The 115,343-nt window shown below is 43.8% G+C and carries 87 protein-coding genes (1 of these 87 running past the window's edge); 52 read left to right on the top strand and 35 right to left on the bottom strand.

Going from position 1 to position 115,343, the window contains the following annotated elements; translation table 11 throughout:
* The 3 genes in view from K5R16_RS10080 to K5R16_RS10070 are tightly spaced (at most 22 nt apart) and all read right to left on the bottom strand, a layout consistent with a single transcriptional unit that may run on beyond the window.
* Window positions 1-808 carry the 5' portion of an ATP-binding protein gene (locus K5R16_RS10080; RefSeq protein ID WP_220737428.1) on the bottom strand. The gene continues 674 nt to the left of window position 1, outside the view, so the window shows 808 of its 1,482 coding nt (coding positions 1-808); the start codon lies at window positions 806-808; its stop codon lies off the left edge, out of view.
* Window position 809: 1 nt separating this feature from the next.
* Window positions 810-1,511, bottom strand: coding sequence for a response regulator transcription factor (locus K5R16_RS10075; protein WP_220737427.1), 702 nt, complete (start codon window positions 1,509-1,511; stop codon window positions 810-812).
* Window positions 1,512-1,533: 22 nt separating this feature from the next.
* A complete protein-coding gene (locus tag K5R16_RS10070; protein WP_220737426.1) occupies window positions 1,534-1,851 on the bottom strand; it encodes a PepSY domain-containing protein in 318 nt (105 codons plus the stop codon).
* Window positions 1,852-2,144: 293 nt separating this feature from the next.
* On the opposite strand from K5R16_RS10070, the gene K5R16_RS10065 reads away from it, so the two are divergent.
* From K5R16_RS10065 to K5R16_RS10050, 4 genes are all read left to right on the top strand, one after another.
* Window positions 2,145-2,984 carry a choice-of-anchor H family protein gene (locus K5R16_RS10065; RefSeq protein WP_259649829.1) on the top strand — a complete coding sequence of 280 codons (840 nt, stop codon included), beginning with the start codon at window positions 2,145-2,147 and terminating at the stop codon, window positions 2,982-2,984.
* 93 nt (window positions 2,985-3,077) lie between these two features.
* Window positions 3,078-3,563 (top strand): hypothetical protein, encoded by a 486-nt coding sequence (locus K5R16_RS10060; RefSeq protein WP_259649828.1) that lies wholly within the window; start codon window positions 3,078-3,080, stop codon window positions 3,561-3,563.
* 364 nt (window positions 3,564-3,927) lie between these two features.
* Window positions 3,928-6,357 (top strand): TonB-dependent siderophore receptor, encoded by a 2,430-nt coding sequence (locus K5R16_RS10055; RefSeq protein ID WP_220737424.1) that lies wholly within the window; start codon window positions 3,928-3,930, stop codon window positions 6,355-6,357.
* A gap of 438 nt (window positions 6,358-6,795) precedes the next feature.
* Complete coding sequence (locus K5R16_RS10050) at window positions 6,796-8,127, top strand: M20 family metallopeptidase (RefSeq protein ID WP_259649830.1); 1,332 nt, start codon at window positions 6,796-6,798, stop codon at window positions 8,125-8,127.
* 69 nt (window positions 8,128-8,196) lie between these two features.
* Here the strand turns inward: K5R16_RS10050 and K5R16_RS10045 are convergent, their stop codons facing one another.
* From K5R16_RS10045 to K5R16_RS10035, 3 genes are all read right to left on the bottom strand, one after another.
* Window positions 8,197-9,351, bottom strand: a complete 1,155-nt coding sequence (locus K5R16_RS10045) for a lipopolysaccharide assembly protein LapB (RefSeq protein WP_220737422.1) — start codon at window positions 9,349-9,351, stop codon at window positions 8,197-8,199.
* Between the two features lie 226 nt (window positions 9,352-9,577).
* Window positions 9,578-10,918: a DEAD/DEAH box helicase gene (locus K5R16_RS10040; protein WP_220737421.1), complete on the bottom strand. Its 1,341-nt coding sequence runs from the start codon at window positions 10,916-10,918 to the stop codon at window positions 9,578-9,580.
* A 127-nt stretch (window positions 10,919-11,045) separates the two neighbouring features.
* A complete protein-coding gene (locus tag K5R16_RS10035; RefSeq protein WP_220737420.1) occupies window positions 11,046-11,297 on the bottom strand; it encodes a hypothetical protein in 252 nt (83 codons plus the stop codon).
* Between the two features lie 177 nt (window positions 11,298-11,474).
* On the opposite strand from K5R16_RS10035, the gene K5R16_RS10030 reads away from it, so the two are divergent.
* The 4 genes from K5R16_RS10030 (at window position 11,475) to K5R16_RS10015 (ending at window position 16,613) form a co-directional block, all read left to right on the top strand.
* A complete protein-coding gene (locus tag K5R16_RS10030) occupies window positions 11,475-13,769 on the top strand; it encodes a penicillin acylase family protein (RefSeq protein WP_220737419.1) in 2,295 nt (764 codons plus the stop codon).
* Window positions 13,770-14,064: 295 nt separating this feature from the next.
* Window positions 14,065-14,565 carry a hypothetical protein gene (locus K5R16_RS10025; RefSeq protein ID WP_220737418.1) on the top strand — a complete coding sequence of 167 codons (501 nt, stop codon included), beginning with the start codon at window positions 14,065-14,067 and terminating at the stop codon, window positions 14,563-14,565.
* 177 nt (window positions 14,566-14,742) lie between these two features.
* Window positions 14,743-15,735, top strand: a complete 993-nt coding sequence (locus K5R16_RS10020; RefSeq protein ID WP_220737417.1) for a lipid A deacylase LpxR family protein — start codon at window positions 14,743-14,745, stop codon at window positions 15,733-15,735.
* Between the two features lie 248 nt (window positions 15,736-15,983).
* Window positions 15,984-16,613 (top strand): TetR/AcrR family transcriptional regulator, encoded by a 630-nt coding sequence (locus tag K5R16_RS10015; RefSeq protein WP_220737416.1) that lies wholly within the window; start codon window positions 15,984-15,986, stop codon window positions 16,611-16,613.
* A 78-nt stretch (window positions 16,614-16,691) separates the two neighbouring features.
* Here K5R16_RS10015 and K5R16_RS10010 read toward each other — a convergent pair whose 3' ends face one another.
* Window positions 16,692-18,317: a diguanylate cyclase gene (locus K5R16_RS10010; RefSeq protein ID WP_220737415.1), complete on the bottom strand. Its 1,626-nt coding sequence runs from the start codon at window positions 18,315-18,317 to the stop codon at window positions 16,692-16,694.
* Window positions 18,318-18,517: 200 nt separating this feature from the next.
* Between K5R16_RS10010 and K5R16_RS10005 the strand changes: the two genes are divergently transcribed.
* Together K5R16_RS10005 and K5R16_RS10000 are read left to right on the top strand one after the other, a co-directional pair.
* Window positions 18,518-18,736: a DUF6500 family protein gene (locus K5R16_RS10005; protein ID WP_220737414.1), complete on the top strand. Its 219-nt coding sequence runs from the start codon at window positions 18,518-18,520 to the stop codon at window positions 18,734-18,736.
* Window positions 18,737-18,765: 29 nt separating this feature from the next.
* Window positions 18,766-19,302: a GNAT family N-acetyltransferase gene (locus K5R16_RS10000; protein ID WP_220737440.1), complete on the top strand. Its 537-nt coding sequence runs from the start codon at window positions 18,766-18,768 to the stop codon at window positions 19,300-19,302.
* Window positions 19,303-19,408: 106 nt separating this feature from the next.
* Here the strand turns inward: K5R16_RS10000 and pfaD are convergent, their stop codons facing one another.
* From pfaD to K5R16_RS09970, 6 genes are all read right to left on the bottom strand, one after another.
* Window positions 19,409-21,037, bottom strand: a complete 1,629-nt coding sequence (pfaD, locus tag K5R16_RS09995; protein WP_220737413.1) for an eicosapentaenoate synthase subunit PfaD — start codon at window positions 21,035-21,037, stop codon at window positions 19,409-19,411.
* Between the two features lie 195 nt (window positions 21,038-21,232).
* Complete coding sequence (gene pfaC / locus K5R16_RS09990; protein WP_220737412.1) at window positions 21,233-27,172, bottom strand: beta-ketoacyl synthase N-terminal-like domain-containing protein; 5,940 nt, start codon at window positions 27,170-27,172, stop codon at window positions 21,233-21,235.
* Entirely contained in the window at window positions 27,172-29,424 is a 2,253-nt protein-coding gene (locus tag K5R16_RS09985; RefSeq protein ID WP_220737411.1) for a PfaB family protein, read from the bottom strand. Before K5R16_RS09985 ends, pfaC begins: the two co-directional genes overlap by 1 nt.
* Window positions 29,424-37,589, bottom strand: coding sequence for a type I polyketide synthase (locus tag K5R16_RS09980; protein ID WP_220737410.1), 8,166 nt, complete (start codon window positions 37,587-37,589; stop codon window positions 29,424-29,426). The genes K5R16_RS09985 and K5R16_RS09980 overlap by 1 nt, the downstream gene beginning before the upstream one ends.
* Entirely contained in the window at window positions 37,589-38,455 is an 867-nt protein-coding gene (locus K5R16_RS09975) for a helix-turn-helix domain-containing protein (RefSeq protein WP_220737409.1), read from the bottom strand. Before K5R16_RS09975 ends, K5R16_RS09980 begins: the two co-directional genes overlap by 1 nt.
* A 431-nt stretch (window positions 38,456-38,886) precedes the next feature.
* Window positions 38,887-41,793, bottom strand: coding sequence for a TonB-dependent receptor domain-containing protein (locus K5R16_RS09970; protein ID WP_220737408.1), 2,907 nt, complete (start codon window positions 41,791-41,793; stop codon window positions 38,887-38,889).
* A gap of 626 nt (window positions 41,794-42,419) precedes the next feature.
* On the opposite strand from K5R16_RS09970, the gene K5R16_RS09965 reads away from it, so the two are divergent.
* A complete protein-coding gene (locus tag K5R16_RS09965; RefSeq protein ID WP_259649826.1) occupies window positions 42,420-42,575 on the top strand; it encodes a hypothetical protein in 156 nt (51 codons plus the stop codon).
* A 142-nt stretch (window positions 42,576-42,717) separates the two neighbouring features.
* The gene (locus tag K5R16_RS09960; RefSeq protein WP_374758391.1) at window positions 42,718-43,650 is read left to right on the top strand and encodes a 4'-phosphopantetheinyl transferase superfamily protein; all 933 of its coding nucleotides are present in this window, start codon (window positions 42,718-42,720) and stop codon (window positions 43,648-43,650) included.
* A 65-nt stretch (window positions 43,651-43,715) separates the two neighbouring features.
* Here the strand turns inward: K5R16_RS09960 and K5R16_RS09955 are convergent, their stop codons facing one another.
* Window positions 43,716-45,713 (bottom strand): alkyl/aryl-sulfatase, encoded by a 1,998-nt coding sequence (locus tag K5R16_RS09955; protein ID WP_220737407.1) that lies wholly within the window; start codon window positions 45,711-45,713, stop codon window positions 43,716-43,718.
* A 150-nt stretch (window positions 45,714-45,863) separates the two neighbouring features.
* On the opposite strand from K5R16_RS09955, the gene K5R16_RS09950 reads away from it, so the two are divergent.
* Entirely contained in the window at window positions 45,864-46,778 is a 915-nt protein-coding gene (locus K5R16_RS09950) for a LysR family transcriptional regulator (RefSeq protein WP_220737406.1), read from the top strand.
* A gap of 45 nt (window positions 46,779-46,823) precedes the next feature.
* Here K5R16_RS09950 and queF read toward each other — a convergent pair whose 3' ends face one another.
* Window positions 46,824-47,681: an NADPH-dependent 7-cyano-7-deazaguanine reductase QueF gene (gene queF, locus K5R16_RS09945; RefSeq protein WP_220737405.1), complete on the bottom strand. Its 858-nt coding sequence runs from the start codon at window positions 47,679-47,681 to the stop codon at window positions 46,824-46,826.
* Window positions 47,682-47,740: 59 nt separating this feature from the next.
* Here queF and syd point away from each other — a divergent pair, with 59 nt between their 5' ends.
* Entirely contained in the window at window positions 47,741-48,388 is a 648-nt protein-coding gene (gene syd / locus K5R16_RS09940; protein WP_220737404.1) for a SecY-interacting protein, read from the top strand.
* A 61-nt stretch (window positions 48,389-48,449) separates the two neighbouring features.
* Here syd and K5R16_RS09935 read toward each other — a convergent pair whose 3' ends face one another.
* On the bottom strand, window positions 48,450-49,223 hold the full coding sequence (locus K5R16_RS09935) for a Zn-ribbon-containing protein (protein ID WP_220737403.1): 774 nt from the start codon (window positions 49,221-49,223) through the stop codon (window positions 48,450-48,452).
* A gap of 5 nt (window positions 49,224-49,228) precedes the next feature.
* Window positions 49,229-49,579, bottom strand: a complete 351-nt coding sequence (locus K5R16_RS09930; RefSeq protein WP_220737402.1) for a hypothetical protein — start codon at window positions 49,577-49,579, stop codon at window positions 49,229-49,231.
* Window positions 49,580-49,727: 148 nt separating this feature from the next.
* On the opposite strand from K5R16_RS09930, the gene K5R16_RS09925 reads away from it, so the two are divergent.
* Window positions 49,728-50,099, top strand: a complete 372-nt coding sequence (locus K5R16_RS09925; RefSeq protein ID WP_374758389.1) for a DUF3192 domain-containing protein — start codon at window positions 49,728-49,730, stop codon at window positions 50,097-50,099.
* Between the two features lie 17 nt (window positions 50,100-50,116).
* On the opposite strand, the gene K5R16_RS09920 is transcribed toward K5R16_RS09925, so the two are convergent.
* Complete coding sequence (locus tag K5R16_RS09920; protein ID WP_220737401.1) at window positions 50,117-50,347, bottom strand: DUF2789 domain-containing protein; 231 nt, start codon at window positions 50,345-50,347, stop codon at window positions 50,117-50,119.
* A 311-nt stretch (window positions 50,348-50,658) separates the two neighbouring features.
* Here K5R16_RS09920 and K5R16_RS09915 point away from each other — a divergent pair, with 311 nt between their 5' ends.
* Window positions 50,659-51,297 carry a GNAT family N-acetyltransferase gene (locus tag K5R16_RS09915; protein WP_220737400.1) on the top strand — a complete coding sequence of 213 codons (639 nt, stop codon included), beginning with the start codon at window positions 50,659-50,661 and terminating at the stop codon, window positions 51,295-51,297.
* Window positions 51,290-51,595 (top strand): DUF962 domain-containing protein, encoded by a 306-nt coding sequence (locus K5R16_RS09910; protein WP_220737399.1) that lies wholly within the window; start codon window positions 51,290-51,292, stop codon window positions 51,593-51,595. Before K5R16_RS09915 ends, K5R16_RS09910 begins: the two co-directional genes overlap by 8 nt.
* A 1,600-nt stretch (window positions 51,596-53,195) precedes the next feature.
* Here K5R16_RS09910 and K5R16_RS09905 read toward each other — a convergent pair.
* From K5R16_RS09905 to K5R16_RS09895, 3 genes are all read right to left on the bottom strand, one after another.
* On the bottom strand, window positions 53,196-53,609 hold the full coding sequence (locus K5R16_RS09905; protein WP_220737398.1) for a hypothetical protein: 414 nt from the start codon (window positions 53,607-53,609) through the stop codon (window positions 53,196-53,198).
* A gap of 903 nt (window positions 53,610-54,512) precedes the next feature.
* On the bottom strand, window positions 54,513-54,911 hold the full coding sequence (locus K5R16_RS09900) for a DUF3301 domain-containing protein (RefSeq protein WP_220737397.1): 399 nt from the start codon (window positions 54,909-54,911) through the stop codon (window positions 54,513-54,515).
* Window positions 54,908-55,921, bottom strand: a complete 1,014-nt coding sequence (locus K5R16_RS09895) for a DUF3549 family protein (protein ID WP_220737396.1) — start codon at window positions 55,919-55,921, stop codon at window positions 54,908-54,910. The genes K5R16_RS09900 and K5R16_RS09895 overlap by 4 nt, the downstream gene beginning before the upstream one ends.
* Window positions 55,922-56,045: 124 nt before the next feature.
* Here K5R16_RS09895 and K5R16_RS09890 point away from each other — a divergent pair, with 124 nt between their 5' ends.
* From K5R16_RS09890 to purU, 4 genes are all read left to right on the top strand, one after another.
* Window positions 56,046-56,387 (top strand): YqcC family protein, encoded by a 342-nt coding sequence (locus K5R16_RS09890; protein WP_220737395.1) that lies wholly within the window; start codon window positions 56,046-56,048, stop codon window positions 56,385-56,387.
* Entirely contained in the window at window positions 56,384-57,220 is an 837-nt protein-coding gene (gene truC / locus K5R16_RS09885) for a tRNA pseudouridine(65) synthase TruC (protein WP_220737394.1), read from the top strand. The genes K5R16_RS09890 and truC overlap by 4 nt, the downstream gene beginning before the upstream one ends.
* Before the next feature lie 276 nt (window positions 57,221-57,496).
* Window positions 57,497-57,958 (top strand): flavodoxin, encoded by a 462-nt coding sequence (locus K5R16_RS09880; protein WP_020913568.1) that lies wholly within the window; start codon window positions 57,497-57,499, stop codon window positions 57,956-57,958.
* Between the two features lie 443 nt (window positions 57,959-58,401).
* Window positions 58,402-59,235: a formyltetrahydrofolate deformylase gene (gene purU, locus K5R16_RS09875; protein WP_220737393.1), complete on the top strand. Its 834-nt coding sequence runs from the start codon at window positions 58,402-58,404 to the stop codon at window positions 59,233-59,235.
* 53 nt (window positions 59,236-59,288) lie between these two features.
* Here purU and K5R16_RS09870 read toward each other — a convergent pair whose 3' ends face one another.
* From K5R16_RS09870 to map, 4 genes are all read right to left on the bottom strand, one after another.
* On the bottom strand, window positions 59,289-59,630 hold the full coding sequence (locus K5R16_RS09870; RefSeq protein ID WP_220737392.1) for a DUF3718 domain-containing protein: 342 nt from the start codon (window positions 59,628-59,630) through the stop codon (window positions 59,289-59,291).
* Between the two features lie 209 nt (window positions 59,631-59,839).
* On the bottom strand, window positions 59,840-60,664 hold the full coding sequence (dapD, locus tag K5R16_RS09865) for a 2,3,4,5-tetrahydropyridine-2,6-dicarboxylate N-succinyltransferase (protein ID WP_020913565.1): 825 nt from the start codon (window positions 60,662-60,664) through the stop codon (window positions 59,840-59,842).
* 33 nt (window positions 60,665-60,697) lie between these two features.
* Entirely contained in the window at window positions 60,698-63,253 is a 2,556-nt protein-coding gene (glnD, locus tag K5R16_RS09860) for a bifunctional uridylyltransferase/uridylyl-removing protein GlnD (protein ID WP_220737391.1), read from the bottom strand.
* Window positions 63,254-63,470: 217 nt separating this feature from the next.
* Window positions 63,471-64,271 carry a type I methionyl aminopeptidase gene (gene map / locus K5R16_RS09855; protein WP_220737390.1) on the bottom strand — a complete coding sequence of 267 codons (801 nt, stop codon included), beginning with the start codon at window positions 64,269-64,271 and terminating at the stop codon, window positions 63,471-63,473.
* 295 nt (window positions 64,272-64,566) lie between these two features.
* On the opposite strand from map, the gene rpsB reads away from it, so the two are divergent.
* From rpsB to tilS, 17 genes are all read left to right on the top strand, one after another.
* A complete protein-coding gene (gene rpsB, locus K5R16_RS09850; RefSeq protein WP_220737389.1) occupies window positions 64,567-65,295 on the top strand; it encodes a 30S ribosomal protein S2 in 729 nt (242 codons plus the stop codon).
* 135 nt (window positions 65,296-65,430) lie between these two features.
* On the top strand, window positions 65,431-66,279 hold the full coding sequence (gene tsf, locus K5R16_RS09845) for a translation elongation factor Ts (RefSeq protein ID WP_220737388.1): 849 nt from the start codon (window positions 65,431-65,433) through the stop codon (window positions 66,277-66,279).
* A gap of 148 nt (window positions 66,280-66,427) precedes the next feature.
* Window positions 66,428-67,156 carry a UMP kinase gene (pyrH, locus tag K5R16_RS09840; protein WP_220737387.1) on the top strand — a complete coding sequence of 243 codons (729 nt, stop codon included), beginning with the start codon at window positions 66,428-66,430 and terminating at the stop codon, window positions 67,154-67,156.
* A 262-nt stretch (window positions 67,157-67,418) separates the two neighbouring features.
* The gene (frr, locus tag K5R16_RS09835; protein WP_220737386.1) at window positions 67,419-67,976 is read left to right on the top strand and encodes a ribosome recycling factor; all 558 of its coding nucleotides are present in this window, start codon (window positions 67,419-67,421) and stop codon (window positions 67,974-67,976) included.
* Window positions 67,977-68,160: 184 nt separating this feature from the next.
* Complete coding sequence (locus K5R16_RS09830) at window positions 68,161-68,961, top strand: isoprenyl transferase (RefSeq protein WP_220737385.1); 801 nt, start codon at window positions 68,161-68,163, stop codon at window positions 68,959-68,961.
* 21 nt (window positions 68,962-68,982) lie between these two features.
* Complete coding sequence (locus K5R16_RS09825; protein WP_220737384.1) at window positions 68,983-69,840, top strand: phosphatidate cytidylyltransferase; 858 nt, start codon at window positions 68,983-68,985, stop codon at window positions 69,838-69,840.
* A 4-nt stretch (window positions 69,841-69,844) separates the two neighbouring features.
* The gene (gene ispC, locus K5R16_RS09820) at window positions 69,845-71,035 is read left to right on the top strand and encodes a 1-deoxy-D-xylulose-5-phosphate reductoisomerase (protein WP_220737383.1); all 1,191 of its coding nucleotides are present in this window, start codon (window positions 69,845-69,847) and stop codon (window positions 71,033-71,035) included.
* Between the two features lie 14 nt (window positions 71,036-71,049).
* Window positions 71,050-72,420 carry a sigma E protease regulator RseP gene (rseP, locus tag K5R16_RS09815; protein WP_220737382.1) on the top strand — a complete coding sequence of 457 codons (1,371 nt, stop codon included), beginning with the start codon at window positions 71,050-71,052 and terminating at the stop codon, window positions 72,418-72,420.
* Window positions 72,421-72,451: 31 nt separating this feature from the next.
* Window positions 72,452-74,935 (top strand): outer membrane protein assembly factor BamA, encoded by a 2,484-nt coding sequence (gene bamA, locus K5R16_RS09810; RefSeq protein WP_220737381.1) that lies wholly within the window; start codon window positions 72,452-72,454, stop codon window positions 74,933-74,935.
* Between the two features lie 59 nt (window positions 74,936-74,994).
* Window positions 74,995-75,492 (top strand): OmpH family outer membrane protein, encoded by a 498-nt coding sequence (locus K5R16_RS09805; RefSeq protein WP_220737437.1) that lies wholly within the window; start codon window positions 74,995-74,997, stop codon window positions 75,490-75,492.
* Between the two features lie 4 nt (window positions 75,493-75,496).
* Window positions 75,497-76,513 carry a UDP-3-O-(3-hydroxymyristoyl)glucosamine N-acyltransferase gene (lpxD, locus tag K5R16_RS09800; RefSeq protein ID WP_220737380.1) on the top strand — a complete coding sequence of 339 codons (1,017 nt, stop codon included), beginning with the start codon at window positions 75,497-75,499 and terminating at the stop codon, window positions 76,511-76,513.
* Between the two features lie 38 nt (window positions 76,514-76,551).
* A complete protein-coding gene (gene fabZ, locus K5R16_RS09795) occupies window positions 76,552-77,013 on the top strand; it encodes a 3-hydroxyacyl-ACP dehydratase FabZ (protein ID WP_044555987.1) in 462 nt (153 codons plus the stop codon).
* Complete coding sequence (lpxA, locus tag K5R16_RS09790) at window positions 77,010-77,780, top strand: acyl-ACP--UDP-N-acetylglucosamine O-acyltransferase (RefSeq protein WP_220737379.1); 771 nt, start codon at window positions 77,010-77,012, stop codon at window positions 77,778-77,780. The genes fabZ and lpxA overlap by 4 nt, the downstream gene beginning before the upstream one ends.
* Window positions 77,781-77,848: 68 nt before the next feature.
* Entirely contained in the window at window positions 77,849-79,000 is a 1,152-nt protein-coding gene (gene lpxB, locus K5R16_RS09785; protein ID WP_220737378.1) for a lipid-A-disaccharide synthase, read from the top strand.
* The gene (rnhB, locus tag K5R16_RS09780) at window positions 79,000-79,608 is read left to right on the top strand and encodes a ribonuclease HII (RefSeq protein WP_220737377.1); all 609 of its coding nucleotides are present in this window, start codon (window positions 79,000-79,002) and stop codon (window positions 79,606-79,608) included. Before lpxB ends, rnhB begins: the two co-directional genes overlap by 1 nt.
* Window positions 79,609-79,781: 173 nt before the next feature.
* Window positions 79,782-83,252, top strand: coding sequence for a DNA polymerase III subunit alpha (gene dnaE, locus K5R16_RS09775; RefSeq protein ID WP_220737376.1), 3,471 nt, complete (start codon window positions 79,782-79,784; stop codon window positions 83,250-83,252).
* Between the two features lie 3 nt (window positions 83,253-83,255).
* A complete protein-coding gene (gene tilS / locus K5R16_RS09770) occupies window positions 83,256-84,614 on the top strand; it encodes a tRNA lysidine(34) synthetase TilS (protein ID WP_220737375.1) in 1,359 nt (452 codons plus the stop codon).
* A 16-nt stretch (window positions 84,615-84,630) separates the two neighbouring features.
* Here tilS and K5R16_RS09765 read toward each other — a convergent pair whose 3' ends face one another.
* Window positions 84,631-85,521: a GGDEF domain-containing protein gene (locus K5R16_RS09765; RefSeq protein WP_220737374.1), complete on the bottom strand. Its 891-nt coding sequence runs from the start codon at window positions 85,519-85,521 to the stop codon at window positions 84,631-84,633.
* A gap of 631 nt (window positions 85,522-86,152) precedes the next feature.
* On the opposite strand from K5R16_RS09765, the gene K5R16_RS09760 reads away from it, so the two are divergent.
* Both K5R16_RS09760 and K5R16_RS09755 read left to right on the top strand, forming a co-directional pair.
* Window positions 86,153-88,102: a monovalent cation:proton antiporter family protein gene (locus tag K5R16_RS09760; RefSeq protein ID WP_220737373.1), complete on the top strand. Its 1,950-nt coding sequence runs from the start codon at window positions 86,153-86,155 to the stop codon at window positions 88,100-88,102.
* A gap of 22 nt (window positions 88,103-88,124) precedes the next feature.
* Window positions 88,125-88,838, top strand: coding sequence for an SGNH/GDSL hydrolase family protein (locus K5R16_RS09755; protein ID WP_259649823.1), 714 nt, complete (start codon window positions 88,125-88,127; stop codon window positions 88,836-88,838).
* 53 nt (window positions 88,839-88,891) lie between these two features.
* Here K5R16_RS09755 and K5R16_RS09750 read toward each other — a convergent pair whose 3' ends face one another.
* Complete coding sequence (locus K5R16_RS09750; protein WP_220737372.1) at window positions 88,892-90,022, bottom strand: patatin-like phospholipase family protein; 1,131 nt, start codon at window positions 90,020-90,022, stop codon at window positions 88,892-88,894.
* Window positions 90,023-90,439: 417 nt separating this feature from the next.
* On the opposite strand from K5R16_RS09750, the gene K5R16_RS09745 reads away from it, so the two are divergent.
* On the top strand, window positions 90,440-91,090 hold the full coding sequence (locus K5R16_RS09745; protein WP_220737371.1) for a response regulator transcription factor: 651 nt from the start codon (window positions 90,440-90,442) through the stop codon (window positions 91,088-91,090).
* 50 nt (window positions 91,091-91,140) lie between these two features.
* On the opposite strand, the gene K5R16_RS09740 is transcribed toward K5R16_RS09745, so the two are convergent.
* A complete protein-coding gene (locus K5R16_RS09740; protein WP_220737370.1) occupies window positions 91,141-94,629 on the bottom strand; it encodes a PAS domain-containing hybrid sensor histidine kinase/response regulator in 3,489 nt (1,162 codons plus the stop codon).
* Window positions 94,630-94,896: 267 nt separating this feature from the next.
* Here K5R16_RS09740 and K5R16_RS09735 point away from each other — a divergent pair, with 267 nt between their 5' ends.
* The 8 genes from K5R16_RS09735 to K5R16_RS09700 all read left to right on the top strand — a co-directional run bounded on the left by K5R16_RS09735 (window position 94,897) and on the right by K5R16_RS09700 (window position 104,389).
* On the top strand, window positions 94,897-95,937 hold the full coding sequence (locus K5R16_RS09735) for a DcaP family trimeric outer membrane transporter (protein ID WP_220737369.1): 1,041 nt from the start codon (window positions 94,897-94,899) through the stop codon (window positions 95,935-95,937).
* A 156-nt stretch (window positions 95,938-96,093) separates the two neighbouring features.
* Window positions 96,094-96,891, top strand: coding sequence for an ABC transporter ATP-binding protein (locus K5R16_RS09730; protein WP_220737368.1), 798 nt, complete (start codon window positions 96,094-96,096; stop codon window positions 96,889-96,891).
* Complete coding sequence (locus K5R16_RS09725; RefSeq protein ID WP_220737367.1) at window positions 96,891-98,855, top strand: long-chain fatty acid--CoA ligase; 1,965 nt, start codon at window positions 96,891-96,893, stop codon at window positions 98,853-98,855. Before K5R16_RS09730 ends, K5R16_RS09725 begins: the two co-directional genes overlap by 1 nt.
* Window positions 98,852-99,745, top strand: a complete 894-nt coding sequence (locus tag K5R16_RS09720) for a branched-chain amino acid ABC transporter permease (RefSeq protein WP_220737366.1) — start codon at window positions 98,852-98,854, stop codon at window positions 99,743-99,745. The genes K5R16_RS09725 and K5R16_RS09720 overlap by 4 nt, the downstream gene beginning before the upstream one ends.
* 52 nt (window positions 99,746-99,797) lie before the next feature.
* Window positions 99,798-100,871 carry a branched-chain amino acid ABC transporter permease gene (locus K5R16_RS09715; RefSeq protein WP_220737365.1) on the top strand — a complete coding sequence of 358 codons (1,074 nt, stop codon included), beginning with the start codon at window positions 99,798-99,800 and terminating at the stop codon, window positions 100,869-100,871.
* Between the two features lie 76 nt (window positions 100,872-100,947).
* Window positions 100,948-102,234 (top strand): ABC transporter substrate-binding protein, encoded by a 1,287-nt coding sequence (locus tag K5R16_RS09710; protein ID WP_259649822.1) that lies wholly within the window; start codon window positions 100,948-100,950, stop codon window positions 102,232-102,234.
* Window positions 102,235-102,333: 99 nt separating this feature from the next.
* A complete protein-coding gene (locus tag K5R16_RS09705) occupies window positions 102,334-103,152 on the top strand; it encodes an ABC transporter ATP-binding protein (protein ID WP_220737364.1) in 819 nt (272 codons plus the stop codon).
* A 13-nt stretch (window positions 103,153-103,165) separates the two neighbouring features.
* Window positions 103,166-104,389: a phenylacetate--CoA ligase family protein gene (locus K5R16_RS09700; RefSeq protein ID WP_220737363.1), complete on the top strand. Its 1,224-nt coding sequence runs from the start codon at window positions 103,166-103,168 to the stop codon at window positions 104,387-104,389.
* Between the two features lie 129 nt (window positions 104,390-104,518).
* On the opposite strand, the gene K5R16_RS09695 is transcribed toward K5R16_RS09700, so the two are convergent.
* Window positions 104,519-106,231, bottom strand: coding sequence for a proline--tRNA ligase (locus tag K5R16_RS09695; RefSeq protein WP_220737362.1), 1,713 nt, complete (start codon window positions 106,229-106,231; stop codon window positions 104,519-104,521).
* A 795-nt stretch (window positions 106,232-107,026) separates the two neighbouring features.
* Between K5R16_RS09695 and K5R16_RS09690 the strand changes: the two genes are divergently transcribed.
* The 3 genes from K5R16_RS09690 (at window position 107,027) to K5R16_RS09680 (ending at window position 108,455) form a co-directional block, all read left to right on the top strand.
* Window positions 107,027-107,377 (top strand): DUF805 domain-containing protein, encoded by a 351-nt coding sequence (locus K5R16_RS09690; RefSeq protein WP_220737361.1) that lies wholly within the window; start codon window positions 107,027-107,029, stop codon window positions 107,375-107,377.
* A gap of 138 nt (window positions 107,378-107,515) precedes the next feature.
* Window positions 107,516-107,863 (top strand): cupin domain-containing protein, encoded by a 348-nt coding sequence (locus tag K5R16_RS09685; RefSeq protein ID WP_220737360.1) that lies wholly within the window; start codon window positions 107,516-107,518, stop codon window positions 107,861-107,863.
* A 127-nt stretch (window positions 107,864-107,990) separates the two neighbouring features.
* Window positions 107,991-108,455, top strand: coding sequence for a GNAT family N-acetyltransferase (locus K5R16_RS09680; RefSeq protein WP_220737359.1), 465 nt, complete (start codon window positions 107,991-107,993; stop codon window positions 108,453-108,455).
* A 34-nt stretch (window positions 108,456-108,489) separates the two neighbouring features.
* On the opposite strand, the gene K5R16_RS09675 is transcribed toward K5R16_RS09680, so the two are convergent.
* The 6 genes from K5R16_RS09675 to K5R16_RS09650 form a co-directional block, all read right to left on the bottom strand.
* Entirely contained in the window at window positions 108,490-109,113 is a 624-nt protein-coding gene (locus K5R16_RS09675) for a DapH/DapD/GlmU-related protein (RefSeq protein ID WP_220737358.1), read from the bottom strand.
* Window positions 109,106-109,858, bottom strand: a complete 753-nt coding sequence (gene tsaA, locus K5R16_RS09670; protein ID WP_220737357.1) for a tRNA (N6-threonylcarbamoyladenosine(37)-N6)-methyltransferase TrmO — start codon at window positions 109,856-109,858, stop codon at window positions 109,106-109,108. The genes K5R16_RS09675 and tsaA overlap by 8 nt, the downstream gene beginning before the upstream one ends.
* Before the next feature lie 22 nt (window positions 109,859-109,880).
* Window positions 109,881-110,264: an Rcs stress response system protein RcsF gene (rcsF, locus tag K5R16_RS09665; protein ID WP_220737356.1), complete on the bottom strand. Its 384-nt coding sequence runs from the start codon at window positions 110,262-110,264 to the stop codon at window positions 109,881-109,883.
* 130 nt (window positions 110,265-110,394) lie between these two features.
* Window positions 110,395-111,672 (bottom strand): amidohydrolase family protein, encoded by a 1,278-nt coding sequence (locus tag K5R16_RS09660; protein WP_374758390.1) that lies wholly within the window; start codon window positions 111,670-111,672, stop codon window positions 110,395-110,397.
* A gap of 89 nt (window positions 111,673-111,761) precedes the next feature.
* Window positions 111,762-114,809, bottom strand: a complete 3,048-nt coding sequence (locus K5R16_RS09655; protein WP_220737354.1) for an amidohydrolase family protein — start codon at window positions 114,807-114,809, stop codon at window positions 111,762-111,764.
* 157 nt (window positions 114,810-114,966) lie between these two features.
* A complete protein-coding gene (locus K5R16_RS09650; RefSeq protein ID WP_259649820.1) occupies window positions 114,967-115,341 on the bottom strand; it encodes an H-NS family nucleoid-associated regulatory protein in 375 nt (124 codons plus the stop codon).
* Between the last annotated feature and the right edge of the window lie 2 nt (window positions 115,342-115,343).

The raw sequence follows: 115,343 nt of genomic DNA, 5'->3' as shown, positions 1-115,343 counted from the left end.
GATACTGGCGGGTTAGCTGGTTCGCTTTGCCATTTTCTATCGCGCTAAGCTCGGTCTCTAAGCTGGATAATGGCTTTAAGGTCCACCACAGCCAAGCCATCTGTATCACGACTAATAACCCCATAAGGATCATTAACCAGCGCCACAATTGCTGGGTAAATTGACTGACTTGTTGTTGAAACTCTGTTTGATCTTTAATGATATGGATAGTGATTGGAAAGCGGTTATCTGACTGTTGGCCATCTTTACTATCGAGTGCGGGTAGCTCGAAACTGACACTAAAACTGTAAATTAAGTGTGGTTGTCCATTCAGTTTCACCTCGCTAAATTGCCCCATTCCCTTTACTGGTGTGGGTAGTGTCTTTGGTAATTCAATACCCAATAAAGAGTTCGATTGCCAAGCGATATGTTGTGTTTGGTTGCGCTTATTCAAATTATCTTTCGTGGTTGCCTGTTCTGGATTTTTAACAAATTTCGCATCAAAATTTGCGTTATTCCTAGCTGTTTTCTCTGGTGATTTTGAAGTGGTAATTGCCGCATAAAGGCCAGATTGAATGACGTTAAATTGGTTCTCCAACAGCACTTCAGGCATTAATATGCCGGCTCGATTGACTTCAGTTACCGCTAAAACTGCATAAACATAGGCTTTCAATTCATTCAGTGAAGCGCTCTTTACTTGCTGCTTAAACGCATCATTAAGACCGAAACCGATCAACGGCATTAAAATCAAAATAAGCAGTAATGCACTCACGATCAGTCTGGCTTTTATTGAGTGCATTGCTGTTGCTAAGCGCGATACAGAAAACATGTTATGACGGCTTTTCGGGTTGATTATGCGGTGCCAGTTTGGTTAAACGGTATCCTTGACCTCTGAGTGTTTCGATAACTCCAAGTTGATTATCAGCATCTAGTTTTTTACGTAAGCGGCGAATAAAGACTTCAATGACGTTGGAGTCGAGATCGAAATCTTGATCATAGATATGCTCAGTGAGCACAGTTTTAGATTTTACTTCGCCAATATGCAGCATAAAGTATTCGAGCAACTTGTATTCTGAGCCGCTTAAGCTAATTAGTTCGCCATTTTTAGTCAGTTCTAAACTGCTTGTATTCAATGAAAAAGGCCCATTACTAATCACAGGGCTTGCCTTTCCTGCTGAGCGGCGAATGAGTGCTTTTAGCCGGGCAACTAACTCTTCAGGATGAAAGGGTTTAGTGAGGTAATCATCGGCGCCTGCATCTAGCCCTTCAACTTTATCTTGCCAGCTATCACGAGCGGTTAAGATCAGGATCGGAAACTCAATGGCTAGAGCTCGAAGCTCGGTAATAAGCGCGATACCATCAATTTTTGGCAGTCCAACATCAATAATTGCCGCATCATAATTGTACTCTTTTCCTTGAAAAAGGCCTATTTCACCGTCATCTGCCGTGTCGACAGTATAGTTGGCTGCAAGTAGATGTTGCTTAAGGTTACTTTGCAGTGCGAGATCATCTTCAACGAGTAAAAGTCTCATAGTCGGTCCTTGTCTGTCGCCGTTAATTACGACGGATACTGCCAGTTTTGGCATCTACGGATACGTAAAAAACGACTCCATCTTTAGAAAGTACTTTGACTCGATATCCGGGATTGCCGTTTACACGGGTGGACTGAACTTTGAGGATCTTACCTGAATAGCGGCTTTTAACTAATTGCGCAGCTTGCTGTGAACTGCTCACTTTAAGGGATTTTCCAGTATGATTTGTCGCCATCGCCATAGAGGCTGCCGATAAAGTGAGGTACTGGCCACTAGCATTGGTAGGCATTGAGCCTAATAGTGCAAGTGATATTAATATCAACAGTAAAACAGCTTTCATTAAGAGCACCAAAGAGTTGAGATGTTATCAGTTTAAAAGATCCCGCTAGATTAGTCATTATACCAATTCGAGTTAAGCTCATCACTTTTCCAAGATTTCAAATTTCAATTCAATATATGGAAGAAATTATGTTTCGAGATTCAGTTTGTTAGATATAACGTTTGTAAGATGAACCCAACCTGAATACCAAAGGAGGTCGTAACCAGACTTAAGTAACTGATTTTAACGTTCAGCTTGTGTTCATTTTGGTTGGTCTCTAATAAGCGAAACTTAATATATTGTTCGAGGTGATGATGAGCCAACTTACATGCCAAACCAAACGACTCTCCCTGATAGTGCTTTTTCTAGGTGCTTTACTACCTCTAGAAGCGGTGGCTCAAGAGCTAGGTCAGATACGGAGTACCTCTGCTGGCTATAAGATGGAAAAAGAGAGGAACGGCAGTGTTAGAGCTGGGGCAGAGTTAACATTGCAACAGCAAGAGTTGCTGACAAGGCAGCGTTTAGAAAATACGAATAAAGTACCAAGCAAGACAAGCAGAGAGCAGGTGATGCAAAGCCACATCGATAATGCGCTTAAAGCGGAGAGTCTACGACAAATATCGGCTTCGCCCGCGTTATATGCCAATAGCGTTTACCGTGATTTTTATATCTACGATGCATACAGTCGTTTATTTGTTGATAACGACTTTGATGGCTTTTATCAAACTTTTAGTGTCACTTTTGACGCAGATGTTAGTGGGGCTTATATCAATGAAACTGCCAATGTGTTTGCAGAGTTATACTTAAGCCGCAATGGTGGTCCTTGGGAGCATTATTATACCACAGATATATTTACTATTTTCGGTGACGCTACTGATGACGATTATGAGGTCTTAACCACGCTGGAATCCGGATATACAACGGATCATTACGATGTTCTTATCGATCTCTATGAGGTGGGTTATGGCGATATTGTAGCAACGGTCAGCTCAAATGATTTTGACAGCCTCTACGCCTTACCATTAGAAAGCAGCTATTGGGATGATGAGTATATTGAGATAGAGACTGAGCATGGTGGAAGCATGTCGCTGTGGGGCATATTGGTGATATTTGCATTGGGACTTTCACGTAGAAATTTAACTCGTGGTCAATAATAATGATAAAAAGTGGATTGAGAATTAGCTATTGATATATTCGCCGCCACATTGGAAAATTAGGACCTTAACAGCCAGTTAATTGCCTATTCTATGAGTTATCAGTCAGTTTCTACAGCAGTGGTTAATTCAATACCCTTAAGCGGTTCTGTGCCAGTAGAGGTTAATTTAGCGGGTGATAGCCATGACGTTGCTTTGTGGATTTGGGAGCATCTTGTGCCTCAAGTAGGCTCAGCCGATTCTCTGCAAGGTGAGGTTATTCGTGCCATTGAACTACTGTCTTGGGAGGCACAAAACAACAGTAACCTCAATTGGGATGCAAGCTTTGATGCACTTGTTGCACATCTAAGAGAGGCCTTCTTAGGTCAATCCATGCTGGCCCATTACTTAACTGTCGCTGATAAAGAACAGATAGCTGCAGATCTCGATAGGTTATCTTGCTTTATCTTACCGACAGAGCTCGATAGCCGAGTGTATGTCGAAGAGTTGCCCTATATTAATGACGATCTCTATGACCGATTAACTGACAATCTTGTTCAGTTTTGCAGGCAGCACCCTAAAGTTATTCCTTTTAGATAATCTAGAGTTGATGCCTTTGTCTTTTGAGTCATAGCAGTCAAAAGAAAGGCGTTGCTATTTCCTACATCAAATCTATCCCGCCCATTTGCAAGTTTCTAAGTAACAGAGAGCTCGGAACTGTGATTTTGTCATGCATATTAATGGCTAAACCAGTTTGGATTGACAGACTTTAATGACGTAAAAACGTGATCTTAATCACTGGTTGCGTGTTATTTTTATAATTTACTTTGTAAGCTTTTAGATAAAAAGCTAATAAAAACAATGCTAAACACATTTTTAACTGTATCACTCGCTGTTACACTTGTTGTATTGTTAATGATAATCGTTATCATCACGCCGCATAATACTTAAGTGGGGTTATTGGATGAAACATTTTCGCTATTCTTTGTTAGCAATTGCATGTGCTACGACATATTTACCAGCAACGATTTACGCGGCAGAAACCGCTGAAACGAGCGCTATTGAACGGATCACCGTTTACGGTAGGCAAAACCAAGTTGTGATGAATTCAGGCTTAGCAACTAAGTCAGATATGTCATTAATGGAGACGCCTGCAGCAGTAGTGATTGTCGACGAAGAATTAATTCAAGCGCAAGGTGTCGATAACCTGCAAGATTTAGTGCGTAATATCAGTGGTGTTACTCAAGCAGGTAACAACTATGGTATTGGTGACAATCTAGTTATTCGTGGCTTGGGTGCAAACTACACCTATGACGGCATGTATGGTGGAGCGGGTTTAGGAAATACCTTTAATCCAACTCGCTCTCTTACCAATGTGGAATCGGTAGAGGTTCTAAAAGGGCCTGCTACCGGTCTTTATGGTATGGGGAGTGCGGGTGGTGTAATCAACCTTATAGAGAAAAAACCACAATTTGAATCTTTAAATGAGTTCACTGCAGAAGTTGGTCAGTGGAACAGCTACTCACTCTCGGTTGATAGCACCGCAGGGATCACCGACAACTTAGCTTACCGAGTAGTGGCTAAGACCGCGCGCAGCGATGGCTACCGTGATATTGGTACCGATAGAGATGAAATTTATACCTCTTTGAAATATGTAATGAGTGACACGCAAGATCTAATGCTGTCCGCCAGTTATATTAAAGATGCGATAGCGGTAGATTCAATTGGTCACCCAATTCGTATTTTTAACGCTGAATCTGTGGGTGGCAAAGGCGCGGGTGAAGTTAACTGGGAAGACCTAATTAATGATCCTAACAATGCTGGCTTGCAGCTTACGGATGAACAGCGCCAGCAACTTGCTAACTCGCTTTCAAGTAGCGATGGACAAACCCCCTATGCATTTGGCCATGCCGGAATTATCTCACCGATGGCAAAAGATAATGAAGGTGAAGAGCTGCGTTTTAAGTTAACTCATAATATCTATTTCAACGACAATCTATTCTTGAACCAACAGTTGCAGTACCGCAATTACACCTCAGGCTTTGCACGTCAGACCGGTGCTTATAATTACGTTTATTGGGACAGACGTGGGAAGATTAATGAAGAGCCTCGAGCGCCTTTAGTTGAGGATGGCGTCCTGTATCCATTTGCGGCACGTCGTCAGGAGTATCGTAAAGTTGAGGCTGATGAAAAGTCTTGGCAGTACTTCGCCGATCTACGTTATGACTTCCAAATCGGCGAGATTGATAACGAATTATTGGTAAATGCTAATTTCGAAGACAGAGATATCGCATTCAAGCAATACTCTATTTATGACGCCGATAAAGTCATTAAGAACAAAGCTGGCGATGTTATCTATCAAGGCTCGCTGCCCTATATCTATGATATTCGTAACCCTAATTGGGCTAAAGGTAGCTTTGAAGAACATGACCCATTGATGACCAGTAACTACAATAAAAAGGTTAATGCGTGGGGCGTAGGGCTACAGCATGTCGGATACTTGGGCTATGGCTTTACCACCCGTATTGGTGTGGCATTTAACGAGATTAAACAGTCTTATCAACATCTCGGTGTCGATCCTCGTTACTCTGCAAGTAAAGCTGAGCCAAGAGAAGAAGCTGATACAACGGATAATGGAGTTACCTACAACTTAGGCGTGACTTACATGCCAACCGATGACTTGTCACTGTTTGTCAATCATTCAAAAGGACGTACCGCCTATAGTATTCTTGGTGGCATTGAAGGTACTGGTGATGACCGCGCTGATTCTGAATCTGTCAGTGACGACATAGGTATTCGCTATAAAGCTTTTGAAGATCAAATGTTGGCGTCTTTAGTCTTCTTTAAAAGTGCGCGAACTAACCTAGAGTATGGAAACCCAGACTATGAAGAGGGGGTTTCTGCTCCGGGAACTGCGAAGAGCTTTTATAACGGTAAAGAGGAAACTACCGGCGTTGAACTTGATTTAAATGCCCATATCAACGAGCAATGGATGGTTAATCTAAACGGCGTTTATCAAGATGCCCGAGATAAGAAAGATCCGAATAGAAGCAGCTACGATACTCGTCAAAAAGGTGTGCCTTATGTGACAGCCAGCGCCTGGGTCACCTATGGTGCGGACTGGTTCTCTCTTGCTAGCCCAATTAACATCAGTTTAGGCGCTAAATATGTTGATGACCGCAGTACTAACTCAAGTTCATTTGGGATCCCAGATGGCTACGTACCGAGCTACACAGTACTCGATTCTGCGATTAGTTATGATGTTGAGCACTGGAAGCTGCAACTTAACGTCAATAACCTCTTCAACCAAGAGTATTACAGTAAAGCGATGTTCTTAGGCGGTATGCCAGGAGAGGAGCGTAACGCTAAGTTGTCGTTAACCTATCGTCTATAGCGATAGGTCTATTCAAAAATGCAGCCGATGGCTGCATTTTTTTTAGTTTGATGAATCTATATTTGAGCGGTCGCTATCGCAATTCGAGTCGCCGTTTTTAGCTGCAAAATAAACATGTGCTCCCGCTTGAAACTGGGGCTGTAGTTCTTTCGAGCTTGGTTGTTGTTCGATTCTTTACCGTAAGGAATAATGCTTTTAGGGCAAGGCTTAAGCGATGATGCTTAGCGAGCTAAGTGAAAAGCTGGTAACGCAGTGACAAAAGCACTTTTTACTGCGTTATAGGCTATTTGCGGACAATGACTAAACTGCATAACCTCAGCTTTGTTAAAATAATCAGTAAACTGCGGCCAAAACAACTACGAAAGATCAACAGTCTCCAACCGTTATGTTAGCTTAACCTTTCTGTTACAACTTGAAAGGGAAAGCATCGTTATGAAAATTCGTTTAAAAACACCTATTGCGTTGGGCTTGCTATGTGCCCTTACGGCTCCATTGACTGCAATTGCAGCCGTTACAAGCTTAGACCGTTCAGTTGATAGTGCGATGCCAAAACTTGAAGAACTCTATCTACACCTGCATCAAAATCCTGAGCTGTCATATCAAGAAAAAGCCACCAGTGCACGCATGGCAAAAGAGCTATCAGCACTCGGGTTTGATGTGACTGAGCAGTTTGGTGGTTATGGCGTTGTTGGCATCTTTAAAAATGGTGACGGTCCTACGGTGATGATCCGAGCCGACACCGATGGATTGCCAATTACTGAAGAAACTGGTAAACCATACGCGTCAAAAGCAACAACTACGGACGCTAGTAATAGCACTGTTGGGATAATGCACGGCTGTGGCCATGATATTCATATGACAAGCCTGATTGGTACTGCAGAGCAGATGATTAATCATAAAGCAGATTGGAAAGGCACATTGATGATGGTGGCACAACCCGCTGAAGAGGTGGGCGGCGGTGCAAAAGCGATGCTGAAACAAGGACTGTTTAGCCAATTCCCTACACCTGATTACGTGCTCGGGTTACATGTCAGTGCAGGGCTACCTGCGGGTAAAGTCGCCATAGCGCCAGGATATGCTTTGGCAAATGTTGATTCGGTAGATATAACCGTAAAAGGCAAAGGGGGGCATGGTGCTTATCCTCACTCGACTAAAGATCCTGTTGTTCTAGCATCACGTATGGTGTTGGCGTTGCAAACTATTTCGAGTCGTGAGATTTCGCCACTAGAACCCAATGTGATGACTGTGGGCTCAATTCATGGCGGTTCTAAACACAATATTATTTCAGATGAGGTGAAGTTGCAGCTTACACTTCGCTCCTATAATCCGGATGTGCGTTTGCAGCAAATTGATGCACTTAAGCGCCTAACTCGAGGGATTGCGATTAGTGCAGGGGTGCCCGATGAACTAATGCCAGTGGTATATGTCCACGAAGAGGAAAGGATCCCTTCAACTTATAATGACCCCATTTTGACAACTAAAATACAAACAAGCATAGAGACGGAGTTAGGCGTTGAAAATGTGTCTAAATCTGAGCCCGTTATGGCTGGTGAAGATTTTGGTCTATATGGTCTTACTGCAGAAAAGCGCCCGATCACTATTTTCTGGTTAGGCGCAGTCGAACCAAACGCTTACCAAGTAAGTTTAGATGAGGGAAGCAGTTTGCCTTCATTACACTCCAGTCAATTCGCTCCCGACTATCCAATAACGATCAAAACGGGTGTAAGAGCTATGAGCGCCAGTGCAATGGACCTATTTAATAGGCATTAGAACTTAAGTAATTGATTGTGTGCGTCTAATGGCTAATGATTAGTTAGCCGCTCACATCGTTTTAGCAATTCATTGTTGCTTATTCTCGACCTTGCTCAGCAGCAACATTGTTTCCTCTTTTAGTTTGGTTAGCTGTTTTTGCGTCACAATATCCACTGAGTGCTTGACGTATTTATAGGCCGCCGAATAGTTGTATTCAATAAGTGCCAGTCGGGCTAAGTTATTCAGTCCAATCACTTGTCCAGCTTGATCTCCGACCATTTTATGGTAGTCCACAGATAACTGGTATTGTTGGCTTGCGGTGTCATAGCGACCGAGACGCTGATTGACGTAACCCGCCCACGCCGCAATATATGCTAAATAAAGCCAATCTTGGGAGTTTGCAGCATGGGTGCGGCTTAGCGATAAGGTTGAAAGTGCTCGCGTTAACTCTCCTTGCTCGATATAACTTTTAGAGAGAGTTAAGCCGAGCCTCGCTGATTCTCGGCGGTTATTGATTGAATTTGCCTGTATTAACCCAGTATTGACTAACTTATCGGCTTTGGAATAGTCGCCTTTTTTAAGCCGTATTTCGGCTTTTTGTCTTTGTGCTATTAGGTTATTTTCTTCAGCCACTAATAGCTCATCTAGCAGTACTTCAGCGTTGTCTAGTTCACTATATTGCAGCTGCTGCAGCGCTAGAATCAGTAACTGGTTATCAAAAAAGTATGTACTAGTTATATTTTTAGCACTGACTGCCGCGCCGGTTTTTTGGTTAATTAGTTCGGCAAAATCTAGGTAGAGCGAGTTAATATCCTCAGCGCTAACTTGTCCAGCTTGCTCAAGGTTTGGGCCGTAAAGGTGATAGTTAAGGTGGTAGCTACCATCCTCTTTAGATAACGTTGTGTCTGCGACCAAAGCTGCGCCTGACTGAGTCATTAGTTGTGACAGTTTCAGCGGTCGAGTATCTTCAATGTAGCTAGTATTTTGTGCTAATAAATTAATCACATCTTCAACTTGAAGTATGGGGTGCATATTAGATTGGTGTAGCAGGGCAATGATGGATTCCTGATTTGCATACTGTTGCCACAACCCCGCATGAGTCATTAAAGCGGATTTAACCGGTAATATTATGACGGCACCTTTTTCTATCGGAGTAGATTTATCTTGCGGGTAGAATATAAAACCCAAAATCGCGATTATCACAGCGATAAGAATGAAGAGCTGAGAGCGATATCGACCCATTAATTATAATCCTTTATTTACTAATTCAATTAAGGTTCTAATGATTTAGACTAGCTTATAAATCATCTGAACATCCTTTAAATATAACTATACTATGTCAAATATTATTAATTTTGATAGAGATAATGCTGTGCTATTTCAGAAAAAATAGGCAAGAGTTCTATAGGTCTTAGCTCAGAGTGTAATATACAAAAGCCGCTTAAAATAAGCGGCCTTGATGATATGTCTATGTGTTCCAAGGGTTCGGAGGTAGCTTATTACTGCTATCGCCTACGTTATTTTTGGACTGGCTGTTCGCGCTTTTATTATCATTACGCTTCTTAGATGATGAAGTTCCTAAACTAGCTTTGGGTTTCGACTGCTCGCTATCCTTGCTTTTGTCTGTCATCTTTTTAAATTTAGGCTTAAAGTTTAAGACTGATATCGGTACCTCTTTTCGAGGAGCAAAACCTTCAACCTCTCTTCTTTCAAGCAGGTGGCCTAGGCGACTTTCAATCATGCATAAGTTTTTAAAATCATCTTTAGAAACTAAAGATACCGCTTCACCATTGGCTCCAGCGCGACCAGTTCGACCAATGCGGTGGATATAGTCATCAGCGGGGTAGGGTAGATCATAGTTAATGACTAAAGGTAATTCATCGATATCGAGACCCCGAGCAGCAACTCCAGTGGCTATTAATAATCCAATTTCTCCAGCCTTAAAGTCTGCAAGGATCTTTTCTCTAACCTCTTGGCTTCTACCACCATGGATACACTCGGCAGAAATGCCACGCTTTTCGAGTTGGCTTACTAGCTTTGCCGCACCTTGTTTAGTTTCAATAAAGATCAGCGCCTGCTGCCAATTGTTTTCCTTAATCAGGTGGCTCAATAACGCCGATTTTTTATCTTTATCTACTGTGGTTAGCCATTGTTCAATTTTAGGCTTGGAATCAGTATTGGCGATAACTGATATTTCGACAGGTCGCTCGACCGTCGTTTTCGCTAACGCCTTCACTTGATGGGACAGGGTCGCTGAAAAGAGTAAGCTTTGTCTGTCTGCTGGCAGCTTATCCATGATCTTATCGATGTCTTCGATAAAGCCCATATCGAGCATTCTATCGGCTTCATCAAGCACCAGAATTTCTAACTCATCAAAATGAATCGCTCGCTGGGTATACATGTCCAGCAGACGACCTGGTGTTGCGACTAATATGTCCACTCCATCTAGCAGACGCTGGCGTTGCGGCTTGGCATCTACGCCACCATACATTGCCATTGAAGTCAGTTCTAAATGTTTACCGTAAAGCGCAATGTTGGCTTCAACCTGCACCGCAAGCTCGCGAGTGGGCGTTAAGATTAATGCTCTAATTCGCTTTTTACGTTGGGTTTGCGATTGACTAAGGAGTTGCAGGATAGGTAATACAAAGCTTGCCGTTTTACCTGTACCAGTTTGCGCTGCGGCGATTAAGTTTCGCCCGCTTAAGATCACTGGAATGCTCTTTGCTTGGATTGGAGTGGGGCTGGTGTAACCTTGTTCGGCTACTGCGGTAACGATTGGATTGCTTAATCCAAGCTTAGAAAACGGCATGGTGAGTCTCAGTTATCAGTTGTGATATTGCGTATTGCAGGTTTAAGCGCCGAGTTATCACGGTCGCTGCAATAGATTATAACAGTATGTAGCTATAATCGGGTGATATTGTTCTTATACATAGTGGCTATTTCATGGTGACTTTTCCGCCGACAAATTTATAGGCAGGAGCACCGCGGATCAGTGTATCTCTGGCAAATATCTGGTCGCATTTCGGGCAACGACAAGCCGTCGTGGTGTAGTCGGTGACAATACGCTCCTTAAAGCACTTTACTAGTGCGCCTTTGCCGCCTTTTCGGTACTTAAAGAGGATGGCTTTGCATTTTGCGCAAAATATCTCAACAGTTTGCGTTGGCCCTTTTTTATTGGGTTTTGCCATGATTTAGCTTTACTGTTTTATGTTGCAGATAATTTTGCCATATCAAGTAGAGTGCTGTCGCTGTTTAATTAGTCAAACTAACTTTTGAATAATTAAAAAGAGTGTTTAACAAATTGGCAACCCAGTTTATGATGATTGCCAAATGGGAGTTTTATCAAAAGCATTACAGGTAAGTAAATGATAAAAATAGTAAAAATATCGGTCGTGACGCTGCTATCCATAGTGTTCGTATCTGCAGTTTCAATATACCTATTACTGTTTATGAGCTTGCCTAAACTCGATGCTTCGATTGGTAGTGACGCCATCAGTAATGACATCACTATTGAGCGAGATCGTTTAGGCACGGCCGTGGTTACGGCTGATAGCCGCCAAGATGCCGCTTACGGCTTAGGTTATGCCCACGGGCAAGATCGCTTTTTTCAAATGGATCTGCTGAGACGAAATTCTGCGGGAGAGCTATCAGAAATATTTGGAGAAAAGGCTTTGCAGCTGGACAAAAGCCGTCGTTTTCACCAATTAAGAAAAAGAGCCAATGGTATTGTTGAAACACTATCAAAGGATCATTTAGCGCTTTTGAAAAGTTACGCTCAAGGGGTTAATGATGCTGTTGATGCCCAAGTAATAAGTAGCTTTGAATATCTAGTTACTGGGGCAAAGCCAAGACCTTGGGAGCCCGCTGATAGTCTGTTAGTGATCTACAGTATGTACTTAGATCTGCAGGGCAATACTATCAAGCGCGATCTAACTCTTACCTACATTCAATCGATATTTGGTGCGCCGATGCTGGACTTTATTACTCAGCCTAGCCGCTATCAAGCTGCGCTCGATGGCAGCCTAATTGGTTTGAAGCAACCTACTATCCCACTGATATCACCTCAGTATGTCGCTCAGGCTAAAACCAAGTCGATAACAGAAACCTTGGATATCGGCAGTAATAATTGGGCGGTAACGGGAGAGCTAACCGAAAATGGTAAGGCAATGCTCTCTGATGATATGCACTTATCTTTTGCTGTGCCTATCATTTGGTACCGTGCGCAACTTAATTACTCACAAAGTGATGAGGATATCAGTATTACTGGCGTATCACTGCCAGGTGCTCCAGCCATCGTGGTGGGCAGTAATGGTCATGTGGCTTGGGGCTTTACCAACGCCTACATCGATACTGCTGATTGGATTGAAATAGAGAATAGTTCAGATCTGACATTTGAAAATGAACAGATTTTACTGCCTGATTCTTCCGTTGAATATAAGATCTTGATGTCTGAGTATGGACCGGTGAAAGGAACATTAGCACAGCATTATGCTCTGTCTTGGGTCGGGCACCGGGATTATGCGGTAGATATGTCGTTAGTAGAGCTCGATAAAGTAAAAGATGTGCAGCAAGCGATAATCATAGCTAGCAACATGGGTATCCCTATTCAAAACATGATGCTTGTTGATACTGCAGGTAATGCAGCTTGGAAACCTGCTGGTGCTTTTCCATCAAGAACAAATCCAAGTGACGTTGCAATTAAGGAGTCTGAGTATCAAGCCGATAACTGGCTTATTGATCATGCCCAGCTGCCAGAAATGATTAATCCAGAAAGCCATCGATTGTGGTCTGGTAACTCCCGCGTAGTATCAACAAAGCAACATGAAGTGCTAGGAGACGGTGGCTATGCGCTTGGCGCGCGCAGCTCACAGATCCGAGACCGTCTCTTTGCCGGAAATAACTTTTCTGTCGATGATTTCTACCAATTACAGTTAGATAATGAAGCGCGTTTTTTAGCGCCTTGGCATCAGCAATTAGTGGCCCTTTTAAGTACTCAGTCAAAGCGCTTTGCTAAGGACATCGCTTACTTAAATCATTGGCAAGCGTGCGCCTGTAGTGATTCTGTCGGATATACTTTGGTAAGACAATATAGGCAGCGACTTATTGATAGCACTTTTGCACCGCTCGAAACGCAGCTAGGTCTGTCTTCACAAAGCTTGTCGCCGGTTAAACGCTATTTGGAACCTGCGATGTGGCAACTAATAGAAGCTAAATCCGCATCTTGGTTACCGAGTCAATATGCTGATTGGTCGGAGTTTATGATCAGCAGTTACCAACAAAGTAAGCAGCAGCTATTGGCCAATTACAGTAAAGACGATGATATGGATGATTTAGCATGGGGCCTCGTTAACCAACTAAAAGTACAGCACCCTTTCTCTAAACAGATCCCGATATTAAGCACACTGCTCGATATGCCTGTTGTCAGCGGTTTTGGTGATAGTTATATGCCAGCGGTTCAGGGAGCTTCATTTGGCGCGTCGCAGCGATTTATTGTGCAAGCTGGTGATGAGGAAAATGGCGTGTTAACCATACCTGGAGGTCAATCCGGTCATCCATTGTCCGATTTTTATCGGTCAGGCTTTGCCGAGTATGCTGCTCAGCAACATACACCTTTCTTGCCTGGTAAATTATTGCACCGAATAGAGGTAAATGCTCAATAGGTAATTAGACTTCATATATCAATTAAAGGCACTTTGTGCCTTTAATTGATATATTTGTGAACTTTTATTCGCAATTTTTTCGGAGTCAAAAAGCAGAGGTAACGCTGAATAATTAGTCTGTTATGGTAGATTTATTTGTTAATTGTACTTTAACTGACTATTTATTCTGTTTATCGCGTATGTTTAATTTTATAAAATCAATTCACTAGCCTGCTCACTTGCTCAGACGCTAAACAATCTGCTTTATCTTTGTTAGTATCCGATACAAATAATTACACTTGTGAATAATTACGCAATGAACTTGGCTACATATCTTGTTGTTAGTGTGGGGCTGTTAAGCTTATCTGCATGTCAAAAAGATCTAACTTTTCAGATTGCATTAGCGGCTGAAAGCACTCGCTTCAGTGCTGATACTCAACAGGAATCAGTGGCTTGTGATATTGGTATTTATGCAATCAATGAGATGGACTTTGGGGTAAAGGTTGCCCCTGAGTTGACTATATTCACTGATGATGAAAAGTACACTATGCGAATTAAGTCATGGGGCGACGATTGGGATTATTTAGTTGCCAAAGACGGGGATGAAGTTAGCAAACAGGGCTTATGTTTTAAAGAGATAAATCAGAAATCTTTTAGTTGTGATGAGGTCATGTCAGCCTTAGCAAATGAACAGTACGAGTTGACGCTCAACCGCTGTGAAAAACTCGACCAATCTCAGTTAGATTGCAATATTGATGTGGAGTTAGCCCAAGAGGGGATTAGATTTAAAAAAGATGAGCAGTTGACTCGTCTTTGACTCTCCCGTTATGACTGCTATTTAAACCATGTTAGTGTCAATTATGAGATCCATAAGAGAGAATGCTACTTATTTACTTCGCCCTTTGTTCAGCCTCACCTATAATTACTTTACCTCTTCTTAGAACCTTGATATTGCGTGCAAAAAAATATTTTATTATTGAAAATTTGTGGCCTAATGCTTTTTTTTCATGCTGTTGCAGCTGCTGGCGAAACAGAATTAAAGCCAAATCACTGGGGGCAATTTACCTTTGAGAATGATGCTTTCGGCGTACTAGAGCCAACTGATGACGGTTACAGTAATGGTGTTGGTTATGCGTGGGGAGATACCTCTGTTAGGGCTTTTGACGATATTGATATGCCTGCTTGGATCCGTGCCGCAAGTGGTTGGAGTTATATAAATCAGGGCAGTAACGGGCAGTACAGCATTAGTTATTCCATCTTACAAGGGATGTACACTCCGTCAGATCTTGATACAGACCAGCTGCTTGTTGATGATAGACCTTATGCTGGGGTGTTGTTGTGGCAGGCAAAATTACGCCAGTATGATGACAATGTCGCTACAAGCCTTGCACTTAATCTAGGCGTCGTTGGCCCAGCCTCATTAGCCCAGCAAACTCAAAGTATGATTCACGCAATTATCGACGCTAAAGATCCTCAGGGTTGGGATAATCAACTTGAAAACGAAGCTGTATTTCGCATTGAGTCAGAATATTTACATCGTTTTGGCCAATTAGCACTGTCAGATAGTGTGGCTACTGATGTGAGTTTTTACAGTCAAGCTGGACTGGGGAATTTACGCAGTGATGCTGGCTTCGGTTTAACATTTAGAGTTGGAAGTGGTCTGGATGAAACCTACGCCAGTATTAATCCAACCGCTTCTCATAGTGCTAACCCCTATGCCTATATGTCCGATAAAGGTTTTAACTGGATGTTGTTTTTTTCAGCTTATGGTGGCTATGTGCTAAATGATATTACGCTTGATGGTAATACTTTCAAAAATAGCCACTCTGTTGAATTGATCAATGAGCAAGGCCAATTGAGCATGGGATTTGCCATGCGCTGGGGGAGTTGGGGGATCTTATTCTCAACACTGCGTGGTAGCGATCATTTTGAAGGGCAAATATCTGACACCAATTATGGCGCCGCAAGCATCAGTTATCATTATTAATATCTAAGCGCCTTAACCTAGAATGGTATTATCAATTCTTGGTGGCTTAACCATCTGATTTCAAGGTAAAATATATATTTTGTTGGTGTTACTGCTTAGGTTCAGTTTGAAACAGTGAACCTGTGACAAAAGTCCATTAGGCTGCCAATTGACACAGTGCCTTCAGGTAGAGCGGATATAGTAATAATCTATTGCAGAAAGTAATCTGTTATTATTGAGCCCTTATTATTTTTCAATTGTCCTAATGTATGCCAACTGAACGTGATTTAGTGCCGAAACAACAGCGCAGTCTAGATACTCAAAGAAAACTATTACAAGCATTACACCGCTGCTTGGCTGATAAATTCTTCGAACATATTAGTGTTAAAGATATCGCTGATACTGCAGGAGTTTCAGTAGGCACTTTCTATCGTCGTTTTAAGGATAAAGAATCGCTATTGCCTTTGTTGTATCAAGATTTTGGCCATGACTTAATGGTGTGGGTTAGCGAAGTGGAAAGTGAAGATTATTCAAATCTGCATGATGCGTTAGTGCAAATGGTTAACGCGACTTATGTTTTCTTATTGGAAAAGGAGAGTGTATTTCGTACGTTGCATTTAAACTCTAGGCTACATTCGGAAATATTAACATCAGATAAAGTGGTAAGCAGGGACATGGTTTATCAAAAGCTATCTGCTATTTTACTGCGTTTTGACAACGAGATCACTGCAGGAAATAACTCGCAAGCAAGTGACATCAGCGTCTATATGATGATAAATACTTTATTGGACAAAGTTCTTTACCCTGGGCTGACTCCAGCTACTGCATGTAGCTTAACAGCTGCTGAGTTTACCAAAGAGCTACCAGAAGTACTATTTGCTTATCTAGCGAAGACTTAATGCTATTGCCGTTTAAAAGTTGCTCATTGCACAGGAATTAAAACCACGTTAAGCGAGTCTGTGGTTTTTAGCAAATCGTTAGCCTTCATTCTCAAAGGGGATATCATTAGCGGTGATAGTCACCTTATAATATTGATTACGTCCGTTCTCTTTCGCTTGATAAAGTGCCTTATCAGCCATCTCTGTAATCTGTTTACCTGTCACAAAGCTGCTACCTTGATAAGAGTGGTTGGGCATAGGTAGCACTTGGCAAACGCCAAAGCTTACGGTGATATATTGTGCGACTTCTGAGCAGGGGTGGGGAATAGCTCGGTGTTTTAGAGCTTGCAGCATCTCCTCAAGCTTGCGCTCGAGCGGTGCAAATGGAATATCACTGTAGAGCATAATGAACTCCTCGCCACCGAAGCGAGCACACATATCCTCAGCGCGTTTAAAATGCTGCTCTAGCAATATAGCCACTTCTTTTAATGCCTCATCACCAGCCAAATGGCCTAATGTATCGTTGTATTTTTTAAAGTAATCGATATCAGCCAAAATGAGTGTGAAACCAATATTTTGCCGCTTTAACAATTGAATTTGTGTTTCTAGATGTAGTTCAAAAGCACGGCGGTTGGCGATTTGCGTTAACTCATCGACATAAACTTGGTGGCTAAGCAGAGTATTTTGCCTCTGAACTGTGCCCATTAGAGCATTAAAATGAAAAGATATTTTTCTAAGTTCAGTAATGATGTAGTTCTTAGGCAGCTCTTTATATTTTTGTTTTTTGTCCATCGCTTTGATATTTCGGGCAAGGCGTTGAACTGGGCGAATAATAAACCCTGCGAGTAAAAGGTAGACTGTAATTAAGAGCACTATCATGGCGAAGATAAGGCTTATCATGCCAACTCCCCAAATCGATGGCGCTTGGCTATTGGTATGGTATAGCGTTAACTTGAGTATTGCCTCTCCCTTGGTATTGCGAATGACTCGTTGGGTAAAAGGCGATACTTGAGTGAGGTTAACGTCAGCATCCCAATCTTTGAGTCCTTTAGCCTCTGCCTTGCTGTTGATTGATGTCATCACTACTGGTGTAGCTGTAAACAGGGATATCTCATCAATCAACTCTTGATTAATCAAACGAACGAACACTAGAAAACCGTTTGAAGCTAAGCTCTTATCTGATAAAAGTATGGGAGTTGAGCTGTAGAGCGCTGGACCTGATTGAGTTGAAAGGACGCCGGTTTTTGGGGTGATCTTTTTGCCGTTATAGGGAGTATCTATCAGTATTCTATTTTCTGGAAAGGCTTCAAATTGATGGAAATCAAAGCTCAATTCATGTTTGTCTTTATGATGGTAACCTTTTGAATATAGTAGCTTAGCTTGGCTGTTTAAAATAAATACCCCATCTATTTCTAAGCGGATAAAAGTGTCATTTAAATAGTTTTCCACCAGATAACGCAAACTATGCTTTGAAGTCGGTTGCTGTACATACTCAAAGGTTTCATCCCAAACTGCATAGTCATAATTAAGGGTTGTCATAGGTTTATTGATGCGATTAATGGCAAAAATCATACTGTTTAGCTCTCTCTCGGACAGCTTTAACATGGTCGTTTCGAGTTGTGGAATTTGAATGAAAAATCGATAACTAAAGATTACCGCAGTGAAAAGCACAACGATGAGGGTGAAGACTCGAATTTGAAGTTGATTAAAACTGAGGATTTTCAAAGCCTATTTTGCACCTATATGAGCGTTACATTTTCATAATGCACTGAGAAGAGTTTGAATTAATTGTAGCAGTAGTTAATTAATTCGCTCTGGCGTTGGCATTGATGCAATACAATAGAATTTCTATAGCTAGATAAATACTTTCAACTCACTTGATTTTGGCTATTTAAATAACAGTGAAAATGACACAAGAGTATATGATGCAAAAAATAATGAGAGATAGAATAGTGGCGATCTGTGATAAAAAGATTGTTCAGAAAGGTGATACTGTTGGGGTTTCATTTTACGCATTTTTTGCTAACAAAAATGATGATCCACAGTCATTAATGCAAGTCGCGACTTGGTGGATTGAAACACACCAACTGGATCATTTTGTTAAGGCAAGTAGAGTGAAGGAACTGGTTGAAGCAGGGTTATAGCTTAGCCTCTTAAGAAAGGAAGATAGATGATGTTTACATTGGACGTAGATTCAGATTTAGCACTGGCTTTGGTGGAGCACTCTTTTGCGAGTAAATACCTCGATATAGTCTCTTTGCAAAGAGACTATTTAGCGCAATGGCTTGTATGGCCGCCACTTGCCCATGATGAAGCGTTTTTTGAGCGTTTTATCGAAAAATCATTGCATGACTATGCAGCGGGTAACTCTTTAGTGTGTGGCATAATTTATAGGGGCGAACTGGTCGGTAATATCAGTTTCAATAGTATTGACAAAAAATTAGGAAAAGTAGAAATAGGCTATTGGCTAAGCCAAGGTTATCAAGGTAAAGGAATCATTAGCAGAGCAGTCACTAAACTCATTGATCTCGCTTTTAATCAACTGAAAATGGATAAGGTAGAGGCTTTTGTTGCTATAGAGAACCAAGCCAGTCGCCATGTTTGTGAACGCTTAGGGTTCAAATTTGAAGGTGTTATAACACGAGCTGAACAGCTCAATGGTCGTATGTATGATCATGCTGCTTACGGATTGCATAAAAGTGATTGGTGAGTAACGGGTTGCCATAATTGAGGCCTGTAGATATAAACAAAAAAACCATCGAATCTACTCGATGGTTTTTGTTCTTATCTAACACCTAACACCTAACACCTAGCTCTTAAGCCATACGTTGCGTCGGCTTCCAGCGTAACAACGGTGTTGGTAGCTTAACGCCTTGTGAGGTTAAGCTATTTACGCGATTAAGATATGCTGCGCCATACATTAGATGCTTAGCAACATCGACAGCATTACGATCTTGGTAGTTGTCTAAGTAACTGCCTTTTGCCCACTGGTTAAAGGCGCCTAAAGCAGGACCGGCCCAAATTTGGTAGTCCATTTCACGGCCGGCTTCACCTGAATTTGACCAGCGGCTAGAAAGGCCTAGATACCAGCGGAAAATCAGTGCCATTTTACGCTTTGGGTTACCTGTCGCACGTTCAATTTGCTTAGGATCTCGCTCGTTAAAGTGTGCCACGGTTCCAGCCCAAATATCATCAAGGGTCGAACGGAAGACTTGTTTCTCAAGCTTTTCACGTTCATCAGCTGGAATCGCTTCTATTGAGTCATAACGAGTGTAGAGCTCGTAAAGTTTGTTGGCACGCATTGGGAACAAGGTACCGCGCTTAACCACTTGCAGTTTCACGCCCATTTCGAACATATCCGCTGCTGGAGCCATAGTCACATCGGCCATCTCTGTGGTCGACAGTAGTTTACGAGTGTGATCGCTTGCACCCGCTTCAACACAGGCTTGGTTGACAGAACCCGTTACGATATAGGCTGCGCCCATATTAAAGGTTGCTAGCGCCGCATCAGGCGTTCCGACACCGCCACCACAACCAACACGAATAGGTGTTGGGTATTGATATTTAGTTTGGATCTCCTCTTTTAGCGCCAAGATAGTAGGCAAAAGAGTGACTAAAGGACGGTTATCGGTATGGCCGCCAGAATCGGCTTCAGCGGTAATATCATCTGCCATCGGTACAAGCTGCGCCAATTCCATCTGTTCTGGCGTGATAGAGCCTTCATCTACAAGCTTTTGCAGCATCTTTGCTGGGGCCGGCATCATGAACTTTTCAGCGACTTCGGTGCGGCTCACTTTTGCGATAACTTTATTGGCGACAACGACATTACCTTGAGCATCACGGCTTAGACCTGCTGCACGGTAATAGACGATTTGCGGCGTTAAGCCCAAAAATGCTGATGCTTCAACGGTGCGCACCTTATGTTTTAAAAATAGCTCAACACTGCCACGCTCTAATGCAGGCTCGCTTGGGCTATGAATAAGGTTAAACATGTACGGGCCATTTGGCAGCGCGGCTTGAATACGGTTAATAGCGGCTTCAACGCGGCTTGGGATAAGTCCTGCAGCGCCAAATGAACACAAAATACCCGCTTGGCCGAGCGCAATCACTAACTCTTCAGAAGAGATCCCATTTGCCATTGCGCCTGCGTAGTAAGCGTATTTTACCCCGTGAACGCGGCGGAAATTACTGTCGCCTAAGCTTTCTGTACCGAGTGCAGGGGTGAAAGCGGCAACAGGTAGGCTATTGCTGTTAGCGGCTTGGTCAGCGACAAGTTCTGCTGTTTGCGCGATGCCAATGCCTTTGTCACTATGATTTACTACATAACAGCCACGGCTGAAGTCTTTTAGCTGCTGCTCCATCACGGCAACATCAAAGCTGATGTTGGTGTCGGTGACCAGCCAAGGCCACGGAGATAGCATTTCATTAGTTGTTGTAGGATTCATTATATTTAAGACCCTTAATCATTTGTTTTGAGCCAGCGGCTCTTAGCTATTCTTTTCTTTAAATAAATTATTATTAAATCGAGTTAGGACGCAGATACTTTTGCTCAATTTCTAGGAAAAAGCGCGCAGCCTATGCTAATAGGTGAGCACTTTTGACACAGAAATTGAGTAAAATAGCCAGTCATTCACTCAGATTTAAACAGATTCTTCGATAGAAATTGCAATATCAAACACTTCGTATATGCGCAGACCATCTTTACTTAGGCTTGCATTACCGGTGATCACTTTCTTGCCATTTTCATCTTTAACAGAGGTGATACTGACATCCATCGACATCTGCTTGTTCAATGGGTTGATCTGACCACGGTACTTCCACTTGATGTTCGAGAGTATTTGACCGAACTTAGGATTGTTAAATCCAGCGCCTAGATCTTTACTGATAGCATAAGTCTGCATCGTTTCGATAATCGCTTCAACACCTAGAGAGCCTGGCATGACCGGATCTTGATGGAAATGGAACTGGAAGAACCAATCACTAGGGTCAATAGTGCGCTCGGCGTACAGGTAACCTAAGCCCTCTGTGCCGCCATTATCAACAATTTCAACACTGTCGATAAAGTTAAGCTGGCCACCCGCTAGGCGGTAGTGTGGTTGACTTGCTGGGGCATTGAAATGACGACAGTGCTTATCCAGCAGGTTAACTGTGGTTGTCGGTGCAACACCGTTAGCGACGTGCCAAGGTTGAGTCACTTTACCGTTATCAAGACCGAGTTGGTCTTTTAGTGCGTCACCTTTAAAGTAACCAAACACTGCGCTGCCGCGGTAGAAAGGCTCACCATCGGTGCTTAACTCGAAGCTAAAGCTCTGAATGATGTTAGTGCCTGCCATCACTGTAGATAGTAATCGCGAGTCATTGCGAATAGTCTTGCCGCGCAAATCGACTTCACGTAGTAGCTCACCGCTACCATCTAAGTTACGGAAAAACAGTTCAAGCCCAGGGAAGCCTAGAGTTGTACCCATGTAGCCTGAGATAAAGCCATTTGGCTGCAGTGAAATCTCCATCAAAATGGAGTAAGGCATTACTGCTTGGTGGCTGTTTTTATCAAAATACCAAGCATCTGTCGGCACTTCATATTCAGCGATACATGATGATGGCTTTTTAAAGTCGCCGCGCTTACCGTTCACTTCGATAACACGGGTAGTCACTTGCAGATCGCCACACGGAGTACGTGGTGGGATCATGCCGCGATAGATAGAGAACTCAGGGCCGAAGCAGTTTTCAATATTACCCGTGGCAAATTCAAACATGTGATACGGCGTAAATGGCACTGTATCGGGTACACGGTTTGGATAGTCTGGTGTGATGGGGGCTTCAACGTGTGAAATTGGGATCACACCTTTGTTAGGCGCTTTAGTCAGGTCGGGGATTTGCGCCATCAATGGAGCATTAACCGATGCAGCTTGGTAGTCTTTATTGCGAGACGCCGCAGGCGCATTATTACTAGACGCTGCAGGCGCACTTTTAACAGATGCGTGATGGCCTGCCGTAGCAGATGCTTGCTCAGTGTTTGTCGTAAGATGCGGGTAACGAGTACACTCATCTTCCTCTTTGATCATCACACCTAAGTTTTGGAAATCCACCACGGCTTTGCCGTTAAGCAAAATATCAATATTCGCTTTGGCATAAGGCTGCGGATTAAAGCCAATTTCAGTGACTTCCATGCGGTAAGTCAATACACCAGATTGCGGCAATACTTGACCACGACAACGTACTTGCTGTGAAGCATTTTCAAGTGGCTGGAACCGACCATTGTTAGTTTGGGTGTGCATACCAAGGTGCAGCATATAGAACTGCAGTAACTGACCACAACCTTCAGCCATTAATGAGCCTGCCATCACCTGATCACCTTGGAAGTGACAAGGGAAGTACCAATGGTTAGCTTCAAGTTGCTTATGACCCTCAATCAAGCCTAAGCCCCATGTGCCACCATTGCGCTCAACTTTACTTACCTGCTCAATCATCAAGAATTTCTCTGATGCGAAGCAAAGTGATGGTTGAGCATTACCCTTATGGCTCGCGCCAAAACAACCTTCGATATCTGCCGTTAATAGCTTGTGGATTTCAGGGTAGCTAAAGCTGGTTTTAGGGCAATCAAGTAGCGGATTAAAGGTTTTCTTCACCGCTAAGCTGCGGGCTTTAATTTCGTCTTCAGTGCGAATAACCCCTTTACCGTCGGCCAGTTCTTCATCAGTGAAGAAGCCTGCACAACCACCGTCCATTTTAAGGATCATGGTGTCGCCAACAAAACACTCGTAAGAGAAGAAGAACAACAAAGTTTCTCCGTTACGGGCATAGTTGTTGATCTTAATATCGTAACGCAGGGTATCACCGCCACGAGGCAGATCGCCCAAGAAGGTGAGGGTACAATCTAGTAGACGATAAACTCGTTCACCTTTGTTTTCAAAATCAATACCTAAGTAGCTGATCAACATCAAGTCACATTGACCTGATTCAACCGCAACCGCCCACGGGATCTGACCATCAACCAAATAAGGCGCATCGACTGGGATGTCATATTCAGTGGTCATTGAACAAGGCTTAAACTCGTTCATAGTCGCATCAAGTTTAGTGACACGAGATACTAACAGGTAGTCAGTGGTTGGTAGGCGAACGCGACGCGAGTAGCTATCGATTATCGCGTAATCGCTGCCAAATACATTAGCAATGTCGCCCTCTGCGTATTCCACTAAGTCGGCGTAGTTCCAGATACAAGGCTTCAGTGCTGGCGTTGGCGCGATATAAGGTGGCACGTTGGCGTGATCGGGAGCGATAACATTAACTGGCGCTGCAATAGGTGCGACTTGAGCAACGGCTACTGGCGCGGTTGCTGTGACCGTTTGTGATGCTACAGTTTGGCCTGTTGCTTGAGCAAGTTGTTGTTTTAACAAGGCGTCAGCAACTTGCATACCTGCAGAGCGGCTCTTAAGAAATGCATGATGTGCTTGCTGGGCGAGCTGCTGATTTTGTTGGAATGCAGCTAAGTCGCCGGCAGATACATCAATTGCAGTGCTGACCACTGCTTTGTTATGAGTCGGTTTTTCTTGAGTCGTCATCGTTGAAGTGCCTAATGTTTGAGTGCTGAGCGTTTGAGTCGCAACTGTTGCCGTGTCTATAGCGGCAGCATTTACAGCACTCATAGGTAAGGTTGAAAGCTGAGCTGTCTGTTGCGCTCTAACTACCATTGGTTTGTGTGGTTGTTGGGGCAGGGTGGATACTGCCCCATTCGCCAGTTTGTTCTTAATTGCAGCCAAGCTCGCTAGCGGTGTGTCGTAGATATGTTGGTAGATATCGCGACCACCTAAGGTGACTTGCTTTACTAACTGATGTTTTGCGTCCGATTTAAGCTCATTGGCTAGGCGTGCAGCCAATGCTTGCTGCTCGCTCTGGCTTTGGCTAATCAATAATTGAGAAGCTTGGTTTTCACTCACATTGGTGATCAGCGCTTTGTTACTTGCTGCTGCGTTGCGAGATGCACTCAATAATCCATGGAGTAAACTTGCCATACCTGCAGCTGCAAAGCAGTGGCCGATACGATTATCGGCGCTGGTGGCAACGGCGTTCTCAAAGCTGTCACTTAATGTCACGTTTGTGGTTAAGCTGCCTGGTGCGACATTGGTTTCAACAACATTGATGCTGGCGTTGTTGGTTGCAGTTTGTGTCAGTAGTTTATCGGTCACTTGCGGCAGTTGCAGTGCATGGCCAAATGCCAGCGCATCAATCTGCCCGTATGCGCGCCCTGATGTGCTTTCATCTTTGACTAACACGACTGCACCAGCGCCTTCACCAACGTTCCAGTTAGCTTGTGCAGTAGCATTACCCGTTGGTGTCATGGCGACTGGGGCGATGTTGTTCTTTAAGATAACCTGTTCAAAGCTGCCTGATAAGTCGACTGCGGCAATCACGACAGCATCAAGGTTGTCTTCGGCAATAAGGTTTTGGGCGACATCAATACAGCGACTGACCGATTGCTCTGCCGCCGATATGGTAAAGGCTGGGCCATTAAAGTCCCATAGAGATGACACACGTGATGCCATAATGTTGCCAATAAAGCTGGTGTATTGATTGAGCTTGGCAGCGTCTAGTACGCTGTCCATGGCGATAGCTTCAAGTGCTTGGTATTCATCATCACTTAGGTTAACGCCTAACGCAGCTAAGCTTTGTTGCAGCTGAGTATGCAAGTTTACTCGGCCGCGGAACTGATGCAGCTCAAGCTCTGTTTCCATCGCCACTAGCACAGCCACCTTTTGACCCGCTTGTAGCTTGGCATCACGAATCGCTTCATCGGTGACGCGCATCAGCATCAGTTGCTGTGAAATCAAGCGATCGTCTTCGTTTGGTGGCAGTTTAAAGCGTAAGAAATCGAGCTCAAAGTTATCAACGTAAGCCCCTTTCGGCGCAGCGTTAAGACCAAACTGTGCCAGTAACTCAGGGTGTTTCTCTAAGCCTTTCCAGCGCTTTTCTGGCAGCTCAATAAATGCATCACTGTTATTAGCAATGGCACTGTCGAGTTGGTTAATGGTACTTAAAGGTCCAAAGTGCGAACTGAGGCCAACTATTTTCAATGGTGCAGGTGTTGCTGCTGTGACCGCTGAACTTTGGGATTGGGTTGGTGCCGATTTTTGTGTGTAGGACTCAAGCAATAGATGAGCATTACAACCGCCAAAGCCAAATACAGACACGCCAGCGTGGCGAGTTTTTACGCCAAAATGATTATTAGAGGGTTTATCAGGCCAGCCTTGTACTAAGTTTGGCATGGTCGCTTGACCAAATAACTGATTCGGTGAGGAGATCGCGTCGCTGATATTAATGCTCGGTGGCAATAGACCCTCTTTCATGGCAAAGATCATCTTCATGATCCCTGGCATGCCAGCAGCGGTGAGCAGATGACCTAAGTTTGATTTAGCTGAGCCGATAAGCGGAGCACTGCTATCTTGCAGTTTATCTTCAAAAAAGGTTTCCATTGAGGTGAGTTCAATTTTGTCACCCAGTGGTGTGCCGGTTGCGTGACACTCAATCACTTCAATATCTTTAGGTTCTATGTCACTAGCGGCATAAGCACGCTCAAAAGCTTTGACCTGACCTTTAGGGTTTGGACTTAATACAAACTGGCCTTTGCCATCATTGGATAAGCCGACACCGCTGACCACTGCATAGATTTTGTCATTATCGCGCTCAGCATCTTCAAGGCGCTTAAGGACTAATACACCCGCACCTTCACCGGCAAATAAGCCCTTACTGTTACCATCAAATGGCACAGATACACCATGATCGGGGTAAGCGTGGAAGATAGAGAATCCCATGTTGATAAAGAATGGGTCAGCACCTGATACCGCGCCTGCAAGCATCACATCGGCTTTGCCAGTGCTCAAGTAATCACAGGCAAGTTTAAGTGAGTAAACTGAGCTTGCACAAGCAGCGTCGAGGCTTAGCTGAGCACTGCCAAGTCCAAGCGCATCGGCAACCACTTTAGAGGTGTTGTGGGCTATGGCGCCATTAGCAGTATCTAAGCTGGAGTCGTTAGTCGCCCGCGGGCTCGCTGCATTCGTGGCGCTTAACTTGAAGTTTTGGCTGCCAAGCTTATCTTGCAACGCTTTTTCTACCGCACTGTGATAAATAGGCAAGAACAGGTCGTTGGAGCGCTCGGTTGGAAAAGATAGCGCACCCATTATTACGCCAGTTCGCGCAAGCAAATCGTCATTGTTAAGTGCAATACCCGCATCCGCTAGTGCTTTGCGGCTAGTATCGAGTGCCCATAGAAAGCTGTTGTCTAAACTTTCAAGGCTATTTGCTGCGAGCTTATAGCCTGATGGATCAAAGCTGAAGTTTTCAATGTAACCGCCTTTATCGCAATAGAAACGGTCAGACTCTCCCTGTATACCCTGATAATCGACACTGTTGGCGCCGAGTTTTTTATCGGTCAAGGTGCTACGAGAATCTCGTTTTTCGAGTAAGTTCTGCCAAAATTGCTGTGGGCTGTTAGCATCTGGGTACAGTGTCGCTAAACCCACAATAGCGATCTTGCTCTGTTTAGAGCCGGTTGCTGTGTTTAGCGGTGTTTTGTCTGAAGAAGACATTAGACTTCCCCTTGTAATGTTAGGTTTGGCTGCTGTTCACTCTCAATCTTTTTCGCGCTAGCGGCTAAATGAGCCAGTGCTATTTCACGATGTAATCCATCGATAAGTGGAGTGACTGACAGCGGAACTCGATGACTAATGAGCTGGCCTAATGCCTTGAGTAAAGTGGTGATATCGTCACCGCCTTTGGCATTTGTTGGCACAGTACAACATGGAAAGTCTGAAGACTTGCTGCCACATTGACGGTCTTGTTTGGCAATTTTGTCGATAAGTGTGCAGTTTTGTCTATCTGCACCCAGCTCGACAAATAATGTCGCGCCTTGCTTTTGAGCGCTATGGATAAGCGCTGTAAAGTCTAAGGTATTGCAGAAGGTATCGGCAATGGAACGCGCAATAATTTGGCCGTCTAGGCCCGCTGTCGCGTTTGAAACCGTGCTGTCACCAGAGGCGGCACTAATAAACTTGATATCAGTAGGCAGTGATTCGAGTAGCGGTTGTATGTAAAACTGCTCTACATTGCTATGTTCTTCCATTGCGGGAGCAGTGTGCATTGCAGTGACTCTATTGGCAGCAATGCCGCGTTTCTTCATTCGTGCTAATAATTCGCGGCACTGGATTTCACAACCTGCAATCACGCAGGTATCGCCTTGAACTATGGCAAGGTAAGCGCGTGGAAACTCAGGCAGAAGTGCTTCAATAGTTTTCGCATCAGAGCGTACAACGAAGCTATTCCACACGATATCAGGACTGGTGTTATCAAGCTGCCAAGCTTGACGAACCGCCGTTAGCTTGCCAGAAATCGCACTGGTAAAGAGCGGGTCCGTCTTAGTCTTTTCAATTAAGGCGTGTGGATCGCTCCATACACCAAGACTGGCCCACATTGATGCTTCGCCCATGGAGTAACCGAGCGCGAAACGTGGGGTGACATTAAATGCGTTAACCAGTAATTGAGTCAGCAAGTAGCTGCTCCCCACACCTGCAATAGCTAGATCGCCAAGGGGCATAGCTGGCGTCACTTTAGTGTCTAAATGGTAGATAGTGTCTGCTTGAAGCATCGACTTTAAATCACCTTCTCGCTCAAGCTTGGCATAGAGAGAAGGAAAATATCGGTGCAACTGGCTGAACATATCGCTATAGACTGTACCCACTCCAGGGTAAACAAACGCTAAACCATTTTGCTCGACGGTGCCTAAAGCATTAGCGGTAAAGTAGCTCCCTGCTGGGGTACGGTACTGACCTTGTTCACTGATGATCTTAGGCAGAGCATCGGCCATGGCTTTAAGCTCTTGCAGCATGGCTTCAACTGAGCTTGCCTGCAGGGTAATAGCGTATTTATTGATTACTGCTTTATCACTATGCTGCTTTTCATAAGCGATAAGGTTGTCGCGCATAAGCGTCAGTACTGAATCAGCTTCTGTAATGAGCTTAGATTCTATTTTGCTAAGCTGGTTAAGCAATCCAGCTTCACTATTTGCACTGACAATAAACTGTAATCGTTTGCTATCAATAATCGACTTGGCTGCGATAAAGCCAGTACCTTGAGAAACGATGAAGCTGATGCAGCTTGTCGTGTTTGTTGCAGTACTTTTTACTGTATTTTCTACTGTATTAGTTAAATTAATAGCCATCACACGTGCTTGATGGTGCTCTGTAAACCAGTAGTGACTTGCAGCTTGTTTAGCACTAATCGAATCAGGCGTTCTGTGATGGGTACGAGAGGCGAGATCTTTAATCAGTTCACACACGGCATTAAACTGCTGCGTGCTATCAAGCTGGGGCAAATCGATACGTTTACTGACACTGTCAAACTGACGCTTGGCTTGGCTCAATGCATTATTCATGCATGAGTCTGCAAGCACTGTTGACGCAGACTGAGTCAATGAACTTATCTGCATTGCTGCAAGCTGAGCGTGGGGGTGAACCCTATTTTGCGCAGCTTTAAGTGCATGCATCATTAACAGCGAACTGGTCGCTGTATAAATTTGCACTATTTTGCCTTGTTCTATCGCATCGATAGTGGCGGTTAAGTTAGTTTCAAAGTCGTCGACTTTGATGGAGACAAGCTCTGATGTCTGTAATAACTTTGAGCTATGTAACTCAGGCAATAGCACAGAAATAAGCTCTGATGTTTGTTCAGTATTGCCGCTTAAGTCTAGTGGAGCAGGCAGCACCAAGAGTGCGATGCGCAGTGGCATCTCACTCTTGATAACCTGATCGCTTGAGCGAGTAGCACTGGCAGTCAAATTGGCCATTATGGCTGCTCTCCAGTGCTCAAGGCTTTATCTTTGTCACTCACGGCAGCTTCATTTAAGAAAGCACTATTGAGGTTCTTACTGATAGTGACTTTCGCCCCTTTCATCATTGCACTTAGTTCACCATTTTCATGGTAAAGCGCAACGTTAGCTTCAAGTGAGCGAGCACTTGTCTTAACCACCTCTAGCGCAAGTATCGCCTTGTCACCAAATGCCAGCGGCTTGTGAGAGTTAAACTCACCGATAGTTGATGGCAAGCTTGCGGCGCCGTACTTAAGTCTTGCCCATACGAGCATCGCTTGCAGTAGCAAATCTTCAGCAAAGGGCTGGCTGCCACCAAGATGGCTGCTTGCAACAAACTGACCGCAATCAGTATCACTGACCTGTGGCAACTGGCACTTAGCAATCAGGCCCGTATCATCAAAATTGAACACCTGCTGTATGCCTTGCAAACGTGGCCCATGGAACAGGGTGCCGTTGCTATAAAGCTCAGCAGCTGTGGTCACCGCTTTACCCAGATCGCTAAATACCTTTGATGGCGTATTATTAACGCTTTCTGCGCGGGCTAAAGTCGCTTTATATTGCGGACGTCCTTGACTGCTGATTAACGCAATCATTTGATCGTTTCCGCTTGGCGTTAGCGTTAGTGTCATCTCTTGAACATCACTGCTGTCGAAGATGATCCCTTTCAGTAGCTTATAATCAACCACTCTAACTTGAGCCCCAAGCATCTCACTGGCAGCTTCGCGCATCCACTGTATAGCGCATACAGTGGGCAGCACAGGGTTACCGCTAATGCGGTGGTCTTGAATAAAGACCATTGCATTAGGATCTAAGGCTCTTGTTAAAGACAGTGGTGCTAGCGGGATCAGTGCGCTTTGCACTTCTCCCGCATTAAGCTTTTTTACAGATGCAGCCTCTTGAGTGTCTGTTCCACCTTGCATTGATGTACCAATAAGCAGTTGTGCACCCGTTTCACTTAATAGCTGAGTGGCAAAAAGTTCTGCTCCTGCTTTTAGTGGGATGACGTATACACCGCGCTCGGTAAACATTTTCTTCAGCGCATCGGTAACCATGCCACCATCCCAAGGACCCCAGTTAAAGCTCATGACTTTAGCTTGTGGGTGACGTGCAGTGAATTGCAATGCAGCCTTGTTTAGAATGTCGTTAGACATGGCGTAATCGCTCTGTCCGGTATTACCGTAAAATCCTGCAGCAGACGAGAACATTGCTAACAATTTAACTTTACTCGGCTCAAGTGCTGCAAGCAGTGCTTTTAGGCCGTTGACCTTAGTGCCATAAACCCGGGCAAGTTCTTCAAGAGTTTTGTCTTGAATATGCTTGTCAGCCAGTACGCCAGCGCCGTGGATAAGGCCGGTTATCTCAGCTGAGCGACCGTTTAGTGCTGCAGTAATTGCGGCAGTATCGGTCACATCCATGCTGACATACTCGGCGCTTGCGCCCACTTGATTAAATGCTGCTAGGGCAGTATTAATCTCGATAGAGCTCTTCACTGTCCAGACTAGGGCTTCTACCTGTTTAGGTGTCGGCTTGCTGCCTGTAGAGATAATGTGTGCAATAGCAGCAGGTTTAAGCTCGCTAACCTGTTTGCCCGTCGCCCAAGCTGGAATCGCTTGTAGTTCACTGCGCCCCGCAAGGATGAAATGCGACTGAGTGCGCTTAGCAAGTGCTAGGGCACATTCAAAGGTCACCCCTTTTGCACCGCCGGTCACCAGTATGTTATCTGCGCTATTGAGTTCAGCTGCAGTATGTTTATTGCTCGCATCTGCCGCAATCAAGGTTGAACGTGCAACGTTGCCTTTCGCATCGAGAGCAACACCCACTTCTGGCAGGTTAACCACGCTATCGAATAGCTCGTTAGCAATCGCATCGGCTAAGTGAGTTGCGTCTAAACTTGGTGCAACGTCTAACGCGCGACAAAAAACCGTTGGCCATTCATGGCTCAGTGTTTTGGTTAATCCTGCTAATGCTGCTTGGTTTAGCTCAGCATCTTGCAGCTGTTTAGTGTCTAAGTAACCAAAACCACCATCGATACGGCTAACGCTGATAAAGCTGCGACGCTTATCATTTGTTACGTTTAGCTTTGGCTGCAACAGCTTAGCCCAAAGGAATGCTTGGCTAACGTGAGTGAAACTATCACTACTTAAGTTAATCGCATCATTTACGCTATTGTTATCATCTTGTGGTTGCAGGTGGATAAAGCCACTAATTACGCCTAGTTGCAGCTCAATTTTAGCGATAACCGCGTTGATCCCAGCTTCATCAAGGCTATCTGCTTGGAAGCTCGCGATATCACTATTGAGCGGTGATTGAGCTGCGCCTTTTGGTAGGCGAACTACCGCGACTTTAAGGGCTTGTTTTGATAGTTTCTCAGCAAGTACGCCTGCGTTATGACCATCATCTGTGATCACGACAGTTGCGTCTGCGGCGAAGCAATCAACAATTTGATCCGCCGCATTAAGCTTTTTTAGCGCTACCTCGCTATGAGGAGGAAGCTCAAGAGAAGATGTTACTGTGTCAGCGACTGATTTAACTGCGTCAGCGATGACAGCCGTTGCTGCATTGCTAGCATTGGCCAGTTTAGCGTTCATGTATGCAACGATTTCGCCTAGTGTGCGACATTCTGCCAAGTCTTCTGGATTTAACTCAGGTAAACCCGGCAACTCATCTTGCACAGTGCCAAGAATTTCCACTCGCTTGATGGAGTCGATACCTAAATCGGCTTCCATGTCCATGCTTAGCTCAAGCATCTCTGTTGGGTAACCGGTCTTCTCAGCGACCACTGACATCATAGTGCCTTGCACCTTTTGCGCGCTCAGGGCTGTCTCGGCAGTAGCAACTTGAGGCGTTGCACCTGCAGATGAAACGTCAGCAGCGCCTGCGGCGGCAGTTGTAGAGAGTTTGCTGTTCATGTAGCTAACGATTTCACCCAAAGTGCGGCACTCTGCCAAGTCTTCAGGGTTTAGCTCAGGCAGACCTGGAAGCTCATCTTGCACAGTACCTAGAATTTCGACTCGCTTGATAGAGTCGATACCAAGGTCGGCTTCCATGTCCATGCTTAGCTCAAGCATCTCTGTTGGGTAACCGGTTTTGTCAGCAACCACTGACATCATGGTGGCTTGTACTTTTTGCGCGCTCAGACCATTAGTCGTTGGCGCAGCGGCGCTGGTATTAGTAGAGCCTTCAGCTGCACTTGTATTAGTAGCGAGCTTGCTGTTCATGTAGCTAACGATCTCGCCTAGAGTTCGACACTCAGCTAAATCTTCAGGATTAAGCTCAGGCAGGCCTGGAAGCTCATCTTGCACAGTACCTAAGATCTCAACACGCTTGATAGAGTCGATACCTAAATCGGCTTCCATGTCCATGCTTAGTTCTAGCATCTCTGTTGGGTAACCGGTTTTGTCAGCGACTACTGACATCATAGTGGCTTGTACTTTTTGCGCGCTCAGGGCTGTCTCGGCAGTAGCAACTTGAGGCGCTGCACCTGCAGATGAAACGTCAGCAGCGCCTGCGGCGGCAGTTGTATTAGTAGAGAGCTTGCTGTTCATATAGCTAACGATCTCGCCTAGTGTGCGACATTCAGCTAAATCTTCAGGATTAAGTTCAGGTAGACCTGGAAGTTCATCTTGAACAGTACCAAGTATTTCTACACGCTTGATAGAGTCGATACCTAAATCGGCTTCCATATCCATTTCAAGCTCTAACATCTCTGTTGGGTAGCCAGTCTTTTCTGCGACCACTGACATCATGGTAGCTTGGACTTTTTCGGCTGATAGGCCATTAGAAGCTGAAGCAACTGGCGCTGTAGCACTTACATTAGCAGAGCCATCAGCGTCATTTGTAGAGAGCTTGCTGTTCATGTAGCTAACGATTTCACCCAAAGTACGACACTCAGCCAAATCTTCAGGGCTCAGCTCAGGTAGACCTGGAAGCTCATCTTGAACAGTACCAAGAATTTCTACACGCTTGATAGAATCGATGCCTAAATCGGCTTCCATATCCATCTCAAGCTCTAACATCTCTGTTGGGTAGCCGGTCTTTTCTGCAACCACTGACATCATAGTCGCTTGGACTTTTTGTGCAGAGAGTGAGCCTTCAGCGGCAACTGTATTAGCAGCGCCTGCGGCGGTATTTGTAGATAGTTTGCTGTTCATGTAGCTAACGATTTCGCCCAGTGTACGACACTCGGCCAAATCTTCAGGGCTAAGCTCAGGTAGACCTGGAAGCTCATCTTGCACTGTACCGAGAATTTCTACTCGCTTGATAGAGTCGATACCTAAATCGGCTTCCATGTCCATTTCAAGTTCTAGCATCTCTGTAGGGTAGCCAGTTTTCTCAGCGACCACTTCAAGCATGGTTGCTTGAACCTTCTCGGCGCTAAGAACAGCTGCTGCGCTATTGCTCACGGGCACAGCTGGTGCTGATGACGGCGCAACGACTACCGGTGCAGCTTCAGCCGCTTTAGCAACAGCTTGAATGTGTGTTGCAACGGCATGTTGAACTGGCGCCGGAGTATTGTTAACAACTGGAGCAACCGCAACAGGCGTTGCTGGAGTTGTTACTGCAGGCGCTGACACTGCTGGTGCAGAAACTACTGGTGCTGAAACTGTGGCCTGTTGAACGACTTGCTGAGGTCTCTGCACTGTTGCTTGTAATGGCTGTGCGGTGATCACTGTAGCAGTACCATTAAGCATGTTTAGCGCAGCATTGTTATTGCCAGCTTGCATCTCTAAAAACTGAGTATGGCTTTGAACGGTTTGCGCTTGAAGCTGGTGGAACTGCTCCATAGAGCGCTGTAAGCTTTCAGGTAATGCAACACCTGCGCCTGCAAGTTTTGTTTGTTCAGCCATCAAGGTAGTGAAAGTTTCACCATATTGCTGTGGGATGCTGAGGAACTGCTGATGTAACTCGGCCGCTTGTTGCTGTGCAGCAAAGAACTGACTTAAGGCATCAGTGCTAACGCTTACACTTGGAGCGCTTGCATTTGAAGCAACGAAATTATTTTGAACTGGGGCAGTAGACACTACATGTTCATTAGACATTGGTACGGCAATCTCCACGATCTTTTCAACTTCTTTTTCAATGATGGTTGGCACTTCAACAATTTTTTCTACTTCAACGACTTTCTCTACCACCTTTTCAACGATTCTTTCTTCGATGATAGTAGCGCTCTTCACTGCGCCAGTGGCTAATGACTTAGCCATTTTAGCGCGTGTCGCAGGGCTAATATGGTTGGCAGCATTTAGCGTTAGGCTCATTGGTGAGCGTTTCGCAGGCGCGGCAATATCGGCTTGGTATGGGTCGATATTATCAAGCTTCACACCTGCAACGGCTAGCTGCAGAGCTGCTTGCTTAAGTTGCAAGTCGCTGTCGCCTTTAGGGCTTGGGTTGATAGAGATAACGCTGAGCTCATTAAGTTTGCTTGCTAAGGTACCTTGCACTAATTTTTGCAAAATATTCTTCGGACCAAACTCAACAAATACGCGAGCGCCAGCGTCAAACATCGCTTCTAGCTGAGCGGTGAAACGAACTGATTGCAGCATATGTTTCTTGAACGAGGCCTTAACCTTGGCTGCAGTGCTTTCATATAGCGCGCCGCTAGCGTTGGAATAGAGTGCACGGCTAGGTTTAGTAAACTTCGCGCCGTCAATCGCTTTGGCGAATGGTGCTTGAGCGTGGCCAACTAGCTCAGTGTGGAATGCACCAGACACTGGTAGATTGATCGCTTTATAACCTAGGTCGCTTAATGCTTTAGCTGCATCTGTAGTGCTAGCTGTTGGGCCGGCTATGACCGACTGAGTCGGTGCGTTGTAGTTAGCCACTTTAACACCATCAAATTTAGCGATAGTGCTTTCAAGTGTGCTCAAATCCTCTGCTTTATGGATAACCGCAAACATAGCGCCACAATCAGCATCTTGACCGTCTTTAGTTTTCGCTTTGGTTGCCATGGCATCGCCACGGGCAAAGGCGAGTTTGTAGTAGTCATCTGTTGAAATAACACCTGCAGCGCATAACGCACTTAACTCACCAAAGCTGTGACCTGCAACCATATCGGCATTAAAGCCTGCTGCGGTAAATAGCGCATATTGCCCCATAGAGATGGCACCGATAGCACTCTGTGCATTAGCGGTGTTAGTCAGCACAGCTTCTTGTGCTTTGACATCATCTTTATTAAATACAGGTTTTGGATATAGCGTTTGCGACAAAGGTGTTTTGTCATTGGCGGCAAATACTTTATCTGCTGTGACCAGTTGTTGACGCATCTCTGGGTAGTAACAGGCAAGATCTCGTCCCATATTAAGATACTGCGAACCTTGGCCTGTGAATAATGCTGCCACTTTGCCTTCAATCGCCGCAGCGCGGTAGCTAATGCCACCTGGCAGTTGCCATTGAGTATCGTCGCTTGCGGTTAACTTCGATAGCGCTTGTTTGATGAAACTTGCCAGTTCTGCTGCGCTATTGGCAACGAGACCAATACGCGGTGCATCAGTGGCTAATTCACGTACTGCGTAATTTGCAGCGGCATCTTTAAGGTTAAACTCAGCAGCAGAACTTGCAGCAGCTAAGGTATTTAATTCTTTAATAAGTGCATCTTTGTTTGCAGCGCTAACAAGGAAGCTTTGTGCAACTTGACGCTGACGATACTTAGCTTTCTCGCTATCTTCGCGGCTATGCTCTGCATTGTACTCTTCCAGTACAAAGTGGAAGTTAGTGCCACCAAAACCAAATGAGCTAATACCTGCGCGGCGCGGTGTGCCGTCTACGCGAGGTAACCAAGGACGCGTTTCTGTATTGAGATAGAACGGTGAGTTCTCTATATCAAGCTTCGGACTCGGCTGGCTGACGTTAATCGTTGCCGGCAATACCTTATGGTGTAACGCTAATGCTGCTTTAATCAGTCCAGCAGTACCCGCGGTAGATTTAGTGTGGCCAATTTGTGATTTAACTGAACCTAGCGCAATGTGCTGTTTGGTGTCGTTACCATCGCTAAACACTGAGCAAAGACCGGCAAATTCTGCAGCATCACCTGCGGCAGTACCGGTACCATGGGCTTCAATCAGACCTAGAGTGTGCGGCGCAAAACCAGCATCGTCATAGGCACGGTTGAGTGCTTTGGCTTGGCCTTCAGGGCGAGGCGCATAGATTGATTTGAACTTACCATCTGATGATGAACCAATACCTTTAATGACCGAGTAAATTCTGTCGCCATCACGCTCGGCATCTTCAAGACGCTTCAATGCGATCATGCCGATACCTTCACCAATCATCATTCCCTTTGAGTCGATATCAAATGGCTGGATGGTTTCATTGGTAGTGAATGCGGGTGTCTTAGAGAAGCTCATGTACATAGATGGCGAGTTATCAGTACAAACACCGCCAGTGATCATCATCTCTGAACGACCTTCAACCAGCTCACTTAGTGCCATGCGCATTGCCGCTAAGGAACCTGCACAAGCCGCATCAACTACACAGTTCATGCCGCCGAAATCAAAACGATTGGCGATACGACCGGCAATAACGTTACCCAATGAACCAGGGAATGAGTTTTCTTCCCAATGCACGTATTGATCTTGGAACTTTTTGATCAACATCTCGCTGTCTTCGTCGCTAATACCGCTATTGGCAAAAACCTTCTTAAGTACAGGGTACTGTAGACGAGCCGTTAAGCTGTGGCTGATCTTCTGACCGCCGCCGACACCTAAGGTAATTCCGATTTTGTCACGGTCATAACCTTCAGGCAGGTTAGCATCAGCTAAGACTTCTTTTGCAACGATCAAAGAGAGCAGCTGCGATGAATCAGTCAGCTCTAAGATATTTGGCGGCAGGCCAAACTCCATTGGGTTGAAGTCTACATCAGGTAAAAAACCGCCGCGTTTACAGTAGCTTTTATCTGGGGTGCTTTTGTTCGTATCAAAGTAATCTTCTTTCTGCCAGTGAGTGGCAGGTAGCTCAGTGATGGCATCAATTTTCTCGCTAATAAGATCCCAAAATTTGTTGAGATAACGCGAGTTCGCAAAGATGCTTGCCATGCCGACTATGGCGACAGGCATATCTTTTAAACGTTTATTTAAGCGTGTATCAGCTTGCGAGTCTTGTGCTTGCTCTGATGCTGATGATTGTTCAGGTTTAGAGGTCTGGCTCATTATGAGTCTCCAGTGGATGCCTGGCATTCAGGCGTCTTGTTGTTTGTTTTAGGCTTGTCTGTAGAGGTACGGCGATTTTGCGTCGCACCAGGAAAGCGCTGTATAAAACTGTGATAGTTACTGACGAGTAACTTTCGTAAGTGAAACGGCCCATGTTTAAGCACATAGGCCATGTATCTGTTGGTTGCTTGGGTATTACCGTCTTGATAGATGTCGAGATATATCCAGTCACTATGGGGGTCAATACCAAGCAGGATTGAACTGGGTTGCTCATCGGTTAACTGCGGTGGGATCGTCAATGAAACCACCTGAACCACATTGTCTGCATCTGTGCTTGGCAACGCCAAGGTTTGTGCCAGTGTTTCATAGTGCAGTGTGTAGGTTTGTACATCACTACCTTGGGTTATCGGTAGTTGGTTAAAATAACGCATCGGTACGTTAGGGCTTTCAATATCGCTAACACGTGAAACGCCATAGCGTTTTAAGCAACGAGCTAAGCCTGAGCGTGACACATTGGGGTTAATAAATTTCTGCGTTGCGGTCAGTAATCTATCGAGTGGCATTTTCAGTTGGTACCTCAAACCGACGACGACATATTCTTGCAGCGGCGTTAGCGTGGTATTGAGGTGATGTGGTGTATTTGGGCTATTTTCTATCGAATTGCGCTTGCGCCATTTGCGTACAGTGGCTTCGCTGATATTCAGCACTTTAGAAAGTTGACTCACACTGAGGTCCGATTCTTGGATAAATCGACGCATCTCGGGAGTCGTGGTGGCATTGCTGTGCCGAGCTTCTGTAGCGCTTTGCGTACACTTATTCGGATTGCTTGTTGCCGAATTTAAGCTTGTGTTAACTTGCTCTGCCATCTATTTAGCGGGTTTCCGTTAATAATCTACTGGGACTTAATTACGTTTTTATGACTAATGAACTTCGCGGGAGTTCAATGTTTCTGGTAATTAACCTAGTATATTTTGGCCAATGGATGTGCAGACTACATCAGCTTTTAGAGCAATACAATCACCTGGGACTTAATAAACGCTGATATGACCAGATTCAGTGAACAAGTGTAAGCTAAAGTGTTATTTTGTGTAGTAACTAACGTTGGCAAAGTAAAGCGTGATCTAGGTCAAATATTTATTATGAAAGTGAATTGTTAACAGATTTGATGCTAAGGAGGGAAGCGTTTAAACAATAGGTATAAGTTCGCGATAATCGTAATTTAGTGTGCTGAGTTTAGTCAAAAAAAATGCAACCTTTTTTCAAAGATTGCATTTTAGATATTTACTTTATTGCAAGGTTACATCATTACTTTAAGACCAAAGAATGCGCGACGACCAACTAGGTCATACATTGCATTAGCTGTGTACCCTGGAGGTAGGGCGTCAAACAAGTTACGCACACCACCATTAATCATTACATTTTCAGAGATATAGTAAGTCGCACTTAGATCGTGAGTTGTCATAGAACCGATAGTTCCTGGTGATAGATCTTCTAGAGAACCACCATTTTCAGACACATCATAAGTCACAACATTATCAATATAACGAGTATTCCAACTTACAGTTAGATCGTCTAGACGATAATCCATACCGAAGCGGAATTGCAGCTCAGGGTCGCCAACTTCACCTTTTTCATCATTTACTTCATCAGGGCGATTTTGGAACTCAAGGCGCTCTAATTTAAGTAGTTGGTTAGCAAGAAGGTTAAAGCGGAACTCACCTGGCATATCGAAAGTAGCAAGGTCTAGTTCATAAGCACCTTGGAACTCAATACCACTAGTGTAAATTGCCGCTGCGTTTAGGTAACCAGAACGAACAAGTTCGATGTCAAAGGTTGTCGGGTTACGATCAACTTGACCACAGAAGTCTGGGTCTGGAGCGCCAGTTGCATCAACACAGTTATCAGCAACTGTCTGTGTAAGTACAGAGATGATGGCATCTTCAATTTCAATGTCATAATAATCGACAGTAAATGAAAGACTATCAGCAAATGTAGGTGTCCAGACTATACCAGCAGTGTATGACGTTGATGACTCTGGCTTAAGGTCAGGGTTACCACCAGAGATGGTGTCAACACTTACGTTATCATTAGCTTGGAATCCAGGTGGCATACCTAGTGCAGCACAGTTTGCAGGGCGATCTGGATCGTCATTAATGTTATCTGCATCACATGGATCAGAAACTCGACCGAAGCCTGGTGAGCGAGGGCTGAATGCTTCAGCAATGTTTGGTGCACGAACAGCTTCACCAATCGTACCACGGATAGAAACTTGCTCTAATGGCGCATAAAACATACCTACTTTCCATGCTTCTGTTTTACCAGCATGTGAATAGTCTGCTTTACGGTAAGCACCGTCTAAACTAAATTCATGTGCAAAAGGTAGATCTTTAAGAATAGGTAAGTTCAATTCGACAAAGTATTCGCTAACATCATATTCGCCGTATGAATCTGGTGTTGGGGCGTTAGTTAGGAAGCCCGCTTTGGTGAATTCATCAGTTGTTGAACCTGATGTTTCTTCACGGTATTCAAAACCAACTACCATAGCTACTGGACCACCTTGAAGCTCAAATAACTCTTCAGAGTCACCAGCTAAAGTACCACCGATCACTTGTTGAGTAATTTTATCTTCACGAGTTACATCAGCAGAGACCCAGTCGCGCGCTTCAGCAGAAGCTTGGCCTAGGCCGAAAGGGTTGTACGCGACACAGTCGCCGCCATTAACTGATGCAGGGTCAGTATAATCATCACCTTGTGCACTTGGTACTTGTGAACGACATGCAGCTAAACCAGTATCAGGATCGATAACCGAGTCAAGTGCAGCAACAAAATTATCTGGAATTAGGTCATTTAGCGTCTTACGACGGTTATTTGTTTCACCATATATATAGTAAAGGTCGTAATCGAAAATAGACTCGCTTATCTCGAAGCCACCTTTGAAACCACCGACATAACGGAAAAGTTCACGACTGTTTTCTGCAGAGCGGTTACCTAGCTCATCGAAGAACTTAGCAAATGTTGCATCAGTTTGACCACCAGCTAATAACGATTGGCGTAAGTCTTCATTCAAGAATGCATTATCTTGAACGTTGATGCTTACGTTACCAAAACGGAATGATGGTTGGAATTGTTGTTTAATATCTGACTTTACATATCTAAAATCAGTATAGAATTGAATCTCATCGGTAAAGTCGTAGTTAAACGTAGAGCCGACGTTGATTCTTTCTACTGCTGGAATATAGTTTTCATAAGCTTCGCCATCGAAACAAGTATCACAGCCGTCAGGGAAATTACCAAATGCAAAACTGTTGCTACCATCTCGTTCTGCTTGGGCAATAGGGTTACCGTTTTGGTCAAATGTTGAGCGACCAATGCCGGCACCAAACGCATTGATAACACCGGTATCATTGATCATTTCTGAATAAACGCGTGGAACACGAAGTCTATCTGGAATACCGTCTTCTTCACCACCATTTTCTGGGTTTGCGATTGTTCCCCATGCATCGAACTGACGGATTTCCGTAGACATCACTTCTTTTGTTCGCTCATAACCAGCGTAGAAAGTTACATTACCACGTCCATCGGCAACGTTTGCACCACCCAGTACATCAAAAGAATGATCCTGAGTGCCAACACCTTCAAGTGAACCGCTTGTGCGTGCATTGAACTCAAAGCCTTCAAAATTGTCTTTAAGAATAATGTTTATCACACCTGATACAGCATCAGAACCGTAAATTGCTGATGCACCACCAGTAACAATTTCTATTCGTGAGACCATACTTGTAGGGATTGTTGATAAATCAACTTGAGCTGAACCGGGCTCACCAGCCACATGACGCTTACCGTTAACTAATACTAATGTTCTGTTCGCGCCCAGTCGACGTAAATCTGCAGAACTAACACCAGCACTTTCGTTACTATTATTGTTACCAATGATGGTATTTGTTGCACCAATTGAAGGCAGTTCCGCCAAGACACTTGCAATGTCTGAATTACCAAATTTGGCTAATTCTTCTGCAGAAAGGCTAACAACAGGAGCTGGTTGAGTAAGTTCAGCTTTTGCTATTCGAGATCCGGTAACTGCAACTCTTTCTATTTGTTCTTCTGTTGTTTCTTCTTCAGCAAAAGCAGGCATTGCCAGTGAGGCTGTTAAGCCTACTGATATAGCCAGTTTTACTGAGCTTGCTAGTTTAGAGTTCAAAAACATAATAATTCCCTTAAATAAAGCGTTGATACAAATTGCAACAACACGTTAACCGCTTGGTCTCTTTTTGTAATACTTTGGTTGGTAATTGGCAATGTATTAGTGAAATATATTAATGTTGCTGGTGGTTTTATTGTTTGCCATCTGGCCTCTTGATGGTGTTTTGTGCTGTATAATATGTTTTTGTTGGTCTTTAGTTTCGCGATGTTTGTCGAGGTGGGAATTATATTATTTGTATACGATATTAAGTATGCGGTTTTTCGTACTGTATCTATCTGTTTTGTTAGTGTTTTTAATTGTTTGACTTTAAAGCTGATACTTTTAGTGTGTTTTTTTGTGGGAGATAATTATATTGTACTAATTCTTTTACGTAGTGATTTATACTTTTTTGACTGGCTGGTTGAAATTGGCTTGTTTGATGGGATTTTAAGCGGTTGACGGCTGTATGTAATCGCTTGAATTAACATGTTGCTAACGGCGTTAGCGTTTTCGTTCTGCTATTTAATGAGAGTCATAGCTTTTAAAAAAGTTCACTAAAAAAATAAATTATAAAGATGATGTTTAATTAGAGTAGGCAAAATCGTAAAAAAAATCACCTTTGCTACTCAGGAGAAAATCGACTATTCAGGGTGGAGGTTGGTATGGAGGCGCCGCTGGCAAATGTAGGAGACTATTCAACTCGGCTTAAGTCAATGACCGGTGGAGATGGACTATTCTCAATGAGTTTTAGCCGTTATGACATTATTCCCGACAAAGCGTATAAGGAGTTGCAGTTAACGAACTAACTATGGGTGATTTGTTAGTACATTTTGAAATTTCAGAGGGCCAAATACTGAATAATTCAGTTGGCTCCTCTGTTGTTTTGTAGCAAAAGAGGCCACAATAAGTGTAATAAGCCACTGTTTCGAGTTCGCCTTGCCACTGCTAATCTCTTCGTCATCGAGTATCAAACTCTATTTTTGCCCGCTATTGCCATCGTCTCTGGACGATAAAGTGGCGATAACTATTCGTTCGTGGTTACCTCAAGACGAGATTAATAAAGTGGATCGCTATATCCAGCCATCAGCTCAAGTGCAGGGGTTAATGGTGCGCGGCTATTTACGGGCTATATTATCGCAGCATGGCACACTTAAACCAAACGAATGGCAATTTGAATACGGTGAAAAGGGCAAGCCGCGTTTAACGCCGGCGCAATTTGCACTCAGTGGTATCGATTTTAATTTAAGCCATAGTGGCGACTGGTTGTTGCTGGCTATTTACCAGCAACCGCTGGGGATGCTGCCGTTGGAGCTGGGTGTTGATATAGAGCGTTGCCGCAGTCGCACCAATATTGATTCCATACTAAATCATTACTTTTCTGAGCCAGAAACCGCGGCGCTGCTTGCACTACCTTGTGAGCTGCAACGTGATCGATTTTTTGATCTTTGGGCACTGAAAGAGTCCTATATTAAAGCCAAGGGCTTAGGCTTAGCGTTGTCGTTAAAATCATTTGGGTTTGATCTCTCTGTTATGAAGCAAAGCACTTTAATTTTGCAGTCGAGCGAAAATACGCCGCCAGAGTTACAACAAACAGGCTTTACTGAGCAGATGCTGTTTAAGCAGCAAGTTGGTTTGCAACTTTTTGCAGAGCAAGAATCAAAGAGTGATAACAAGGAACTTGGCGCTGATAAGCCTACGGGTGTGACTCATCCTAACGTCATGTCAGCGAGTGAAGCTGATACTTGGCACTGCGCTTTAGGTCATTTGAATGACGAATACCGCTTTGCGATTAGTATAGATGGACAGGCTATTGCCGCAGACTCTATTGAGTATCAGGCGCAGATGAGCAGTATTAACACATTGGTTTTAGCTTATTCATAACCAGCAACAATAGAAAAGGGACGCATAGAGCGTCCCTTTGTTCGTGCTAGCTTATGGTTAAGCGTTTATGATTTTGGTGTTGGAACTATTTCAAATGCTGGATCAAACTCCACCATACTGCCTGCTATCTTGCTAAAGGCTGTTTTGTCGCCAGTAATTTTAGCATCACCCGATGCTAGCAAGGCTTTAAGAGTAGTCTTCCCGAGTAAAATTTGGGTAACGTCAGCCTTGTTAACAATAAGATTAGCGTCTGCAGTTTGCTCATTGTCAACCAGATTGTTGCTCAAGTTGCCGTTACTAAGCTCAATGTAGAGCACTTGTTTGGTATCTGGCGTGATGATGTTCATTTTCACTAAGCCGTGCTTAGCGGCTTGCTGGCTATCGATTTTGACGGCCAAAAAGTCGAACAAGGTTGGCATATCCATTTCACTGATCACATCAGCCGAAGCGGTTTTAGGCGCGCCTTTCTGAATACCAACGCGCAATTCTTGTGCGCCAGTTAAGTAGATATTTCTCCAGCCTGCACCTTCTGATTGATAGCCTAGCTGCTCATAGGTATCAGCCAATAGTTGCCGCGCGGTATCGTTACTCGGATCTGCCATTACGACTTTGTTTAGCGCTGTAGCGACAAAGCGATACTCACCCTGAGCAAAGTCTGCTTTAGCGCGCTTTAAAGCCTCATCGGCACCACCCATGTATTCGACAAATTTAGCTGATTCGAGCTTTGTCGGTAATGGGTTTAAGTTAGCTGGGTTCATATCGAAATAACCCAAGTATTTGTTATAAACCGCCTTGGCATTATGACTATAGGTGCCGTGATAACCATTGGTATGCCAAGCCTTGTATACGGTTTCTGGAATAGTGTCTTGAATTGCATCACCAATGTCTTGGATCCCTACGCCATTATTAGCCAACCTAAGAGTTTGGTTGTGAACCAAACCATAGTTGTCACGTTGCAGACGCAAGAACTGGTTAATATCCTTATTGCCCCAAACTGGCGCTGAATGAGAGGCAAACAGTATTTCAACATCAGTGCCAAAAGCACCGATCATCTCGTTGATATCCTTCGACCATTTTAACGCGTCACGTACTTTTGCGCCGCGTAGCGTGTAAATATTGTGCATTCCCTGATATGTCAGTTCACCGGTCCAAAGTGCCTTTTTAGACGGAATATAAGTGATCATTTCTGATTCAGCTTCGGTGCCTGAGGCATCCATAAACACCATTTCTAGGCCATCGATTTCAATGGTTTCCCATTTTCCTTTACCGTTTAAGGTGTAATCTGGAGCCACATAAGTGATCTCGCCTTTTGAGAGACCTTTACCGAGAGCAGCATCAACAATTCCGTGGTTATGCTTACCTAACGTAGCACCATATTGATAAGCTGCACGGCGGCTCATAGCATTACCAGCAAGCACGTTTTCATCAACTATCTCTTTAGTGATGTTGTGTGAGCCATAGACTTTGACGTCAGGGAACATCTCTTGAATACCACGGGCACCACCAAAGTGATCGGCGTGGCTGTGAGAGTAAATCATTGCTACAACCGGCAAGTCGCTGCCTTCAGGTAGGTTTTTAAGTGCAAAGCTAAGAGATGCTTTTGAGGCTTCCTTTGTGAGCAACACATCGTAGGCGATCCAGCCTGTTTTACCCTTTATTAAGGTTAAGTTGGATAAGTCTGTGCCACGTACTTGATAGATCCCATCAGACACTTTGTATAAGCCATTTGGCACCATATTTAGCTGCGCTTGGCGATAAAGTGATGGGTTAACCGAATCGGGTGTTTGCTCGCTGATAAAAGCAAACTCAGCCCTAAGTATATCGGCAGTCGCTTGATCAAACTTTGCAACAAGGTTTTTTGAGGATTGCTCAAAAGCCTTGGTGTCAGCAAAGTTAAGCGTTTCAGCAATAGCTTGGTTATGCTCTGCTGTGTGCTGGGTCGCGCCCTTGCCTTCATAGTGAACGGTAATGTGATCGTGTTCATGCTGAGCGGCGATAGTCGTCGATGAAAAACCTAGTGTGACAGTGCTTATAATGGCAAGAGCAAGGGTTGAAAGTTTCATGGTGTTTCCTCAAAAAGGGCTCTAAACATGATTTGAGCTAGAACCGAGTCAATACAAATTGAATTGAGGCTAGTGTAGATCGCTTGTATTATTTAGTAATTATAGCTAGATTGTAATTTAGTATTCACTGTGTAAATAGTATTGAGCCCAATGCCGCAAACTAACCAATTTGACCTGAATCTATTTCCGGTATTTCTTGCTGTGTATCGCTGTGGTTCATTTAGCCGAGCTGCCGAACAACTCGACTTAACGCAATCTTCGGTGAGTAATGCGATAAGCCGTTTGAAAAAACAGCTTGGCGATGAACTGTTTATTCGGGTCGGTCGTGGGGTGGAGGCGACTTCTGCTGGGCATAACTTGTATCATCAGCTAGATAGTCACTTTAATGCTATTGATGATGTAGTCGCTGCGATGGATCGATTTGACCCTAAACGGCACTCACGACAGTTTCAGGTGTATGCCAATGAAGTCATCATGCAGCTATTACAATCGCCAATCGATAAATTAACCGCTGGGCTTGCAGTCGACATTGTTTTTAAGGAGCCGCCGTCGAATGAGGAGCTACTTCAGTCAGACCTGCAATTTGAACGAGTCGATCTGGCGATAGATGTCATGAGCCAAATACCATCTTCATTAAGTCTTAGCCCGTTAATGCGTGATAAATTGGTATGTGTCGCGAGAAAAGATCACCCGAGAATACAAGATAAGTTGAGCTCTGAAGCGTACTTCTCTGAGAAGCATGTGGTGTTTAAGATGCGCCGTTCAAATCTTGCTATTACCGAGCTGTATAGTGAAACGGTTCTACCGCAACGTAAAACCTATAGTGAGCAATCTTCGCTATTAAGTATGTTGGCGACGACATCTAAAACTGATGCTATCTCCGTGGGATCTTCTCGTTACCTTAAAGAATATGCGCAGCTATTTAATTTGGTGCAATATCCGCTACCTTTTGAAACAAGGCCGATCGAATATCATTTGATTTGGAGTAAAAAGCTGCAGCGAAATAGTGCTAATGCTTGGTTACGAGAGCAGTTAACAGAACTTGTCCAAACATTAGAGCTATAAAAAAACCGAGGTCAAAATAAAGCTCGGTTTTTGTTTAGAGACAATTTACTGTCTGGCTAGACGATGATTGTCGGCAGGGTTTTCAAAATCACTGCGATAGGGGTTGATATCTAAGCCGCCACGGCGAGTATATCGTGCGTAAACCGTTAGCTTTGCACATTGGCAGAAATGTTTCAGATCAACAAAAATTCGCTCGACGCACTGCTCATGAAACTCATTGTGCTGCCTAAATGAGATCAAGTAGCGCAGTAGTTTTTCTCGATCAATTTTAGGTCCTTGATAACGGATCATTACCGTGCCCCAATCGGGTTGAGAGGTGATTAGGCAGTTTGACTTAAGCAGGTTGGAGGTCAGTGTCTCAGCGACCATCACTTTTTCATCAACACTGTCGACTAAATAGTCAGGATTAAAACGATAGTCATCGACTTCAATATCGAGATCATCAATACAGGTTCCTGGCAGGTCAACAATACGTTGGTGGCTAAATTGCTTAGGCTCGATGACTTTAACACTGACATCACCCTGTGCACATTCACATAGATCGCGGCTCAAGGTCGCTTGAACGGCTTTTACATCATCAAATTTAGTTTGATTGAAGCTGTTTAAATACAACTTAAATGACTTTGATTCAATTAAGTTAGCGCTTTGGTAATCCAAACTGAACTCTGCAATAGCGACCATTGGCTTGCCTTTGGCATTTAACCAAGAAAGCTCGTAGCCAGTCCAAATATCACAGCCATGAAAGGGTAAATCATCAGTAAGGCCAATAGCATCACGGTTTAATTTACGCGGCACACCCTGCAGCAAAGATGCATCATACTGCTCTTGATAGCCAGTCGACTTCCCTAATGTAAGTTGTGAAAGTTCGGGTGCGTCACTATAGGGATCATGATGTTTTGTCATCAATACGGTTTCCATGTCAAAATAGACCCTTATTATAACTGATTTTGGGATCGGCTTAAGTGTCTTCTTTACCTGCTCTGGATATTTTTTTAAACGACTATCAACACGCTTACCTCGATATATTAGGTGAGCATCCTCGTTACTATGCGCAGCAACAGGCGTCAGAGTGTATTGTGGGTGATGTTGACGTTGAAACAGAAGAGGCGCTGCAGTGGAAGAGCGTTGTTCGAGTCGATACCGGACGATTTGATAATGTTGAGCATGCGCTAGAGCTGTCTTTACATGACGATATTAATGCCTTTTATGGCTCTCATTTTGCCGCATCACTGATGTTTGACTCACAGTGGGGCACTGGTGAGCTGCTGCAAGCTTGGAGTCAAAGTGATTTTGAGCATCTGCAGCAAAATGTGATTGGCCACTTGATGATGAAAAAGAAGCTTAAGCAGGATCCTACTTGGTTTATCGGTGTGTTTGATGATGAAGACAAGATGATCACGGTAAATAATAGTGATGGTAGTGTATGGGTAGAAATTGCAGGCCAAGCTCAAAGTGTTAAGCTAGCGGACTCTTTAAATAGCTTTATCAGCGAGATTAGCCCGCGTGTCACTCCACCGGTTAAACTGGTGGAGGAAGTGATACCTGCCTATGATCATCCAGGGATCTGGCAGCGAATGAAGATTATGTGGCGTAATTTGCTGGGTAAGTAATCCCTTGCTTCAATAAAAAAGCCTGAATAACGTGTTTATTCAGGCTTTTTATTGAATGTTATTACAGATGATCCCAAGAGATATTCGATACGATGCGGCATGTGTCGCAGCGAAAATGGAACATATCCAATAATGGCTCATCAAGCAGCCATTGATTACTGCCACATTTTGGACAACAACGTTTTTTCTCATTGGCGAGACTTTCACCGCCAACGCGATAGAGATAATAGTAAGTTGGGATCTTGGTTAGATACTCAACTCTGCCGCGCAGATCCCAGCCTCGTCTAAACAGATCGCTCTGATGGCTCGTTAACTCTTCTAGTGCTGCGAATTCTGCTTTTGTCGCTGCTGCCATCTGTAGTTCATCACATGCTTGCCACTCGGTCTGCCAGCGGATCATGCGTTTATGATCGCCATTGGCTGTGGCCGGTATTTGATAAAGTGGTATAGGCTGCAGTGTGTCGCCATTTCTCAGCGGTGAGCACATATGCACGTAGCTGGTATAAAGTAGCTGCCAGCTTGGCGTTTCTTGGCTTGAAACCTCTGAATTAATATCCTGACCAACATACTTTTCACGTGGGGCCAGTAATTTAGCATCAGTGAGTTCCGTGAGTGTTTTTTCAACCCATGGACTGTTAAAACGTTTAGCAAGACTGCTTTTCTCCGGGGTTAACAAGCGAGCTTTAAACTCACCTTCATTAAAGGCAACAGCAAATTCACGGCCAAGTATTTGACCATTAGCGCGGTAAGCCTCTAGTAACCCATTAATTGCTTTTTCTGCTGCTGTGATAGTGGTGTTGTCAAAACATTCAAATCTTAATTCAACGACGTGCATTATCTTTATTTCTCACTGTTTTTTTTGGCTGCCGATTCAAGTATGGTCAATCTTTGCGTTACAGCTTTTAGCTCTTTCTTAAGTAGCACAAGCTCTTGCTCCAATTTTTCCACTCTATGTTGATCGTCAACTGATTGCTGCTGCAGATTTTCTTGTGCGGCAGCATTGATTTGCGCTGTTGTTTTGATACTGGCTTTGTCAGCATCACTCATCGATTTGTACTGTTGTAGACCTTGGATCAAGGTTGGCATCGCAACGCTGATCCCTAATTTGGTTTTTATTAACGCTAGAGTAGGGTTTTTACCTGCATCGCTAAGCTGTTTTGCGGCGTAGAGTACTTGGTCTAGTGGGCTCATCGTTGGTGAAATTCCTTACTCTTGATAGTCTATTTAGTTTAAAGGATAAACATGAATTAGCTAAATCCCATTAAAACATGAACTTAACTATTGGCACACTGTTTGCTTATTGAAGTTTATAAAATCAAAATAAATACAGGAAGTTAAAGTGAGAAAAAAACTACTAAGTTTAGCGTTTTTTGGGATTGCAAGCATAGGGCTAACTGGCTGTGTGATCAATGTTGGTGATGGTGAATCAGATTGGGATAACAATGGTTCTTGGCAAAAAACACAAGAAACTAACCGTGGCAATCTAGCTAAGATCTCCTTGGGTATGTCTAAAGATCAAGTGACCACGCTTATGGGCACAGCAGATTTTAATGAAGCCTATATTCAGCAAGATAAAGAAGTACATGTACTATTTTACCGAACTCAACGTTTAAAAGGTGACGGTAAAACGACTAAAGACGAATGTACTCCTGTCGTCATTAGTAATAACGCAGTCGTCGGCTGGGGTGAGATGGCTTACAGCAAAATTTAAGCGTTACTCCCGCCAAATTACTTTCTTAATAAGGTGTCCAGATGGTCAATAACATCAGACCACTGGGCATCTTCTGCCAATGCTTCTGCCAAAAAATGTCGTTGTGATTCGCTCCAAAAGCCAGCTTGTTGAATAAGCAGCCCCTCTGATAATTGATGCTTTCTAACAAATCCCTCAATGGAATTAGCATCACTTTGTAAACCTAATTGCTGAAATAAATGTTCAAGATCCCCCTGGGTGGTATCCATGCCGTTATCTCCGCTGAAAAGTGCTTGGCTATAGTATGGCTCAAACCTCATATATCTGCTGTTTCTAATCGCTGCATTACGAGCTTTTCACTTTGCGAGCTAAACATCATCGCTCAAGCCTTGCCCTAAAAGCATTGAATACGAACAAAAACTAAGCTCAAAAGGTCTACAGTCCTAGTCACAGTTTTATCACGAAAAGCTAAAGTATTAGCGCTAAAGAGCGGCTGCTATTGTTTGCTTTGATTAATAATTGCACTTTTCGTAAAGCTTGATACATTGGTATTGTGTGATCTCGATCAAGGAAAATAACAATGGAAAATCAAGCCATGGAAGAGTGCCGAGCTGTATATCTAACAGCTGAAGACTTAAGAGTCGCCGCTTCAATTCTTTATAACGCATATCACGATGACCCTTTCTTTATGGACGCTCTATATCGCAATGATACTGCACAGTATGAGCAAAAATTACGCGGTGCAATTCGTGAAGAGTTAAATGAACTGTGGCAACAAGAGCAGGGATTAATAGGTATATTTTCAGATGAACGACTCATTGGAGTTGCATGCATTGCAACTCAACAAGTAGCCCTTGGTGAGGCGCGTTACTGGCATTGGCGTTTAAAAATGCTGATTAGTGCTGGCTGGCAATCAACTCAGGCTTGGATCAAAAAAGAGCATCAGATAGTGGAAAGCTTACCAAATGCTAACTGTGGAATAATCCAATTTATTGCTGTTTCAACGAATGAGCAGGGTAAAGGCTACGGAAGCCAGCTTGTTAAAACGGTATTAAGTTGGTGTGATGAACAACCGCATCTTGATGGTATTGGTGTATTTGTTAGTGATCCTGCCCATAACAGGTTATTCGCAAGCCATGGCTTTGAAAAACTAGAGGAGCTAGCGATAGGCAACGTGGCTGGAGAGCTGATGTTCTATCGAGGCCAAAACAATGAGTAAGCGGTTTAATAGTTTTGCGGAGTTTTATCCCTTCTATCTTTCGCAGCATCAAAATAATATTTGCCGAACTCTGCATTATGTCGGTAGTTCTCTGGTTATTTTAATGCTGGCGATTGTACTCTACTCAGGCCAATGGCTACTACTTTTGTTGCTTCCAGTTATAGGTTACGGATTTGCCTGGCTCGGGCATTTTGTGTTTGAAAAAAATAGGCCTGCGACATTTGAGTACCCTTTGTATAGCTTACTGGCTGATTGGGTTATGTATTTTGCTGCTATCCGTGGAAAAATTAAACTGTGATCTCCGTTTAGTTTCTCATTGCTGTAAGAGATCTCTTACTTTACTGTGGGATATTAAATGAATTTATTGTTGATAGCCGCTCTTATTTCAAACTTATTTCATTTAAATCATACGATTACGAACAGATCTGTTTGCTACAATAATGTTACAACTTTGAAGGTTGATAGTGAACGCGCTTTTTTCGCTTAATGAGTAGATATACTTAACTTAAGAAATCGCGAGAGATACCGCTGTGGTTTTACTCGATATGAGTAGCCGTATCAGTGTCGATTGTTATATTTGGTTATAGAGTCAATAAGTATGTTAAGCCACTAACTTAAGGATAAGTTAGTTTAGTATTGGTGATGCTTGATTAGTCATCGCCACTATAGAGCTTGGTTATTAACCGTATGCTTATTAACGAGTTAGGAATTTGCAGGAAGCAACTAGGACAACCTCAGGAAGAGGAATTTAGCTTAGGATAAGCTAATAAATGGATTTTGTACCATGTGTACAAGGATATAAAGGGACTTACAAGGAAGATGCAGGATGCACGTTAAGCAAGGATGATGCAGGGAGCACATATATAGCGGGAAAGCTAAAAGAAGCTAGATCTGGGCGCACCGAAAGGTGCGCCCTTTCTTTTAGTTAAACATATGGTTTGATGATTTGCTCGGTTCCATGTGAGAGATCTCTTACAGCCTCGTGCGAAATAAGGGCTTTAAGTTGCCGTTATTTAGCATACTTGATAGGAATTGATGTATTAATCAGGCACTTAGCGTTTATTGTTGGTGTGTATCCAATGTGAACGAATGTTAAATTACCGATCGTTAGCTAACATTTGTTCGATTTTGAATTATTATTTGATTGTGCAAGGACGCATGTGGAAAGGATTCACAGATTAGGAAGATCTAAAAAGTGACGAAGGATTCGCACTTAATATGGATAACTATCATGGACGGGCTTTCAAGGAATGATTGCCATAACGACCAAGGAGCGGTTAAACAATCCAGGATGGAAGGTTTACTACCTCGGAAGGTAGGATGCTACGGATAGTTAATGAATGGACTCTTAAGGATGATGTAGGACACGCTTAGGATGAGCAAGCTTAGTAAATGGATTACTAAGGTATAGGGATGAGTATCGAAAGATACAAGGAAAAAAGGATACATGGATGGGCAGGGAGCCAAGTTACGCATGGATGGTGCAAGGAGCATAAAATAGCAGGATGAGCTTACAAAGAGATAGGCGAAGGCGCGTCCCCTCAGGGGCCGCGCTTTTTCTTTGGCTATGATTCAATAATCGATGCTGGATTTACCCTTTACTCATCAATCGAGTGCTATTCAGCTGCATTGAGCCTTTGCAAGTCGCCGTGAATATATCCCTATAGGCTCTGCTAAATCATCGATGATTTAGAAGCTTGCACAGCCCAACACAGATGAATAACTGGCAAACTCATTTTAATGATTAACTCGTTATTGGACAAAACCTTGTTAGAGTTAAAGCGCTTGGGGTGTTGAGTTTCATTAGGGAAAGTATGGCAAACGGATATGCGGTAACGCCTCGTTAAGAGGCAAATAATTGTTGGCTAAAATAAGCGACGCGGGAGCAAAACCAACTGTTATTTGACCTGCTTTAACGACTTGTTAGAAGACGCTAGTTCAGTAATCATTGGAGGCTCATGAGCGAGAACGGATACGCACTCATTTAAACCAATAATAAGGTATTCATGTGGTTCATAAAGCTTACCTGTTACGAAGTGATCTCGCGTTTTCTCTAGGGAGTTCCAGCCACCTTCGATAACTTCAAAACACCAACCTTTAGTTAAGTCGCACTCAGACCAAAACTCACCTAAGTCACCTTCATCAAGAACTCTAAAGCCCCATGAGGCATCAAAATTGGCTTTGATTTTCCAATTCTTTGACTCAACAATAATATCTAACCCTTTATCTGACAATTTAACTTCATCAACTATCGTGCAGCGGTCTGATTTATATGGTGATTCAATTAATACCACCTTAGGTTCATATATCATCGTAGTCTTCTAACAGCTTATTCATTAGTCGCTCGATAACGTTCTTAGCAACTCGTTAACTTTTTAACAAACTATCACTGCTAAGGCATTGCTGTAAATAGATAATTTCTAAGTTCAGGCTACATAAACTGCCTTATTGAGTGAGGAGAAAGAGAGCCTAGGGTGTTCAATGGGTCCGTGTATCACTTTTTTATATTTTCCATCAGTATGATTTTTATAGGTTTTGTGAATAATTAAAAAATTATCGATGCCTAGCAGGACAGTTTTTGGCATCTTTATTTACGCCATAATGGGTGTTTTCCCCCACTTTTATTTATACTTGTGTAAATATCCAGCTTTATTTCAGACTACATGAGAATACGTAATCCACGTTTAACTTAAAGTTAACTAACTTTGGGGCAAAAGTTAGTTTCAAAAACTTACAGAACACACTAATCCCCATCGGAGTTGCCGAAGTACGTTGAAGAAATAATCGTAGTGCCCACACGGATGTGGGTATAGCTTTCGCGGGACAGGATGTCCCATCGGAAGCGCTAGGTGATTTCAAATAAGTACGAGGGAGACAACTTCGCCTGGGGCGCTGGGGGATTGTCAAGGGGCGCAAGCGCTTTGCCCCTTGGCTCGGGTGTGGGCGAAGCGCCACGACTTAGGTCAAGCGTAGCTTGATAAAACTAATAGAGGGTCAACTAACTTTGTGGAAAAAGTGAGTTACAAAACTAACAGAAAACGCCAATTCCCCCGTCGGAGCGCCTAACTCATTGAAGAGAAATCGTATCAGCGCGGTATGTGGGCCAATATTCATCAGAAATAAAAAGAGCCAGTATCGCTACTGGCTCATATAAAAGGATATGTGATAAACCAAATGCTAAAGCATTTAATGGTTAGCAACCCCTTGTTGTAGGGTTACTTACAACCACCTGAACTGCAATTACTCTTACCGCGTCCACCACCGCAACCACCGCCAACGGAACCGCGGGACTCTGGCGCATCGTGCCACTCTGGCTCAGGGAAAATAGGCCACTGCACTTTTTGAATTTTCTTGCCATGCATCCATAAGCTGCCACTGTATTGGTTAATACCATCGGTGCTGAATTCAAATAGGTATTTTACTTTCCAAGTCAGCCCGGTGCTGCCACCAAGACTTGGCTTTGCGGTTTCTTGTGCAATCGCTAACAATTGTACTTTCTGTTTTTGGCACTCTTTAGTCGCAAACATACGGCTCATTTCAGCCATCTGTCTTAACTGCCAAAAAAATGCAGCGATAACCACTACCGCTACGATTAATAAGAAATCTGTCATCATGCTTTCATTACCTTAAATAGGCCGCCAATAGCTGCAGAAAGTTCTGCACTTCGGTTCGGGTTTCGCAGTTGAGTAAGCAGTTGCGTGCGAATTAATGGTATAGCCACAATATCAGCAAAAATCTGGTTAAAGAAGTGTTGTTCTTGTTTCGCAAGCGCTTCTAGATAGATACTGAGAGTTTGCTCATCTTTTAATGCAGACCAGTTACGTGCTGCAATGGTGATCAATAGGTCGGCAGACAAGCCTTCGATAGAATCTAGATGTGCAATCGCTTTTTGACTTTGCTCTGTATGTGAAGCAAGAGCTCTTAACAGATAAGCTTGTTGCTCTGTTGATACTGCAATAAGCTTATCAAACACGAGGGCGGCGAGACTATCGTCGATATTGAGATGTTCTAGGCACTGACACATCGCTACTTGCACTTCGGTTGCTGCATTTTCAAAACTGGCATTGATATGCTGTTGATGGTCAAGTTCATTAGCTCTTACGCAAACATCAGCAATCCCCTGCATACCTATGTTTTGCCATTGGTCTGTAGGATGTTGCCCTGACATATATTGGTAGGCAAACTCATATTGTGCTGATGCTTTTTCGCCAAGTTGTTTGCGCACTAATGCGTTAAATACGGCTAATTTTTCTTGAGTAGGCTTAAAGTTAAATGGATGGTTTGCCAGTTGCTCTTGCTGTTGCTCTGTTAGAGGTTGAGTTGGATCTCTGCCTAAGGCTTCAATGATCATCTTGATGAACTGTAATCTTGGCGCTGGTGAAAGCAAACCGCGCTCATCCAATGCTAACTTAATGAACCAAATGTAATGCTGTTGGCTGGCATCCCAAAATACGATAGCAAACTGTGCATGGCCTTGAATGGGGGAGGGGTACGGCGTGAGCAGTTCCTCTATCTGGTGAAAAGCCATCATATCGATATGTTGTACTCTACGGCCCAAATCATAAACTTGGAACTGAGTGTTAGCGGTTTTTAAGAATTGGCTGAGGGTCGTTATTTCTGTCATATCGTTATCGAGTGTCGGTGAATTAGGGCGTATTATAGGGATAAGTCGACCTAGATGGTATCATCGCGAGCTAAATTTCCTATGCTAGGCATAGCCCCGTACACATTTCTGTGGAGCCTTATCTGTGATAACGGTTAAAACACGAGAGTTGTTAGTCGCATTAGAGGCGGAATTAGCAGCGCAAAACTTATTGAGCATTGAGTCACCAACAAAAGAAGCTTTGGCTAGTAGCGCTCCTTTTGCATGTGATTTGATGCCATTTGAGCAGTGGTTACAGTTTATTTTTTTACCCAAGATGCACACTATGCTCGACAGTGACTTACCGCTGCCAAATGCAATATCCATTGCACCAATGGCGCAGCATATTTGGCAACGCGAAACGAAGTACCAAACGTTAATTGGTGTAATCCAGGCTATAGACTCCTTGCTAAGCAGTAACGGCGTGACAAAAGAGATTATTGAATGACTGATGAAACAAAACAAACAGTTGATAGCGAAACGGTTGCAGAGCAACTGCTAACGGAAGAGGTTGCTCCTCATATCGAGATTTTGTTTGAAGATGACGATGTTGTTGCTATTCATAAGCCAGCAGGCCTGCTGGTTCATAGAAGCTACTTGGCGAGGCGAGAGCGCTTTTTCGCGATGCAATTAACTCGTGACAAAGTTGGCTGTCATGTGTTCCCTGTGCACCGTCTAGACAGACCGACTTCTGGTATTTTGTTATTTGCCAAAAGCAGTGAAATGGCAAATGCTCTGTGTGAGCAGTTCGCCTCTCACTCGATTGATAAAGAGTACCTTGCGATAGTGCGTGGCAATATGCATGACGCCGCGACATTGGACTATGCTCTTAAAGAGGAGTTGGATGATGTAGCGGATAAAGATGTTGATCCTAATAAGGCGGCTCAGGATGCTGTGACTTCTTATAAACCGCTACTTAACAGCGAAATACCTTATGCATCTGGGCGCTATGCAACCAGTCGTTACGCGCTAGTGCATCTATCACCACATACTGGCCGCAAGCATCAACTTCGTCGCCATATGGCGCACCTTCGTCATCCAATTCTTGGCGACACAACCCATGGTGATGGTAAGCAAAATAAATTCTTTAGAGAACACTTTGGCATAAACAGACTGTGGCTAATTGCTAAAAAACTCAGCTTTAATCACCCAAGAACAGGTGAAAGAGTCGCGGTTGAAACCGAACTTGAGCAAGAGTGGCTCACCTTGTTCGATGAGCTTGGTTGGAATGACGAAGCGCTGTCGGGATCCAACAACGCTATTCAAATTGCTGCTGACTAAGAAAGTGCTTTAGAGGAGTCAGTTAATTTACTGGTATTAATCTGCAAGCTGTCATTGGTTGTTACTGAAGATTTTAAGCACTGTACCGTGTGGAAATAGCACATCCTTCTGATGTGTGCTGAACGATTGAGATGTTTTCGGTGCTTTTGCCTGCAAGAGTGTTTCATTACGGCTGATCCTCATACATTGACTTTTAATTGCGGCAGGGCTTGCGGCAATGTTCATCGATACAGTATGTTAAGGATATAACTAAATGACTTTTAGGCGAAGTAAAACATGAAAAAAGTGAATCTAGTTTTTGGAACAGTTTACGGTGGTGCGCAATACGTTGCTGAAACACTGCAACAGGCTTTAATTGATTTAGGACGAGAAGCTGTTTTATATCAAAGTGATGAGCTTGTCGGCTTTGTACCGCCTCAGGATGAGCTGCTGTTAATGGTATGTTCTACCACAGGGCAGGGCGATCTACCTGATGATATTCAATCATGGTTTTATGATATGCAGTCAAAAGCGCCTTATCTGCCGGAGCTCAAATTCGGTATTATTGGTCTAGGTGATTCCAGCTATGAAACGTTTTGTGGGGCTGCAGAGCAGTTAGCGAGCTTATTTGAAGAGTTGGGCGCTAAACGCTTAGGCGATTTTTTAAAAATCGATGCCGGCGAGACGATGGAGCCGGAAGTCGAAGCATTAGCATGGTTACCAAGTTGGAACGCGCTTGATAACGAATTGGCAGCCTAAGTGTGTATATTTGAGGCTGAGTAGAGCGATATTCAGCCTCATTACTGTCATGACAACGGGTTTTCGATTTGCAGCTATAAAATACAATTGCCGCATTCGGTTCATGCGCTTAATATCATTCTCTGTATATTTAGCGCGTTAATCTTGCACAATCTTAGCCAAATTATACTTCTATCGTTTTGTTTTAATGGCACAAGACGTCTATATAGATAACCTCCCTTTATTCCCTTTATTCCCTTTATTTAGGTTATAGAACCAAAATTTATGTGAAATCATCACTTAAGTCTAACTTGTGTTGAAGAATCTTTACTTTGCTAACGGTTTATAGGGATAACGGCTTAATCTAGGTTGCCTCGACTGTTTAAGCCTCTTAATGTTGAGCTTGATTCATGTCTTTAATGGCGTGATTGTTTTTAGCAATTCAAATGATAGTGAGAATGTATATGCAACGAAAGGTGTTGATTATTGACTGCGCTGATGCGCCAGGCCTTATTACCAAAATCACGGCTGCGTGTTTTGAGCATGGACTTAATATCATTAAGAATAGCGAGTTTGTGGATAACTGCGAAGGCCGATTTTTTATGCGTACTGAGCTGGAAGGTTATTTTGAGCCTGCTCGCCTATTGGAGCAGTTACAAGCTGTACTGCCAGTGAAGAACCATACCAAATTAGTTGATGTGGGAAAGAAGCGTATTGTGGTGCTAGTGACTAAAGAAGCACATTGTATTGGCGACCTATTAATTAAATCTTATTCGGGGGCTCTTGATGTTGAGATTGCAGCCGTCGTGGGCAACTATGATGTGCTTGCCGCTCTTACTGAGAAATTTGATGTACCATTTCATCATATTGACCATCAAGGTTTAAATCGCGCTGAGCACGAACAAGCAATGCTTAAAGTGATAGCGGCTTATGAACCTGATTACTTAGTGCTGGCAAAATTTATGCGGATTTTAACACCTGAATTTGTCAGCCATTACTCCGATAGAATTATTAATATACATCACTCATTTTTACCGGCTTTTATCGGGGCGTCGCCCTATCGACAAGCTTGGGAACGTGGGGTTAAAATTATTGGCGCGACGGCTCACTTTGTGACTAATTCGCTAGATGAAGGCCCAATTATTAAGCAAGACGTTATTCCTGTTGATCACAGTTATAGCGTGGAAGCATTGTCTAAGTGTGGCCGAGATGTTGAGAAAAGTGTGTTAAGCAAGGCTTTGCAATTGGTGATTAACGAAGATGTCGTTGTTTATGGCAATAAGACCGTCGTTTTTTAAATCGCGCGATCAAAAAAGAGGCTTGAGGCCTCTTTTTATTTAAGCAAATAAGACTAATAATTCACAACATAAAAATCGCTGTCTTGTTCAGTTTGTGCAATATCTTTAATGGTCACAGTACCTCTAGCGTAAGGGGCTATTTTTGCCGCTGTTTTATCTGCGCCTGCATTAAGGGCAAAGTTGTAGAATGATTCACCATTACAAACCAATCTTGGGAATATTCGGCTTTTGTTAATACGGTAACTTTTCATTGTATTATTGAACCGATAATTACTGTTACTTGCGCCCGCTTTACACACTGATATGAGTGCTGTTTCCATTTGAGGCGTCATTGCTGCACTTGCGCTAAATGTCATTGCTAGCGCGGCACCTGCTATTACGAGTGTTTTGAACATGTCCTGCTCCTACTCTTCCATTGGGATTCATCATTGAGTAAAGCGCATGACAGACAAATGATTGTAACGATTGTGTAGCGAACTGTATCAAGGTGTGGAGTTGGGATCATTGTATGACTGAGGGTAACAAAATGTGTCAATTTGGGCATTTTTATCGCGCAAAAAAAATCCCACTTAATAGTGGGATTTTTAATTAGCCAAAAAGTAGATTAATCAACAATGCGCAATAGCTCATTGATGCCTACTTTCCCGCGTGTCTTAGCATCAACTTTCTTTACGATGATTGCTGCGTACAAGCTGTATGTGCCGCACTTTGACGGTAAGTTACCAGATACAACCACAGAGCCTGCTGGAACGCGACCGTAATGAACTTCACCAGTCTCACGATCAAAAATACGCGTACTCTGGCCGATGTATACGCCCATTGAAATAACACTGCCTTCTTCAACAACTACGCCTTCAACAATTTCTGAACGCGCGCCGATGAAACAGTTGTCTTCAATAATCGTTGGGCCAGCTTGTAATGGCTCAAGAACACCACCAATGCCGACACCGCCTGATAAGTGTACATTTTTACCAATTTGAGCACATGAACCGACTGTAGCCCAAGTGTCAACCATAGAGCCTTCATCAACAAAAGCACCAAGGTTTACATAAGATGGCATTAACACGGTATTTCTGCCGATGTATGAGCCTTTGCGCACTGCTGCTGGTGGTACAACTCGAATCGCTTCTTCTCTAAAGCGAGCATCATCATAGTCAGCAAACTTCATTGGCACTTTATCGAAGTATTTGGTTTCGCCGCCGTCGATTACACCGTTATCGAAGATTCGGAATGAGAGTAGCACAGCTTTTTTTAGCCACTGGTGAACATGCCATTCGCCGTCAATTTTCTCTGCGACTCTTGCTTCGCCTTTATCTAGCATTGCAATGACATTTTCTACATCTGCACGAACACTTGGTTCTACTGATGTTGGGCTGATCTCTGCGCGAGCTTCAAAAGCCGCCTCTATACGTTGGCGTAAAGCCTCCATTAACTTCTCCTGGTATTTTGGTTATCAATATATCTAAAGTGCACTCGTGAGTGCTATTCGTAATTTTTTCTGTTGCGTTTCATTTAACTGTTCGCCATCGGTTGTTTGCAACAGAAAGAAATCTTCTGCTCGCTCACCAATGGTGGTGATCTTTGCTGCCAGCAGTCTAACCTCGCATCGAAACAATACTTCACCTATTCTCGCGAGTAACCCTGGTGCATCTAATGCAATGAGTTCCATCATACTTGTACCATGACGGCGGGTAGGAGGGAAACTGACTTGAGTGGCTACTTTAAAAGGTTTCATCTTTCTTGAAAGATTTCTAAATTTTGGCAACTTTGGCGTATCACTACTCAGCGCTTTAATTAACGTTTTTTTGATCCCTTGGATCCGCGATAGCTGAGATACTGGCATGCCATCTTGTTCTAAAATAACAAAAGAGTCTAGTGCGTAGTTGTCTTTAGAGTTCATGATTGTTGCGTCATGCACATTGATATTCTTGTTATCTAGAATCGCCATCACAGTGGCAAATAGCTTTGGTTTGTCCTTACCGTATATAAACAGCTCTGTTCCGCCTCTGGTGGTATGTTTAGATATTAGCACCAAGGTTTCATCATGCTTATGTTTTATTATTGCTTCAGCATGCCAGGCTATTTGATTTGGTTGATGGCGCAAAAAGTAGTCTGCTTTAAAGCGTTGCCATAATAGATCTAAATCTTTCTCTTTTATGCCACGACGCAAAAGCTCTTTTTTAGCTTTAGCCTGATGTTCGCGGACTCGACCTCTGATATCGACAGGCTTCTCTTTGCCTCTTGCTAATACTCGCTGAGTGCCAAAATAAAGGTCGCGAAGTAATGAGCCTTTCCAACTATTCCAGGTTTTCTCATTAGTGGCGCATATGTCGGCTACTGTGAGACAGTACAGGTAACTGAGGTGAACCGCATCACGCACTTTTGCGGCGAAATCGCCGATGACATCAGGATCTGAAATATCGCGTCTTTGAGCGGTTACCGACATAACAAGGTGGTGCTCAACAAGCCAACTAACCAATCGACCATCATGATCATTTAAGCCATGTAGTTTACAGAATTCAAGCGCGTCAACGGCGCCAAGCTTACTGTGGTCGCCGCCTCTACCTTTGCCGATATCATGAAAGATCGCAGCAAGCACTAATAGTCCCTTTTTAGGTAACTGATTGATCAGTACTGAGCCAAGTGGGAATTCCTCTTTTTGCTCTGGTTGGGAAAAGCGTTCAATATTGAGTAATAGCCTATGAGTATGTTCATCGACGGTATAGGCATGGAAAAGATCAAATTGCATTTGACCTTCAATATTTCTCCAAGCGGGCAGGTAGGCCGATAAAATGCCATGTTTATGCATCAGTGACAGTGCAACAATGCCACGAGGGTGACGTAAGATCTCCATAAAAATCTTGCGGCACTGTTCATTGAACATTAAGGCTTGAGTTTGGGCTCTTCTCGCTTGTCTCAAACTACGCAGTGTGACTGCATAAATGGCTTTGACATTTGAATTTTTGGCAACACAAAGAAACAGTTTTAGAATGTTCTCAGGGCTATCAAATAGCGCTGGCTGAAGGCTTTCTATGAATTTTCCACATCGCTGAAATTGCTCATCTATCGGCACAACTTCCAAGGCTTTTATATGGCCTAATGTTGCGCGCTTAAAGAGCTGCAATAACATCTGATTAAGCTCCATGACTCGCCTTACGGTGCGGTAATAGCGTTTCATCATCTGCTCTACAGCGAGCTGAGTTTGATCTTCATAACCCATTAAGTCGGCGACTTGCCGCTGTAGGTCAAACAGTAGTCGATTTTCATCTCTGCCAGAAATTAAATGTAAGCTACAACGTAATTGCCATAAAAAATCTTGGCATTCGAGTAACTCATCCAGTTCATGTGGCTCTAGAAAGTCGTAAACAACCAAATCTTCTAACTTATTAGCATTGAAATGACGCATAGCGACCCAAGCTATGGTCTGAATATCTCGGAGGCCACCTGGGCAGCTTTTCAAGTTGGGTTCTAAATCGAAGGCGTTAGCTCTTGCGTGCCGAGTAATCTGCTCATCACGTTTAGCGACATAAAAGTCACTGCTCGGCCAAAACTCGTCTTGGCGGATATTGTAGTAAAGCGTGCTATAAAGCGCTTGAGGGCCACAAAGTAAGCGAGATTCAAGTAAGTTTGTAGCAACAGTAATATCACTGCGCCCTTGAGCCATGGTTTCATCAATAGAGCGAACACTGTGACCGACCTCGAGACCAGCATCCCAAATAAAGGTAATGAACTTTCCCAGCGCTTGCTCTGCTTGCGCGGTTAATTCTCCGTCAGTAAGAAACAGTAAATCGACATCAGATTGCGGGTGTAACTCCCCACGACCATAGCCGCCAACAGCAACCAGTGCGATAGCGAATTGTTGTAGACCATGGAAGACCCACTCTTTTTGTAATAGTGCATCTACATGCTGACAGCGTTCGCTGACGATCGCACGAATATCAGATTGACTATTAAAAGAGTCTAGCAATGTGCTGTTTAAGTCGATAAGAACACTTTTTGCTGTTTGGGCACTGTTCATCAATATTTTCTTTAATGCGCTTTATTGGGAGAGTCTAATGATTATCTATGCAAAAAAAACAAATTAGAAGTGCTTTATCGCTATAAATAATATCGGGATGACAAACAATTGACTGGAAACGGAGTTTTGTAAGCTAAGTGCTTAACTTATCTGTGGATGGGAAGTCGTTAGCACAAAAAAGGCGTGATAAATCACGCCTTTTAACCTGCATCAATGCTTAATGATTGATGATACGTGGAAGATCTTTTTCCTCTTCACGTAGCGTTAGCACTTCAACGCCTGTTTTGGTGACTAACAAAGTATGCTCCCATTGGGCTGAATTCTTGCCGTCTGAGGTGGTAACCGTCCAGTTATCATTTTTATCAAGCACACTGGTGTGACGACCAGCATTGATCATAGGCTCAATGGTAAAGCACATACCGGCACGCAGCACAGTTTTGTCATTGTTTTTATAATGCATCACTTGTGGCTCTTCATGGAATACAGCGCCAATACCGTGACCGCAATAATCTGTGACGATGCTGTATTTCTCTAGACCGGTCTTCTTAGATTTAATGAACTTTTCGATTAAGGTACCAATTTCACCAAGTTTCATACCTGGGCGGACTTTCTTGATACTGGCATACAGACTTTCTTGGGCGATACGACAAAGGCGAGCATTCTTAGGGCTAACCTCACCGATTAGGAACATTTTAGAGGTATCGCCGTGGTAACCATCAAGGATCACCGTAATATCGATGTTGATGATATCGCCATCAACAAGTGGCTTATCATTTGGGATACCATGACAAATAACATCATTTACAGAGGTACAGATAGATTTTGGAAAGCCATGATAATCAAGAGGAGCCGAGATCGCGCCGTTATCTTCTGTAAATTTGGCACATATGTCATTTAGCTCATTGGTGGTGACACCCGCTTTTACGTGAGGAGCAATCATTTCTAGAACCTGGGCTGCCAATTTACCTGCAGCGCGCATTTTTTCAATCTCTTCTGCCGTCTTAATTACAATACTCATTCAACTGTCTCTTCTGTCTTTAGATTTGCTGTCTTTCAATAAAGGCTATTATGCCCTAAAACGACGTAAATATTTGTGCTTTTTTTCAAAATATGGTATAAAGCGCGCCGTTATGTTTGACTCTTGTTGTTCGACCTTCGGTAGAGCGACAGCGTTAATATGGCGGCCATTATACATGGCTAATTGAAAATACTAAATCACACACATATCGACACATTCTTCGGGGTGCCCCTAACCGGGTCGAAGATATGGGATATGTGGAGGTCTAACCCCCTAATTATTTAAGGTAAATAAAATGACTACAGTTTCAATGCGCGACATGCTACAAGCCGGTGTTCACTTCGGTCACCAAACTCGTTACTGGAACCCAAAGATGAAGCCATTCATCTTCGGCGCACGTAACGGCGTTCATATCATTAACCTAGAGCACACTGTGCCTATGTTCAATGAAGCATTAGCGTTCATCAGCAACATCGCTTCTAAAAAAGGTAAGGTTCTTTTCGTTGGTACTAAGCGTGCTGCGAGCGAAGCTATCAAAGAAGCTGCTGTTTCTTGTGACCAGTTCTACGTAGATCACCGTTGGTTAGGTGGTATGTTGACTAACTGGAAAACAGTTCGTCAATCAATTAAGCGTCTTAAAGATCTTGAAAGCCAGTCTATCGACGGTACTTTCGACAAGCTTACTAAGAAAGAAGCGCTTATGCGTACTCGTGAACTTGAGAAACTAGAAAAGTCTCTTGGTGGTATCAAGAACATGGCTGGTCTTCCAGACGTGATCTTCGTAATCGGTGCTGACCACGAGCATATTGCTATTAAAGAAGCTAACAACCTAGGTATTCCTGTTGTTGCTGTTGTTGATACAAACTCTTCTCCAGACGGTATCAACTACATCATTCCTGGTAATGATGATGCTATGCGTTCTATCCGTCTTTACACTGAGTCTGTTGCTACTGCTGCTAAATCTGGTCGTAACCAAGATCTAGCTGTTCAAGCTGAGCAAGACGGTTTCGTAGAAGCTGAATAATAAGTTTGATGGTTTTTTCCATCTCCCTTATTAACCAAGATACATGATTGGTGAGCAGGGGCTATTTCATCTAAGGTGATTTGCCCCTGTTCTATATCTATTGAATTTGAAGAATTATCTGTAGAGGATTTAACAATGGCAATTACTGCTGCCCAAGTTAAAGAACTTCGTGACCGCACTGGCGCTGGCATGATGGACTGTAAGAAAGCTTTGACCGAAACTAACGGTGACATCGAGCTTGCAATTGACAACATGCGTAAGAGCGGTGCTGCAAAAGCTGCTAAAAAAGCGGGTAATATCGCTGCTGAAGGCGCAATCCTTATTAAGAATGGCGAAGGTTTCGCTGCTCTATTAGAAGTTAACTGTCAAACTGACTTCGTTGCAAAAGATGCTAACTTCTTAGCGTTTGCAAACTCAGTACTTGAGGTTGCTTCTGCATCTAAAGTGACTATCGAAGATCTTAAAGCACAGTTCGAAGAAACTCGTGTTGCACTTGTTACTAAGATTGGTGAAAACATCAACGTTCGTCGCGTTGAATACATCGATGGTGCAAACCTAGCTCAGTACCGTCACGGTGAGCGTATTGGTGTTGTTGTTGCTGGTGAAGCTGACGAAGAAACACTTAAGCACGTTGCAATGCACGTTGCTGCTTCTAAGCCTGAATTCGTTAACCCTGAAGATGTTCCTGCTGATCTTGTTGCAAAAGAAGAAGCACTTCAGATCGAAATCGCTATGAACGAAGGCAAGCCTGAAGAGATTGCTAAGAAGATGGTTCTTGGTCGTATGAAGAAGTTTACTGGTGAGATCTCTCTTACTGGCCAAGCTTACATCATGGAACCAAAGAAAACTGTTGGCGCTATTCTTAAAGAGAAAGGTGCTTCAGTTTCTAACTTCATCCGTTTAGAAGTTGGTGAAGGTATCGCGAAGAAAGAAGAAGATTTTGCTGCTGAAGTAGCTGCACAAATCGCTGCTACTAAAGGTTAATCTCCTTTTTTAGCCAACTTAAGACCGTAGCTATTGCTGCGGTCTTATTGTATTTACTGAAATAAGTTTATGATGTGTGAGACTAAAATTACATCGTGAGGTTATTTGAGTATACAATTCCCTAAAGCCATTATCAGGAATAATAAATATGAGTACCAATCCTAAACCTGCTTATCGCCGTGTTCTTTTAAAACTAAGTGGCGAAGCCCTAATGGGTGAAGAAGGCTTCGGCATCGACCCTAAAGTGCTTGATCGTATGGGTCAGGAGATCAAAGAGTTAGTTGAACTCGGTATTCAAGTCGGTGTTGTCATTGGTGGTGGTAACCTGTTTCGCGGTGAAGGTTTAGCGCAAGCGGGTATGAATCGTGTTGTTGGTGACCATATGGGGATGCTTGCAACTGTGATGAATGGTTTGGCAATGCGTGACTCATTGCACCGTGCATATGTAAACGCACGCTTAATGTCAGCTATACCGCTTAAAGGCGTTTGTGATGACTACAACTGGGCGGAGGCAATCAGTTTGCTAAAGTCTGGTCGTGTTGTTATTTTTGCTGCGGGTACAGGTAACCCTTTCTGTACTACAGATTCTGCAGCCTGTTTACGCGGTATCGAAATTGAAGCTGAAATCGTGATTAAAGGCACTAAGGTTGATGGCGTTTACTCTGATGATCCAGTTAAAAATCCTGAAGCGGTCAAGTACGATCAAATGGTTTACAACGAAGTCTTAGACAAAGAACTTAAAGTCATGGATTTGGCTGCATTTACCTTGGCTAGAGATCATAATATGCCATTACTGGTTTTTAACATGAATAAACCTGGTGCATTGCGCCGCGTTATTATGGGTGAGCCAGAAGGGACGTTAATTAACGCTGGTTAATTACCTTTACAGTGATAGCTGATGTTGTTTGTTATAACAGCAACTGAAACAAAATGTACCAATGTCGAGCTCGACTGAGTTTTACTCTGTATCAGAAGATGCTAGCCTAAAAGTCATTGGTACTGCGCAGGACGTGAGAGCAAGATAATCAGATGTTTTATGCGTTTAGATTATACTCTTAATTTGCCTCGCTTCTGTGCAAAATGAATTCAATAGGCCCTAAAGGGCAACTAGCTCCTAGTGACTTAAAAGGACATATAAAGTGATAAACGAAATTAAAACAGATGCGCAAACACGCATGGATAAATGTGTAGAGTCAACTAAATCTCAAATGGCTAAAGTGCGTACAGGCCGTGCACACCCAAGCCTACTTGATACCATTCAGGTGCCATACTACGGCTCTTTGACTCCATTAAAGCAGGTTGCTAGTGTTTCAATTGGTGATGCTCGCACACTAAATGTGTCAGTTTTTGACCGCACAATGATTGCAGCAGTTGAAAAAGCGATCATGAGTTCAGACCTTGGCTTGAACCCTATGTCTGCGGGTGCAACAATTCGTATTCCTCTTCCAGCACTAACTGAAGAGCGTCGTAAAGACCTTATTAAAGTCGTTCGCGCTGAAGCTGAGAATGGCCGAATTGCTGTTCGAAATGTACGTCGTGATGCTAACTCAGATGTTAAAGCGCTTGAGAAAGAGAAAGAGTGTACTGAAGATGACGTTCGTCGCAGCGAAGATGAAGTGCAGAAGTTTACCGATGCGCACATCAAGAAGATTGATGAAATTCTAGCAGCAAAAGAAAAGGAATTGATGGAGTTCTAATTTTAGACACCATCAGTGTTTATAGCGAATTCTTAAAATGTGCAGTCGGTTATTGCTCACGCCTTACGCTAAAAGTTTAATGGTTGAATAAATATTGAACGCGAAAGGGAAACAGGCTATAGAGTTCAGGCGCCGTGTAGAGTTATACTACACGGCGTTTGTCTATTTTTAAGGGTTGTAATAGATGTCATTCGATTCCCCATCTGACGAGGATGTGTCAGAAGCATTACCAGATGAGCTATCAGCACTGGTTAAACAGTCTATCCCTAAACACGTTGCTATCATTATGGATGGCAATGGACGTTGGGCACAGGCGCAAGGGAAGCCGCGAGTTGTTGGCCATAAGGCTGGCGTGAAAGCGGTAAGACGGGCTGTGAGCACAGCACGTACGTTAGGCGTCGAATCATTAACTTTATTTGCCTTTTCTAGCGAGAACTGGCGTCGACCTGATAAAGAGGTCAGCTTGTTAATGGAACTGTTTTTTACGGTGCTACAACGGGAGTTGAAGTTACTCGATAAAAATGATGTACGACTTAATATCATCGGTGATATCAGTCGCTTTTCAACAAGATTGCAAAAGCAGATTGCCACCGCTCAAGAGAAAACGGCTAACAATTGTGGTTTAGTACTCAATGTTGCAGCTAACTACGGTGGGCGTTGGGACATCATGCAAGCAGCACAAAAACTCGCGGTAAAAGTTGAAGCGGGTGAAATGACTAGCGAGCAGTTCACCGAAGAGGCATTGAGCGAGCATCTTTGTATGCATAACCAATCTGAAGTTGATTTAATGATCCGCACTGGTGGTGATTTCAGGATCAGCAATTTTGTACTTTGGCAGGCCGCATATGCAGAGTTAGTATTTACTGACACGCTATGGCCCGACTTTGACGAGGATGCTTTCAAAGATGCCATCGTTAAGTTTGCAAGCCGACAGCGCCGTTTTGGTTTGACTGGAACTCAAATTGATACTATTCGCGCTTTGTAATTATAAAAAGAGGGCATTTTTTTGCTAAAACAACGAATAACAACAGCATTATGGTTAATCCCTTTAGTTTTTGGTGCCATATTTGGCCTACCAACTGAGTATTTTTCCTGGGCACTATTGGGTGTCTTTTTAATTGCCGCTAAGGAGTGGGGGCGTATCATTGATAGTCAGTGTGAAATGACTCAATGGAGCTTCACCATAACCATCGGTGTTTTGTTAATAGCACTCAATATTATGGTGCCAGCAAACGAAATATGGTTTAAAGGTATGATGCACCCTATATTTTTAGGGGTGATTGCAATGGGTGGGCTATGGTGGTTTATCTCATTTTTGATGGTTATCTCTTTTCCCAAAAGTGCTGGCTTTTGGAAAAATAGCCACATGCTTAAATCCATGTTCGGACAGCTAACCCTAATACCATGTTTCGTCTCTTTATTATCTCTTAAAGCACTCAGTACTGAAGCCTCACCTTATTACGGTGGCACATTGGTCTTTTTAGTCATGTTAGTCGTTTGGGCGACTGATTCAGGCGCTTATTTTGCGGGTAAATCATTCGGTAAACGCAAACTTATGCCTAACGTGAGTCCGGCTAAAACCATTGAAGGTTTGCTCGGTGGACTGGCGACAACCATGCTTATTGTTGCTGGGGTCATGTATTTTTCACCGGAACAAGAGCTAGGGCTTTTAATTTCTGTAACCCTATTTGTTGCACTTGCTTCAGCGGTGGGCGATCTGTCTGAAAGTATGTTTAAGCGAGTTGCGAATATTAAAGACTCAGGCACAATTTTACCCGGTCACGGCGGTGTGTTAGATCGTATTGATAGCTTAACTGCAGCATTGCCGGTATTTACTTTAATATATATAGCTTTTTGGATGTAACGATATGCAAAATATGGTGATTCTAGGTGCTACAGGCTCTATCGGCGCTAGCACCTTAAATGTCGTTAAGTGCAATCAGGATCAATACCGTGTATTTGCACTTGTTGCGAATACCAATGTCGCCAAGATGCTTGATATTTGTATTGAACATCGTCCTGTTGTCGCTCATATGGTAAATGCCCACGCTGCTACTGAACTTAAGCGGTTACTACCAGCTGAATTGGCGATTGAAGTCACTACAGGTGAAGATGAACTTTTATCGCTTGTGAGTTGCTCTGAAGTTGATACTGTGATGGCTGCTATCGTAGGTGCAGCGGGTCTACCGTCGACATTAGCGGCTGTTAAAGCTGGCAAGCGCGTATTACTGGCGAATAAAGAGTCGTTAGTGATGTCAGGCCAATTGTTCATTGAGGCGATGCAATCTTCAGGTGCGACAGTCTTACCCGTCGACAGCGAACATAATGCAATTTTTCAGTGCTTATCTGAACGAACTCAATTAGAGATTGGTCGCTGTGATTTAGCCGGTGCTGGTATATCTCATATTTTGTTAACGGGTTCAGGTGGGCCATTTTTAAATTCTGAGTTAACTACACTGTCTTCAATGACGCCCGCACAAGCTTGTAAGCACCCTAATTGGTCGATGGGGCAGAAGATCTCGGTTGATTCCGCTAGCATGATGAACAAGGGTCTTGAATACATCGAGGCACGCTGGTTGTTTAATGCGAGTGCTGAGCAGTTAAAAGTCGTTATTCACCCACAGAGTGTGATTCATTCTATGGTGCAGTATCGAGATGGCTCGGTTATCGCACAGTTAGGAAATCCTGATATGCGTACACCTATTGCGCATTGCATGTCTTTTCCACAGAGAATTAGCTCGGGAGTTGAACCTTTAGACTTTTTCAAAGTCGGACAGTTAAGCTTCTTAGAACCTGATTTCAATCGCTTCCCGTGTTTAGCGTTAGCAATTGAAGCTTGTAAACAAGGACAAGAAGCGACAACCGTTCTAAATGCAGCTAATGAAATATCAGTTCAGGCGTTTTTAGATGGTCAGATACGTTTCACCGATATAGCCATTATCAATGAACAGAGTTTTAAGCACGTAACGGCGCAATCATTAACCACTATTGACGATATTATGGCGTTAGATAGCCAAGCACGACAATATGCATTAGAAGCTGTTAATAAGCTCAAATAGTTCAGAGGAAGGGAATGATAGATTTTTTTTGGAACCTAGGTTCGTTTATCGTAGCACTGGGTATTTTGATCGCTGCGCATGAATATGGACACTTTTGGGTCGCTAGAAAGTGCGGCGTTAAAGTCGAGCGATTCTCTATTGGCTTCGGTAAAGCTATTTGGCGTAAAACCGGACAAGATGGTACAGAGTACGTTATCGCGATGATCCCGCTGGGTGGCTATGTCAAGATGCTTGATGAGCGAGTTGATGACGTACCCGAAGAATTGAAAGATCAAGCATTCAACCGCAAGGGCGTGTGGCAGCGTATTGCAATTGTTAGTGCTGGCCCCATTGCAAACTTCATTTTCGCTATCGTTGCGCTATATGCAATGTATCTTATTGGCGTTCCCGCCATTAAACCTGTCATAGATTCAACCATTGCGGGATCTCCCGCTGCGCAAATTGTTGTCAAAGAGCCACTGCAGATCATGACTGTTGGCGGCCAAAAAGTGAAAGACTGGGAAGAGGTTAATCTGGCGCTTGCAGGCCACATAGGTAACCAACAAGTCGATATTTCAGTCGCCCCGTTGAATCGCTTAGAAGGGACAAATTCGAATGCGCAGCAATATACATTAGATACTCGCGAGTGGAAATTCGATCCTGAAAAAGAGCTACCGATAACCGCTATCGGTTTGGGCATGTATCGCCCACAAATATTGCCAACGTTAGCAATGGTTAGTGACGAAGGTGCTGCAGGGCTTGCAGGTATTAAAGTTGGCGATATCTTGGTTGCTATTGACGGTGAACGTTATAGTGAGTGGCCACGTTTTGTGGAAATCATCCAGCAATCGGCAAATAAAAGCGTTGATATTACTGTTAGGCGTGACGGTGAGCAGCTCGTGATGAAGGTGACTCCTAAGTCACGAGAAAATGCTGATGGTGGCATTGAGGGAGTGATTGGGGTTGCTCCTACCTCTGAGCCTTGGCCAGACAACATGAAATTGCAGTTAGAGTATGGTTTTTTTGACTCTTTTCCTGTTGCAGTGGATAAAACATGGCAACTTGTCTCCGTCAGCATTAAGATGATTGGCAAGTTATTAACTGGTGACGTGTCAGTTAAAAATCTGAGTGGACCTATTTCTATTGCACAAGGTGCGGGAAATAGTGCTAATGTCGGATTGGTTTACTTTTTAGGTTTTCTTGCTTTGATTAGCGTGAACTTGGGCATCATTAATCTTTTGCCTTTGCCAGTGCTAGATGGAGGACACCTTTTGTATTACTTCGTTGAAGTGATAACAGGCAGGCCTGTACCTGAAAAGGTTCAGGAAATTGGATTCAGATTTGGGGCAGCATTGCTGCTAATTTTGATGAGTGTTGCGCTCTTCAATGATTTTTCCCGACTCTGATCAGGGACAGACAAATAATTAGAAGTGCTCTATGAGATTGAATAAAATTTTTGCCTCGATGTTATTAGTCGGAGCGTCTTTTTCAGGGAACGGTTGGGCTGATACTTTTCAACCCTTTGAAGTAGCTGATATCCAAGTTGAAGGATTACAGCGAGTTGCGCTCGGTGCAGCTCTGCTAAATCTACCTGTAAAGGTAGGTGATACTGTTGATCAATTAAAATTGCAGCAAGCAATTAAGAGCTTATATGCGTCAACTAACTTCGAAAAGATAGAAGTGTTACGCGACGGCAATGTTTTGGTGGTTAAAGTCACCGAAAGACCGACAATTAGCTCTGTTACCTTTGAAGGTAACAAAGACATTAAAGATGAGCAGTTACAAGAAAGTCTTGATGGATCAGGCGTTAAAATTGGTGAGTCACTTGACCGCACCATGTTGTCTGGCATCGAAAAAGGCCTTCAAGATTTCTACTATGGCGTAGGTAAGTATGGCGCTAAGGTAAAAGCTGAGATCGTCAATTTGCCACGTAATCGTGTCGAGCTTAAATTCTCCTTTACCGAAGGCTTAGCTGCTGAGATTCGTCAAATCAACGTTGTTGGTAATAGCGAATTTAGTGATGAAGAGCTCATCGGTATGCTTGAGCTTAAAGATTATGTTGCTTGGTGGGATCTATTTGGTGAACGTCGTTACCAAAAGCAAAAGCTTCAAGCCGATTTAGAAACGATTAAAACCTATTATCAGAACCGTGGTTATATTCGCTTTGATGTGACTTCAACTCAAGTCGCTATGACGCCAGACCGTAAAGGTCTCTATATTACGATTAATGTAGACGAAGGCGAGCAGTATAAGGTTAAAGACGTTAACCTAACGGGTGATTTGATGGGGCGTGAAGAGCTGTTACAAGCTATCTTGCCTATCAAAGAAGGGGATATGTATAACGGCGGCGATGTGACATTTACCGAAGAGATGTACGGTAAGTATCTAGGTCGTTATGGTTATGCTTATCCTGAAGTTAAGACTTACCCGGAAATTGATGACGAAACTAAAGAAGTGACGTTAAATATCAATGTTAAACCAGGTAAGCGTGTCTACGTGCGTAATATCAACTTCACTGGTAACACAGTGACTAAAGATGAAGTTATGCGTCGTCAACTGCGCCAAATGGAAGGGGCATGGTTAAACTCTGCTCAGGTTGAACTATCTAAGTCAAACTTAAACCGTTTAGGTTACTTTGAGACCGTTGATACTGAAACCGTGCAAGTTCCAGGCACTGATGACTTAGTTGACGTTGCTTTTAACGTTAAAGAGCAACCATCAGGTTCATTTAACGCAGGCGTAGGTTACGGTACTGAATCTGGGCTTAGTTTGCAGTTCGGTGTACAGCAAAGCAATTTCTTAGGGACTGGTAACCAAGCTGGTGTTAATTTAAATACCAATAAATACTCTAAAAATGTCAATCTATCGTTTACAGATCCATACTTCACTAAAGATGGTGTAAGCCTTGGTGGTAGCATATATTGGAGTGAGTTTGATGCTGATGAAGCAAACCTAGAGGCCTATAAAAATAGTTCTTACGGTATTGCAATCAACTCCGGTTTTCCAATTAACGAATACAACCGCATAAACGGTGGCATTGGCTACCGCCATAACGAAATTTCAGAGATTTCGGCTTATGAGCAAGCAGTTCGTTTTTATGATATTTACCGTGATTCTGATGATCCTAATGCTGGTCTAAGCTTCGATAACTTTGAGTTAAGCCTTGGTTGGTCACGCAGTAACTTGAACCGTGGTACGTTCCCGTCAGACGGTTCGTCACAACGTTTAAATGGTAAAATGACGGTTCCAGGGTCTGACCTGCAGTACTTTAAGGCTGACTTTGATACCAACTTTTACTTCCCAATCAACCGCAGTCACAGCTTTGTTATGTTAGCGCGAGGCCGTTTAGGTTACGGTAACGGTTATGGTCAGTTTAATGATAATGACCAAATTCTACCGTTCTGGGAAAACTATTACTCAGGTGGTAGTAGTTCATTACGTGGCTTTAAGTCTAACTCGGTTGGTCCACGTTCATTCTACTTATATCGTGGCAGCGAACCATGTTCACCAGATCCTTCTGGAACGGGTTGTACGCTACCAGGGGATCCTAACCAAATTCAAGTTAGCTCAGGTCGCTCAATTGGTGGTAACGCCATTGCAACGGCGAGTTTAGAGTTAATTGTACCTACGCCGTTCTTAGATGAAGCCTATACCAACTCGGTTCGTACAAGCTTCTTTGTGGATGCGGGTAACGTATGGGATACTGAGTTTGACTATGAGTCGTATCGTTATCTTCCAATAGAAGAGTTTAATAAACTTGAAGATTATAGCGATCCGAGTCGTATTCGTGCCTCTTGGGGTATGAGCGTGCAATGGTTGTCGCCGATGGGACCTATGGTGTTTAGTCTTGCATGGCCAATCAAGGAATACGAGGATGATGAAACAGAAATCTTCTCGTTTAATATTGGTAAAACTTTCTAAAAATAATTTAAATGTAATCGGCAAGTTTTGCTGAGATAAAGGAGTTTGTTTTGAATAAGATGTTAAATCGCGCAATGATGGTTTTAGTTCTTTTAGGTGCACCACTAGCTGCGCACGCTGAAAAGATTGCAGTTGTTGATATGCAAGCTGTATTTGAACAGCTACCTCAACGCGAGCAGGTTAACGAAACCTTAAAAGCTGAATTTGGTGACCGTGTTGCTGCTGTGCAGAAAATGCAAGAAGAGTTACGTGGTTTGCTTGAAAAGCAACAACGTGATGCAGCGCTTATGAGTGAATCTCAGAAGACTGAAATGGTTCGTAAAATGGAATCAATGAAGGCTGAACTGCAACTTAAAGGCAAAGCATTAGACGAAGATATGCGTCGTCGTAACGGTGAAGAGCAAAATAAATTGTTGCTTGAAGTACAAAAGACAATCAATACCATTGCCGAAAAAGAGCAGTATGACATGGTGCTACAACGTGGTGCAGTTATCTACGTTAAGCCAACTGCTGACATCAGCAACAAGGTTGTTGAAGCTCTAGGTAAAGGCAAGTAAATAGATGACTAGCTATACTTTAAGAGTACTGGCTGACCATCTTAATGCAGATGTTCAAGGTGACGATTCCGTTGAAATATCAACGGTCGGCACTTTGGACGGTGCAGGTAAAGGTCAAATCTCTTTTTTGGCAAACTCAAAATATCGTTCACAGCTTGAAACTACAGCTGCGTCAGCGATTTTGATGAGTCCGGCAGACGCTGACGGGTTTAAAGGCAATGCAATTGTCCTAAAAGACCCATATGTTGGTTTTGCCCGCATTGCACAATTTCTTGATACCACGCCAAAAGCCGCTGAAAATATTCATCCTTCTGCGCAAATAGCTGCTTCTGCTATGCTAGGAGAGGATGTTGCTATTGGTGCCAATGCAGTGATTGGCGAAAATGTTGTTCTCGGTAACAATGTCCAAGTAGGCGCGGGCAGTGTTGTTGGGCAAGACAGTGTTATTGGCTCTAACACGTTATTATGGGCTAATGTGACTGTTTATCATAATGTACACTTAGGTCAAGACTGTATTATTCATTCGGGTACTATTTTAGGCTCAGATGGATTTGGTTATGCCAATGAACGTGGTCAGTGGATTAAAATTCCACAAACTGGTGGTGTTCGAATTGGTGACCGAGTTGAGATTGGCGCAAATACTACCGTTGATCGCGGCGCGATTGATCACACCGAAATTCATGACGGCGTGATTATAGATAACCAAGTTCAGATAGCACATAACGATATTATTGGCGCTAATACTGCGATAGCGGGGAGCACCGTCGTTGCAGGTAGCGTGACTATTGGTAAGCACTGTATTGTGGGTGGCAACTGTGCCATCTCAGGCCACCTAAGCATCTGTGATGGTGTGCATATTACAGGTAGCACTAACATTACCAGTATGATCCGTGAGCCAGGTGTATATTCTTCTGCAACGGTTGCGATGGATAACAAACTGTGGCGTAAAAATACTGTTCGCTTTAGACAACTTGATGGGCTTTTTCAGCGCGTGAAGTTACTAGAGAAAAACACAAAGTAAATGATTAGCTGCCTTGGGCAGATTAAGGAATAAGTTTCGTGTCAAATCAATTGAATACAATGGATATCAAAGAGATCCTAAAGTTTTTACCTCATAGATACCCGTTTTTATTGATTGATAGAGTGTTGGACTTCACCCCTGGTGAGACCCTACACGCTATCAAAAACGTCACCATTAATGAGCCATTCTTTCAGGGGCACTTCCCGGTTCAACCTGTGATGCCAGGCGTATTGATTTTAGAAGCTATGGCGCAAGCTACTGGCCTTTTAGCATTCAAGACGATGAGTGATGCACCTTCGAACGATGCACTATACTATTTTGCTGGGATCGACAAAGCACGTTTTAAGCGTGTTGTAGAACCAGGTGATCAGTTGCATTTCGAAGTGAAAATGATTAAAGAGCGCCGCGGAATAGGCGTATTTACTGGCGAAGCCAAAGTGGATGGCGAGGTTGTTTGTTCAGCCGAAATAATGTGTGCACGGAGAGAGATTTCCAAGTGATCGATAAATTAGCTTACATCCATCCAGATGCCAAAATTGGTAATAACGTCACTATAGGTCCATGGACCTATATTGGCGCAAACGTAGAAATTGGTGATGACTGTTGGTTTAGTTCACACGTTGTTGTGAAAGGCCCGACAGTTATCGGTAAAGGTAATAAATTTTATCAATTCGCCTCTGTAGGCGAAGATTGCCAAGATAAGAAGTTTGCAGGTGAAGCAACTCGTCTTATTATTGGCGATAATAATATTATTCGCGAATCGGTAACGATACACCGTGGTACAACTCAAGATAATTGGGAAACCCGTATCGGTTCAAACAACCTGTTTATGGCTTATGTGCATATCGCCCACGACTGTGTCGTTGGTGATAATGTTATTATGTCAAATAATGCCTCAATTGCTGGACATGTTCATGTTGGAGATTATGCAATTCTCGGTGGCATGACTGGCGTACATCAGTTTGTTAAAATCGGCGCTCATGCATTTACGGCTGGCTATTCTTTAATTTTGAACGATGTGCCACCGTTTGTAATGGCTTCGGGTCAACCCGCAGTGCCAAGAGGCCTTAATAGTGAAGGGCTAAAGCGTAGAGGATTCAGTAAAGAATCTCAGCTTGCCGTTCGACGAGCCTATAAAACGCTTTACCGTAACGGCTTAACCGTAGAAGAAGCGGTCGAGCAGTTAAAGGAGGCGGCAGTGGATGATGAACAAGTTAAACTGTTGGTCGACTTTATTGCTTCCTCTAATAGAGGCATCGTTCGTTAGAAAGAATAAGAACCCGTTATATAGCGGGTTTTTTCTTTATCATTCATCACAAAAATAGACTCCTCTCTATGAGCTCAAACACTCCTCGTATATTTGCTATGGTCGCCGGAGAAATCTCAGGTGATATTCTCGGCGCTGGCCTGATAAAGGCGCTTAAACAAAGCTATCCTGATGCACGCTTTGTTGGTATTGGTGGTCCGCGTATGGACGCGCTTGGCTTTGAATCTCTGTTCTCTTATGAAGAACTCGCAGTGATGGGGATTGTTGAAGTGCTTTCGCGTTTACCAAGGTTATTGAAAGTGAGGGCGTCGCTCATTGATGAGATCACGCAATGTAATCCAGACTGCTTTATCGGTATTGATGCGCCTGATTTTAATATAGGACTTGAGTTAAAGCTTAAAGCTCGTGGCATAAAAACGGTTCACTATGTTAGCCCGTCAGTATGGGCATGGCGACCGAAGCGGATCTTCAAAATTGCAAAGGCAACCAATATGGTGTTGTCACTATTGCCGTTTGAGAAAGCATTTTACGATAAGTACCAAGTCCCCTGTACCTTTGTGGGTCATACTTTAGCAGATGATATTCCGCTAGAAAGCAACAAAGCTGAAGCGCGCGAACTACTTGGACTTGATAGCGAAGCTGAATATTTGGCTATCTTACCTGGGTCACGAGGTGGCGAGTTAAAAATGCTTGCAGAGCCGTTCGTTAAGGCGGCTAGCTTGATTAAGCAACGTTATCCCGACATCAAGTTTGTCACACCGCTGGTGAATGAAAAACGCAGAGCACAATTCGAACAAGCGCTTAGCGAGTTTGCACCAGATTTAGAGATTCATTTAGTTGAGGGGCATTCGCGCGAAGTGATGGCTGCAGCCGACTGCATATTACTCGCATCGGGTACCGCAACACTTGAAGCTATGCTGGTTAAAAGGCCGATGGTCGTTGCCTATAGAGTTAGCCCTATTACCTACCGCATTGCGAAAGGTATGATGCTCACTAAACGTTATTCGCTACCAAACTTGTTGGCTGACGATGATATCGTTGATGAATTGATTCAAGAGAACTGCACTGCACAAAAGATTGCTGATGCAGTATCTCTTCAGCTCGATAGCGATTTTACCCCGTTACATGATCGTTTCATGGCGATGCATAATGATATTCGTCGTGATGCCAGTGCGCGTGCAGCTGACGCGGTGATTAAGCTAGTTGAGGAGCAAGGTTAATGGCTGTATTTAAAGGTATCACCCCAGAGCAGATAGAAATTATTTGTATTGGGCAATATGCTGGTGTGGACGAGGTCGGTCGTGGCCCGCTAATTGGCAATGTGGTAACCGCTGCGGTTATTTTAGATCCCAATAATCCTATTGTTGGTTTGAATGATTCCAAGAAATTATCTGAAAAAAAACGTGAATTGTTGTACGAACAAATTCAACAGAAAGCTTTAAGTGTGAGCGTTGGCGCTGCAACACCTATCGAAATTGATGAAATAAATATACTGCACGCCACCATGCTGGCCATGCAGCGAGCGGTTGCAGGCTTATCGATTAAGCCGACCTCTGTATTAGTCGACGGTAATCGCTGTCCTGATTTTGGTATGCAGAGCCATGCTATTATCAAGGGCGACGGTCTTATTGATGCTATAAGCGCTGCATCAATCGTTGCAAAAGTGGTACGTGACCGTGAGATGGATGTTTTAGCTGCGCAATATCCAGAATATGGATTTGAGAAACACAAAGGTTATCCGACTAAGGCTCATTTTGAAGCATTAGCGAAGTACGGCGTTCTTGCAGAGCATCGCAAGAGTTTTCGACCAGTACGTGAAGCGATGTAGAGCTTGTCCTTTTTACCCAATGTTCTTAAGTGTATACACCGCAATGATGGTCGCTAAAAATTTATCCATCCGTTGCTTGGATTAGCGGTTTCGCTTGTTTGCTGCTAGTCCATGTTTTACTCTGTAAGATTGACTATTTGTCTTCATCTACCTAAAAGAAAGATACTCCATATATGTCTGATCCTTTATTTGTGCATTTGCGCGTCCATAGTGACTTTTCAATGTCTGATGGACTGTCCAAGGTTAAACCTATTCTTGCTAAAGTGAGCGAGCTTGGGATGCCTGCGGTGGCGCTGACGGATCAGACGAATATGTGTGGACTGGTTAAATTTTACGGCGGTTGTCATGGCGCTGGAATAAAACCCATTATCGGCACTGAGTTTTGGGTGCAGGTACCGGGCGTCGACGAACTCTGCTCTATTACTGCAATAGCAATGAATAATGAAGGCTACTCGAGCTTAACGTTACTTATCAGTGATGCCTATCTTCGCGGTCATATTGACGATAGAGCAGTCATTGATCATGAGTGGTTAGCTAAGTATAACGACGGTTTGATCTTACTCTCTGGTGGTCGGCATGGCGACGTGGGCCGTGCATTACTGAAAGAGAATCAGGCTCAAGTTGATTCTTTAATTGAATTTTATCAGACGCACTTTCCAGACCGCTACTATTTAGAATTATTACGTACCGGACGTCCTGATGAAGAGCGTTACTTGCACATGGCTATTGAGCTAGCGCAGGCGAAAGATCTTCCCGTTGTTGCCACCAACCAAGTGGTATTTAACAAGCCAGAGCAGTTTGAAGCCCATGAGATCAGAGTAGCAATTTCAGATGGTTTCACATTGGCCGATCCTCGCCGCCCTAAAAAATACAGCGAACAGCAGTATTTTAAGAGCAGCGAAGAGATGTGCGAATTGTTTGAAGACATCCCTGAGGCGATTCAAAATACGGTTGAGATCGCTAAGCGTTGCAATGTTACTGTACGCTTGAATGAATATTTCTTGCCTAACTTTCCCACAGGCGATTTATCTATTGAAGACTTTCTGGTTGATGTCTCTGAAAAAGGCTTAGAAGAGCGCTTAGAGTTTTTATTCCCCGATGCAGAGGTTCGAGCAGAGAAGCGGCCAGAATACGATGAACGCTTGGATATTGAACTTAAAGTGATTAACGAGATGGGATTCCCTGGTTACTTCCTTATCGTAATGGAGTTTATCCAGTGGGGTAAAGATAACGATATCCCCATTGGTCCCGGCAGAGGCTCGGGTGCTGGGTCATTAGTGGCGTATGCGCTTAAAATTACCGATCTCGATCCACTGGAATATGACTTACTGTTCGAGCGATTTCTTAACCCAGAACGTGTCTCAATGCCGGATTTCGACGTCGATTTTTGTATGGATCGTCGAGATGAGGTTATTGACCACGTTGCTGAACTCTATGGCCGTGATGCGGTATCGCAGATTATTACCTTTGGTACCATGGCGGCTAAAGCGGTAATACGAGATGTGGGTCGAGTATTGGGCCACCCATATGGTTTTGTTGATCGTATTTCGAAAATGGTGCCAGCTGAACCGGGGATGACTCTGGCTAAAGCGTTTGAAGTCGAACCGGCTCTGCAAGAGTCTTATGATGGTAGCGAGGAGGTTAAAGATCTCATCGACATGTGCCGCATATTGGAAGGTGTAACGCGTAACGCGGGTAAGCATGCTGGTGGTGTTGTTATCGCGCCGACCAAAATTACTGATTTCTCTCCTATTTACTGTGACTCGGAAGGGCTTAACCCGGTTACTCAGTTTGATAAAAACGATGTAGAAACCGCAGGTTTGGTTAAGTTCGATTTCTTAGGTCTAAGAACGCTGACCATTATTGATTGGGCGTTACAGATGGTAAACGCCGTTAAAGACAAAAATGGCGAAGAGCATGTGCGAATTGAGTCAATTTCGCTGACAGACCCTAAGTGCTTTAAGTTACTACAGCGCTACGAAACCACGGCGGTATTTCAGCTGGAATCCCGGGGTATGAAGGATTTGATTAAACGCCTTCAGCCTGACTGCTTTGAAGATATGATTGCACTAGTAGCACTGTTTAGACCCGGTCCTTTGCAGTCTGGCATGGTAGATAACTTTATTGAGCGTAAGCACGGCCGTGAAGAGGTTTCCTACCCAGATGCAGAGTACCAGCACGAATCATTGAAAGAGTTACTGTCGCCAACCTACGGCATTATTTTGTACCAAGAGCAGGTGATGCAGATTGCCCAGGTATTGGCAGGTTATACCTTGGGCGGCGCGGATATGTTACGTCGTGCTATGGGTAAGAAAAAGCCAGAAGAGATGGCAAAGCAGCGTGGAACGTTTGAAGAGGGTTCAATCAAGAACGGCGTTGATGGCCCACTATCGATGAAGATTTTCGATTTGGTGGAAAAATTTGCGGGTTATGGATTTAACAAGTCTCACTCTGCTGCTTACGCATTGGTATCCTACCAAACACTATGGCTAAAGACCCATTACCCGTCGCAGTTTATGGCCGCGGTGATGTCGGCTGATATGGATAACACCGACAAGATTGTAACCTTAGTTGATGAATGTGAACGTATGGGGTTACCGCTTATTCCACCCGATGTGAATAAGGGGTTATTTAGATTCACCGTCGATGAAGATCTTAATATTGTTTACGGTATTGGCGCGGTTAAAGGTGTCGGTGAAGGGCCTGTCGACTCGATACTGGAAGCCAGAAAAGATGGCCCGTTTACCGACTTATTTGATTTTTGTGCTCGAATCGATCTTAAAAAACTCAATCGCCGCGTGATTGAAAAGTTAATTTGCGCGGGAGCATTAGATAATCTTGGCCCGCATCGAGCGTCACTGGTCGCAACACTACCAGAAGCTATTCGCGCCGCAGATCAACATGCAAAAGCAGAGGCGATTGGTCAGCATGATATGTTTGGTTTATTAAATAATGAGCCAGAAGATGACAAACAGCAGTTCGTTGAGTGTACACCATGGCCAGATAAAGTCTGGCTAGAGGGCGAGCGCGACACCCTAGGCTTATATTTAACTGGTCACCCGATCAATCAATACCTCAAAGAGCTTAAGCATTATACCTCTGGTCGGCTGAAAGACGTTCATCCAACAGAGCGTGGTAAAACCATGAAAGCAGCAGGGCTGGTGGTGGCGACTCGAGTCATGATGACCAAACGTGGCTCGAAAATGGGCTTGGTGACTTTGGATGATAAGAGCGCACGTTTAGAGGTAATGTTATTTACCGAAGCATTCGAGAAGTTTAACCATTTGCTTGAAAAAGATCGTATTTTGATTATCGAGGGCGAAGTGAGTTTTGATGATTTTTCCGGCGGTAATCGCATGACGGCGCGTAACATTATAGAGATGGGCGAAGCGCGTAGCCATTTTGCGAATGCGGTAGAAGTTGACCTGCAATCGACAGATATAGATGGAGATTGGTTGAACCGTTTTCAAGCTGCGGTTGAGCCATGGAAAAATGGCGCAGTGCCTGTTTTGGTCAATTATGCCCAGCCGGAAACTAAGGCTCAGTTTGCACTGGGTGATGAGTGGCGGGTAAATCCGACTGATGACCTAATGCTGGCGCTTGAGTCGCTAACAGGCTCAAGCAAAGTTCGGATCGTATTTTAAGTTATGAACATTGCACAATTGATCCAGCGCTGTATCGATGAACTACCATTGGCCGAGCAAGATAATAAGCCAATTAAAATCGTGCTGGCTTATAGCGGAGGCGTCGACTCAGAGATTTTAGCGCAGGGTCTGTCGCTGTATGCCAAGCAGCAGCCACAATTTGAATATCAGTTGCTGCATGTTCATCATGGTTTGAGTGCTAACGCCGATAGCTGGGCTGTACATTGCCAAGCGCAGGCCGCACGATATCAGTTACCATGCTCTGTCGCTCATGTAGAGGTGAAACTAGCACCAAGGGTCAGTGTCGAGGCGCAAGCACGTTCGGTGCGTTACCAGGCATTATTGGCCCAGATGGACGCTGCTGATATTTTAATGACAGCTCACCATCAAGATGATCAACTCGAAACCATTTTGTTGGCTCTAAAACGTGGACTCGGCCCAAAAGGTCTGTCGGCGATGGGCAGAGTACAGTCATTCGACAAAAATAAGTGGCTTATTCGACCACTACTCGATATAAGCAAAAGTGAAGTTGAAGCCTACGCAATAAAACATCAAATTAATCATATTCAAGATGAGAGCAATTTTGATGAAAAATATGATCGAAACTTTTTACGCCAATCTATCATTCCATCGCTAAAGCAGCGCTGGAGCGCCATTGCTGCTACAGCCAGTCGCAGCGCTGAGTTATGCGCTATGCAGCAGAGCGTGGTCGATGAGGAGATGGCAGCGCGGTTGCCCTCTATTCAAAGACAGCAGGGAGAAGAGTCAGTGATTGAACTGGCTGCTTTAGCTGAGCATTCCGCAGCTTGGCAAGCACTGTTGCTACGAGGGCATATGGAACAGTTGGGATTTGCCCCACCTTCAAAAGTACAGGCTGAGCAAATTCTTAGCCAGTTACTCGATGCTAAAGCTGATGCCAACATCGAGATAAAATTAGCGGACGTTGTCATAAAACGCTTTAAAGGTGCTGGTTACTTTCTTGCGTTAACTAAACAGGCTCCACTGTGCAATATCGCGGTGTCATCAATAGATGAGTTAGTTGCACTGGGGGTTAGCTGTGGTGTTGAAAAACGGGTACAAGCAGACTTATTTCTTGGCGCTGGGGTGCGTTTACCACGTGAAGATGAAAAGGTGACTATTGAGTTTTCGTTAGCTGGAAGTACTCGTTGTCAGCCGCACAATCGCAGTAAAGGCCGCGAGTTGAAGAAACTATGGCAGGAGTTTGCCGTACCGCCGTGGGCAAGAGCTAAAGTACCGCTATTGTGCTACAACGGTAAATTGGTATGCGCCATCGGTTACTGGAATGAAAAAGCCTATCTGTGCTCTGAGAGTGAGCAAGGGCTGACGTTTACCGCTAATTAATTTTCTATTGAATTAATTAGCAATCTTTTGGCTGATAGATACTGTAGCACTGTCTGCCCATCGCTTTCGCTTGATAAAGAGCGCTATCTGATTTTTGATATAAACTCTGCTCAGAATCATTGTTAGCCCACTGGGCAATACCTAAACTGGTTCGAACCTGATAACTCTCTATATTTGAAAGTTGCTCCAAGGCACTCAAAATTCTTTCACACAGGATCGCAGCCGCTTGTGCATCACCTTGTACTAGAATCGTGAACTCATCACCGCCAATTCTAAAGGCTTGATCGGTATCTCTAATTACCCGATTAAGTAGTTTGGCAAAAGTGACCAATGCTTCATCGCCTAACTGATGACCGAAGCGATCATTAAGCTGCTTAAAGTTATCGAGATCTAAAGTGACTAATGAGAAGGTGCTATGGTTTCGCTCTGCGCGGGCGATCTCTTTTTTTATCTGTTCAAGATAATAGTGTCGATTACCTAGTTGAGTCAGTGCATCAAACATCGCTTGTTTGGATATTTCTTGAAACTGAATCGCGTTGAACAAGGGTTGTAACACGAGTTCTTGTAGCTGGTTTAAGCGCTGAGCTTGCGACGGCACTAAAGGCGCTTTTAGGTTATAGTTAACCGTAACCATAGTGTCAGCCAATGTTAGATGCTGTTCAATCGAGTAACCGCCTTGGCGTCCCCACTGAAAATGATATTGCTTATAACAGAGTTGCACCCCATGGAGCGGCAAATATTGCCCCATAATTTTTCCGAAGCAGGCAAACACTGTCCGCGGATCTAAATGTTGATGCAGTTGTTGGATGATGGTGACAAGATCAAGATCTAACGGGTAGACTGACTCTAGATCAGCTTCTACACGATATTCGTTAGGAAAAAGCTCGGTCGCTAGGCCAAATTCCATGTACTCAACTCCAAATAAATTAACAGCATTACTAAGCTATAACTAAGCACTAATCATGCCAGTTGCGACGTTGTTGTTGATTGTTATTATTTATCAATTGCTTACCTGGTTATTTCAGATGTTGGGGTTTGAGGTGACAGGATTTTGACAATGCAGAAAATTACACTTGTTTGCTACATGAACTTTGGGCTACAACTCATAAAAAGTATAGCCGTTAAGGTGTTATACCGATTGCATTAGGTATCTGTTCATTCAGTGGCAATACAAAGCGTCGAAGGTAAGCTGGAAACTTGAAGCTAATCGTTATTCCATAGCAAGAGTTTTCGCCGCAGCATACAGCTGCTTTGCAGCCCAGCCAAAGGGCAGCGCTCAAGCATTCAACTTCAGCTTTACCTTGGCTCAACAGGGGGTAACTATTCTTTTTCTAAAGTGCATTGAATAGCAAAGCTTGAGCGTTTGTTAATTGATTAAATGCCTAATGCAATTGGTATTAGTAAACACAATTATTGTTTCATTTTTAAATGTTTAATCGTTTCTTTGGCTTGTAGTACAAGTATTATTCTTTATGATAAATAGATGCGTCAAACCCAAGCTTGAAAATTCATATTGTCCCTAGGAGTACATTGAGCACATGGAACACAGCTTTTTAATCCAAATACTGCTTATGTTAGTGGTCGCCATTGTGTCTATTGCCATCTTGAGACGGGCGGGATTGCCTGCGATTTTGGCATACCTGATGACAGGGATAATTAGTGGCCCGAGTGGTTTCCATTGGTTTACCCAGCATCAGATGCAGTCGGTTGCGGAGCTTGGAGTGGTGCTGTTGATGTTTAGCCTTGGGCTTGAGTTTTCTCTGCCGAGGCTTTGGGCGATGCGTAGAACCGTATTTGGTTTAGGTAGTGCACAAGTGCTGGTGACAGCGGCTTTGAGTATCGTCATCGCTTTGTTATGTAATTTAAGCGTGACCGAATCTATCGTCGTAGGCTCTGCCATCGCTTTATCGTCAACTGCAATTGTACTTAAACTACTCAACGAGCAAGGCTGGCTACGTCGTCGCCATGGCGAATTATCTGTCAGTGTGTTGCTGTTTCAAGACATTGCTGTGGTCCCGTTATTGATCCTTTTGCCACTACTTGCAAGCGATGGTGCACCACTGTTATTAAGTGATGTTGCTTACGCGTTATTAAAAGGCATATTAGCCTTTATTGCGCTAATGGCTTTTGGTAAGTGGGCGCTGCCGAGGCTATTTGATGAGGTGGCACGTTCACGTTCAAATGAATTATTTGTGCTATCTACCCTAGTGGTTGCCTTAGTGACTGGTGCAATTACCCAGTGGTTAGGTTTGTCGATGGCATTAGGCGCATTTATGGCGGGTATGCTTTTGAGTGAAAGCCAATACCGCCGTCAGTTGGAGGCTGATATTCGCCCCTTTAGAGATCTTCTTATGGGACTGTTTTTTATCTCTATCGGTATGTTACTCGACTTCCAGCTCGTGACTCAGTTTTGGTGGCAGATAATATTAGTGCTAATAGCAGTGATTTTAGGCAAAGCTTTAGTGATTTTTTCGCTGTTAAAGCTCGCAAAAGAGTCATTTCGTGTATCAGTATCAACAGCGCTTAGCCTAGCGCAAGTGGGTGAATTTAGTTTTGTGGTCTTGGCGCTGGCGGTAAATTATCAGCTACTTGATGTGAAGACTAGCACTACATTAGTGATGGTAGCCGTATTATCGATGGCTCTTGCGCCTTGGCTCGTTCGCCATAGTGTAGATATAGCAAGAATGCTACAGGGTTTGAAACCTAAGCCCGAGAAAAGTGAGCCGATAGCGGTCGGAGCTGATGTTGCCGATGATATGGTTCTCATATTAGGCTATGGACGAGTTGGGCAAACGATTGCCAGATTCATGAAAACTGAGGCGATACCCTATCTTGTACTCGATTTAGATCCTAAACGAGTCTCTGAGGCTAGAGCGGCGGGAGAGCCGGTTTACTTTGGTGATGTGTGCAAGCGCAGTATTCTCAAGCAGGCGCATGTTCGTCACGCAAAGCTCATTGTGATCACCTTTAGCAGTGAGCGCATATTGGAAGAGGTGTTGCCACTGTGTCGTCAGCTTGCGCCAGACGCCAAAATTTTAGTACGCACCCGCGATGATTCAGGCATGGAAGAGTTAGAGGAGGCTGGAGCCAGCCAGGTGATTCCTGAAACGCTAGAGGGCAGCTTAATGCTGGTTTCTCAAGTGCTCTATCAATGTGGTGTGCCGCTCGCACGAATCCTAAAGCGTTTAGAATCAGAACGGCGTAACCATTATCAATATTTGCATGGCTTCTTTTCTGGTGCTGAAACAGATTTTACCCTTGAATTACTTCATGCCGTGTCATTACCGAAAGGGGCTAATGCCGTTGGGTTAACGCTGGCAGATATACCCTGGGAAAAGCTCCGAGTTGAACTGCGAGCAGTTCGCCGGGCCGGCGCCGAAGTTGATAATCCTGAACTGGACTGGCAGATCAAACCGGGTGATATTCTAATATTGCTTGGAAAGCCTCGACGAATAGAAAAGGCCGAAACCTTTTTACTACAAGGTTAACAGAGATAATAAGGACGTTATTTTGCACAAGATTATTTTTATACTGCTACTACCATTGATGTTTATTCAAGGTAGACGAGTAAAGAAGAACACGCCGAAGTTACCTGAAGCAGCGGGTGAGCGTAGCGGTTGTTTGGGAGAAGGCCCCGCTGTCTCCTTGCTCGTTTTAGGTGACTCAGCTGCCGCAGGTGTGGGCGTTGCGCAGCAAAAAGATGCCTTAAGTGGCACGGTCAGTGCTGGTCTCGCTGCTCATTTCGAAGTGTCTTGGCAGCTTATTGCTAGATCTGGTGCTAATACTGCACAAACGCTAAAAATGCTCAACAAGAGATATAATGAGCGAGCGTTTGAGTTCGATATCGTGGTGGTGTCACTTGGGGTTAACGATGTGCTAAGTCCATTATCGGCGCGAGAGTGGTTGCAACAACAACTTGAGCTAATAGAGTTTCTTACCCAAAGCGTTAACTGTCGTAAGCTGATATTAACTCAAGTCCCACCCATGGGAAGCTTTCCTGCTTTGCCGCAACCTTTGCGTTGGTTTCTTGGTAAGCGTAGTGATGAGTTTAATGGCTTGTTGAGACAGCTTTCCAAGTCTGAACCTTTTACCTTGTTAGATTTTGGCTCAAAGCCAGAACCTGCGCAGATGGCCAGTGATGGTTTCCATCCTGGAGAGCTTATCTACCAACATTGGGGCGACAGTATTGTTGAGGCAATTAGTGACAAAACTATGACCAAGTAACCTTCGTATACTGTCCACTCATTGAATGAGGGAATTATTTATCCTTTAAATGATTAATGAGACTGTATATTGAAAAAGGACTTAATTTCATCAATTTGGCACATGGCATCTTGGTAACCTAGCTCTATTAACGCACTGCAATATCCTTGCTCGAATAACAGGTATGAGCCAACACTCGAGTCTGAGTGTTCATTGATCCCCAGTGCTTTCATCATCATTCTGATCGCAAATGGCATATCTTGAAAGTAGCGCGATGCGATGACACTTAAATCTTCACTGGGCTTGATAACCAGTGTTTCAATCTGCTTTAGAGGGAGATTTTCTCGGCTCTGTTCGGGGATCAGCGACAAGGTGCTGTTGATCCGCTCAAGTCGTTCAAGATCGCTGTTTAAGGTGTCTGAAAATATGGTGTCGAGTAAATGTCCGGCAATGGTCGCTGTTTTCGGGTGATGCTCAAGTTCCCTTGGTTGCGCTTTATGGGGGCTCTCCAAGTTGATCACCATAATTTTATCAGCGCCAAGATGAATTGGACTACTCAATGGTGCCAATTGATGCACTGAACCATCGCCATAATACTCTTGATTTAGTCGTACAGATGGAAAAATCAACGGAATAGCAGAGCTTGCTAATAGGTGATCGGTGTTTAAGCGAGTACGCTGACCGCAACGACGAGCACGCTGCCAGTCCTCTATCAGCGGATTACCTTGAAAGAAAGTCACTGAGCGAGAATTGTTATAACAAGAAGTATCTAAACTAACAGCATCCAGTGCACCGCTGCTAATGTTTCGGCCTATGCGTTCAAAACTTATCAAATCGCTCAGTAGCCCCCGTAAAGGTTCACTGTTAAACAAACTACCAGCGCTGCGCGAGGCGCCGTCACTTTGAACCCCTTTTAACGCCATTTTCCCCAAATGCTTTAGTACGCCGCTAATAGAAGCTTGATAGACTTTTTTGGCATGAATATGCCGCCAAACCCATTCTAGTTTTCGCACGCCTAAATGAAAACAAGAGGCATGAGTCGCAATAGAGGTTGCATTAATTGCACCAGCGGAAGTACCGCAAACAATTTTAAAGGGGATCCCATGGTTACGGGGATAAAACTGTACGATAGCTTTAAGGACACCGACTTGGTACGCCGCTCTTGCGCCACCGCCACCCAATACTAATGCTATTTTCTCTGGCAAATTGGCGTTCCTTATCAATTGAAAAATAAAACTTATTCAAAACTAGCGCTAAATTCAGAATATGTGAGAGTCGCTTTATGTACAAGTGTTAAACCACATTTAGTACTGAGTTATTTATGCTTGTTTAATTTTCGATGATTTAGCATTGCGCTGTTTGTCTTTTACGGATTTGGTGTTGTTAACGGGGTGATTTTGTCGGTGTGAGGTTTTATCTAACACAAAAACTTTAGAGTAGACCTAGTTAATAAGTCTATGTTTATGTCACTGCCTTACTCGCTTATCAGCTATAGCGCAGTGCTATCTATTTGTAATTAAAGTGTTAAATTTTGAGCTTGGCGAACAAGTGCATAATTGTGGCGAGTTGATAATAAAAGGCAATGGAGTAGACTGAAAAAATGTACATATGAGGGATCGAACATGTTACAGCCACTAAAAATAATAATAGCTGATGACCACCCATTATTTAGACAAGCATTGGTCAATATCTTAACCACTCATTTTGAAAATGTGAGTTTGTTTGAAGCGGAATCAGTTGCCGAACTTGATGAAGTATTAAAGCAGCATGATGCGGACCTGTTGTTGCTGGATCTTAATATTCCAAAAGCGCATGGGTTTAATACCTTGGTGAGTATACGCAATTGTCATGCTCAAATGGGGGTTGTTGTCATCTCGGGGCAGGAAGATAAAATAACCGTCAGCAAGAGTATGTCGTTTGGTGCTGCAGGGTTTATTCCTAAATCGACAGCCGTTGAAGTGATGGTTACGGCGATCAAGTCAGTATTGGCGGGTCAACAATGGGTTCCTGCAGGTTGCAGTAATTTTGAAGCGATAGAAGCGGATAGCATGACCAGTAAAATTGTTAGCCTCTCGCCTAGGCAGCATAGTATTTTAATGATGTTTGCCGATGGTTTACTCAATAAGCAAATAGCGTACGAATTAGGTCTTTCTGAAGCGACGATTAAGGCGCACGCCAGCGCAATATTTTTAAAACTCGGGGTGCATACCCGCACCCAGGCAGTGATTGCGATGAACGAACTGCAACTAGAAAAAACACCTCTTACTGCTTAATTTTATCTATAACTCACAGTGTTAATCTTTAATCGTGTTAGCACTGTGGCTTACAACTCTTCCTCTACAGTGTAATTAGATGTCTTGCTTGCCGAATAGTTACTATGAAGGTTTTTGGCCAGCGTTGCGCTCATAACGGCTCTCAATGCGATAGGTTTAATAATCTTACGTAGATAGCCATAGCCGAGCTCTTTAGCTCTATTTACCACGGTTTCATCAATGGTTGCCGTTATCAATATGGCAGGTAGCGCTAAGTCTGTTTGCTGCTGAAGCTCCAGCATCAAATTAAGCCCATTCTGGTCATCTTCAAGCTGATAATCCATCAACACTATATCAATCTTGTGCGCATGTTTAGCAAACTCCTTTTTTGCTTGCTGAGCAGATGACGCTTGATAAACATGACAGTTCCAACTGTTAAGTAGTTGCACCATGCCTGCGAGTACATTCGGGTCATTATCGACGCATAACACATGCACTCCGTTAAGGGTCAAAATGTCTACCGGCGCTTTAGGTGCAAGTTGTTGAGGTTGTACAGTGGTGAGTCGTAAACTGAAAATACTGCCCTTTTCCTCCTTTGATGAAAGCGTCAGTTGATGGTTAAGTAGAGAGGCAAGTCCTTGTGAGATATTTAGCCCTAACCCTAGACCATTAACGCCGTCATGGCCTGAATGCTGTAGCCTGGTAAACTGCTCAAATATAACTTTTTGTTTCTCTTTGGGGATCCCTGGTCCATCATCAACTACCTGAATTGAGATATTATCCCCATGGCGGCGATAACCAAGCAGTATTTTCCCTTTACCTGCGTATCTAAAGGCATTGCTGATCAGGTTTTGCAAGATCCGCCGTAATAGAACTTTGTCACTTTTAACCCAAAGCTGAGTGTTAATAAACTTGAATTTCACACTGGATGTAGCAGCTATGGCGCCAAACTCGTCAACGAGCGAGTCAATCACCTCTTGCAGGGCAAACTCTGTGATCTCCGGAATGATGGTGCCACTTTCAATGCGGGATATTTCGTTTAAATCGAGTAGCAGTTCATTGGCTACTTGCAATGAGTTATCGATATAACCTATCTGCTGTTGTTGCTTACGACTGAGTTGGCTGTCTTGTAAAAATGCTGATGAAAACAGTCTTGCGGCAGAGAGTGGCTGCAATAGGTCATGGCTGCAGGCCTTTAGGTATTGACTCTTTTTCTGGTGGGCTTGTTCAACCTTTTGCAGTGCTACCGCCAGCTCTTGATTGGTATGCTCTAGGCTCAAGTTTGCCTGCTCTAGCTTTTTAGTCCGTTCATATACTCTTGCTTCCAAATCTAGATTCTGTTCTTTAAGTAGTTTTTCCGCTTCGCGGTACATGGTGATGTCAGAAAATATCATCACAAACCCGCCATCAGGAATCGGGTTACCTTCAATTCTTATTGTTTTTCCATCGGGCTGAACTCGCTCTGTACTATGACGGCTGCCCTGGCGTAGGTAAGCTAAACGTCGTTCAACTTGTTGGGCCAAATCATGTTGTAATGGGTAAGCGTGACTTAAGTTGAATTTTATAAGTTGTTTCACTGGACAACCAATATAAACAAGGTCGTCAGGATAGCTAAATAGATTCAAATAGTGCTGATTCCAAGCAACCAAATTTAAATCCTTGTCGATGACAGAAATCCCTTCACTGGCATTTTCTATGGCGCTGTGCAGCACATTACGGCTAAATTCGGTTCGATGGCTAGAGGCTTCTTCAACTAGCTGTGCCACATCTTCAATGGCAATATCGCGGCCATTAAGGGCGCAAGATATGACTAATCGAGCTGAGGCTGATCCCATTACACTGGCCAGCATATTTTCGGTATAGAAGGTCAATGCTTGGTTATGAGCTGCTTTGTCTGATATTGGTTGCTGCGTTGAGAAAAACGCATGAAATCCTTGAGCGGCTTTTTCTTGGCCGATAAAGCGGGCAACCAGCAATTCCAGCTCGGTAGGGTTAATATATTTAGGCAGGGCTGGTTGCAATTTCGCAAGATCAGGGCGCTCTATAAAATGCGCTATTTGCATCTGTTCATGCACGCTTTGGCGAGTAAATGATGAAACTATCCATATCATGGTGATATTGGCAAACAAACCAACCAGAGTCGCCATGGTGGTCATAGAGTACTCACTTCCCGCAAATGGGTGAGGATAAAGACCTAATTGTGGTAATAGATTGAGTGTCAGCCAAAGCGTAAAACCGCTGCTAATTCCTGCTAGAACGCCAATTAAGGTCACCCGCCGCCACAAGAAGGCGGCGAACAGGGCTGGGCCTATCTGAGCGATTGCACCAAATGCTACTTCCCCTAATGAGGCTAATGTGTCGGGTGGGGCGAGCAGGAACATACCGTAGCTTAAAAAAATCACAAACAAAATTAATGCTTTGCGTATATTTAATAGGTGAGTGCGAAACTTATGGAAATCAGTACTCTGAATGTTAGTGACTTTAAATAGGGTAGGGAAAACCACCTCATTGCTTAACATGGTGCTTAATGCAATGGTTGAAATGATAACCATAGAGCTTGCCGCTGATATTGCTCCTAGAAAGCTAAACAAACCTAACCAAGCATCACCACTAAAGGCGGGCAGAAACAGTACATAGGCATCACTTTGTAGTGAATCGCCATAGAGTATGTTGCCAGCTTGCCCCAAAGGCATGGCGAAAAAAGCAAATACTAAGATATATATCGGGAAGGTCCAGCGGCTCCACAGGGCATGTTTTTGTTCTTTTAGCTCAACAATCAATACTTGAAATTGACGTGGCAAACACAAAAATGCCGACATAACAATAAACAGTAAACCAAACATCGACACCATATTAGGATAAGTAAACTCAGTCGAAACCGGCAGAGTTTCATTAGCTTGGCGCCAAATATCCATGGGAGAGTCAAATAGAAAAAAAGACACAAAAATGCCAATAGTCAGGTAGGCGATGAGCTTGACGAAAGATTCAAAGGCGATGGCCAGCATCATGCCGGGGTGACGCTCAGTGACATCAATGGCTCTCACGCCAAATATGATGGTAAAACCGGCCAATATAAGACTCACAACTAAGCCTAGCTGCCAAGAGGAGAGCAGGTGATCTTGTCTTAGAATTTCATAGGAGTTAACAATGGCCTTTAGTTGTAGCGCGATGTAAGGCAAGGTGCCAAACAAAGCGACAAAGGTGACTACCGTCGCCAACAGCTGTGACTTACCAAACCTTGCCGCGAGTAGATCGGCAATAGAGGTAATATTGAGCTTAAGGCAGACGCGGATAATGCGTTGAATAAAAGGCCAAGCAAACATAAAAAGTAAGATGGGGGCAATATAAACAGGCAGGTAGGAGAAAGAGTTACTGGCAGCCTGTCCGGCAGTACCTAGAAATCCCCAAGAGGTGCAATAAACGCCCAGAGAGAGTGAATAGATAATTGTATGCTGCTGTTTAAAAAGCTTTTCTCGATACTTATCACCCAGAAACGCCATCAGAAATAGCAAACCAATATAGCTAATACTGATAGTCACCAATAGCCAATTAGGAAACATGCTGTTGTTACACCTTTTTATTGGGAGCTCTTCGACTAATAAGCGAGAACTTCCTTAGTTGTTATAGAATTTAACATATCATATTTTCACTTATTAAGAGCAGTGAACGCTATCGACTTAAGTCTTAATCCATTGTGGTTAACCCCGTGTGTCTAGTTCGCGAGTATTGCGCCTAACGTATTAATACTACTGCACTAATACCATTACACAATTGAGCAAATACTTTTAATTCTGCATCTTGAGTGCAGACATTAAAGGGGATAAAAGATGCTCATTTCTAAAATAAAAAAAATCACATTAGCAGGTTCGTTGTGTTTACTAGCCAGTTCAGCCGCTGCCGGTTATGACTTTGAAGTTGGCGAAGATGGCAAACTAACATTCGGTGGCTACATTAAAGTTGATGCGCGTTATGTCAGTGGTGATGTTGGTTACCGTGACTTTTGGATTGGTACCGGTACGCCGCTTGAGGCAAGTGCTTCTCAATTTAGAATCTTCGCTAACGAAACACGTTTTAACACCAAATATGTCCACGGTGATGTGATGGGCTTTATTGAAATGGATTTTCTAGGAGGTGGTGGTAACCAAGTTGTTTCCAACTCCGCAAACCCAAGAATACGTCATGCATTTATCAAATATGAAGGGTTAACCGCAGGTCAAACCTGGACCACCTTTATGAACACTAGCGCGATTCCTGAGACGGCAGATTTTGCTGGCGCAACGGTGGGGTTGGCCTTTATTCGTCAAGGTCAAATTCGTTACGACATCGGCGGTTTTCAAGTTTCAATAGAAAACCCTGAAAGTGTTGGTGGTGATACCGCAAACGATGATCTTCCCGATGTTGTTGCCCGTTATAACTTTAAAGGTGACTGGGGCGATATCTCAATATCTGCACTTGGTCGCAGTCTAAATACTGACCTTGGTAACAGTGAAACTGCTTTTGGTGGCTCTATTGCTGGACGTATTAAAACCTTTGGTAAAGATGATCTGCGCTTTCAATTCCACCAAGGCGAGGTGGGTCGTTATGTCGGTATCGGTGTCGCACGAGATCTGGTTGGCGAGGAGGTTGAAAGCACCACATCTTATCTAGCCGCTTATCGTCATTTTTGGACCGACACCCTAAGAAGTACCGCGCTTTATGGCCGAGTTGAAACTGACATTGGTAATGCCGAGCGCAGCCAGTGGAGCGTTAACCTTTTCCAAAACCTCACTCCGCATTTAGCGATAGGTTTTGAGGTGGGCAATTTTGAAATTGGCGATCAAGATGTCGACTCCGATTATGCACAGCTCTCTTTCCGTTACGCACTTTAGTCATTGATGGCAGCAGGGTTCCCTCTGCTGTCATTTTGATGTGAATAAGTATTTTTGTATTCAGTTATTGATTCCCCATGACAGTCGTCCGACATAAGTACTTAGTGACAAAAAGTGCGACAAGCAGAACGATGTTGAGTGTAAAGGAGTATGGGTGTGGCAGATAAAATCTTAAAAGTTGAACAGATTTCCTTAGCATTTGGTGGCGTAAAAGCGCTAACAGATGTCAGTTTTGAAGTTGAAAAAGGATCGGTGTTTTCAATTATTGGACCTAACGGTGCAGGCAAAACATCGATGCTTAACTGTATCTCCGGTCGCTACCGTCCCTATGAAGGTTCTATTCATTTTGATGACCAAGAAGTCACGCACATGCGACCAAATGACCGTGCTGATTTGGGCATTGGACGCACATTCCAAAACCTTGCGTTATTTGGTCATATGTCAGTTCTCGACAACATCATGGTTGGCCGCCATCACCAGATGAAAAATAACTGGTTAACCGGGCCGCTTTACTGGGCTTCTCCTGCGCAAAAAGAGGAGCTTAAGCATAGGCGCCAAGTTGAAGAGATAATCGATTTTCTTGATATATCCCATGTGCGGAAGTCGATTGCTGGCACTTTGTCCTACGGTTTGCGTAAACGGGTCGAATTGGCTCGTGCTATCGCACTAAATCCAAAACTAATCCTACTTGATGAACCCATGGCGGGCATGAACTTAGAAGAGAAGGAAGATATGGCGCGCTATATCTTAGATCTCAATGAAGAGTTCGGCATTACCGTAGTGATGATTGAGCACGATATGGGAGTGGTAATGGATATTTCTCATGAAGTGATGGTGCTCGATTTTGGTAAGAAATTGGTTAGCGGTTTACCGGATGAAGTTATGGCAAACGAACATGTTAGGCAAGCTTACTTGGGTTTAGATGATAATGAGCAGTTGCAGGAGGTGGGTTAATGAAAACTGCAAAAGAAGGCGCTGCAGATCGCTTCGATATGGGTGATATGGATACCTTTCCCAAAATATTGCGCCACAACGCGCTCCTATGGAGTGATGATATTGCCATGCGTGAAAAAGAGTTTGGCATTTGGAGCGAGTTTAGCTGGCTCGATTACCATAACCGCGTTAAGTGGCTGTCATTGACCCTGCGTGATTTGGGCATTGAAGCCGAAACAACCATTGCGCTATTAGGCGATAACCGACCTGAGTGGGTTTGGGGCGAAGTTGCAGCTCATGCCTTATGTTGTTTCTCTTTAGGGATCTATCAAGACTCGCTGCATGAAGAGGTCGCATACCTGCTTAACCGCAGCAATGCGCAGGTGGTGATTGCTGAAGATGAGGAGCAGTGTGACAAGTTACTTGAGCTTGGTGATCAAATCCCATCTGTAAAATACATTGTCTATTGCGATCCTAGAGGAATGCGTAAGTACGACGATCCGCGATTGATAAACATTGAAGACATATACAAGAGTGGACAACAGCTTGATAAGCAACATCCACGTGCTTATGACGAGCTAGTCGATGCGGGCAAAGCTGACAATATTGCCATCTACTGCACCACATCTGGCACGACCTCAAAACCAAAAATTGTTCTGTTACAAGGCAGTAAGTTTATTGACCACTGCTGCTCATACTTGCGTGCCGATCCAAGAATGCCTGGTGACAACTATGTATCGGTATTGCCTCTGCCTTGGATTATGGAGCAGGTCTACGCCGTCGGCCAGGCACTGATTGCCAGACAGATCGTTAACTTCGTAGAAGAGCAAGAAACCATGATGGCTGATCTTCGCGAAATAGGCCCAAGCTTTGTGTTACTCGCGCCGAGAGTGTGGGAGGGCATCTTAGCCGACGTGCAGGCGCGGATGATGGACTCGACACCACTGAAGAAAAAGCTGTTTGAGTTCGCGATGAAACGGGCAGAAACAGCACTTGCTCAAGGTAAGCGCTCGACGTTGGCGGATATCCTGTTAATGAAAGCGCTGCGCGATAGGCTGGGTTTTTCATTTCTAAAATCTGCAGCTACTGGCGGCGCGGCAATGGGGCCCGACACATTCAAGTTCTTCCAAAGTATAGGGGTGCCACTGCGCCAACTATACGGTCAAACCGAGATGTGCGGCGCTTACACCATTCACCATCAAGATGATGTTGACTATGACAGTGTGGGTGTTGCCTTTGATACCGCTGAGCTACAGGTGATCAATACCGATAGTGAAGGGGTCGGTGAAGTTATCGCTAAAACCGTAGGTATGTTTAATGGTTATCTTGGCGACCAAGCTGCTTTTGACGAAGATGTTAAAGAGGGTTGGATGCACACCGGTGATGCGGGCTATTTTAAGCCATCTGGACATTTGGTGGTCATCGACCGTATCAAAGATCTGGCCAAAACCAGCCATGGTATCCAGTACTCGCCGCAATATATTGAAAACAAACTCAAGTTCTCTTCGTTTATCGGTGAAGCGGTGATTTTAGGCAAAGACAAGCCGTTTCTATCAGCCATTCTTTGTATTCGTTTCAGTATTGTCTCTAAGTGGGCGGAACAACAAGGGCTGGCGTTTACTAACTACACCAACCTATCAACGTTACCAGAGGTTTATCAGCAACTGACTAAAGAGGTAGAGATAGTTAATCAATCGCTACCGGATGCGCAGAAGATCAATAAATTCATCCTGCTATACAAAGAGCTCGACGCTGACGATGGCGAACTGACTCGTACCCGTAAAGTTCGCCGAGGTGTTATTGCTGAAAAATACGCTGACATTATCGAGTCACTCTATAGCGATAAATCCCATGTTGATATCGATACCGTGATTACCTTCCAAGATGGCAGTCAATCGCGCATTCAAACCCAACTTAAGGTGGCAACTGTTATTGAATCTTCAGCAGCTACTCAAAGCAGTATTTCTCAAAGGAGAGCATCATGAATTTTGAACTGTTACTGCAACTTATCATCAACGGGGTGATTGTTGGCCTGTTATACGGCGTAGTGGGGATGTGCTTTGTTTTAGTATACAAGTCGACCCAGATTGTAAACTTTGCCCAGGGTGAGTTCTTGCTGGTGGGCGCTTGGGTATGTTGGGCACTATTGGTGTACCTACAGTTGCCATTCTTCTTAGGCTTCTTACTCACCCTCTGTTTTATGGCGGTGTTTGGCGTATTTTTACAGATGATAGTGCTTAGGCCAATGATTGGTGAGCCAATCATTTCAGTGATTATGGTGACTATTGGCCTATCTATCTTCTTCCAGTCTTTGACTAAGTGGATCTTCGGCGTATCGCCACAGAGTTACCCAAAAGTTTTCGATACCCAATCAATCTCAATCTTTGGGCTTAATATCGAGTTGGCTTACTTAATGAGTACCGTGATTGCGCTCATTATTATGGTCAGTTTTTTCTTGTTCTTTAAGTATTCCAAACATGGCTTGGCAATGCGGGCAACCGCATTTGACCAGCAAGTTGCACAAAGTTTGGGTATATCAGTGAAACAGGTTTTCGCCATGAGTTGGGGAATTGCAGCGACTGTGTCTGCAACCGCAGGTGTAGTGATCGGCATGGTGAATGGTGTCTCAGACTCTCTCTCCTCTATCGGCATCAAGGTCTTTCCTGCGGTTATTCTCGGTGGTCTTGACTCAATTGTCGGCGCGATTGTGGGTGGGATCACCATTGGTATTTTAGAAAACGTCGCTGAATTCTTTGATAGTCAGTATCTGCACATTGGCAACATGTACGACATCGCCCCGTTTTACGTGCTGTTGATCATTTTATGGTTTAAGCCCTACGGCCTGTTTGGTACTCGTGACATAGAGCGTATTTAAGCGCCTGTCCTACGTTACTTATTATCGCCAATTTTTTGTTTAAGGAGTTTTTATGTCTAGCTTAGCGATGCGTCCGTGTGGTGATTTCCGCACCAGCTATAAAGCCGACAATACAATATTTGAAACTAAAACTATCCGACTAATGACGATAGCGCTTATCGCCATTGCTTGTGGTGCGCCATTGGTACTTGATGGCTACTTTCTAACACTGTTCATTCAGATCTCATACTTAGGGATTGCAGCACTAGGTCTCAATATTTTGGTGGGGTTTACTGGGCAGATCTCATTGGGCCACGGCGCATTTTTTGGCTTTGGTGCTTTTGCCTCGGCGTGGTTAAACACTAGTTTTCAAATTCCAGTGGTGCTGTGTATTCCGTTGGCAGGTTTTCTGACCATGGCCGTTGGCATGATGTTCGGCATGCCTGCTGCAAGGATTAAAGGTTTATACCTCGCCATTGCGACTTTAGCGGCGCAGTTCATCATCGAGGACTTTTTTGCTCGAGCTGAATGGTTCTCTGGCGGTTCATCTGGCTCTATGGCGGCGCCAGTAAACCTGTTTGGCTTTGAATTCGATACTGATCAGAGCTTCTACTATATCGCGTTATTTGCACTGGTATTTATGTATATCTGGGGCTGTAACTTGATGCGTAGCCGCGATGGCCGTGCGTTTGTTGCGGTGCGAGATCACTACCTCTCAGCTGAAATCATGGGGGTGAAGCTTAACAAATACCGTTTGTTGTCATTTGGAATATCTTCATTTTACGCAGGTATTGGCGGCGCGCTATATGCTCACTACTTAGGTTACGTTTCGGCAGAAGGCTTCACCATTTTGATGTCTATTCAGTTTCTGGCAATGGTGATTATTGGTGGCCTTGGTTCAATAAAAGGCACCTTAATGGGCGTGGTGTTTATGGTGTTATTGCCGGAAGTGCTCGAGAGCATTGTTGGGCTAATGAAATATACCGACTGGGGCAACATCCCCATGGTGACTGATGGCTTAGCGTACATCAAAGAGATGGCGATTGGACTTGTCATCATCCTGTTTCTAATTTTTGAACCAGAAGGGCTAGCCCATCGTTGGGCTCAGATTAAGAATTACTGGAAATTCTACCCATTCGCTTACTAACGACCAGGTTTTACCGAGCTGTACAGCAGCGGTATACAGCTTTCAATTTTGATTGAACATTTGAAGGATCATAATAATGCATAACAATACTGATAAAAGCGGATTGAGCAAGGTGAACTATTTGAAATTGGCTCTGGGCTCAAGCATTGCTTGTTTAGCCACCACAGCCAGTGGCTTAGTGAGCGCAGAGGAAACCATTTTTGTTGGCCACTTGGCTGATATGTCGGGGCCTACAGCATTTGTGGGTAAACCTTACGCTGACGGAGTGCGAGACTCGTTAGCTTATATCAATGCCCATGGCGGCATTGATGGCACTAAGCTTGAGTATGAAACTATCGATTATGCTTATAAAGTGCCGCAAGCCATCGCTTCTTATAAAAAGTGGAAATCACGTAAGAATATGGTTGCGATGCAGGGGTGGGGAACGGCAGATACTGAAGCGCTAATCTCGTTTGCCGCAAAAGACAAAACACCGGTTTTTTCGGCATCCTACTCAGGGCATTTAACCGACCCGCAAGGCAAGAACCCTAAGACAAAAAAACCGGCTCCCTATAACTTTTTCTACGGTGCATCTTACTCAGACTCGTGTCGCGGTTTAGTGCAGTGGGCGGCCAATGATTGGAAAACCAAAGGAGGGCAAGGTAAGCCAAAGTTTACTCACATTGGCGCTAACCATCCTTTTCCCAACGCTCCTAAGGCGGCATGTGCTGAATACGCAACCGAGCTAGGTTTTGATGTTCAGCCTCCAGTGGTTATTTCAATGAAGCCGGGTGATTTTAAAGCTCAGTGCTTGAGCCTTAAAAGCTCTAAAACCAACTACGGTTACATCGGTAACTTGGGTGGCTCGGTGCAGTCACTGATTAAATCTTGTAATACCGTCGGTACCGATATCCAGTTTATGTCGAATATTTGGGGCGGCGACAAACTGGTCTTTAAGGCAGCGGGAGAGGGAGTTAAAAACTACATTTTCCCAACCATGACACCGTTTTGGACCGATGACGTACCTGGTATGAAGCTGGTTCGCGAGATCTCAAAGATGTCAGATAGCGATGGTGATGAGGAACGTCTACACCATTACATTCGCGGTGTCTGCTCGACCTACTTTATGAAAGAGTCGATGGAGTGGGCCAAAGCAAATGGCGGTGTTACCGGAGAGAACGTTAAAAAGGGCATGTACGCACGTAAAAACTGGGTGCCGAAAGGGCTTGAAGGAGTTTGTTTAGCGGCAACTTGGACACCAGAAGATCATCGCGGTATCAACCAAGTCAACATCTATAAAGGTAACTTTAATGGTGGTGATGTGCGAGTTGAAAAAGTGAATCAGGTGACACTGGAACGCCGTGTTGATTGGTTAGGTTACTAAGCCTCGCTTGCAAAATTTTGCTTACTAATCTTAAACGGTATACCTGCCTCGTGGGTGAGCGGTCACCTGCTAGGTAATAACATTAAAGTTGGAGTTGTTATGTCACAAGCTGTGCAGTTAAAGCCTGAGACCCCATTGTTGTCGATTAATAACATTGAAGTGGTCTACGACGACGTGATTCAAGTTTTGCGTGGGGTCAGTATTGATGTTCCTCAGGGCGAAATCGTGACCTTGCTGGGGCCTAATGGCGCGGGGAAATCAACCACCCTGAAAGCGATATCTGGATTGCTGAAAACAGAAAATGGCGAAGTCTCTCGCGGTGATATTCATTTCATGGGCGAGAGAATAGACGTTAAAAATGCAGAAGATGTTGTGCGTTCTGGTTTGTTTCAGGTCATGGAAGGGCGTCGTATTGTCGAAGATATGAGTGTTATCGAAAATTTAAAACTAGGCGCTTATACCCGTAACGATGGTCAAGTTCATCAAGATATCGATATGGTGTTCAATTATTTTCCTCGGCTAAAAGAGCGAACTGGTCTGGCAGGTTATTTGTCGGGTGGCGAGCAGCAAATGCTCGCTATAGGCAGAGCACTTATGGCACGGCCTAAAATGATCTGCTTGGATGAGCCGTCAATGGGGTTATCACCACTGCTGGTCAAAGAGGTATTTGGCATCATTGAAAAAATCAATCGTGACCAAGGGATCACCATGCTGCTGGTGGAGCAAAATGCCAACTATGCACTAAAGGCTGCGAATTACGGCTACATTATGGAGTCAGGAAAAATAGTACTAGATGGTAACAGTGAGCAACTATTAAACAATGAAGATGTGAAGGAGTTTTATCTGGGTGGCGGTAATGAAAAGCGTAAAAGCTTCAAAAATTTAAAGTCTTATAAACGCCGTAAACGTTGGTTGTAAAGGAGTCTCGTCTATGTCTTTTTATAGTGCTCAAGAGCAGCAGTCGATGGCGCTGCGAGAAGCAACATTGCTGTCAGGCTTAAGTGATTTTCTAAGCTTTGTTAAGGATTCATCAGGTTACTATCAGCAGCTGTTTGCTGACATCGATATCAGCCAAATAGATAGCAGAGCAAGTTTGGCCACGCTGCCTATTACCCGTAAATCTGATTTAATCAAACTACAAGCAGCTGCGATGCCATTTGCTGACATGGTGCCTAATATGGCGAGCATTGGCAGAGTATTTCAATCACCAGGGCCTATCTATGAACCTGAGGCTGATGGGGATGACTGGTGGCGTATGGGGCAAGCATTTTTTGCAGCAGGTTTTAGGGAGGGGGATATTGTACAAAACTGCTTGTCTTATCATCTTACACCGGGTGGCTTCATTATGGACTCTGGCGCTAAAGCTTGCGGCTGCAGCGTTATTCCTGCAGGCCCTGGTCAAACCGAGTTACAGCTAGAGATTGCGCAGAACCTTAAGCCAAATGGTTATTGTGGCACGCCGTCTTTTTTGAAAATTTTGCTGGATAAAGCCAATCTTCAACAACAGACTTTACCATTCAAAAAAGCGCTAGTGACCGGGGAAGCATTAACTCCGGCATTAAAAGCCACGTTTATTGCCGCTGATATCGAGGTCAAACAGGCTTATGCAACTGCCGATATCGGGCTGATTGCTTTTGAGAGTGTCACTGATGATGGGCTTATCGTCGCTGAAGATATTATTTTAGAGTTAGTTAGGCCTGGCACATTAACACCTGTAGAGCGAGGAGAAGTGGGTGAAATTGTTATTACTAGTTTTAACCCTAGTTATCCGTTGATCCGATTCGCGACTGGCGATCTATCTGCTGAGCTTAAAGGCTCAAGCACATGTGGCCGCAGTAATATACGCATCAAAGGCTGGCTTGGACGGGCAGATCAAACCACTAAAGTAAAAGGTTTGTTTGTGCATCCTGAACAAGTTGAACGGATAAGACTGCAGCATCAGATGATACAGCGCTTGCGACTGGTTGTTAGTCGAGAAGATGATAACGACAAAATGCAGTTACGCTGTGAGGTGGCAGAGGCTGAGATAAGTAACGTCGATAGGGGTGTTATTGAGCAAACCATACGTGCCGTGACACAGTTATCTGGTGAGGTGAGTATCGAGCCTTTAGGTAGTTTGCCTAATGATGGCATCGTGATAGACGATAGACGATAGACGATAGACGATAGAAAGCTAAAAGGTTGAGCTAAATAAAAACGCCGATGATAAATCATCGGCGTTTTTATTATCGTTGATTAGTTGTTGAATCTTGTCTTTGAACGACAAGACTCACTAATCTTTAGATTAAGCTTGTTGTGCTTTTAAGAACTCAACAATTTGATCGAATGGTACATCTTGCTTCTCACCAGTACGACGGTTTTTATACTCGAATACGCCGTTATCAATATTACGGTCACCGATGACCACAACATTTGGTAAGCCTACCAGCTCCATATCAGCAAACATCACACCTGCACGCTCTTTACGGTCATCAAACAAGACTTCCATACCCGCATCAGTCAAATCTTGATATAACTTTTCAGCCATATCTTTAACGCGGTGAGACTTATGCATGTTCATTGGTAAGATACCGACTTGGAACGGAGCAATGGCTGCAGGCCAAATAATTCCGCGGTCATCATGGTTTTGCTCAATTGCAGCTGCAACCATGCGGCTAACACCCACGCCGTAGCAACCCATAAGGAGTGTCTTAGACTTACCATTTTGGTCAAGTACGTTAGCGTGCATCGCTTCTGAGTAGTTGCTACCCAGCTGGAAGATGTGACCCACTTCAATACCACGAAGCAGTGCGATAGTGCCTTTACCACAAGGGCTGGCTTCGCCTTCGATGATATTACGTAAATCAAATGCTGGTGCACTCGGTAGGTCGCGCTCCCAGTTAATGCCGAAGTAGTGCTTATCGTCTTGGTTTGCACCTGCGCCAAAGTCACTCATAACCGCTACGCCGTGATCAACGAAGACTGGAATGTTAAGACCAACAGGGCCGATAGAACCGGGACCTGCACCAATTGCTTTACGAATGTCAGCTTCATCTGCAAATTCAAAAGGAGCCAGAACGGCTTCAATTTTCTCTGCTTTTACTTCGTTAAGATCATGATCACCACGAATAACAAGAGCAACCAAAGGAGCTTCTTCAGTCGCGCCTTTAACGATAAGTGTTTTAACGGTTTTTTCAATCGCAATGCCGTGATGTTCAACAAGCTCTGCAATCGTTTTCGCTTTAGGCGTGTCGACTAGCGTCATCTCTACGGTGGCTGCTTGACGTGTTTCAGTCGGCATTGGCGCTTCACATTTTTCAATGTTCGCAGCGTAATCACTTTCGGTAGAGTAAGCGATTAAGTCTTCACCGCTATTAGCCAATACGTGGAACTCGTGTGACAAGCTGCCACCAATAGAACCTGTATCCGCCATTACTGGGCGGAAAGATAGGCCCAAGCGAGTAAGAATGTTGCTATAAGCTTGGAACATAGACTCATAAGTCTCGTCCATTGTTTCTTGATCTAAATGGAAAGAGTATGCATCTTTCATCAAGAATTCACGTGAGCGCATCACACCGAAACGTGGACGGACTTCATCACGGAATTTTGTTTGAATTTGGAATAGATTCAGTGGCAGCTGCTTGTAAGAGTTAACCTCTTTACGCACGATGTCAGTGATCACTTCTTCGTGAGTAGGCCCCAACACGAAGTCTCGGTTGTGACGATCTTGGAAACGCAGCAGTTCAGGACCAAACTTCTCTAGACGACCAGACTCAACCCACAGATCAGCAGGCTGCACCATTGGCATAAGGATCTCTACAGAACCCGCTTTGTTCATCTCTTCACGAACAATCGCTTCAATTTTACGTAGTACACGTAAACCTGTCGGCAACCAGCTGTATAAGCCTGATGCATTACGACGGATCATGCCCGCACGTAACATTAACTGATGACTAATGACTTCTGCATTAGCCGGTGTTTCTTTTTGAGTTGATAGCAGGTACTTGCTTACGCGCATTACCGAATGTCCAAATTTGAGTTGAATGGGCGTCATTTTATCACTTGTAGAAGTGATGTCACCTAACGATTTCGACAATAATCAAAATTGTTGCTTTTAGTTGGAATTATATATACCCGTTCTACTTGAAAATGCTCGTTTCAGAGGCATTGTGCCTGTTTAATTCTAGGCGCATTAATGTAGAAATGGTTATTCCCTTTTAAGTTAGTGCAACAACGAAGTGGGCTGGCACAATGCCTTCTGCGATGGGCGTTTCTTATATAAAAAGCATGGGCTTTACTCGGTGTTATTGATTTTACTAAGGGAGCGACCATTAATGGCAATCAATGCAAGCGCCAGGGATGGTGCGAATGTCTGTTTAGCAGGAGCAATAACTGACCTTGATTAAAGCCCATTAAATTCCCACTGAATCCTGCAACTTCAGGTAGCACGGGTATAGACCTGCTTGCAGGTGAACTGGGGATAATCGCGATGAATATCTGCTTTAAATTAGCAGGTGAATTTGTCTAGATCGCCTAATGCACATGCCTTAGCAATTATCTCGAAACCAGAATGCCCATACGAGCATTGCAAACATGTCGATTCTAGCGACTGGGTTTTAAACCAAGGATGTAGATTAACGTGTTTATCAATACAATTTGTCAATTTAAAAGGTTGTTAATTAACGCTATTTAATTTAACTTTGACGCAATATCGAAAAGGAGTATTGGCTAAGCCATATTCAGATATTTTGATAGGAAAGTTCGCTCAAAAATTGAGCATAGGAATTGATCTTAACAAGGAGAGTCCAAGGTAATGGATTATTTTATCGGAGCTTTAAAGAAATACGCTGATTTTTCAGGACGTGCAAGACGAACTGAGTATTGGATGTTCATATTGTTTTACACCATATTCTATTTGGTCATAGCGCTAGTGGGTTCATTGCTTGGCACTGAATTGTTTTCGCTTCTCTTTTCATTAGCATTGCTTGTGCCATCATTAAGTATTGGTGCTAGAAGATTGCATGATACTGGCCGCAGTGGCTGGTGGCAGTTGCTGTTTATCATCCCTATTATTGGCTTTATCGTACTTATCGTCTTTTTTGTACAAGACAGCCATGATGAAAATAGCTACGGCAGTAATCCAAAAGCGGTTGCTGCAAGTTAAGTTAAGCGTATATTGATATTTTTAAGGCCGAATTCAGTGATGACTCGGCCTTTTTTGTGTCGCAGCTAGTTAATCGTAATCGAGAATACTGCTCATTCTGAAAATACAGCACCGTTTATTGATAAAGAGGTCATTCAGTTGATCAAAAATTTTCTTGATGCAAAAAAGCAATCGCTTGCAAAGTCCCATTATGGTAGTGGCCAATATGACCTATATGAGATTTGGAGCCGCGCTGACTTTAGCAGCAATGTTGATTTTATCGATAGAGTGGTGATCCCACCTAATTCAACTGTGGGTTACCACAAGCATGCCAATAATGAAGAGATATATATCGTTATTGAAGGGCAAGGTACGATGAAGTTAAATGGCAAAGATGTCTCAATAAAGAAAGGTGATATGATTGTAAATCAGCCATTTGGTGAGCACGGATTAGTCAATAATTCGGACAGCGTGATTGATATATTGGTCATTCAAGTTTCCATTTAGAGTTTCCTTATTGTTGAGAGATACATTGCTAATAGAATTCGCAATAACAGAACGATAAAAGCGGGTGCCAGCCCGCTTAAATGTTGCTTATTACCATCAAGGTTTAACTCTGTAGAGTGGAGGATAGATGATAAGAAAAGTGACCACGGCCGATGTTAGTCGCGTGTGGCAGATAAGAACCCAGGCCATATTACATAGTTGCTGCAGCCATTATAGTCACGAAACTGTATCTAACTGGTCAAGTGCGCCTATGCCTAATGGGTTTGCTGATGTACTCGTGCACCATGGTGCATTGGTCTTTGAGGTACAAAATCAGCTATTGGCTTTTGGCTTTGTCGATATTCAGCAACGTCGTCTTGAGGCTCTTTTTGTTACTCCTGATTGCGCAGGTAAAGGCTATGGAAAGCTCATTGCTGGCGAACTGCTGTTGATAGCCAAGCGCGCAGGCGTTAAGCAGTTAACGCTCTCTTCCTCTTTAAATGCAGTTAAATTTTATCAAGGCCTAGGTTTTGTGGCTAAAGAAGAAACCTTATGGGTGCACCCTTTAGGTTTTGAAATTACATCTGTAGTAATGGCGAAGCAACTGTCTTAACACAGATAAACTGGCTGACTTTACTTGTAAAGTCCTATGTTTTATCTCGCCTATCACCAATCACCCTTGCAGGGTTACCTGCGACAATCGCGTAATCCGCGACATCTTTAGTGACCACGGCACCCATTCCGACGACAGCATGGGAGCCGATTGTGACGCCATCAACAATACCTGCTTGTGCGCCTATCCAAACATCTTCGCCAATAACAACGCCTTTTGAGTTGGAAGCTTGTTGATAGATTGGTGTTTCAGGTGCCATGCCGTGATTAAAAGCGTAGATGGTAACGTTGTTGGCAATACGAGTTTGATTGCCAATGGTAATACCATGACGGCCACCGTCGATTGAGCAACCATGGTTTATCGCAACCTCATCGCCTAAAGTGAGCGGTCCATGTATAAAGCTGTCGGCTGCAATCATGCACTGTCTACCGATTTTAATCTCGCGTCCGCGCTCTGCAAACAGATTTACCTCTGGTGCAACAAAGCTGTTTTCGGCGATAGAGATGGTTTCGAGACTGCAAAAGTGGGCCTGCACTTCATCTTGCCAAGGTTTAGCCCAAGATAGGTGTTTATCTTTGAGGGAGAAATACAGCCATGGCATGTAAGACAGGCGCTTTTTATGTTGAGTTTGGTAGTCAGGCTTGCCTACTTCAGTCATCACTTTTCTCCAATTTGGCAGAGGCGCCAACTTGTGACGGCCTTAACTCAAGCACTTCGATACCGCCGGCGGACATCTTCCATAATATATCTAAGTCATAGAGTGCCACTTGATAAAGCTTAGGGTCGGCTTTTGCTTTTTTGTAAGCTGGGCGAGGATCTTGTGCCAATACCCCTTCTATTAATTCAGCAAGCCGTGGATAGTTATCATCTCTTTGATACTGCTCTAATTGCTGTTGAGCTGCTTGGCAAAACGTAACCGTTGCCAGAACTGGAGCTTCTTGGGCAATCCCACCTACAGCCTGCTCAATTGAGTCAGAAAAGGGAATATAGGGCTTAATATCTACGATTGGGGTGCCATCAAGCAAGTCCATGCCAGAGATCTCTAAGCGGACTTTACCATTATCGGTGTGCACGCCATGGAGTTTTACCACTGATTGACCGATACCATTTGGCCTAAAAGTTGAGCGTGTAGCAAATACTCCAAGCTTTTCATTACCGCCTAAGCGAGGAGGGCGTACTGTGGTTTTCCAGCCTTGGGCTAGGTTTTCATGGAAACAAAAGAGTAACCATAAGTGAGAGTATTGTTCTAGGCCTCTAACTGCATCAATTTGATTAAAAGGCGGAGCCAGCTCAACAAAACCACGTGCGGCACTCACAAGGCCTGGTTGGCGTGGGATACCGAACTTTTGTTTATAGGGTGTGCGGCAGTACGCTACTGCTTGGATCTGATTGGTAAAAGACATAGTCACTTATTTAGCGGTTAGGCTATTCCTGCGCTGTAGTAGTCACAATGGCTTGGCCAACACACAGCGCGCGAGTCACGCAGTTTGGGGTAGACTCTTCGATTAGTAAGCAGTTCTTAATCACAAGACCATTTGCTTGTTTATCTGCTGCGGCGTGGCGAGCTAATGTGCGCGCTTCAACAATAGAGGCTGGTGCATCGCTTTCACCTATTTGACAAGTTTCACCTTCAACTAAACCTTTTATTTCATAAGGCCCTTTAGGTTGAATACTTCCTTCATAGAGAGTGACATCGCCAACTTTAAAGTAATCGTTAATTGCTTCGCCATCGAGGTTACTGTTAAAGGCATATTCACCCGCACATGCGCTGAGTAAAATGACGAGAGTTGCTGGCAGTAGGTATTTCATAATGAATGCCTGTTATATGAGTTATTAGGTTAGTAAAAGGGGTTAGCTTTCACTAAAGAGGCGTACAAAAAAGTGCTCATAAAGAGCACTTTTCATTAAACGGTCTTGCTAGCGCTATAAGTTTGAAATTCTAGCGCTTTAGGTACTTTTGATAAAGCTGTTGATGACGATTATTTAGATCAATTTTACGACCATCAATATAAACCGCCTCAATGGCCGCTTGCATTGGGTCTAAAATATCACCCGTTGCAATAATCATGTTGGCTTTAAAACCAGGGGCAATAGCGCCCATGTCGTCAATATCGAGTATTTTCGCCGCATCAAGGGTGATGCTTTGTAGTGCTTGTGACTTGCTCAATCCATAAGCCACGGTTTGCCCAGCGGCAAAAGGCAAGTTACGGCTATTCCAGTCAGACGAAAAACCAAGCGCGAAAGGGATGTTGGCTTGTTTAAGCAGTGCGGGAATTTTGAAGGCCAGATCAATCGGTTCGTCTTTACGCTTTGGTAAGCTCAATGTTTGGGTATAGACAACTTTTGCATTTACCTCGCTCAATGCATCGGCTAAACGCCATGCATCATAACCACCAACGATAACAATTTTAAAGCCATAGATTTTACTCAGTGCAATCGCTTCCTCTATCTGCTTCTGCGATTGTGCATGAATGAACAACTGTGCATTACCATCAAATAGTGGCGTTAGAGCCTGCCAACGAAGGTCTATTTTAGCTACTTTGCCGGCTTTTAGCGCCAATTGATAACGATAAGCGTCAGTAAACGCATCATGAACCTTGTTTACGCGCTTGCCAAGATCATCAAGTTGTTCTTGGCGTTTGTCTGCATCAGAAGAGATCCAACGGATATAAGGCCAATAGAGGTGAAACTGTTTGTTTGACTCAACTAATGCATCTTCAATGGTCCAACTGTCCATCGACACGAGTGCTGATTGACCCGCTAGCCCATCACCTTGAGGAACGACTTGAGCGTGAGTAATACCATTAACACGTACGGTGGGAATGATTTCGGAATCAGGATTAAAGGCGGAAATTGCCTCAAGTTGTGGATTAATAAAGCCCACTTCGTAGGCATCATTACTTGGGCGCATCATCTCTACTTCAACAAGCCCCATTGTGGTATCCAATGCGATAAGTCCGGGATAGATATGTTTATTGCTTGCATCAAGCACGACTGCATTGGCGGCAATGAGCGCTGTTTCTGATTGGGCTGCTGGCTTATCTGTTTGCTCGCTAAAATTCGCAGCAGATTTTGCGGTTGCTAGGTTTTGTCCAACAGCGATAATCTTACCATCTGCGATAAGTACGTCGGTATTGTCCAGTTGGCCTTGAGTCACTGTGTGCACAGTGGCATTGGTAAATAGTATTGCCGAAGTTTGCGTTGGTGCCGGCAGCATGTCGTGGGCATAAACAGCACTGCTAAACAAGCATGAGGTAATAACGCTAGCAAATGAGCCTGCTATTTTAATTGATTGAGTAAGCTTCATTACAGTGCTCCTTGAGCTGTTTGTTGCCAAGCATTAAAGTGGGTATCGCAGTGCCATTCGGGCTCCGCTAACTCAACACTGGTTTCACCTTGCTTGTGGGCGTCATCACTAAGTAACACTTTTTGGATTAGTGCTGCGCGCTCTTTTTCTACCGCTAATTGAGCTAACTTATCTTGCTCACGGCTAAAGTATCTACGTCCTTGAATCCAAGTGGAATCAACTTTGGCATAAACAGACAGTGGTGAGTCACTCCAAAGCACGATATCAGCCTGTTTTCCCTCAACCAGTGAGCCAACTTTTTCCTCGATGCCTAACTGTATTGCTGGATTAATTGTGATCATCTTCCAAGCATCTTCTGCGTTCATGCCGCAGTACATCATCGATTTGGCTGCTTCCTGGTTGAGCCTGCGCTGCATTTCGTAATCATCAGAGTTGATGCTAGTGAGTACGCCTTTATTTTGCATTAAACAGGTGTTTTGTGGGATGGCATCATAAACTTCAAATTTGTATGCCCACCAGTCTGAGAAGGTAGATGCATAGGCACCATGTTTAGCCATTTCATCAGCTACTTTATAGCCTTCAAGAATATGGGTGAAAGTGCCTACTTTAAAGTTGTAAGCTTCAGCTAATCTGAGGAACATTAAGATCTCAGATTGCACATAGGAGTGAATATGCACACTACGTGTTTGCTCTAAGACCTCGGCAACAGCTTCTAAGCGGTAGTTGTATTGCGGGGCAACAGTGCGTCTGCGTTCGCTAGAACGCATTTTTTTATAATCACGCTGCGATTTTCTGTAGGCTAAGGCTTCGTTAAATGCCTCGCTGAATAGAGATTTAACGCCGATACGACTCTGAGGGAAACGACTGTCAAAGTTGTCTCCCCAGTTACTTTGCTTAACATTTTCACCCAGTGCGAATTTAATACTTGCAGGAGCACCTTTAAATTTTAACTGCTCGGCGTTATCACCCCATTTAAGTTGAATGATTTGCGCCTGACCGCCAATAGGGTTTGCACTGCCGTGTAAAATCTGTGCCGTAGTGACGCCGCCAGCAAGGCCGCGATAGATAGCAATATCATCAGGGTTAATCACATCACCAATTCTTACCTCTGAGGTGACAGCATCTGTCGCTTCGTTAGTACCACCATTTAGTGCGATATGTGAATGCTCGTCAATAATACCTGCAGTGAGGTGCATGCCTGAGGCATCGATGACTTTATATCCCGAAGGTGTGCTTAATTGGCTTCCTATCTCTTCAATTTTACCGCGAGAGATAATCAAGTCCGTGTTGTGCAATACACCGTTTTCAGCTGATGTCCAAATAGTGGCATTTTTGATATGCAGCTTGTCTTGAGCGGGCTGAGTTAACAAACCATAAGCAACATTAGGTGAAGTTTGCTTAGCGATTATCGGTAGCTCTGTACTCTTCTCATTCTGTAAATCGTTATCATCTAATGCTATTTGTTCAAGTTTGGTGCCACCAAAAGGAACAGTTTGATTATCGCTATCGAGCAGGCGACCACGTATGCCATTGTCATCAAACCACAATGTGAAACGGCTAATGCCAGTAATGCCTGCGTCGGTTAAATCCGCACTAAAGGTCATTCGACCTTGACTGAAATTAACGTTGGCTAGGCTGATCTCTTGTTCGCCGCTTGACAAGGTGCCTGATAAACTCGGATCTTGTTCAATGTTAAGGTCGAAAGTAAGTTCATTAATTTGGAGTTGGTACGGCTGCGCGAGTAGGGTTAGATCACGGTTGATAAGCTGGCGTTCTTCACCTTGTAACCAGATGCTGGTGATTTTTCCATCTTCAAATACGTTGCCACGACTAATGACTAAATCTGCCATATAACCAGGCTTTAATTGGCCAGCGATATTACTGATCCCTGCAATCTCTGCCGCCTCAGTCGTTAATGCAGCAAGTGCGGTTTGTTGATCTAAACCACGCTCAATGGCTTGCTTGAGTCGAGGCCAAAATTTGTCTTCATCAATACCGTATTGCGTAAGCGCAAAAGGCACATCAGCCTTGGCGACCATGGCGGCATTACTCGGGGCTGTTTCCCAATGTCTTAAAGATGCCAAACTGACATCTCGTTCACTATCGCTATCGATAATGGTTGGTGCAGCAGGATAGTTTAAAGGTAACACTAAACTATAGGGGTAAGACTTTAGTTCATCAATTCTAGCGTATTCATGTCCATTACCAACTAAGCTGCCTTTTAGCTTTTGCTTATTTAATAATCTAGCGGCTCTTAATTGATTATTTAAGTTCTTTGTTTGAAAGATGAAACGTTGCTCTTTCAAGTTTGAAAGACGTTCTAATGCAATATTGAATTCAATATTGTTAGTTGAACTAGTACTTTTGGCTATATTATTGTTATACCAACGTGCATCTGAGAATGTTTGTCGAATGAGCGCCATGCTACCCATTAATGATTGCGGGTAATCTTGAATTGATGAGCCTTTATCGAATGCTATAAATTGATTGGCTTTAGCTTTGTATATTATATCGTTCGCTTTTTTATCTGCCAGAGATAAACTGACTCCACGTCCTCTAAATATGCCATCTAAATAGCTAGACTGCACACTGGTAAAGCCATTATTAATCCATTTTTCAGCTTGTTCTTTGTCGGGATATACATAATTAAACCACTCTTTTTCTGAATGGATCGCGCCATTATCGGCATTGCCGCCAATTCGCTTTATTTCATAAACGGGACCATCGCTATCTTCACTCTGTGCTTCATACTCGATAGCATATTCAGTGAATGGGTCGATAAATCCAGGGTAAATAATATGACCTGACAGGTTTATTTCTAAGGCTCCTGCTGGAATATCATTGTCTTTTATAATTGACTTGATTCGATTGTTTTCAATTAATAAAGTCGCATCAGTCAATATTTCTCCTGGCTCTAACATCAGGGTAGCATGACTTAAGGCTGTGATTTTTGGAGTATTATCTGTCAGCTGCTCATTGGCTATTACGCTATGGCTGCTCAATACACTAAGTAGGGCGACAAGGGCTTTTATTTTATGTTTATGCATTATCGTACTTATGTTTGTTATAGGGGATGGCGGAACTGTGAGGATATCTTAACTTAATGCTAAATACTAAGTAGTAATTGTAACCTTGAATGTAAATATAGCGTTAATTAACAAAAAACCCAGCAAATGCTGGGTTCTTAAAGGCCAAAGAGAAAACTTAGATAAGGAAGTCTTCCATAGTACGGCCATTTTCTAATTCATTTTTAAATACGGTTGGCATGCGGCCTTGACCTGTCCATTGCACCATTTCGCCATTAACTTCGATTTGGTATTTAGCAGGACGTGGAGCACGTTTCTTAGGAGCAGGTTTAACACCAGCGCCACCAATATCATCAACTGATAAGCCAATGGCTTCCATTTGTTTACGAATTTCTTCAATTTTAGCATTACGCTCAGCCATTGCTTCGCTTTCTGCTTCTGCTTGAGATGCTTTTTCTTCGATGATTTTTTCTAGCTTTACTGAAAGGTCTTTCAAGTCTTCAAGAGACAACTCTTTTACAGCAGCTTTAAAACGACGACCGTGGGTCAAAATAT

Origin of the sequence: Shewanella sp. c952 (assembly GCF_019654975.1) — a bacterium.
GTDB lineage: Bacteria > Pseudomonadota > Gammaproteobacteria > Enterobacterales > Shewanellaceae > Shewanella.
This window is presented reverse-complemented; position numbering and strand designations above follow the sequence as displayed.

Bases quoted from the DNA above. Each gene is read 5' to 3' on its own strand.
- K5R16_RS09870 (WP_220737392.1), bottom strand. From the start codon at position 59,630: ATGTTCAAAACACTCGTAATAGCAGGTGCCGCGCTAGCAATGACATTT.
- K5R16_RS10025 (WP_220737418.1), top strand. From the start codon at position 14,065: ATGAACTTGGCTACATATCTTGTTGTTAGTGTGGGGCTGTTAAGCTTA.
- K5R16_RS09915 (WP_220737400.1), top strand. From the start codon at position 50,659: ATGGAAAATCAAGCCATGGAAGAGTGCCGAGCTGTATATCTAACAGCT.
- K5R16_RS09655 (WP_220737354.1), bottom strand. From the start codon at position 114,809: ATGCATAAACATAAAATAAAAGCCCTTGTCGCCCTACTTAGTGTATTG.
- K5R16_RS09710 (WP_259649822.1), top strand. From the start codon at position 100,948: ATGCATAACAATACTGATAAAAGCGGATTGAGCAAGGTGAACTATTTG.
- lpxD (WP_220737380.1), top strand. From the start codon at position 75,497: ATGACTAGCTATACTTTAAGAGTACTGGCTGACCATCTTAATGCAGAT.
- K5R16_RS09935 (WP_220737403.1), bottom strand. From the start codon at position 49,223: ATGCACGTCGTTGAATTAAGATTTGAATGTTTTGACAACACCACTATC.
- K5R16_RS09985 (WP_220737411.1), bottom strand. From the start codon at position 29,424: ATGGCCAATTTGACTGCCAGTGCTACTCGCTCAAGCGATCAGGTTATC.
- K5R16_RS09715 (WP_220737365.1), top strand. From the start codon at position 99,798: ATGTCTAGCTTAGCGATGCGTCCGTGTGGTGATTTCCGCACCAGCTAT.
- K5R16_RS09905 (WP_220737398.1), bottom strand. From the start codon at position 53,609: ATGATATATGAACCTAAGGTGGTATTAATTGAATCACCATATAAATCA.
- K5R16_RS09660 (WP_374758390.1), bottom strand. From the start codon at position 111,672: ATGCTGCCGGCACCAACGCAAACTTCGGCAATACTATTTACCAATGCC.
- map (WP_220737390.1), bottom strand. From the start codon at position 64,271: ATGAGTATTGTAATTAAGACGGCAGAAGAGATTGAAAAAATGCGCGCT.
- K5R16_RS09725 (WP_220737367.1), top strand. From the start codon at position 96,891: ATGAAAACTGCAAAAGAAGGCGCTGCAGATCGCTTCGATATGGGTGAT.
- K5R16_RS09680 (WP_220737359.1), top strand. From the start codon at position 107,991: ATGATAAGAAAAGTGACCACGGCCGATGTTAGTCGCGTGTGGCAGATA.
- K5R16_RS10005 (WP_220737414.1), top strand. From the start codon at position 18,518: ATGCAAAAAATAATGAGAGATAGAATAGTGGCGATCTGTGATAAAAAG.
- rnhB (WP_220737377.1), top strand. From the start codon at position 79,000: ATGGCTGTATTTAAAGGTATCACCCCAGAGCAGATAGAAATTATTTGT.
- pfaC (WP_220737412.1), bottom strand. From the start codon at position 27,172: ATGTCTTCTTCAGACAAAACACCGCTAAACACAGCAACCGGCTCTAAA.
- glnD (WP_220737391.1), bottom strand. From the start codon at position 63,253: ATGAACAGTGCCCAAACAGCAAAAAGTGTTCTTATCGACTTAAACAGC.
- K5R16_RS09975 (WP_220737409.1), bottom strand. From the start codon at position 38,455: ATGGCAGAGCAAGTTAACACAAGCTTAAATTCGGCAACAAGCAATCCG.
- K5R16_RS09695 (WP_220737362.1), bottom strand. From the start codon at position 106,231: ATGCGCGTAAGCAAGTACCTGCTATCAACTCAAAAAGAAACACCGGCT.
- queF (WP_220737405.1), bottom strand. From the start codon at position 47,681: ATGACAAAACATCATGATCCCTATAGTGACGCACCCGAACTTTCACAA.
- K5R16_RS09830 (WP_220737385.1), top strand. From the start codon at position 68,161: ATGTCATTCGATTCCCCATCTGACGAGGATGTGTCAGAAGCATTACCA.
- tsf (WP_220737388.1), top strand. From the start codon at position 65,431: ATGGCAATTACTGCTGCCCAAGTTAAAGAACTTCGTGACCGCACTGGC.
- K5R16_RS09920 (WP_220737401.1), bottom strand. From the start codon at position 50,347: ATGGATACCACCCAGGGGGATCTTGAACATTTATTTCAGCAATTAGGT.
- pyrH (WP_220737387.1), top strand. From the start codon at position 66,428: ATGAGTACCAATCCTAAACCTGCTTATCGCCGTGTTCTTTTAAAACTA.
- K5R16_RS09765 (WP_220737374.1), bottom strand. From the start codon at position 85,521: ATGGAATTTGGCCTAGCGACCGAGCTTTTTCCTAACGAATATCGTGTA.
- K5R16_RS09895 (WP_220737396.1), bottom strand. From the start codon at position 55,921: ATGACAGAAATAACGACCCTCAGCCAATTCTTAAAAACCGCTAACACT.
- K5R16_RS10070 (WP_220737426.1), bottom strand. From the start codon at position 1,851: ATGAAAGCTGTTTTACTGTTGATATTAATATCACTTGCACTATTAGGC.
- tsaA (WP_220737357.1), bottom strand. From the start codon at position 109,858: ATGTCTTTTACCAATCAGATCCAAGCAGTAGCGTACTGCCGCACACCC.
- K5R16_RS09970 (WP_220737408.1), bottom strand. From the start codon at position 41,793: ATGTTTTTGAACTCTAAACTAGCAAGCTCAGTAAAACTGGCTATATCA.
- K5R16_RS09705 (WP_220737364.1), top strand. From the start codon at position 102,334: ATGTCACAAGCTGTGCAGTTAAAGCCTGAGACCCCATTGTTGTCGATT.
- K5R16_RS09690 (WP_220737361.1), top strand. From the start codon at position 107,027: ATGGATTATTTTATCGGAGCTTTAAAGAAATACGCTGATTTTTCAGGA.
- rpsB (WP_220737389.1), top strand. From the start codon at position 64,567: ATGACTACAGTTTCAATGCGCGACATGCTACAAGCCGGTGTTCACTTC.
- K5R16_RS10015 (WP_220737416.1), top strand. From the start codon at position 15,984: ATGCCAACTGAACGTGATTTAGTGCCGAAACAACAGCGCAGTCTAGAT.
- K5R16_RS10055 (WP_220737424.1), top strand. From the start codon at position 3,928: ATGAAACATTTTCGCTATTCTTTGTTAGCAATTGCATGTGCTACGACA.
- K5R16_RS09745 (WP_220737371.1), top strand. From the start codon at position 90,440: ATGTTACAGCCACTAAAAATAATAATAGCTGATGACCACCCATTATTT.
- K5R16_RS10040 (WP_220737421.1), bottom strand. From the start codon at position 10,918: ATGCCGTTTTCTAAGCTTGGATTAAGCAATCCAATCGTTACCGCAGTA.
- rseP (WP_220737382.1), top strand. From the start codon at position 71,050: ATGATAGATTTTTTTTGGAACCTAGGTTCGTTTATCGTAGCACTGGGT.
- rcsF (WP_220737356.1), bottom strand. From the start codon at position 110,264: ATGAAATACCTACTGCCAGCAACTCTCGTCATTTTACTCAGCGCATGT.
- dapD (WP_020913565.1), bottom strand. From the start codon at position 60,664: ATGGAGGCTTTACGCCAACGTATAGAGGCGGCTTTTGAAGCTCGCGCA.
- tilS (WP_220737375.1), top strand. From the start codon at position 83,256: ATGAACATTGCACAATTGATCCAGCGCTGTATCGATGAACTACCATTG.
- purU (WP_220737393.1), top strand. From the start codon at position 58,402: ATGCAACGAAAGGTGTTGATTATTGACTGCGCTGATGCGCCAGGCCTT.
- K5R16_RS10020 (WP_220737417.1), top strand. From the start codon at position 14,743: ATGCTTTTTTTTCATGCTGTTGCAGCTGCTGGCGAAACAGAATTAAAG.
- K5R16_RS10065 (WP_259649829.1), top strand. From the start codon at position 2,145: ATGAGCCAACTTACATGCCAAACCAAACGACTCTCCCTGATAGTGCTT.
- pfaD (WP_220737413.1), bottom strand. From the start codon at position 21,037: ATGAATCCTACAACAACTAATGAAATGCTATCTCCGTGGCCTTGGCTG.
- K5R16_RS10045 (WP_220737422.1), bottom strand. From the start codon at position 9,351: ATGGGTCGATATCGCTCTCAGCTCTTCATTCTTATCGCTGTGATAATC.
- K5R16_RS09955 (WP_220737407.1), bottom strand. From the start codon at position 45,713: ATGAAACTTTCAACCCTTGCTCTTGCCATTATAAGCACTGTCACACTA.
- K5R16_RS09910 (WP_220737399.1), top strand. From the start codon at position 51,290: ATGAGTAAGCGGTTTAATAGTTTTGCGGAGTTTTATCCCTTCTATCTT.
- bamA (WP_220737381.1), top strand. From the start codon at position 72,452: ATGAGATTGAATAAAATTTTTGCCTCGATGTTATTAGTCGGAGCGTCT.
- K5R16_RS09735 (WP_220737369.1), top strand. From the start codon at position 94,897: ATGCTCATTTCTAAAATAAAAAAAATCACATTAGCAGGTTCGTTGTGT.
- K5R16_RS09880 (WP_020913568.1), top strand. From the start codon at position 57,497: ATGAAAAAAGTGAATCTAGTTTTTGGAACAGTTTACGGTGGTGCGCAA.
- dnaE (WP_220737376.1), top strand. From the start codon at position 79,782: ATGTCTGATCCTTTATTTGTGCATTTGCGCGTCCATAGTGACTTTTCA.
- K5R16_RS10000 (WP_220737440.1), top strand. From the start codon at position 18,766: ATGTTTACATTGGACGTAGATTCAGATTTAGCACTGGCTTTGGTGGAG.
- K5R16_RS09720 (WP_220737366.1), top strand. From the start codon at position 98,852: ATGAATTTTGAACTGTTACTGCAACTTATCATCAACGGGGTGATTGTT.
- K5R16_RS10075 (WP_220737427.1), bottom strand. From the start codon at position 1,511: ATGAGACTTTTACTCGTTGAAGATGATCTCGCACTGCAAAGTAACCTT.
- K5R16_RS09980 (WP_220737410.1), bottom strand. From the start codon at position 37,589: ATGAGCCAGACCTCTAAACCTGAACAATCATCAGCATCAGAGCAAGCA.
- K5R16_RS10060 (WP_259649828.1), top strand. From the start codon at position 3,078: ATGAGTTATCAGTCAGTTTCTACAGCAGTGGTTAATTCAATACCCTTA.
- ispC (WP_220737383.1), top strand. From the start codon at position 69,845: ATGCAAAATATGGTGATTCTAGGTGCTACAGGCTCTATCGGCGCTAGC.
- K5R16_RS09805 (WP_220737437.1), top strand. From the start codon at position 74,995: ATGTTAAATCGCGCAATGATGGTTTTAGTTCTTTTAGGTGCACCACTA.
- K5R16_RS10035 (WP_220737420.1), bottom strand. From the start codon at position 11,297: ATGGCAAAACCCAATAAAAAAGGGCCAACGCAAACTGTTGAGATATTT.
- K5R16_RS09900 (WP_220737397.1), bottom strand. From the start codon at position 54,911: ATGATGACAGATTTCTTATTAATCGTAGCGGTAGTGGTTATCGCTGCA.
- lpxB (WP_220737378.1), top strand. From the start codon at position 77,849: ATGAGCTCAAACACTCCTCGTATATTTGCTATGGTCGCCGGAGAAATC.
- K5R16_RS09760 (WP_220737373.1), top strand. From the start codon at position 86,153: ATGGAACACAGCTTTTTAATCCAAATACTGCTTATGTTAGTGGTCGCC.
- K5R16_RS09700 (WP_220737363.1), top strand. From the start codon at position 103,166: ATGTCTTTTTATAGTGCTCAAGAGCAGCAGTCGATGGCGCTGCGAGAA.
- K5R16_RS09675 (WP_220737358.1), bottom strand. From the start codon at position 109,113: ATGACTGAAGTAGGCAAGCCTGACTACCAAACTCAACATAAAAAGCGC.
- truC (WP_220737394.1), top strand. From the start codon at position 56,384: ATGACTGATGAAACAAAACAAACAGTTGATAGCGAAACGGTTGCAGAG.
- K5R16_RS09930 (WP_220737402.1), bottom strand. From the start codon at position 49,579: ATGAGCCCACTAGACCAAGTACTCTACGCCGCAAAACAGCTTAGCGAT.
- K5R16_RS10030 (WP_220737419.1), top strand. From the start codon at position 11,475: ATGATAAAAATAGTAAAAATATCGGTCGTGACGCTGCTATCCATAGTG.
- K5R16_RS09950 (WP_220737406.1), top strand. From the start codon at position 45,864: ATGCCGCAAACTAACCAATTTGACCTGAATCTATTTCCGGTATTTCTT.
- K5R16_RS09740 (WP_220737370.1), bottom strand. From the start codon at position 94,629: ATGTTTCCTAATTGGCTATTGGTGACTATCAGTATTAGCTATATTGGT.